Origin of the sequence: Acinetobacter brisouii CIP 110357, from assembly GCF_000488275.1 — a bacterium.
Classification (GTDB): Bacteria; Pseudomonadota; Gammaproteobacteria; order Pseudomonadales; family Moraxellaceae; genus Acinetobacter; species Acinetobacter brisouii.
Genome location: NZ_KI530762.1, coordinates 1,450,314 through 1,565,656 on the forward strand (window position 1 = coordinate 1,450,314; position 115,343 = coordinate 1,565,656).

Genomic DNA, 115,343 nt, shown 5'->3' on the forward strand with positions numbered 1-115,343 from the left:
CGTTTATTACGTGTATTAGCAGATGGCGAGTTTTATCGGGTTGGTGGTCATATTCCCGTAAAAGTCGATGTGCGTATTGTTGCTGCCACGCATCAGGATTTGGAAAAACTGGTCAATGAAGGACGTTTCCGTGAAGACTTGTATCACCGTTTAAACGTAATTCGTATTCATATTCCGAAACTGGCGCATCGTAGCGAAGATATTCCGATGCTGGCGCAACATTTCTTGGCACAAGCAGGCAAAGAGCTTGGCGTTAGTCCAAAAATCTTACGTCCAGAAACCATCAGTTATATGCAGCAACTGCCTTGGCCTGGTAATGTGCGTCAACTGGAAAATACATGTCGCTGGCTCACTGTTATGATTACAGGTCGAGAAGTTTATCCAGAAGACTTGCCAAATGAGTTAAAACAAATCCCGATTCAAAAATCGGGTGATCCTGTTGTTAATAATGTCAACATCAACAATGAACGCGTAAGCGTACAACACTGGGATGAATTACTTGCTCAATGGGCAATACAAAAATTGCGTAACGGCGAGATGAAAATTCTGGATGTTGCTACCCCGATGTTTGAACGCACATTAATCAATGCTGCATTACAACAGACACGTGGACGTAAACGCCATGCAGCCGAATTACTGGGCTGGGGACGAAATACTCTGACACGCAAGCTCAAAGAGCTGGGGTTAGATTCTGTCGATGACGATGAAGAAGAGGATCAAAAACTCTCAACTCTAGAATAATTTCAATAAATTGAAGGCAAAAGGTCATGCTCAGCATGGCCTTTTTTATGCACAAATATGCATTCATCCTACCAATCAACTGTAAATTGGATAGAGAATAATCATTCCGCGAGTATCCTCAAACGATATAGAATTCATTTGAGCAAAGAATCGTAAAGTGAACAATACACTCACAGGCTATTGCGCCATTTTAGTTCAGATTTGCTATACTCAATGATTAACCGTGATATCTTGATTTATTTCCCATGTCAGATCAACTTTACTGCTATTGCAACGTGCCACCTCAAACCAAACGTGGTTTTGAGCGACATCTTGCCTTTGTAATATCTGCCACGGAACTTTTTTTAGAAAAAGGATATGATGCCGTTTCCCTCGATGATATCGTGAATCATGCTGGCGGATCAAAAGCCTCTCTCTATAAATATTTTGGTAATAAAGACGGTTTATTTAAGGCGATCTGTGAACATCGGCGCGATATTTTTTTCAAAGAACTATTTTTAAAAATTGCCCCGCAAACCAGCAATCTCAAAAGCTTACTGGTCAGTATTTTAAATAATTTTTATCAACATATTTTAAAACCAGAAAATCGTAAGTTTGTTCGATTACTATTCGAACAAACCAAGCAAAATCCCGAGCTTGCAATCTATTTATATGAAGAATGCCCAGGAAAAATCCTGCAAAGTGTAAGTCAGCGACTCAGTCAAGCACATGAACAGGGCCAAATCGTCTGCTCTAACCCATTGCACTCTGCCAAAATGTATCTCGGAATTTTATGGCATTTTGAATGGCAGGTCTTAATGGGCGTTGAACCTCAAGAAAGCCTTGAAGAAATCAATCATTATATTGAATATAGTGTCGAACACTTTTTAAAAGCCCTGCAATATCGATAAGTCTTTGGCAAAATAGACAGCTTATAGTATAGTAATCGATTACTTTTTCTTTAACGAACAACTACTAATTGTTGATGCCATCGCGATTCAACAATTATGTGGAGTAACCATGGCTCTACGGCATTTCCTAACTTTACGTGATCTTTCCACAGCAGAACTTAATCGCATTATTGCACGCGCACAAGAGCTTAAGCGTCTGCAACACGAAAATACTGTTTACCAACCGTTTGTTGGTAAAGTTCTTGGCATGATCTTTGAAAAATCTAGCACACGTACTCGAGTTTCTTTTGAAGCAGGTATGAGCCAGTTTGGTGGTAGTGCTATCTTTTTATCACCACGTGACACACAGTTAGGTCGCGGTGAACCGATTGAAGATTCGGCACGCGTCATTTCAAGCATGCTTGATATTGTAATGATTCGTACCTTTGGACATCACATCGTAGAACGTTTTGCTTCTTACTCAAAAGTCCCTGTGATTAACGCATTGACCGATGATCATCACCCTTGCCAACTGCTTGCTGACGTTCAAACTTATGTTGAGCATCGTGGTAGCATTGAAGGTAAAACTGTGGCATGGATTGGCGATGGCAACAATATGTGTAATTCATATATTGAAGCTGCGCACATGTGGGGCTTTAAGTTAAAAATCGCCTCTCCAAAAGGCTACGAGCCAAAACCTGAGTTCTTGTCTGAGTTTGCACATTGTGCAGAATTGGTTGGCTCAGCAGAAGACGCAGCCGTAAATGCAGACCTTATCGTCACTGACGTTTGGGCATCTATGGGTCAGGAAGAAGAACAGAAAATTCGTGAAAAAGCATTCGCAGATTATCAAGTAAATGAGCACTTGATGAGCCTTGCTCACCCTGACTGCTTGTTTATGCACTGTTTACCTGCTCACCGTGGTGAAGAAATTTCTGAAAACATGCTTGACCACAAAAATGCCGTGGTATGGGATGAAGCAGAAAATCGCTTGCATGCACAAAAAGCACTTATGGAATTTTTATTGCTAGAAAACTTGAAAAAAGACTGATAAAAAAAGCCTGACTTCAAGTTAGTCATCAGTTAAGGAGATTATAAATAATCTCCTTAATTTTTGAAATAAACCCAACTTAAAATTATGAATAAAAACATATTATTGTGATCAAATCATTTACATCTAGAGAGGTAAAATTCGCATAGAAAGCATCTTGTGCTCCTCACCATAAAATTCGACAAATTTCTTCATTATTCGACATTCTTAATCTCTTCAAGGCTTATTTATGGATATAGAGAAAATAAATAATTGAAGCAAGCATCATCATGTTGACATGAAATCGTATAGAAATTTTGAGCATTTGTTGTGTTTTGCTAAAAATCCTTGTTTAGCACTTTCAAGCCGATATCCTATACGAGTCTTTTGTGAAATGAATAGACGGTATGAAAACAGAAAATTTTGTTCTTATTGGACAAGCTTTATTTGGTGAATCTTGGCAAAGTCAGGTTGCCGATTTTTTAAATATTGATACACAAGAGATTCAAGACTGGATTCGCTCTGGTCATATTCCGCATTGGGTCAATGGAGATTTAATTAAACTGACAGATATGCGACTTGAACAAATGCAACATGTTGCTCATTTATTAGAGCATAAATCTATTGCTTAATTGACAAAAAAGAGGCTTTTATAACAGCCTCTTTTTTTTCACATGATTTAAAGAAACTTAAACCATAAATGTATAGCGACTGGCCCAACTAAAACCATTAAAATTCCCGCAATCACCATGGTTAGACTGGCAATTACACCTTCTTCACTATCACGCTGCTGGGCACGCACTGTACCAAAACCGTGTGCTGCATTACCAAAGGCTGCACCATTGGCAATATTGGAACGCACTTTGGTCATTGCCAAAATAAAGTCACCACATACCATGCCAAACAGCCCCGTAATCAGGGTAAATAAAGAAGCCAATGCCGCTGATCCATGAATATTCTCTGCAAATATCATTGCAAATGGCGTTGAGATCGAACGTGCCATTAAACTATTGGTTACTTCTGGACTAAATTTAAAAATCTGTGCCAACTGATAGGCACTGACAATACCAACACCCATTCCGACCACAATAGCCAACGACAAGACACCCAAATGTTGACGAATCATGTGCCGATAACGATAGATAGGCACAGCAAAGACCACTGTTGCAGGCCCCAACAAATTGACAATCCACTGGGTATCTTGCTGATAGGTCTGATATGACACGCCAAAAATCATCATGAGGATAATCGTCAATACAGGTACTAAAATTGCGGGTGAAAACCAGAGTTTCGGATATCGCTGATAAACTCGTTTTGTGACTACATATGCCACTAGCGTCCAGATTAAGCATAAACCTGCCCAAAGATTCATTATAATGACTCCAGTTAATGCATGCGATGTTGTAAACGCTTACGGACGTGCCAGTATTTTTTCAGGCGATATGTATAGTGAATCGTTAAACTGGTGCTCAGCATCACCAGCATCGTTCCGATTCCGATACTCACCACAATTTGCCAGCCCTCGGTCAGAAATAACTGCTTGTATTGCACTACGGCAACCACAATGGGTACAAAAAACAAAACTAGCTCAGCCAGTACTGCATTTGCCCCAAGTGCCACCTGCTCCAGCTTAACCCAACCTGCAAACAGGCAGATGAGCAATAAAAACATACCCAAAATACCAGAAGAAATCGGCAAGCTAAATTTTTGGTGGATCAGGTTTCCACACCACCAGAAAATGGCCAGCAAACCAAGCTGTGGCAGCAATTTCAACAGTTGAAAACCCATATTCGGCTTTGTGTTCATAGCAAATTTCAAACAACACGTTTAATTCAATACAATGATGTTAAGCAAAAACTGGTATACCAAATATGAATTATTTAATTTAAAATTATTCTATTTTTGAATAATAAAAACTGAATTATGCTGTCATTTAAACTTTTGCGCTGTTTTGTGACTTTGGTGAAAACCAAGAGCTTCACACATACTGCCGATAAACTGCATCTCACCCAGCCAACCATCAGTAAAATGCTCCAGCAACTTGAGGAGCAACTCGGCGTACAGCTCTTAGTGAAAGCTGAATCTGGGCGAAAACGACAAATTGAACTGACTGAAATTGGTGAGCGAATTTACCAGCACGCTTTAGATCTATTGCAAACGCAACAAAATATCTTTCAGGAAATTGAAAACTATCAAGCCTTAAAAACGGGAACGCTGAGGCTTGGGGTTCCACCACTCGGTGCGCAATTGCTCACTCCTGCTCTGTTTGACTACCACCAACAATGGTCAAAGATTGAATTGTCTTTTTTAGAAGTCGGCTCGCGTGGCATTGAGCAAGCCTTGTTGAACAATGAACTGGATGTCGGGGTATTATTACAACCTTTCGATACCAATATTTTTAATGCCATAGAGTTGTGTGATTATCCTTTAATGGTGTTATTGCGCCGTGATTCATTATGGGCAACCCGCACATCCATTCGCCTAGAAGAATTGCAACAGCAGTCATTTTTGATGTTTCCTGAGAACTTCTCGCTCAACAGTATCATTATGAATGCCTGTCAACACTATGGCTTTGAACCAAACATTGTCTGCAAAACCAGCCAGTGGAATTTGTTGGCTGACATGGTTTTGCAGCGCATGGGAATTGCACTGCTGCCTCAATATTATACCAATATGCTTGATCCACACTTGTTTGCAGCAGTTCCATTACAGCAGCCTTATATTCGTTGGCACTTGTTTATGGCATGGAGAAAAAATTATGCCATTTCACCTGCGGTTCAGGCATGGATTAAAATCGTGCAACAACACTTTCCACATAAAAGACCCGATTAAGCAAAATGTGCTTGTGCGCTTGGTTTTGAAATTGCTGCAACAAAAGTTACAGCTTCATTTAAGTTTAACATTTCAAAGATGATGAAAATTGCAGGCATGTCACCTGCAACCCTTTTTTATACGTTAGATTTGGCCCGAAGCTGAGCAGCATATGCTACTGCATCGTCTTCTGGTGCTTGCGATTTGTTATATGGTTTTGCTACAAACATGTAGATTAGACCACTACCAATCACAAAACCAAGACCGATCAAGACAATCCAGCGATCAACAAACGAGTTTCCTGTTGCAGGTTGCGCCAACAAATAGATCGCGAAAATACCGTATGCCAGTGCTAAGATGTTGATGATCATCCCCCAAGCACCAACGGTCCATTCACCTGCTGGTTTCCAGCCTTTAAAACGCTGACGCAATGCTGCTAGTACTACCATCTGGAATGCACAATAAATCCCGATCACGGCAAATGCAGTAATACGTGCCAAGCTATCTGGCTGGAAGTACACTAAGAAACACAACAAAATCGGTAAGATACAGCTCACAATCATGGCGTGGTCAGGTACACCTTGTTTTGACAATTTTGCCATCCAGTGGCTATTTGGCAACATTTCATCACGTGCAAATGAGAACACCAAACGGCTTAAAGCAGCTTGTAATGACAAAATACATGACAACATCGCCACAATCGCAACCACGATAAAAATGTTCGCGCCCGTTGTCCCCAATGCTTCATTTAAAATCGCAGGAATTGGGTCAGTCACTTTACCTGATACGATTTTCAGCAAATTCGGTGATGCCATCAAATAACCGAGTACCGATAAAATCGCAGACACCGCACCAAAAACAATACTTAAAATCATCGCCACAGGAATTTGACGGCTTGGGTTTTGCACTTCTTCGGCCACGTTACCACAGGCTTCAAAACCGAAGAACATGAACAAGCCCAACAAAGATGCTGACATGAAAGCGCTAAAGTAAGAACCATTACTCGCCAACACGCCCATCGAATCAAATACCACAGAGAATGGCTGCGCACGGTGGAAAATCAGCAAGTATAAACCTAAGCCAATCACACTCAAGATTTCACACCAAAACCCGATTCGTGCAACACGTGCCAAGTTTTTTGTGCCTGACATGTTCACCACCATAATCACCAACAGCAAAATCACTGAAGTGATGAGGCTATTCATGGCAGTCGGAGCGAAATGCAACAGTGACAACACAAAACCACTACTGTATTCCACAATCGAAGTGACTGTGACCACCAAAGCCCAGAGATAAATCCAAGCTGCCATCCACGCGTATTTACGCCCCCACAAACGGCGTGCCCACGGATACAATCCGCCTGTAATGGGATACTGCGATGCGGTTTCCCCAAATACTACCGCCACCAACAACTGTCCAATTGCAACAATTAAAATCCACCAAATCGATGGTGGCCCCGCCAAAGTAATCGCCAGTGCAAACAGCGAATACACGGCCGTCAATGGTGATAAATAAGTAAAGCCCAACGAAAAATTTGAAATCAGACCAATCGAGCGTTCAAACTGGGTAGCTTCTTGATCTACTGCATGTGCGATGTGTTTGACTTCATCGACTACCAGCCCCACATCTTCTTTAATCGAATGTTTTGTCATGTTATTTCCTGATCTTGCCCCCTGTCTTTTGCCACAAATAGCTCATGAACAGGTGTGCTCGGAATTGCCAGAATGGATATTGGGTATCTCCTAACCCAATATCCAGATGATCGCCTTACCAACCCAATTGTTTGTTAAAACCTAAAGCATCGTAGTAGTCGCCCTGATAGGTAATTTTGCCGTTGTGAATACGCACAAAACTCACCCCTTCAAAGGACAATGGTTTCCCCGTTGCAGGCGTTTCTGCACTCCATGCGCCTGTATTGGTTCCACTAAAACGCCACTGAAAAGCAATACCATCTTTACTGACCAGTGGCTTACTGATCATTTCCCATTTCAGATTCGGTACGGCCCCAACAAAAACTTTAATCACATTATCTCGTGCAGCAACCCGCCCTTTTTGCGGAGTGCCAACTGTAACATCATAGTAAACGGCATCTTGAGCCAAATATTTCGATGCTTTTTCAGCATCATGTGCATTCCACGCTGCCATATACGCTTTAATGACTTTTTGTGGATCTTCCTGTGCAGCATGTGCTGCACCAACCAACGCCATTAAGGTCATAAAACTAAAAGTACGTACTGTCTGTTGCATGTTGTTCTCCCTGATCGGAAATTTATTTTTGTTTAAAATTAATCTTCGTAAGCACTCATGACATGTTTGATACGGGTATATTCCTCAAAACCGTAGCCCGATAAATCTTTGCCATAACCTGATTTTTTAAAACCGCCATGTGGCATTTCTGCAGTGAGTGGGATATGGGTATTAATCCACACCGTACCAAAATCCAAATCGCGTGACAGACGCATAGCGCGTGAGTGATCTTTCGTCCACACACTCGATGCCAAACCATATTCCACATCATTGGCTTTGTCTAAAGCATCAGCTTCATCGCTAAATTTCTGCACGGTAATAACTGGCCCAAAAACTTCGGTTTGTACCACTTCATCATGCTGTGCCAAACCTGTGATGACCGTTGGTTCAAAATAGAACCCCGCCTGCCCAACTTTTTTCCCGCCTGTTTCAATTTTGGCGTGTGCGGGTAAGCGTTCAATAAAACCTTGTATCCGTTTTAATTGCCCTTCATTGTTAAGCGCGCCATATAAAGCATCCTGATCATCTGGCAGACCAAAATGAGTGTTTTTAGCAGCTTGGACGAGTTTTTCTACAAACTGGTCATGCACCTCATCAGCAACCAGAACACGAGTCGCTGCAGTACAGTCTTGGCCTGCATTGAAGTACCCTGCCAAGGCTATATGTTCAGCGGCTTTGTCCAAGTCCGCATCATCAAAAATCAAGACAGGCGCTTTACCGCCGAGTTCCAAATGTGCTTTGGCAAGATTGGCGGCTGCCGATGCCGCCACCTGCAACCCTGCACGTACTGAACCTGTGATAGAAACTAAGGCAGGGATACGATGCGATACTACCAACGCACCGGCTTCAGCATTGCCCAGTACGACGTTAAACGCGCCTTTTGGAAATAAGGGTGCAGCCAGTTCTGCCAGTAACAAGGTGCTTTCTGGCGTGGTATCACTCGGTTTGAGTACTACTGTATTGCCTGCGGCTAAAGCAGGAGCAATTTTCCAGACCGCCATTAAAAATGGATAATTCCACGGCGCAACCTGCCCAACCACACCCAAGGGTTCACGGCGAATGCTTGACGTGGTTCCTTGTAAATATTCCCCTGTCGATTTACCTTCTAGACAACGTGCTGCACCAGCAAAGAAACGAATTTGGTCAGCGGCGGTGGCGACTTCTTCAGAAGCAATCAAATGTTTGAGCTGCCCCGTGTTGCGGCTTTGTGCTTCCACAAGACGCTCTGCATTTTGTTCAATCACATCTGCCAACGCCAACAATGCTTTTTGACGAACAGATGGTGTAGTTTTCCCCCACACGGCAAATGCAGACTTAGCCGCCTGATAAGCAGCATTGACCTCAGCTTCGGTCGCATTTGGTGACTGAGCATAAACATCACCTGTTACTGGGCTAATCAGATCAAAGTACGCTCCCCCAAGTGGTTCAACGTATTCCCCATTAATAAAATGTTTTAACTTTAACGTGCTCATTGTGTTGTTCATTCCCTATGTACAGTTATTAAAAATAATACCTATAATGTTATATGTATTATTTTTAAAATTTTCTGTCAATCATTTTTGTTGAAATTTTTGTTTTTTATTTCGTCAAATTACATCGGAAACCAAATGCGCGCAGAACATGCTAAAACCACCTCATTCTGAGCAGGTCAAAACAACTATGCAACTCAAGGACGTGCCAATACTGTGCTTGCAACAAACTTCGTATAAGACATGACATTTACACAAAACCTTAAAAAAGCGATGCAGGAAAACTGTTTAGGTACAAGGATGTTTTTTTAGATTTTATTTGAGTTAAACTCAAAGATATTTGATAAAAATACATAAAATCATATTTTTAGTTTTAATAAATTCACATAAAATAAATTAAATATCAGCGCATGAGCCGCAACATGAAATATTCTGTTCTCCTTAGCATACTGATCGGCTGTCTTTTATCGACAACGGCACAAATTCATGCGAATCCTGTCTATTCTGTGAATATTTTAAATCGCCCTTGGAACTGCTCATTTTATAATGGTTATCAAGTTCCGATTTATCTCGATCCAAATCTCAACAATGTTGGCGTAGCAGGAAATAGCCCACCGCATATTGTTTTAAACCCAGTTGTCATGAATCAGTTTTCACCGAACATGCAAATATTTTGGTTGGCACACGAATGTGTTCATGCAACCTATCAACCTGTTTCTACAAATGAAAATCAGGAAATGACTGCAGACTGCATTGCAATTAAACAGTTAAGACAATTGAATTTAAGCCCAAGAGAAGTCAATGAAATTGCTTGGCAAACTTTGCCTTTGCTTGGCAGTACACATACGGGGCACTTACCTGGCCCACTGAGAGCGCAGCATATTATGCAATGCTATATGTCACCTTAGAGAAATAATCCTCAATAAAAAGTGCTATTTCCCCAACTCAATTGGGGAAATAGCACTCATTTTTACACGTCAATATATCTAATAAAATTAAATACTAAGCATACTATTTAAAGTTTCAGCCACATTTTTAGATTTCACCTGCGCTTTCAAATCCAGCAACTGCTGTTGTACTGTTGAACGCTGCGGTTCTGCCAATGTGTACCAACGCGATAACACTTGCAGCATACGTGAACCTACAATCGGGTTTTTCTCATCCAGATACCGAGCAAGCTCAATAAAGTGCTGCACCCCGAAACTCCATGTATTGACTGGATGGCTATTTAAACCGCCACTCACCGCACGAATACGGTTTGGTGTTCCCAAATCATAATCAGGGTGTGAGGTTAAATACTGAATGGTTTGGGCATTAGCTTTTGGATGTGCAGCTTGCAACATAAACCATTGATCCAGTGCCAATGCTTCATCATTAAAGCGATTATAAAAATCATCAATACACGCTTTGGCTTGTGGTGCATCATTCCACAGCAACACTTTCAACGCACCCAAACGCTCAGACATGTTGAGAGTGGTTTGATACTGTTCTTCTGCCCAAGTAAAGGCATCTGCATCACCCTGACGCGCCATATAGCTCAGTGCAATATTTTTCAAGGCACGTTCACCCATTGCCTGTGAAAATTCATTTTGCAGGTCTGGATCAAGCGCCTGATACGTCTCTTTCCAGAAAGTGCCCATTTCACGGGCAAAAGTATCTAATAAAGCATTCCGTTTGCTTTGAACGACTTCTGGTTGGTAGTTCTGATCAATACGGCTACCCAAATAACCTTCAGCAGGCACATCCAGTAAACGTGATGCCAACAACGGATCACGCTGCACTAGTTCAGGTAAAGTATTTTTCAAAGCTTGAATATAAGCTTGAGCAGAATGATCTTCGAGTAAAATTCGTTCTAGCAAGGTTTGGGTTGCTTGCCACTGATTGAAACCATTGGTTTCATGCTGGATTAAAAATGCCAGTTCATCATTCGAATAGTCAAAATCCAGATTCACAGGTGCAGAGAAATTACGCAGCAATGACACCACAGGCTGTTCCGTCACGCCCGTAAATTCAATCGTTGCCCGATCCTGATCAAACAAATACACGCCATCTTTGACGTTATTTACAAACAGGTCGGCTGAACGCAAGGTATATTGTTCACCTGTATTGGCATTAAACAGCGCCAATGCCACAGGAATCGGCACAGCTTTTAGATTTGGGTATTTTGGATGTGCTTTTAGGCTTTGTTTCAGGCTCAAACGATAAGTCTGAGTCGCTGCATCATATTCACCTTTGGCTTCCAGTTTTGGCGTTCCAGGTTGATTGTACCAGTTTAAAAATGCCGATAAATCCACACCTGAGCCTGCTGAAAGCGCAGCCACCCAATCTTCGACTGTGACGGCTTGACCATCGTGACGGCGGAAGTATTCGTCTGTACCCTGACGGTATTTTTCCTGACCAAGCAAGGTCGACATCATGCGGTTAATTTCCGCACCTTTTTCATAGACTGTTGCAGTATAAAAGTTGTTGATTTCAACAAAATGATCAGGACGTGGTGGATGTGACAGTGGGCCAGCATCTTCAGGGAACTGATGCGATTTGAGCACTGCAACATCATCAATACGCTGCACCGCAGCCGACTGCAAATCTTCCGAAAAAGACTGGTCACGGAACACCGTTAAACCTTCTTTTAAGCACAACTGGAACCAGTCACGGCAGGTAATACGGTTGCCTGTCCAGTTATGGAAATATTCATGTGCAATGACCGACTGTACACGCATAATTGCGGCATCGGTGGTGTATTCTTCATCGGCAAGCACACAAGAGGTATTAAAGATATTTAAACCTTTATTTTCCATTGCACCCATGTTGAATTGGCTCACCGCTACAATCATATAGTTATCGAGATCATAAGCGCGACCATAATGCTCTTCATCCCAACGCATGGAGTGTTTCAGCGCTTCCATCGCGATGTGGCATTTTGGAATATCTTTTTCAATTGCATAAATTTCTAAAGCAACATCACGCCCTTCTGAAGTCACGTAACGGTCTCTCAGCACAGCCAAATCACCAATCACACAGGCAAACAGGTAGCTTGGTTTTTTGGTTGGATCTTGCCACAGCGCATAATGACGACCTTCACCTGCTTCACCCGTTTCCAACAAGTTACCATTGGCCAGCAAGACAGGATATTTTTTATCGGCTTCAACACGTGTGGTAAAGACAGATAAAACGTCTGGGCGGTCAGGATAGAAGGTAATTTTGCGGAAACCTTCAGGTTCATTTTGCGTGACAAACAAATCACCCGCCTGATACAAGCCTTCTAGCATAGTGTTGCTTTCAGGGTGGATAACCACTTGGGTCTGAATCGTTGCCTGATCAGGCACATTCGACAACACCAATTGCTCAGCATCAAGTTGATACTCAGCCTCAGTCAGCAAATCACCATTTAAACGAATTGATTTGAGTTCCAGATCTCGCCCTAGCAGCACCAAATCTCCTGCTGTTTGACGCTTTATATTTAACGTTGCATCCACAATCGTGTGGTCGTCATAGACTCGAATGTCTAAATCAATCGAATCGACAAGAAAGCTTGGTTTTTGATAATCTTTTAAATAAACCGTTTGATCGGCTTCAACCACTGGATTTGCTGCAATATTCATATATCGTCCTAATTTTTTTCTGAACTCAACACCACATGACTTGATCATACTTGGTGTTATTTCAGTTGTCTTTAACTGTCGCAGATTAATATTGGGCAATTTGCAGCATTTTCAATTGAATTCGATTTTAGTGATGAAATCACGCACAGTTTTACTTATCAAAAATCTTCATATTTATATGATTCGCGATGATTGAACTCAAGATAAATCGTCCAGTATTGTTGATCAGTAAATCTTGGAATAACGACATGGATGAAAAGAGAAAGAAAAAATTTAATGAGGACTGATATTACTTTGCGTTCACAGCGCTTTAGGAATCACCTCTTTATAGATTTAATTACAGAAAGCTCATAAAACTTGTTATTTTTCCTCGTTGTGAAGTGAACAATCGCGAATAAGGAGAGTCTGATGACAAATGGCTGGGTAATGTTGCTCCATATTCTTGTTTGCAATCTAGACATGCCCCGATTTGATTAAATAAAAACATGTCTAGATTGCACGATTAACAAACTCAGATTTGAGCCGCTGTAACCGCAATTTCAATTAACCAGTTCGGGTTAACTAAATCTGCTTGAATGGTCGCACGCGCAGGAGTTGCATTGCCTTTTAACCAATCCACCCAGATTGCGTTAAATTTTGGGAAATCTTCTAGATTTTTGATGAAAACCTGAGCAGAAATCAACTTGGTTTTGTCAGTGTTTGCCAAAGCCAACAACTCATCAATTGTCGCCAAGATTTCTTTGGTTTGACCTTCAATATCCAAATCGGTGTTTTTAGGTACTTGGCCAGATAAATAAACAACGCTATTGAATACAGTTACTGCACTCATGACTTCAGTTGTTTTAAAATGCTCAATGCTAGAATTTGACATGTGTTATTTCTCTACGGTTGATTTAAAAAAGTAACTCGTGATGTGACAGCGCACATCAGTTCATAGCCGACTGTTCCAGATGCGCTCGCGACTTCGTCAATCGGTAAAATTGTGCCAGAAGAAGATTTGCCCCAAAGTACAACTTCACTACCCACTTGTGCATCGCTAATATGGGTGACATCGACAGCAAGCATATCCATACTCACTCGACCAATCAGTCGAGTTCGAACCCCATTCACCAGAACTGGCGTACCTGTTGGTGATACACGTTGATATCCATCTGCATAACCACAAGCCACAATCCCGATTTTCATTGGCGCTTCTGTAGTGAAAGTCGAACCATAGCCAATCGTTTCATGATCTTGCAAATCCTGAATTGCGATTAATTCACTTTTCAGCGTCATGGTTGGTTTCAAATTCCAGTCATGGATGGTATGTGTTGGATAATCTGGTGAACTGCCGTAAAGCACAATGCCGCTACGTACATAATCTGAATGAAGCTTGTAGCGAAGAATGGCAGCACTATTACTGATTGAGCGTTTACCAGGCAAATCTTTAACGGTTTCTTCAAAGGTTTCTAATTGATAATGAATGCCTGGTTTTCCTAAACGCTCACCATCTGCATCGGAAAAATGCATCATATGCGTGATGCTTTTAATTGCAGGATTTAAATGTAATTGATTCCAAGTACTTACATATTCGCTCGGTTTAAAGCCTAAACGGTTCATACCACTATTCATTTTTAAAAATACATCAAATTGAGCAGGATATTGGTGTTGCTGAACCCATTTCACCTGTGTTTCATTATGAATCGCAAAACTCAAGTTATATTGAGTGCAATCAAAAAGGTCTTGAGGTGAGAATATCCCTTCGAGCAATATGATCGGCCCTTCCCATCCTAAAGCACGTAACTTTTTCGCTTCAGCAATATCGAGTAGCGCGAAGCCATCCGCTGTTTTAAATGCATTGTAAACATTCTCAATGCGATGACCATATGCGTTTGCTTTGACTACGGCAAAGACCTGACTATTTTCAACGGTACTGCGAACCATAGCCAAGTTATGTGCTAATGCTTCATGATGAATAATTGCCGTAATTGGACGTGACATCGTTTATTCCCAACCTGTATTTGAAATCTTGATGAATGACGGTTTAGCCTTTTCACCAATTTCTAGATGTTGCTCTCTAAATAAATAACTAAAAGAAGAAGGTTTGACGTACTGAGATGATCATTTGCATCGCGTCCACGACCAAAAAACACATAGAAAATAAAAGTATATTTTCCATTGCTTGATCTTCAAGGTGATGTAAATCGTTGGCTGTATAAAATAATAAATTCTGGGGCTTAAGCCCGAAATCTATTTTGATTCATCCAATGAATCTACGCGTAATAACCCGTCTAATCCTAGTTAATTCAACTAGTATATTTTTAAATAAATAGGTGATTTCACTATTTTTATAGCAAATTTATAGATAATTTATTTATTTTTCTCGTCTTGGTTAGAAAAAGCCAATAATTTTTTTATAGCGCGCACTGAATGATGCTGAGAATTTAGCTCGAAACGCTATTGAGAACAGTTCTGCGATTGTGAATATTCAACAATCCTAGAGTGTATTCGGATTTGACTTTGCACCAAATCAAAGCAATCTCAATCATAGACTAAAAGTTTTTGGCAACTAGCGTGCAGGCGATTGAAAATTAATTCACTATTCTTATTATTTTCATTCAATTAAAATCTAAGCAAAGCTTAATATTGCCGTCATTCAATTGGCGGCCAAGTTAAATAAAAAGCACAGTGCTTTTTTCTGAGGTCATGATGTCACTAGAAATGCTTAATTTCCAATTATTTGGACTTATCAATGCATCAGCAAATCCAAATCCCTTGTTGGTTAAATTTGCAATTTTTATCTCGCATGATCTTGTCACTATATTTGTCATTGGATTATTGGCTCTCACCTTCTTTCGTCCTAAACGTTTTAAAATTCCAGCCATCAAGGCAGCAGTTTTTACAGCGATTACCTCTATCATCGCAGCCCTGATTGACAAATTTTATTATCATCCTCGGCCTTTTGCGCTTAATTTGGGACACAAACTGATTCACCATGCGGCAACCAATTCTTTTCCAAGCCACCATATGCTTGCTATGAGCAGCATGGCATTGGCATTTTTATTATTTAGCCGCGAAAAATTAGTCGGCAGTATTTGCCTCGCACTGGCTTGGCTTGTGGGCTGGTCACGCGTGTATCTTGGCGTACATTTTCCTGTTGATATTATCGGCGCATTTTTACTGGCTTTATTTATCAACATCTTAGGTAACTTGGTGTTATGCAAATACTTGGAATTTCGAAAGTCCCAACAAAAACCATCTGCTCATACCTAACAAGATCGCCTCAAAGATTCGTATATGATTTAAGGAGATAATTTCTCATCTCCTTAAACCCATAAAATAACAAAAATAATTAATTTAAAATATAAATCAAAAACTTAAACTTATTTTTATTTTTCTAAACATAGAGAGAGCAGCATTTTGTAGTCAGATATTTCTCACAGCAAAACTCAACAGATTGCTGTATTTCAATCATCAAATTGAGATGAGCTTACCGACAAAATAGGTTCTTTGAGATTTTTTCAATTGCTCATCTTTAAAGCAAATGCTTAAGCATAAATTTTAGCGCCATCTAGTCATAAAACACTTTTTATGTCGCCGTATAGCCAATGTAAAAAATAAAGTACAAACTATAATCAATCAGGTTAATCACTGTTTCTTTTACATTTTAAGTTTCTAAAAATTAATCTCATGCATAACAAACCGTTATTCATTGATTGATCAAATCTTCACCTTGTAAAGATGCAAATCTGCAACAAAGCTTCTGATAAATGTCCACACTCAACCTGAGTGATTTAGTCCGAATTATGCTATGCTCTTGCCGATTCACCTAACCCTTGGCTTTATAAATCTTTGTAGTGTAAAGAGAATATGGCGAAAGTCCCTTTCAACGTTGGTACACATCTGATTGTGAAACACTTTGGTTACACCCATCACGGTATTTATGCAGGACGTGGGCGTGTCATTCATTATTCTGGTTTTGCACATCTGTTTAAGAAAAAACCCATTGAAATGACCAGCCTTGCCCAGTTCTCGCATGGTAAAAAGATTCTGGTTCGCCATTATCAACAGCCAAAATACAAAGGACGAGCAGTGGTTCGGCGTATGCGCTCACGCATGCACGAAAACAGCTATCACCTCATTATCAATAATTGCGAACACTTATGCAGTTGGGCAATTACAGGTCTGGAAAGTAGCCCTCAAGTCATTAAAATGATGAATAGACTCACCACAATTGGCTATGTAAGCTCTATTATGAGTTATATGAATAGCCTGTTCTTAACCATCGCAACGACCAGTTTTGCACTGGTGTTATACATCAAAAAGAAACTGCGTGACAAAGCCAAAACTCAGCTCCCTACTCATTTGACCTACAAGCAAGAACCTAAAAATAAATAACGACTAAATACCGTGCCAGTCGACACGCGCATTACGCTCGGTTGCATAGATCTGCATCACATATTGCCCAATCGGCAAGTTTTGTAATTGTAATGAAAAGGCATAAGCCTCGTCAGAAATCCTATCAAAACTGTCAAGCTCCCATGGTGTTCCTGCAATATTTAACAAGGGAGCCAGCATTGAACATACCGAGATATCAGCCAGTGTTAGGCGCTCAGCGAGCAAATAGCGAGGCTGTGTTGTAAATTTTTCAGCGAAGGTCAAAATATATTGTTTAGATTCTGCCAGTCTTTCCGCATCTAGTTGAAAACCATGACTAATTAAGGTTTTCACCAAAGGTTTGGAGTATTTTTTTAATTTACGTAAATAACCACTTTCACCCAACAAAGTATCTAATGAAGTATTATTGCGGACAATCATTTGTGACCACACCCAGTGACGCACGTGTACACCGAGTAAATTGGCTTCATGATTAAGATGTAAAACTTCTTCGCGCAGCCCAAAACGGTTTGGCAGCAGATTATGCTCTGGGTAGGTTTCATCCAGATAACGGGCAATCTCGGTCGAGTCCGCAATCCAGTGAGTGTCATCCTTTAAAATAGGCAAATTATTTTGCCCGGTTTTCAGGCGTGCAAATGCCCGATGAAAGCCTGGAACCAGATTATGAGCAACAAAATCCAGCTCTTTATGATCGAGTAACCAACGCGCTTTTTCACAAAAATGTGACAATGGAAATTGGTATAAAGTGCGCATAGAACTCTCCTGTTCATCACAGTTTTAATTATAAATTCGGGCATACCTTATTACTTTAGTTAGGAAACTGAGCAAACTCAATGCCCTTTTGTACCGAGTTAAACATGCAAATGTTCCAAAATAAAAACATTCATGCACTTTTTATATGATAGATAACCCATCATCACTCGATCATCACCTGACTTTAACGCTGCTTTGTTGTAAAATCACTAGCAATTTTACATAACAACTTTTGTGAGTCTTGCATGGGTTTTAATTGTGGTATTGTTGGTTTACCAAACGTCGGAAAATCAACGCTTTTTAATGCATTAACCAAAGCTGCGATTGCTGCGGAAAACTTTCCATTTTGTACCATTGAACCCAACACAGGGATTGTGCCTGTTCCAGATGCACGTTTAGACAAATTGGCAACGATCGTCAATCCTCAACGTATCCTACCAACAACAATGGAATTCGTAGATATTGCAGGGCTTGTCGCTGGCGCATCTAAAGGTGAAGGTTTAGGTAACCAGTTCTTGGCAAATATTCGCGAAACCGATGCGATTGCCCACGTAGTGCGTTGTTTTGAAGATGAAAACGTCATTCACGTCAACGGTAAAATCGATCCGCTAGACGATATTGCCACGATTAACACTGAACTTGCACTTGCGGACATGGACACTGTAAGCAAGTCTTTAACCCGTTTAGCCAAAGTTGCTAAAAGCGGTGACAAAGAAGCAATTGCAACCAAAGCTATTCTAGAAAAAATCCTGCCTTTACTTGATGAAGGTAAACCTGCCCGCGCTGCGGATTTGTCTGATGATGATCGTAAACTATTACGTGGTTATGGTTTACTCACTCTCAAACCAACCATGTATATTGCCAATGTCGCAGAAGATGGTTTTGAGAACAACCCACATCTTGATGCTGTGCGTAAACTGGCAGAAGAAGAAAATGCGATTGTTGTACCATTATGCAACCAGATCGAAGCTGAAATTTCTTTGCTTGAAGATGATGAACGTGCTGAATTTCTCGAAGCTATGGGCATGCAGGAACCAGGTTTAAATATCGTTATTCGTGCAGGCTATAGCTTACTTGGCTTACAAACCTACTTTACTGCAGGTGTGCAAGAAGTTCGCGCTTGGACAGTTAAAGTGGGTGCAACTGCGCCACAAGCGGCAGGTGTGATTCACACCGACTTTGAGAAAGGTTTTATTCGTGCAGAAGTTGTCGCTTATAACGACTTTGTACAGTACAACGGCGAAGCTGGAGCAAAAGAAGCTGGAAAATGGCGTCTTGAAGGAAAAACTTACATCGTACAAGATGGCGATGTCATGCATTTCCGTTTTAACGTCTAAATAAATCATATCAAGGTCAGGAAAACACTTTCCTGACCTGTTTTATATCGCTAAATTTCTAAAGTTCACCATTAAAAAAGTATTTTTGTAAAACCCCATTTTATAATTTATAAAATTTTGACGTGATATCCAATTCAACAATTAGAGCCATACCTGAAAATCAGTTTTTAACTCGATTAAAACTATTTCATCATATTTTATATCTCATTTGTATTTAGACTATAAAAAGAAAGCAAAAAGATTAAGAAAATATATCTATTACTTTTATTTATAAAGTATTATTTCAAAGAAGATAAATTTTACATTTTTGTATAATATTTACTTTTTACGTGATTTTGTTCACAATATAATCACAAGTAATATAAAAAAGGCTGGCGACACATGAGCAAAAAATACGCGAAATATTTACCCGCTTCGGATAATATTCAGACCAGCAACTTTCCATTTTACTGGATTACCCAAATTCATCAAAAGTATGTCGAGAATGTCGATCACGTCCTCAAAAAATATGGAATGGATAACTCTCGTCGCCGTGTATTAGCTGCATTATTAACTAGACCCAATGCCAGTGTTTCTGAATTATCAGAAGTTCTCATATCAAAAATGTCAACGACAACAAAACTCGTTTATCGTCTTAAAGATGAAGGTTATGTTGATACCCATTCATGCCCTGAAGATGCTCGCATTACTCGTGTCGTACTTACTCAAAAGGGACAAGATATGCTTGAAAAAATTAATGATTTAACAGGTATTGTGCTCGAAGAGGCATTCACAGGACTAACACCATTGCAAATTGAAAAATTGCTTGCTCAATTACAGCATATTTTCAAAAATCTTTCGCATTAACTTGATTTTGATTACAAAACCCACCGAATAGTCGTGAGTTAAATTATTATATTCTGTATTTGACTTTAAATAATTCACGTTTTTCAAGGCGTGTTTTATTTTCGGTAATATGCTGAAGAATCATATCTTGCACCCGCTCATGCGTAAAACCAAGTGCATAACCTTTTACAATAACCTGACTTGGCAAACTAAAGAAAAAATATTTTAGATCTTCTTCTTGCATATCAGGAAAGATCTGTTGACGCTCCAATAAATGCTTCAATGCCTGTTTTTCTTGTTGTACCCGCACCGACGAATCATTCCAGTAATGTTTACGCATTGCCATCAGATTATTATGCTTATAGCTCACATTTGTCTCCCCTGCCGCTATTGATTGTATTGTAGTTATATTATGAACATACTTTTAACAACAGTACAAAACACTGCAAAATCCCACAAGAATCTCGACATTCAACGGTTTTAATACGCACGAAAAGCTTTTTTTTCGTTACAATAAAAGGCTTATGCTCAAATTTCCGTTCTCTTAAGGATTGTGTTCGATGTCAGATCAGAAAGATAAGTTAAAGAATTTAAAAACATCTTCTATAGATCGACGTTTATCCATTGTAAAAGCATCTTTATTGGCAGGTACACGCTGGGCAACATCGAATGCTACCACTATCTTTTCAAGTGACGAAGAAAAAGAGCGTAAGCGCAAAAAAGCACTCAAAGAGCAAGCAGACTATTTAGTTTCTGAAATTGGCAAACTCAAAGGCTCAATTGTTAAAATTGGGCAAATGATGGCACTCTACGGTGAACACTTTCTCCCTGACGAAATCACCCAAGCCTTAAGCACTTTAAATAATCAAACAATGGCACTGGAATGGAGCGCTATTCAACCTCACTTAAAAAATGAGCTGGGTGAAAAATATTATGAGCTAGAAATCAATCCAGAACCGATTGGTACAGCATCCTTGGCGCAGGTTCATCGTGCCAAAAGAAAATCGGATGGTTTAGATATTGCACTCAAAATACAATATCCAGGTGTTGCCAATGCTATTGATTCAGATATGAATCTATTTAGAAGCATGATTCGGCTCACCAATATGGTGCCTCAAACCCGTGAATTTGATCAATGGTTTGAAGAAGTGCGTGAAATGATGCATCGAGAAGTGAGTTACGATGTTGAAGCGGCAACGACACAGCGTTTTGCTCAATATCTAGAACATGACCACCGCTATATTGTGCCTCAAATCATTGATCGTTATTGTACCCAGCAAATTCTGTGCATGAGCTTTGAAGAAGGCATTCCCGTCAATAGCCCTGTCATGCTCGCATTACCACAAGAACGCCGCAATCAGCTTGGTGAAGCCTCTCTTGAAATTGCTATTCGTGAGTTGTTTGAATGGGGTGAAATGCAAACCGACCCTAATTTTGGTAATTACCTTGTTCGATTAGGCAATGGACAAGATATTCCCGACAAAATTGTACTTTTAGATTTTGGTGCCATTCGCCAGTTTGACCAGAACCTACTCGATGTGGCACATAACCTGATTAGTGCAGGTTATCAGCACAACCTCGAACAAATGGTACAGGCCATGACGGGTTATGATTTCTTTAACAACATTCCTGCCAGTATCAAACCAGATATGGCAAAAGTATTTTTGCTGGCTACCGAACCATTTAGCAGTTTGCAAAATAACCCAGACCTTCCAGCAGGAGTGATGGACGAACACAACCGCTATAACTGGAAAGCCAGCCAACTACATAGCCGTGTCATGCAACGCGCAAGCAAATCAATGGCTTCACGTTATTTTAGTGTTCCACCTAAAGAGTTTATGTTTATTAGTCGTAAGTTCATTGGTGCATATACGTTTATGACTGTTTTAGATGCGCAGACCAATATTCGAAAAATGGTTACCCCTTTTCTGCGATCATAAAAAAGAAAAAACCTCAGCTTGTCTGAGGTTTTTTTATCATTAGGAAATTTTTAACCTGAGTTTGGTGACAGTTTTGAGTCAGTATATTCAAATATCAGTTAAAATACAGACCTTATACATGTAGCCCTAAGCTCAAACATGCAACTGACGTTTTTGCATGTTTGATTATGCCTACACATTTCATATCGAACTCAAGTTAATTTTAGTAGTGAACCACACTACGAATTGATTTGCCTTCATGCATCAAATCAAAAGCTTCATTGATTTTTTCAAGTGGCATGGTATGTGTCACAAAAGGTTCAAGCTGAATTTCACCTTTCATTGCATCTTCAACCATACCTGGTAATTGTGAACGTCCTTTTACGCCGCCAAATGCTGTACCCATCCATTTGCGGCCTGTGACCAACTGAAATGGACGAGTTGAAATTTCCTGCCCAGCACCTGCCACACCAATAATAATCGATTGTCCCCAACCACGGTGCGCACACTCTAAAGCCGAACGCATCACATTCACGTTACCAATACATTCAAAAGAGTGGTCAACTCCCCAACCTGTCATTTCCACAATCACCTGCTGAATAGGTTGATCATAATCTTTTGGATTGACAAAATCGGTCGCACCGAACTGTTCTGCGAGCTTGAATTTTTCTGGATTGGTATCAACGACAATAATACGTCCTGCTTTAGCTTGACGCGCACCTTGAACCACAGCTAGGCCAATTCCCCCTAGTCCAAAAACGGCAACGCTGTCACCTTCCTGAACTTTGGCTGTGTTGTGTACCGCACCAATACCTGTTGTCACCCCACAACCTAGCAGACACACTTGCTCAGGGTTCGCTTCAGGGTTAATTTTTGCCAACGATACCTCAGCCACGACGGTATATTCACTAAATGTTGAACAACCCATATAGTGATAAATTGGCTCACCATTATAAGAAAAGCGCGTTGTTCCATCTGGCATCACCCCTTTGCCTTGTGTTGCACGTACCGCAACACACAAATTGGTTTTGCCTGATTTACAAAATAAACATTCGCCACATTCTGCAGTATATAAAGGAATAACGTGATCACCTGGTTGAACACTGGTTACACCCTCACCGACCTCAACAACGATACCCGCACCTTCATGCCCTAAAATAGCAGGGAATATTCCTTCAGGGTCATCTCCTGAAAGAGTAAATGCATCGGTATGGCAAACGCCAGTATGGGTAATCTTAACCAGAACTTCTCCTGCTTTTGGTGGTGCAACATCGACCTCTACAATTTTTAAGGGCTGACCTGGTCCAAATGCAACTGCCGCACGTGATTTCATTTATCCTATTCCTTAAGTTCAAATCATTGATCATGATGATAATAGTTTCATCATTATAGTTTCTTTTAAAGCAAATTTAATGCCTAGAAGTAAATTTTAGTACACTAGAACTGCAATATTGTCCTGTGTTTTGACCTTAAGTCATTTCATAAATAAATACAAACTTATCATGACCACTCGCAGACATACTTAAGAATTTCTTATAGGGTAAATGCATTTTTTGCACTATATTAATGCATTTTTTGCATACATAATAATCAGATTCATTATTTAATTTAAAAGAATTTGCCTGAAATTTGACGTTTTCCACTTATTTATTGCCAATTCAAGCCAAATAACTCAAGAAAAACTTAACAATCTTCTCTAAATGCTCAAATGCAGATTCAAAAGTTCAATGTAATTTTTCTTAAAAATTTTGTATAAAAAACGCTCTGTTCGACTAAAGTATAACTTATTGATTTGGTCGGGTTTCAGAATTAAAAATCGTTTTCTCGACTAACAAAATCCAATCAATATAATTAAATTATTGTTTTTAATTAATTTTTTAAAATTTCAACAAATTTGTTTTATTTATTTGAGTTATTTATTTAATTTCATCATTTCCAAATTTTATGGCCACATTTTAACTTCAAATATTTTTTTAAAGTAAAATTCGTTTTGCAAGTAAACCACAAAATTGGCACCCACTTTTTTGGAATATCTATAGGATCTTATATTAATGGACATTCACGCACATCAACCCAAAGCTCCAGGGGACAAGCCGAAGTTTTACCAAATACTTTATGTTCAAGTAATCTTCGCAATTGCCATAGGTATTTTATTAGGTCATTTCTTCCCAAGCGTTGGTGAGAGTTTCAAACCTTTAGGTGATGCTTTTATTAATATTGTAAAAATGATCATCGCGCCCGTTATTTTCTTAACTGTAGTCACGGGTATTGCTAGCATGAACAACATGGGAAGTGTTGGACGTGTAACAGGTAAAGCGATGCTTTATTTTGTCACATTCTCAACTTTAGCGTTATTTGTTGGGATGGTGGTTGCCAATGTGATCCAACCTGGTCACGGCTTAAATATCGACCCTGCAACTTTACACGGCGACAAGGTTTCTGAATATGTCGAGAAAGCGCACGACTCGACTGTCGTTGGCTTCTTGATGAATATCGTTCCAAAAACATTGGTTAGCCCACTTGTTGGTGGCGATATTTTACAGGTTCTTTTTGTTGCAGTATTGTTTGGTATTGCACTTGCAACAACCAGCGAACACTCTAAACCAATTATTGATTTCTTAAACAACCTGACTACCCCTGTATTTAAACTTGTAGGCATGCTCATGAAACTTGCACCAATTGGTGCGTTTGGTGCAATGGCATTTACAATTGGTAAATATGGTATTGGTTCTATTGGTAATCTGGCATTATTGATTCTCACTTTCTACATTACTGCGGTATTGTTTGTCGTGATTATTTTGGGTGCTGTTGCCAAATACAATGGTTTCTCAATTATTGACTTGGTTCGTTACATTAAAGAAGAACTCTGGTTAGTTCTAGGAACAAGCTCTTCAGAAGCTGCTCTACCATCTCTTATGGAAAAAATGGAAGAAGCAGGTTGTGAAAAATCTGTTGTAGGTCTTGTTATTCCAACAGGTTACTCGTTTAACCTAGATGGTACAAATATCTATATGACAATGGCAGCATTGTTTATTGCTCAGGCATGTAATATTGACTTAACTATTGGCCAGCAGTTGACCCTATTGCTCGTTGCCATGATCAGCTCTAAAGGCGCAGCAGGCGTAACTGGTGCAGGTTTTATTACACTTGCAGCAACGTTATCTGTCGTTCCAGATGTTCCTGTTGCAGGGATGGCGCTTATTTTAGGTATCGACCGTTTCATGTCTGAATGTCGCGCACTAACTAACCTTATTGGTAATGCATGTGCAACAATCGTTGTGGCACGTTGGGATAAAGCGTTAGACAAAGAAAAATTAGATGCAACTCTAAAAGCGCATAAAGCCCAAAAAGCTTAATATGCACAATATAAAAAAACCGCATCTTGATGCGGTTTTTTTATGCGAATCAAATTTAGATTTGCCCTTGCAGAATGCTTGCAGACATATAATTTTTCCATTGTTCACGCAATGTTGGCAGATAGAATTTCTCACCAATTTCCACCAAATCTGCATCCACCAAAGCATGTAAATCTTGCAAGAACAAATAATCCAGTTCAACACTCAACAATTTAGCATTCTTCTTGCTGTATTCTTTACGCTTTGCCTGTGCTTTTTTCACAAACTGGTCGGCATAAGCACGGTCTTTATATTGTGCGACTGCATTTAAACGCAGTTCAACCAATCCCCAACCACCGAGTAGTAATTTAAAAATCTCGAAATCACGACTGGTTGACTCCCAACTCATTTTTTCTAGATTTTCATCTGAAGGTAAAACAGGAAGTAACAACTCCATTACACTTGGAAAAATCTTTTTAAAGTTGAGAATAAATTTGACAGGATGATCACCCGGATAATCTTGAAACTGAACGTGTTGTTGCGTATCGGTTAAATATATATCGAGCATAAAAAAGATCATCAGCAGTAAATATAGAGCGCTATATTGTACGCATAACTCACGCCAATACAAACTGCTGATCTTCAGACATGTCTATTATTTCACATTTGGTGCAACCATTTTTTCAGGGCGTACTACTTCATCAAACTGCTCAGGCGTTACCAGATTAAGTTCTACAGCGACCTGTTTTAAGGTTTTATTTTCCTTATAAGCTGTTTTTGCCACTTTCGCTGCATTTTCATAACCAATCACAGGATTTAATGCAGTCACCAGCATTAAAGAATTATGCAAAAAGTGGTCAATTTTTTCGCGGTTTGGTTCAATGCCTACAGCACAGTGATCATTGAAACTATTGCATGCATCACCAAGTAGCTGAATTGACTGTAACAGGTTAAATGCAATCACAGGCATAAAAACATTCAGCTCAAAATTACCTGATGCCCCTGCGATATTAATCGTGGTGTCATTTCCCAAGACCTGAGCAACCACCATGGTCATGGCTTCACTCTGTGTCGGATTGACTTTTCCTGGCATAATGCTTGAACCTGGCTCATTTTCAGGAATACGTAACTCACCAAACCCGCAACGTGGCCCACTGGCTAACCAGCGAATATCATTTGCAATTTTGTTCAGGCTAGTTGCAAGGGTTTTTAATGCACCCGATGCAAATACCGCAGCATCACGTCCAGCCAATGCCTCAAATTTGTTTGGTGCAGTGACAAAAGGCAAGCCTGTTAGCTCCGCCAATTGTTGCGCAACTTTTACAGCATAGTCTGGATGGGCATTTAATCCCGTACCTACAGCCGTTCCTCCCAATGGCAACTCATACAAGCCTTCAAGTGCCTGATTCAGACGTTTCAAACCATGTTCAAGCTGTGAGACATAGCCACTAAACTCTTGTCCCAATGTCAACGGCGTTGCATCTTGTAAATGTGTTCGCCCAATTTTGACAATTTGCTGAAATTCGTCTGACTTTTGCTGCAAAGTATCACGAAGGCGTTTCACCGCAGGAATCAGCAGTTCATTAATTTGCACACTCGCTGCAACATGAATTGCCGTTGGAAATGAATCATTAGTCGATTGTGCACGGTTCACATGATCATTCGGATGGACAGGCTTTTGTGAACCTAAAGGATTACCCAGCTTTTGATTGGCAATATTGGCAATCACTTCATTACAGTTCATGTTACTTTGCGTACCCGAACCTGTTTGCCAAACCACCAGTGGAAATTGCGCATCCCATTGTCCTGCAATCACTTCTTCAGCCGCGTCAACAATATAATTTGCCAGCTCTTGTGGAATCTGTTTCAGCTCTGCATTGGTTAATGCAGCTGCTTTCTTGACCAACCCCATCCCGCGAATCATGGCACGAGGTAGCCGTTCCTGACCAATCTTGAAGTTTTGTAAACTACGTTGGGTCTGTGCCCCCCATAGCGCGTCATCTGGGACTTCAACCTCTCCCATAGTGTCATGTTCGATACGTGTTTTCATCCTTAATATCCTCTAATTTTTATGATTAATCTTTTTCATCATAAGCTGAATCCAATCATACTCAGCAACAGTCATTTAATAAATAATTATCATTTACTTTTTCTTTATGCACCACGATAAAATCGCCACTGATCCTGTAGCATCTGTGCAACTGTCCGTTGTGCAGTCCAACCTAACACTTGCTTGGCCTTAGTTACATCTGCACCAATCTGATCTAATAGGCCTTGATTTAAATGATGTGCAACATTCAGTACCTGAATTTTCGTACCAGTAACCTCTTCGGTCTCATGAAGCAGTTCAGCAATACTGATCACATCATCTCTGGCAATATTGAATGTTTCATAACAGTGCTGTTGCTGTTTCAGCCATTCTAAAGCTTTTTCTAAAGCATCACAGATATCTAAAATATGTACGAAACTGCGCTCAACTGTATGATCCTGAGTTTTGGCAGCCTGATATAATTCAATGCCTTCACGCTCATGATTCGCAGCTTGCATCAGCAGCCCCATAATACTCTTTGGTAATTTGGGAACATATTCTCCCCAAAAGCCTTGTTCAAATGCACCAGCAACATTGGCAAGACGTAAAATAGCCATATTCCATTCATTATCATGCTGAAACACATCAGCAAGAATTTTTTCCATCATTTGTTGTGACTGTATATAAGGATTAGCACACTGATAATTCAGTGGTGTCGTTTCTGACAGTTTCGTTTCAGAACACCCATACACCATCAGGCTCGATAAATGCACAAAATTCCGACAGCCAATGCGCTGCATCATACGCACAATGCTCATTAAAGCGCTTAAATTATTGTTATAATACTCAATCGGTTTTAGTGCAGATTCTTGTAGCGATTTAAATCCCGCACAATGAATCACCACATCAATTGGGTATTGTTCTACAAATTTGGTTAATGCAGGAGTGTTACGCACATCAACCTGTAAAAATGGAATATATTGCCCTGCGATATATTGCAAACGGTCTAAGGTATGCGGATGACTATTGACTAAATTATCAACCAGCACAACTTGTTGCCCTTTCGACAATAAGTGCAACGCAATATGCGAACCTATAAAACCTAAACCACCTGTGATTAAAATCATTGTTTAGATACCTTTTAATTAGATCAATAACTTATATGACTATGGTGTTTTTTTGGTGTTTTCATAAAGTTATCCACAAGTATAAAAATGGAAAAACCGACTCAAAATTTCTCTTGAGCCGGTCAAATCTGCAAGAGAAGTATAACACTATCTTACAACTTCAATGAACTTGCTATGTTTCAATTTGCAATTATTGTATTTACTAACTGTTTCTATGTTGACTAAAAAATGGGGTATTGCAGATGGGTAGAACAAAATGAAAACATGGCTTCACTTCTACATTGAGCACACGATTAGAAATGGTGAGATTTTTTACAGAGAATCAGGCTGGTCGTTTGGGATGAAAAGCCGTTATGTAGTTTTGAGTGGGGTTTTGAGTTAATGGAAGTAAGTAATAATATTAAAAGTACTTTCGGTGTTATTTTAGCGCTTACCATTATATTTTTTATTGTTGTATTTATTTGGTACGGTTGTTCAAACACTAAGGACCAATTAAAAGAAACACTAACCCTTACTATAGGATTTTTTGGTGGACTGGCAACCTTGGGGGCTGCATATATTGCTGCTGCAATGTATAACGATTGGAGAAATCAACACAATGCTCAAATTAAATACAATTATTTAAAAGACACATTAGAAATTACAAGAGATAATCTTATATTATTTGCACCTATATTAAATCATATAATTTTAGCAGGGATGAAATATATAGAAGGTGATGTGGTATCCATTATTGAACTTGATAAAAAAATAATAGATAAAATCTATTCATCTCACAAAAAATCACTTCTAATTTTTAGGGAATACAATACTGTTTTTAATGATGATGATAGTTATTTATTATTCTTAAAACTAAGTGTAATAATTGAAAAATCCCTTACATCATTAATCTCGATAACAAATATTGATTCAGATTTAGACAAACTTGAAGCAATAACCAAGCAAGCGCAAATTATCGGAGTACCCACAGATGTTAAAAATGGAATTGCTATAAGCTTCTACACTCATCAGATGACTACATTAGATTTACTTGGGCAAGTAGAAGTCTATTATCTTGAGCTAGTAAAGCATCTTGCCAAACATGAATTAAAAGAATAGCCCTCACCCGAGGGCTTTTTCATTTCACCGCATCAACCAATGCTGCATGCTTCGCTTTACAGTCATTGTATTTATCAACCGTGTCCACGGACCACAATAAAATAGACTTAGCAGTACCGTCACTCGGAGTTGTCAGGTTTTGGCACTGTGTCATCAAGTTCGCTGGATAGCTTGGTTTGACCAAGACTGATTGCTTTCCCAAGCTGCTGCATCCCGCTATCGTCAAAACACACATTACGATAAACAGGTCTTTCCACGATCTTTTGCACTGTATCTCTAACCGTTTGGATTTTGACTTGTTGAGTTGCTTTGAGTTTTTCATAGTCTGCACTCGCTTGATTGGCTTTGTCGTTTGCCTGTTTTAATGCTGTTTGTTGTGTTTGCTCGATTTTCTGAATTTGGGTTAAGCATTTGGCATCTGCATTTTCAGATTGTGTTTTCCAGTGTGATACACGCCATGTCTGTACGACAAAGCCGATTCCTAAAATTAAGATTAGTACCGTAAGTACAATAATGATGAGCTGATAAAACTTGGCCTTTATTTCTTGAATAGCTGTCATCATGAATTAGCCCCCATGCATTTCTCATAGCGATTGAGTTGTCGTGTGTACACTCCATAGCAGTTGTTGCTGCGGATTGAGCAATCACGACCCGCTACAAACTTGTATTTCAGTAAGGACTTGCATGCCTGCACATAGTCGCCTTTCACCAAATTTGCTTTGATTGATGACTTGTTCCATGCGCCTAAACCATATTGATAGGTCCAATCCAAATACACGTCATATTCAGCTTGGGATAGCTTCGCGTTTGGAATTGATGCAGCAAACTTCTGAGCATCTTTGTTCACGTAATCAGTTAGATATGCTTTGGCTTGCTGTCGAGTAATCGCTTTGTCAGTCATCTTGACGCGCTGACCATTCGGATAAATCGTGGTCCCATGTCCAATGGTGGGAACATCACCCTTGGTCGGAATCACTGGCTTTGATGTGTAACCTTCATAAGTGATGATAGAAGCCAGCAAAGCGCCTGTGATGCCAAGCGCTGCCAGTGGTTTTTTCTTATCCGCCATCATTTTTCCCCTTGCTTCGAAGATGCACAACAACCCCAGTAATCACAAGACCAAGCCCAATCCATTTGATCAATAAAGGGCTTAGAAATGGAAAATAGTCTGCTGCAGATGTTTGCCACCAAATCGTGATTTGAGCGCCATAAGCTAGTTCAATTGACATAAAAAAAGCGCCTAATGCGCTTAATCGAACACTCCAAAGCTTGTGTAGTTGCTTAGTATTTCCTAGCCATTGTTTTAAACTATCAATGAGTTTCATTATTTCATCCCAATTTTTTCTTTGATGTATGAGGAAAATTTGATTGTCCCAATGAATCCAATAAAGCCACTGGCGAAAACACTGATGCCATTGGGTAAGTTAAGCCAAGACAAGATGCCATTAATGCCAAGTGCAAATAGTGCACACATCAAAGCTTCTAACCAGTCAGATTTTCCATGCATTTGTGCTGTTCGAAATAAAGCCATAAAGAAAGCCACAATCACCCCCACTACGGTTGCCCCATTCTGAGCAATCAGGTCGCTCAAGTTGGATAAGAAATGCTCCACGATTACCCCCAAAATAGGAAAAGCCCACTGAATTGGGCAGAAGTCAGTTATTAATTAAAGTCCGCAGATATAGCCGATGCATGCGCCAAACAGCGTAGCCAGTGCATCATCTAAATCAGGTGTGTGCTTATTTTTGTGAAAATCGTCGTAAACCTCTTTACCAACACCAATGACCAGACCAGCGATGAGACCTGCAACAGGGTGGATAAAATGGAAAGCCATATAAACAAACAGGCCAACAATGAAGTGAAGCAATTTGTCTTGCGGGATTTTTAGCAAGAGATTCATAACAACTCCTGAATTTTTGGCAATAAAAAAGCCCCTACTCGGGGCTGGAAGGTGCTGTTTTTTATAGTGGGTAGGACGGCCAAACAATGTTGCTTGGGAATCCTGATTGTGTTGGAACATCACGCAAAGCCTGACGATATGTCAGCAATGCTTTGTATTGATCAGTAGTCAGTGTTGTGGGTTCAGCAATTTCGATTTGATCATGATGACGCTGAACGAGCCATTGTGTATCGCTAAGCAGCTGGTCTCGTTTATTACGCGCTTGGGTAGATAACTGATCAGTTGTTGGTTGTGGATTAATATGCGCTTCAACTTCTTGATCCGTCATTTTGACCATTTCTGAAGTGACTAAATCAAGCTGGTCGTCATCAAAAGCAAAAACTTCATTATTTAATTTGTAGTGATTCATTAACGTAACTCCCACCATGAAGCAAGCGCCCCACTGGCTGAATATGTCCCACCTGGAGGAATTATTAGGGTAACAGTTGCAGTAACACCAGATGAATATCCTGAAAAACTTTGAATTGAGTTCCCGTTTATAGTGCCAGACTGTGCAGTACCAGATGAATTATACCCAGTCACACAAGCGATAATAGTTTTGGAGGTGCTATTTGTATAAGTGGTATTTAGCGCTCTACTTGACGTCATATTTTGCCAAGTTTGACCAATTCCGAATAATTTATCATATAAGACCTTTCCTTGAGCTGCCGTTAATGCGGAATCAGTTGCCGTACTTGTAAGCGTGTTAATAAGCTTTACAATGCCTGCCGCTAAATCCGTAGCAACCCCAAAGGGAAGCACATTAATATCAAGTTGAGCATTTACATCTAATCCAGGGACACCCCCTGCTACATTTTTTTTAGCCTCAATTGCTTGGTCAACATAGGTATCAATATTTTGCTTAACCAGTGCTAATTCATTTAACCCATCATTGACTTGCTGAATGAAATTTTCGAATTCAGTGACATTGACACCACGGGAAATTGCATTTACATCAGCTATAAGCGCATCATTTTTGTCTTTTACAACAATTCGATATGCACCATCTCCTAAATAGATATTTGCGCGCCCCGCGTCATCAAGAACGATAGGATTCAAATTTTGTGTACTGGTAGGATCTGATCCTGTATACGTTACCTTTGGATTTGTTGTGCCAGATTCGTATGTGTAGACTTTACCACCTACGATTGGCACTCCAAGATGATCGATAAATTGCGTTGTGACATTTGTTAAAAGCGAATACATATTTTCACCTATTGTGTGGCAGCATTAGCACCACTTAAAAGCCCTGCTTTACGTAATTGGTCGATAAGGGATTGGTTTAAGTCGCCAATTTGTAAATCATTGCCCGCAATGCTAGGTTTTAGGGTTTTATTAACTTCGCGCGACTTAATAATGTCGTTTACAGGACTGGCAAGGATACGCACACCCGGTAAATTTAGACGACCAATCAAAAAGTTTGCTAAAGCTGATCCAGTATTTGAGTTGTTCACATAGGAGTGCGGCGGCTGTGATACAAGGAAATGCCCTGCCATCCCAATGTCTCTAAGTCGGGAAACTTCTTTTGGGTCAAACATAGTTTCAAGTCGTCGATCACCGATCTTATCCAGTGCTCGCTTCATCCCTGCTGGGCTAAATTGACCATTAGAATTAATTGCTTGGTTTGAGATGTACTCAATGACTTGTTGCTTAATGTCATTCACTGATTGAGGATTTACATCATTCAACAAATTGACAGTTTTGCTTAGTTCAGACACATTTCCATTTAAAACATGTTTCTGAAAGAGCTTGTCAGGCTCAACACCGTTTTGAGCATCTTTCAGCAAAGGCATGTTCTCAATAGATTGCACGTTATCCTTAAATGCCTGTCGAGCTGAACTATATAATCGTGCAGCATCGTTATTGCCTTGACTCAACAAGTTTTGCATAGCTTCATTTTGACGAGTATTAAGTGCATCGCGCACCAAACCAATCGCATAAGTCGAGCTAGACGGCTGTCCATTTTGCAAAGATGCCTTATATTCGCGATTCAAAATCTTGATCAATTCTTCAGATTTACCAAGTGTGAATTTATCTGAGTTATTCGATACATCTTTTAAAATCTTATGAATACTTGGCGGTAAACTAGACATTGCATAATTTTTATCAAGAGCAGTGATTGCATCATTGGTGAATCCAGCGCCATCCAGAACGACATTATTTCCGTTCGCTTGTCGCGCCTGATCATACAGACTTTGATAATTAGCTTTATTCGAGGCTAGTTTTGAGTTTGCAGTATCTAGTGCGCCTTGCATTGCACCATACTGATCTATAGATGTACCACCTGTTTTGCTTGCAGCATCATCTAGTAGACCTTTTAACTGCACATTATCTTGATTAAATTTATTGCGAAGTGGATCTCCTGCACCTTGAATTTTTGCAAGTTCAGCTTCTTTTTGCCACTGTTGTGAGCTGCGAGTGACTTGACTTTGTGTTCCTTTTAAACCAAGTTTTCCAAATAATGCCTGTCTTGCTACAGCATCTGGATTAAGATCTTTTCCTGATTTTGTGGCTGCAACAGCATTCTTCCGAAGTCCATCTACAACATCACTAGATAAATCAGAAAGGCTTACGCCATTCTTGTTTAATGCTTCTTCTAGCTTTTGGTCGATATTTGCAATGTTCGCTGCAGTTGTATTGTATTTTGCTGCTGCCTTTGTAATACCTTGCCCAATTTTTTCACCAACCACCGCCCCAGCTGCTCCACCTACTGCTCCTGCGCCAACATTTGATAGGCGTTGATCTGAATTTTCTGCGAACTGCGCTCCCCCAATTGCACTACCTAATAATGCATTTTGACCTAAGACTTTTGCGCCTGCAGTTGATAGAATTTTTGCACCTTGATATCCACGTGCGAAAACTGCTGCTGGAGCAGTGGCAGCCATTTCACCTAAGAACTCGCCATAATTCGTTCCTGCGCCACTTTCAGTACGTGCTTTTTCATACGCTTTGTACTCATCAGCTTTTTGCTTCGTGTATTTCTGGTATTCATTGGTATCAAAATGAGTGCCAAAATAATCATTAAGTGGCTTTTGAATTTTATCACCCAGCCAATGAGCACCTTGTATAGCACCACTAAACACCTTATCCATACCTGCGCCAACATCGGCAAGAAAAGACGGCTGTTCAGGTTTTGCAGGGGTATCCTGCTGTTTACTTTGGTTACCTCGAGACGCGTTAATAACAATTGGATGGCGCTCTGGAAGAACCTCTGGTGAATCTTGTTCAGCACCATCAACAACTACATCACCGTAACCATCGGATGCGAGATGCTGACCTTGACTATTTCCGACTTTTAGACCTAATTGACCCGCAATTTGCTCATCTGTAAAGCCTTCTTTTTTAGCCATGGTGATGCGTTTTTGAAAGCTCGCGTCATTCGAAAGCGTTGAATAGATATCGCTATCTGAATATCCAGCCTGCTTTGCTTGAGAGATGCGTTGAGAAATATCTGCTTGATCTGCCATGTTTTAGCCCTTATGACTGTGCGAGCATGCTATTTGGTACAAACTCAGGTTGAAATTGATTATTTTGTTCCACAGGATTCTGTTGCAAATTGGCTTGTTGCTGCGCAACAGGTTCTTGTAGGGGCATATCTTGATGTTCTTTAGCCAATAGCTCGGTTGGTACAAGCTCGGGTTGATACTCTTTTGGCTGCGGATCATCTTGAACAAACTCAGGCTGATAGCTTTGTGCCATCGCGTCTTTCGGAACAAATTCAGGCTGGTATTGCTCTTGGCTTTTCGTCATCATGCCCTTTGGAACAAACTCTGGACTAAATCCATCACCAACATTCTGACCAAGATGGCTATTCACAAAATCCCATGAGCGCTTTCCTTGGTCATATGGGCTTGTAGGTAGAGAAGCCCATTCTTTTCCAAGTTTCTGGATTGCAGACTTGTAGTTTCCATTCATAACGTCATTTAACGCACCACGCCCTGCAATTAGAGCAATTGCTCCAAGATCTTGTGCTTTAGGGGAAAAATCACGAAAGCCATACTGTTTGGCGATGTTATTCCATGTGCTGTTTAGAAACTGATAGCGACCTGCAGCAGTTGTATAGTTCGTTGTGCCATCTGTTTGCTTGAATTCTTTTTTTATATTTGGGTGCGCTGACAAATTAGAAAACTGTTGATTGCCGAATAATGTGTTGTATCCGTATTTTGAGCCTTCGCTAGCGGCAATCAGGTCTAACATCTTTCTAACATTTGGATTTGCATATGCTTGCTGGAGTTGTGCGAGTGTTGCCATATTTTCACCTGATAATAAAAAACCACCCGAAGGTGGTTTATATTAAATTTAGTAATTTTTTGGGGTTTATAACCCCGAGTGTAATAAACGTAACAGCAAATAACATGCAAAATAATCCTAAAACAGACCCAAAAACACTTGCTACTTCCGATGATGTACCTGTAAATACCGAATATAAAAAAGTAAATCCACCACCACAAATAACTAAAACCCAACACACGATTAGAAATCTGACATAAATTTTTTTCATTTTATTTTCCAACGAGTTGATCAACCAGAGGGTTTATTTTGGACTCATTACTTTTGTATTTTGTTGGGTTTAGCAAACCACCCGCATGCAATTTGTATTCAGCATCAGCTATTTTGCTATCTCTTTTATAAAGTCTAAGCTCCGCTTGAGTGAGTACCATTGAAAAATCCCATTTTTGGTATGCAACATACTTTATTGAATACTCACAATACGGCGGCTTATTTCCTTTGGTATATGTTTCTGTAGATATTCCATTATCTTCTAAGCGATTAATAACAATATCCTCAAATCCATTTACAACGACTCTAGGATTATGCTCAATACAAATTTTTTGTATTTTCTCATTTGCATTTAGATTCAAAGGATTAACTTGTGTTGTTGCACAACCTGACAGTACCAAGGCAGTTAAAATTATTAATTTTTTCATTATAAATCCCTCGTCGTAATGAGGGATTTATAGCACAATTAACGACCAAATAGAATGTTGTTTAGCTTAGCAGTATTTGCCTGAGATTGTGGCTGTGGCTGCGGTTGATTTTGATTTGCAGCCATGGCTTTGTACTTGTTATTCAGATTACGAATAGACTGTAATGCTGCCATACGAGTCTGAATCGGCAAGGTATCATCTGCCAAATTGCCCGCCATTTCCTTATACATCGCCACGTCTTTATCGGATTGTGGTCCTGACATTTTAGGCATCAAGGATACAAGTTGCCCTGACAATGTTTTAAGCTGTGCAGAAGCTTGTTGACCTTGCGTTGATTTACCAAATACGTTTCCTGCCAGATCAAGACCTTTACCCAAATAACTATGTGTTGCATTCGGTAGTATCTTTTCAATTTCAGGAAGCAATGTGTCGATACGAGCCATTCGGGTTTTTTCTTCAGCCTGAGTGGTTGCATCCTTACCTTTTGGTTGCTCAGTAATATAATTTCCGTTTTGGTCTTTAATATAAACACCTTTACCATTCACAACAGCATATTTTCGGCCTTGAGCATCTACACCATAAGCTGTTGGCTTGTTTTGCTCAAAGTATTGTTGCTGCTGCTTAAATCGCATTTGAGCATTAAACTGCTGCTGATCTTGCGACATTTTTTGCTGCTGGGTTTGAGCATTTTTATCTGTCGAGTAGATACTGGCATTTGTTGTGCGCTGGTTGTTAATGTCAGATTGAGCATTATTTGCAGCATTATCAGCAGTCTGAAATAAGAAACTTGCAGGGTTTTGACTACCCGCAAGAATTGCATTTTTAGCCCATTCTGAGATTTTTGCAGGATCGCCGCCTAAGCTATCTAACTGCTGGGTAAACTGAGCATGCGTTTGATCATCAATTGCACCTGCTGCTTTTGCAGCATCAAGCCCCATTCTAATGAATTGAGGATTGCCATTTTGAGCGCCTGCAAAAATAGCTTGTTTTGCATCTGTTAAGCGAGAGTTTGCGGTTTTTTGTGTTGTATTGCCTGCATCTGCAAAATCTTTACCGCCAGAACCCATATTTTTATAGATTTCTGATTGTGTTTTTTGTTGATTAAGCATTTGTTGTTGCTGCGCTGCCTGCTGCGCCTGAAGCTGTGGCATGATCCAGCGTGCCATTGGTGATTGCTGCCCGATTTGGAGCATCTTATTTAAGTCACCATTAGATTCTTTATAGATGCGCGATAGCTCTCCATCCGCTTTGTTTTGGATAAACTGGTCGGCTAATTTTGACCCATCTTGCAGCATTTTTATTCCATCAATGCCCTGAGCCATCAATGGAATACTTGCATCAATTGACATGATTAGATACTCCCACCTGTTTTACCTTTACTTTGAATATATCCATTTGCCAAAGTCCCAATAGTCCCAAGAGAACTGTTCCAAGCATTAGCAACACCGATTTGCCCTGCTGCTGTCGCGTTAGCGCCTGCCATTGTATTGTTTGCAACAGCCTGTGCTGTTTGTAGGCCATTATTTCCTACTTGTGCAGCAGCATTTTGACCCATACCTGCTAGAGAGCTTAAACGGTTAAATTGGTTGGTTTGATCAGCATTAAAGCGATTGTAAGCGTTGCTATATTCTGTGCTCGCATAGTCACTCGCATAATTATTTAGCGCCTTTAATGTTGCACCTGATAGCAACCCGCCCCGTGCTGCCGCGCTAGACTGTACTGAATTAAGACCTTGGTTCAAGCGAAATTGATAACTTGGATCATTATATAAATCCTGACCTGAATAAGTTTGATCGAAGTATCCACCAACTCCCATTTTCCCCATAAGTTGAGACAAAGAAGTTTGTCCAGCTTGCGTATATGGACTCAAATCATCACGGGTCTGGTTATACATCGCAAGTTGTTGATCACTAGCAGCTTGTGCGGCATTTGCCTGTTTTTTTGCTGCGCTTTTAGATGCATTTGCCGATACTACTCCGCCGATAAGAGCTGCACCACCAGCTACTACTGCTGCCCATGCCATAACTTAAACTCCTTAGTTTGATATCCTATTGATTCCAAAAAGGCATCAACCTCTTCTTCTGGAACAATTACTTCGCGTTCGATTTCTTCAACATTGGTTAGTTTTGTTGGGTGAATGGTTATCCATGATGTATCTTCATGGAAGTAGCCTATTCGTTTTGTACCTGGCATTGATTTGATAACCATAGGTGCTGTTAGATGCTGAATCCCTTCCTCAGTGACTACCGTTAAGCTTCCTTTGAGCAAAATATTTAAATGCTCAGTTCGATGCATCTTGCTTACAACGAGTGTGCCTGCTACTGCATCCATCTGGCGCATATAGATGTTTGGTGCAAAATGATGTGTGATAGGTGCTTCACCTTCTTGAATTTCACTATCACTGATTGCATTTTTAATTTTTTTTTCAACACTTTTTACCAGTTCAATGTAGCTTCGGTTTTGAACATCACCCAAAATCTGCATAAGTAAAACAGTGTTATCAATTTCTTTTGATGTTTGGCTCATTTTTATAATCTACCCGTTTAACTGATTTACGACTTTTGCAACTTCTTCAAAGAAGTTACGCCATGCTGGAGTCATTTGATTATTTAGATACATTGGCTCATTGAATGGTGGTATTAGTTTGTTTTTACTCATCATCGCACCTTCACTTTTGATCCTGTGACAACAAATCGGCAAACATCAGAAAATCGAATTCGAAAGACCCGATTAAATGACTGTCCAAGTCGTCTAAAAATAACCCGCTTATTAAATTCGCCGATCTTTCCCAAACTGACCTGACGTGAATATGCCCAGTTTTGACCTTTGTCATCAGACCAATCAAGAATCACATTTGGTTCAATATTAGTTACCTGTCCTGTTTGGCAAAAAAGCTCTAACTCATCAAAAATAAGACGTTGCCCTTGTGGATTTAAAACTGGGGTAACCCGCTCACGGATAATTGCATCCCCCGCATCGGTAAAAGATTCATCTGTTAGTTCATAAATCTTTCCGTTTGATCGATCACCAACAATATGTTTACCTTCAAAGAAGCAATACATGCCTGCACGATGATGCTCATGAAGTGCTGTTTTTGAGTTGTAGTAACTGCGCTCATGCCACAGTCCAGTTACAGCGTCATAGCACCAAGTTTTCTTTGCTGTTGGGAACGACATTACTAGGAAAGAATGCCCATTTTCCTGATATGCAAATGAATACGCATCTGTAACATCTGCATAACTATTAATCGCGGATTCAATCGCATGGTTGCTAATGCGCTGGGTTTGATAGCCTTGAGTCATTACAATTTGACCTTTGCCATGCTCAGACTGACTCAGCCAAACAAGACTTGACCCAAAGATGCAGATCGAGTCTTTCGCAAGACAACCTAGTGGGAGAACTGCGCCCGACATACGTTGAAATGGTGCATCAGCACTGCCAGTAACACCCCATATTTCAGTTGATAGCTCTCCGATGAGCCAAAGCTGACCACTATTCGCGATAACTCGAACAAGATTGTCTGATTTTGATTCTTTTGTTGCATAGTACAGTGCTGATGTTTGTGTACTTAGCAGATCAGACCACTGTATTTTTCTTGAATTAGGTATTGACCAGATAAAACGAGAATCAAGAATGGTTAAGTCGGAAGCGCCAAGAAATTCAGCAGATGTAATTTTAGTTAGCAGATTTGCTTTAATATTCAATGTGTAAGCATTGTTGCTAACAATCATCACGTCAACAGAATTATCAGCAAAATAAACACGCCCAACACCTGATACTTCACCGAGTTGAGTAACAACGCTCCCTCTAATCGAATAAAGCATATTATTTGAAACAACAAGCAATCTCGTATTCAAAGCATACATGCCACGGATTACACCACCCAAGTTGAAAAGCTCAACTAATCCAGGTGTGGGAAGCAATGCAGATACCTTGTTGGTATTTCCACTCTCAACAGCTTGAGGAAAGAGATTTACTGTACGCTGACAATCAACTGACCAATCTTGCAAATTATAAGAAGGCCCGACAATTGGGATATCAATAGTGTTCATAGCGGTGGAATTTCCTTACACCGACTGGCAAGTCGTTGTGCGCATAAATCGGAGTTGAATTGCTGCGTTTTAGTGCTTCAATTGCCCGAGCCTGATTGGTTAGCATCAAAACAGATGGTTCGGTAATACCAAACATAGGGGCAATTTCTACAGCCAAGGAAAGAATTAGAGGGCGCTCATACTTTGCAGGAAAATCAATTTCATCTTTTGCATCGAGCGTGGTTGGCAGGGTAAATGTATTTAGAACAAGTTTTTTGGCGTCTTTTAGTACATTAAAGTGCCAATATGGCTCATCAACGGTATAGATTACAGGTCTATATGAACCAGTATTATTCAAATCACGAATAAGCATGATGTCTTGATCATCGAGCTTTGCCTTATCTGATATTGAATCAACCGTCTGACTCAAGGTATATGTGCCAATACCTGTTAAATCCAGTGAGATTTCCTGTACTTTATAGACCATGAGTCGATCAGTAGCCCATTGTGCAAGTAAACTACGCAAGGCATCTACTGCATCAGCAACTTCTTCTGCACTAGCACTCTCACCTGCGGCCAATACGCCCAATTGTTTTAACGCGCTGGAAATAATATTGCTGACGTTCATTTATGGCTCCAAAAAGAAACCCGCATGTAGCGGGCACTTATTTCACAATGCTTAGACCTAACTCGCTCAAAGCAGCTTCCCAATTCTGCTGAGCATCACCATTAAGCACAGCACGTTCGTACAGTTTTGACATTGATGCCTGATATTGAGCTGGAATATCCATAGCTTTAAATGCCGCATAGTCGTCAGGCTTCCACTGTGAATGACATGCCCAGAATACTGCACCCGAGCTATCTTGCAGTTTGACTGAGATGTTGTTTGGGCCACAGCCACACAGTTCTGCAAAATCGTTTACGTCTTGCAGGTTCTCATCTGGAATTATGTTTACGTCTGAAAGATTAGCTTCATCCATTACACACCTGCCAATTTATTGAAGATTTGCGTTACCAGTGACGTTTCGTATGCAGTTAGCGCACGGTTAATCACGATCAGACCACAATGACTTGTTGAATCGTTGTACGGCGTTGGAATGGTTTGATTTGTGAGAATCTGACAGCCCACGTTTGGAATAGCTCGAATGACTGTGCAGCCTGTTAATTGCGCTGGTAGTGTCGTTGTGAGCTTGTCGTCAATGCCGTCATATTGGATACGGCGCGGTGTGTTTTGTAAGAGTGGGCGGTAGGATGATGTTGGTTGTGATGCGTGGTTACCATTCAATAATTTACAAGTTAGATTTGTGATTGAACCATTAAAAAGAGTGTCACATGTAACACCAAAATTAACATTACCTGTTACAGCAAATAGTATTACTTTTCTATGTCCATTTGCACCGCTAAGCGTACCAGCTACTGTAGTGCCACCTGTAAAACAAGCTGCAATATTTCCAGAACTTGTATTAGATACATCAAATTCTATTTGATATGCTCTACCAGTAGTAACAGAAACTGGCTGAGTTAATGTAGATGGTGTGCCACTTGTATGAGTAGCAAATCCATTGGCAATAGACCACCCAGTGCCTTTACTCCAGCTTGTATCTGTTGTAAATCCACCATTAGTTACCAACTCACTACCTAGCACCAACCCCTTACTCTTATCCAGCACCAACCCCAACGTCTGTCCCGCACCCGTTAATGCCGTAGTCCCTGCTGCATCTTGGAAAAGTATCGAATAATCATCAAGGGTTTGCGTGAAACCCTGTTCTGAGTTGGCGAATAGTTGTTTGATTATCAAGTTGAGATTAGCCACACCACCCAACTGAGTCATCCCTTTTTTAAATATTCCTGCACCGCCTAAAACGATGCTAGACGGTGTTTTAATCATATTATTTAACCTGCTGACATGATTTTAATATCCATTGGATATCCAGTTTGGCTACGTGCCCAAACACTATAAGGTGGGGCAATGCCAAGTTCTTTCACTTGTTGCCATGCGTTATTTATTGCTGGCATTGTGTCACCTGCAGCAACGCTAAACTCATGACCATTCGCTGACTGAATAAACGCATAATTTGATCCATTGGTGATCTGCACAGGCGTAGCAGTCAATGTGATTCGCTGTTGAGAGTTAGCCATATTAGCCCTCCAAGATTGCGATTAAATCTGATTTTGAATCACGAGCCTTGAACTCCTTGCCGCGATTTGTAATTTCTTCGCGCAATTTTTCTGCTGTCCAAGATGAATAATCAATAACTTCATCATCAGGTAGATCCCAATGATCAGCATACCCAGCATCACGCAATTCCTGCTCATGCTCAGCGTTTTTGGCAACTACATGTTCATGATTCTTTTTGTGCCCTTTGTATAGAGCTTTCGGATATTCCTGCATTTGGTTTGCTCCAAAAATGACAATGCCCCAATTAAGGGGCATTTGTTGTCATCGGTTAATCATTAAGACTGAATGATACGGCAGGCATGCAATGGGCGAACAATCTGGAAGCCATACAGCACGTCAATACGTGTACGTTCATAGTCATTGTTACCATCACCAAACGTCATCACACGGACACTCACACCGCTAGGCAAACGTGCCGTATAGCCTTCACATGATGAAAGTACAGGCAACGGCGCAAATGCAGTAGTAAACGCATCTTTGTGGAATGCCAAGTTTTGGAAGCCATTGACCGATACGACACTAATTGCAGCACCATTTGCAGGAAGTGCAGAGACTTTCTTGTTTGGTGTTGTTGCATTTAATGCAGGGTAGATTGAAACAGGCGTACTTGAACCTACTGTTGCATCAGCGGTTACAACGAAGTTCTGTAGAGCACCTAAATCCTGACCTGTGAGCGGATGTACAGCATTTACGCCAGCGATGGTGAATACTGTGCCTTTTGGCAATGTTCCACCAGTTGTTGCACTGGCAATCAATGTTGATCCTGTTTGGTTTGCACCAGTTACCGTAATGCCTGCCGCTGTACCGTTATTAAATACAGGAATTGATTGATGCTCATAAAGATCAGCACCAAAAGCGGTGGCAACATAGCCTTGCAAATACGCTTTTTCAGATGCAGTGGTTGGATTGTACATGCGAGAAACTTCACCGCTTAACGCAACATTCGCATCACTAGAAAGCACAACTGAACGGTCGCCTGCGGGAGCAAGATAGCGATTCAAACGTGCGCGGGCGGAAGCCAATGCGCCAGACGGCGTGCTGCCCGACAATGACATTGCCACTTGGTTTGGAACGCCCAACATGCCACGTGCAATCAAATCTGCTTCGACTACAGATGATAGCGTCTGCATTTGTGGGCGCAAGATACGCTCTTTAAAATCAGTGATGTTTAAAAGCTTTTCTTTCGAACCGAACTGAATCGCAATGTGTTTTTGAGTATCAAGTGTTAAGCTCACTGATTCTTCAATAACGTCAGTACCGCCAGCGCCGCCAGCAAATACCGCACCGTCATATACTTTACCCGAAGTTGGGATTTTGATTTTTACTGTGTCGCCTTTTTGGTAGCCTTGAACATCTTTACCAAATTCATCTTGGCGACCTTTGTTGATATTTGCAATGAACGGCGCTTCTTCTTCCAGCATTTTAGCTGCTTCACGCGCAATCATTTGATGCGTTAAAACTTGGTTACTCATAAATTATTTACCTTTTGATTTTCGCTGTTCGACTTGCTCTCGATACCACTCGTCATCACTCATGTTTGATGGGTCGCGAGCAGCTGGAGCATTGGCTTGTACTGGTTTGATTGGTTTTGGTGCTTTGCTGACTGGTGGAGCTGTTTTTGTGGTTTCTGCTGCTTTTGACCAAGAATCAACGCGCTCACTCAACAATCGAGCAGCTTTGAGCTTTGAGGATTCAGACACCTCACGATGAAATTCTTCATCTTTTGCAAGCTCATATAGCAACTTGATTTGAGTTTCGCTGTCATAACCAAATTCTTCTGCAACTTCATCAAGCGTTACAGGCATTGGGTATGGACGTTTCAGCGCTTCCTGAACAACATTTTCAAAATCTTCATGCTGTTCAGAAAAAGTATGAATTGTTGCTTCAACTTCACTTTGCTTTTGGATTTGCGTCTTTTCGCTTTCTTGTTTACGCAGATTTTCAAGCACACGCTGCTCAGCTTTCGCCACGTGATACTCTTCAATTGCATCCTCATATTCGCTATAAGTCTCAAAATCCTCAATTTTTGGTCGCTTAACTTCAGCAGTTTCCTGCTTGCCTTCAAACTCAGCCTGTTTGCGCTTAAGTTCGGCATTTTCACGCGCTAATTGCTCAATGCGCTCTTGAGCACGGGATTTTTTAGGCTTATCTGGTTCGGTTTTCTCAGGTTCCTGAGTTTCCTCCTTACCCTCTCCGCCTTCTTGAGTCTGCTCAGGTTCCTGAGTTTCCTCTTGCCCCCATTCCTTAATCTCTTGACTTTCTGCACCTGTGTTTTCCGTAGCGGTGGTTTCTACGTTGTCATTTGATTGATCTGGATTCATTGCTGTTCACCATTACCAAGTGATGGGAATAAATTCTCATCAGTAGCCATTGCGCTATCCCCGAACTGGCTAGGCTCAGGAGCGAAGTTTTGTTGATCCGTTTCATCAGGCATTAAAAAACCGCCATCTTGAGGCGGTTCTTGTGGTGCTTGTTGCGACATGTTAGGCGGCGGATCAGGCTCATCTAACTGCGAAAAATCTTGTGGTTCATTTGTTTCGGTAGGCTCATTTGGGTCGTTTTTATCAAACTCACCTGGTTCATAGTTGTCTGTGCTATCACCATTTTGCAGCCATTGCGGTGGGACTTGGCTTAATAGGTCTTTAACACCGAGCATTTGCTGCTTAAGCAACTCAGCAACACTACGAAGCTCTTGAACATCGGCACGGCTTGCGGCATTGATCTGTGCAACCTCAATGTCTTTACGAGCCTGTAGCTCGACTTTCATCATCTCTAAGTTGCGATCAGCATTTTTATCCTGTAATTGCTGTTGTAAAGCAGTCATATCAGCAGTCATTTTCTGCACAACCTGATCAAGCTGCTGAATCTGTGCCTTAGCCTGCGCTGGGTCAATACTGTCTTTACCAAGCGCCTGCGCTGGAACAAGCATCTTCACACGTTCAGCAATTTCTTTACTGTTCAGCAATGGAGAGTTTGCAATCATCAAATCAGCAATGATGTTGAACAAGTTTGGATTGGTTTGCACAAGCTGCATCATAAGCGCGAAAGATTCTTCACGTTGAGTGTTGAATGCTGGACCAGTATCCATACGCACATCAAAACGACCAACTGTTACATCGTTCAAGATACCGTTGATTGCTTTTTCTTCTTCATCTGGAGTTTGTGGCTTGGCATTAAGCTTAACCAATTCACTATCACCATCATTCCCAATAATTCTTCGAACCATTTCTGTATCGTACAAAATCGGGAAAAGACCGATCAAAACACGCGCTGAATGACGAATGGTTTTGTTCACGTTGTCTTGAAAGTGGAACTGTGCTGTGTCTGCTTGACGTTGTAGCAAGCCAATTGCCCGACCTGACTGATTATTTACCTCTTGACCCATGGTTGGGTTATGCATGTTCAAAATGTCAGGAATAAGCTGCTGTGCGCTTTGAGCAGCATTCAAAATACCTACTGGCGGAGCAGCTGCACCAATTTTTTGAGGATATGGAATTGGATTTCCGTTTTCGTCAGTACCTTTAAAACGCAAATACACCGCGCTTGAAGGATTTTTCCATTCTTCAAAATCAGCAATACCTCGGTCATCGACAATCGTCATTTCATCTTGGTTTTTCTGCAAGATATGTGCTTCTGTTGACTTCCAATAATTGAAAAGCCGTTGAGCATCTTTTGCAAAGTGAACCAACGAGAAAATATGACGTTTGTTCTCAATCCAAGTAACTTCGCCATACACTGGAAAAATCGGAATCCATTTACCAGGGAAAACGCCTTTCTCAAGAACTTTTGATGCGGTAACTTTTGCCCATTTTACTTCTGTGCGTGTTGTAGAGCGCTCAGCAATAATGAGCTCAGGTGGCAATTCAGTCTCAAGATTAGATTTTAAAACCGTTGTGCCATCCGCTAATCGATAAAGCGTATCTTTAACCTGCTCTTTGTAGAAGTATTCAGCAACACATACGGCGTTATGTGTTGTGTTAAACCAAACAGGATTACTTGCATAGTCAAAATTGTCTGGAACAAGGTCTTTGCCGTATTGCGCACGCAATTCCTCAAGCTCAACCCACTCACACACCAATGCACGTGTCATATCCGAGCCGTCAAGCTCTTTGGAGAGCGGGTCGATAAATACTGCTTGTGGATTAACAATCGCCTGGAAGCGTGGCTCCTGATTAAATGAATGCTCATCCACGTAGTCAGTGACAATACGATAAAAGCCGACTGCGGAATGGACTTGGTTTGCTGCTGCGGTATCGAGTGCATTTTCAAAGTTTGATGCTTCTTCAACATCTTTGATCAAACCGCCAAGAATTTCAGCAATTTCAGGATCTGCATCTGAGTCAACAGGAACAACTTTAGCCTGAGGTCGGTTTTGACGCATTGTGTTGATCTGTTGCTGTACATAGGCACGAACAAGATTAATCTCAAGCGTTGGCTTGCCTTCATGCTTACGCTTCTGCAATGCATGTTTATCCCACTGCGCACCTTCAAGAGTCACAAACTCTTTGTCATACAAGCCTTGATCATAAATCGGTTGCCAGTATGCATGTGCTTCATTTCTAAATTTCTTTGCAGCATCAAGAATGATTTGATCTTCGTCTGTCTTACTCATTTTATCCCATCCAAGAATTTGCATGTCGTGGTGGCGGCGGTGCAGATGATTGTGTTGCAACACTCATCTTATTAATATTCAAAGCACCTTCACCAAACGCATCAGAACTATGTGATGCCCAGTCATGAACTGGCGTAGCTTTGAATTGATCAAGCTTATCGTTGAATTCACGTCTATAGTTCTGCAATGCCCGAATACCATGCTTACAGTTTTCAGCATCAAACCAACAGTTTTTTAGCATCTGGCGTGTTGCTTCAATACGATCTTCGACACCAAGTCTTGCACCTTTAGCCATTCGATACCCAAGTGTTGCCATAGTCTGCTCACGGCTCACACCAGAGCTAAGATCTCTTGCTGCAATATCATGTGGTGCGAAGTGCTTCTCGTAGTTGTAGCCGTGTTTCTGCTTTTTCTCATCAAGAATTCGAGCATAATGAGCCAATGGCTCATTGTTCGCCTCATAATGATCAATGACACGAATCTCTTTGCCATAAACTTGAAAGAACCAAATTGCAGTAGGATCAAGAATCCCCAAATCCCATGACGTATAAACAGGCAAATTAGGATCATGTGGAACTTTGCAGATTCGGTTTTCGCGTTTGATTTGCTCAAACTCAGCTTTGTAAATTGCACCATCTGCGATAGTCTTAGGTAGTCCAAGCCAAATGTTTTCCCATTTTTCATAGTCCGTTTCTTTCATGTGTTCAGACTCTTCGATTAGCTCAGGCGGGCACCACGGATTGTCAAAGTAATTGATAGTAATCACTACAGCATTGTCTTTGCTTTGCAGTTTTTCACTCATCAGCCAAACTGGGTCAGATGGCAAATAAGGGTTAAATGATGCCCAAATTTCAGAACCAGGCTTACGAATTGTAGGAATCAAAACATCCCATGATCGCTGGCAAACTGATTGTGCTTCTTCGACCCAAACAATGTCACAACCCTCATATGACTTGATTGACTCAACCGTATGTGATGCAAGACCAGCAAACAGGAATTGAGAGCCATTTATCCCGCGTATCTCACTGTCAAGTGACTGGTAGAATTGACCAAGATTTAGAGCTTGAATCTGATCATCAAGCAAAGCCTTTACGGACTCCTTAATTGATTTCTGTACCTCACGAGTACACAGCACCCGAAGCGGTTTTGATGCAGCCATAATGAGCAGCATCTTTGCAATTGACCACGACTTACCAGAACCACGGCCGCCGCGAGCAATCTTGTATCGAGCAGGTTTAAAAAATGGTTTGAACTTTTGCGGGAATTTAACGCTGATCTTCTCCATCGCCAAACTCCACATTGAAACTGATATTCAGTGAGCCTGAATGCTCATGCTTAATGTTTTCTTTAAACGCGCCGACAGCAATATGCTTCCCAAGCAACTCAAGATTCTTTACTTTGTCAGGCCATTTGATCTTTTTAAGCCAACCAGATTGAGTTCGCTCATCACCAAAACCTTCAAATTCCTCTAGGTTTTCAATATTGGAGATATATTGACGCCAAATCTTAGGCCACTCACTGATTGGCTTTAAGCAGTAGTTATCATCCATGATGTCTAAAACATCCATCTGATCGATCTCAACCAAACGCTTTAGAACATAGTCAGCGTCAATCTGAACGCGCTCTTTGCGTTCTTTTAGTGCTTCTTGAATGGCTTTTGCAATACTAGGTTTTGCTAGGTTTTCAGCACCAATCTCATTAGCTGTTTTTGCGCTATATCCTGCACGAATTGCAGCTTGCGTAGCGTTAAGATCAATCAGGTATTCATCAACAAATCGTTGTTGCTTTGCAGTGAGCTTTGACATATTTCCTCCTGCAAAACTCAAATAAAAAAAGGCACCTGAGCTTCCGAAAACACAGGCGCCTTTTTGCCGCAATACACTCGGCTAATCATCAATCCAAAATAAACGCTTTAAAAAGTTAAGCATATCCCTATCCTCAAAACTGGCTCGCCATGTAGGACTTGAACCTACGACCCTAAAAATCGGCTCTAACCAACTGAGCTAATGGCGCAATTATTTCAGGCAATAAAAAAGCCCACCATAATGTGAGCTTTTAAATTTATCAGTGTGAACTACTTATACTTCGTGCCACTGTACCATAAATCTATAATATTAATGACGTCACGTCAACAATCACTTTTTATCTTTTGCTTTGTAATCAATGAATGAATATCGAGCATGGATAGCAGCTAGACCACACTTGATGTCAAACTTTGCATCCATGAGTGTTCGTTCATTGTTTACAAGTCGAGAGATTGGCATTCCGTAAAAATAACGGTCAATCACAGCATCAAGCCAACCGTCCAAAACTTCTGACTGCCCCTGCATATCCAAGATTAAACGTTGTACGGCGCGAGCCTCATTATCTGTAATCTCACACGCAACCCCCTTACTGGTTGGCTTTGGTGCCTGATCATCGCTGCACAACCAATCAGCCAAAATCTGCTCTTCTGACTTGATCTTCTGTTTACTCTTTTTGACAGCCTGATCCATTGCAACAGCAATCGGGTTCACGCTACACCCACAAGTACCAGACACGCTACTCATCCAAGCCCCAAACTGGTAAAGCCATTCTTCAAGTGTGAATCGCTTCCAGTCCACAATTTGCATAATATGATTTACTGCTGCATTCATCCCAATCCCCTACTTAACATTCACAATTGCAATCAAGAACAAGCCCACCACAATGACAAATGCAGACCAATCAACAATCCCGCCATCCTTGATCTTTGCACCCATCATAAAAACCAGTAGCAACACAGATAAAATGATTTTCATCACGCCACCTTTTGATCTAATGCTTTAATTAAGTTTTCAATATCTCGAAGCAATCGCCCTGACTTAACTTGTTGTGTACTACCCTTCAAAACGTGATAACCCAAAATCGCTGCTTGGTTATATTTTTCGCAATCCCCCTCAAACCCTTTACCACGCGTATGTCTGCCCTGAGACCAAACACCACCCTCGACCTCGATCAAAATCGAATAGCCATCAATCCGAAAATCAGCGCGCCATTTGCGCTCTGGATGAAACTGGAACTCCTTTATGTAAGCAATCTTCATTGCGTCAAGCTGTCTTGCCAGTAATGCTTCACCGACTGACACGGCGCGCGGCTGCTTCTTTGCTTGTGGTCTACGTGCGTTTTTGATTTGTTTTGAGTAATTATTCATTGCAATTGTCGTCATTCGTCACCACCTTTAAGTACTTTTGCTAAATGCTCTTTGATTAGAACTAATGCAGAATTCCATCCCCTGTTGTAAGAATCACCTTGATATAAATATTCCTGCATATCGAAATATTCTTTCATGTCCGCTAATTGGTCTTTTAATTCATCAATCCTTTCCTGCCTCACCAAAACAGCCAACTCACGATCTTTCAGGTTTTTACTCAAATCCGTGACTTTACTTTCAAGCTCCTCAATCCGCTTCTGCTGTTCCTGCCACACCGCCATAGCAGGCTCTTGAACAATTGCGAGTTCAGCACAATTGAAGTTTTTTATAATTTCCCAAACTTTTTTAATACTCATAAAAACCTCAACGCATGATGTTCACTGTTGCCACCCCCTGCCAAAAGGCAGAAGGCGATTAAAAGGATCATAAAAATTAGAAAATCGCGTGGGGTCATGCTACCCCCTTTCTATTCCGCGCTTCAGCCACAGACGCACCCATGATCTGGCGCATGACTTTCTGCCCGTTGTTGTTCTTCGGTTTCTTAACTCTCGGTTTTGGTACAGCCTTAGGCTTAGGCTGCAAATGTCTAGCCTGTTCAGCAAACACAGACGCGAAATGTGGTTGAAATTGCTGATATTCATGCACTCGCATAAACCCACGATTTGCAATCAGTGAAGCCGTAGTTGCATTGATTCTCGCAAGCGTTGCCAAAAACTTCATTGCACCAGTGAATGCACGTGCCGCTTCAACAAATTCCTGATACTGCTCATCGGTTGCCATCGCAGGTTTTTCACGCACGATGATGATTTCTTTCACTGGTTTCGCATTCGGAAACTTCTGCTGAAGCACCACATCAAGCTCAGCTTTCAAACTGTGATGCTCATTATTGCGATAAGCGTTAAGCACAGACTTCACGATGCAAAGCTCATAAGGAGGACGGCGTTTAATTTCAGCCAGTGTTTTAAGCGCTTCTTTGATTTGTTCTGAAATGTAGATCATGCTGCCCCCTGGTATTTGCTTTCATGGCTGAAATTGGCACGTACAAGTGCTTCTGATAATTGCGGTGGAACTGAATTACCAACCATGCGACCTTGCTCAGTTTTGGTTAGCTTTATCGTGTTTCCATGCTCATCAATGCCGTAACTGAAGATGTATGTACTTGGAAAACCTTGTGCTTTGAACAATTCGACTGGCTGGAACATACGCATGCCAATATCAACAATTTGATGTAGCACGCCTTTTACGGTCACTAAACCAAATCGATCTTTGGTTGGAATCGTTCTAAGCGGAGTAGCCAAGCTATTGCCGTCTTTCTCGTTTCCATAAAATGCTGTTAAGAATGCATATACCGCTGCAAAATGCCCGCCGCCCGCAGTGATGGTATGCAGCGGATCTTGGACTGATTGACCAACACAATCTTTTCTCAGCTTGATCAGGGTTGCTGCTACCAGTGCGTTATGGTCTTTTGCGGTAATGGTGTGGATTGGCTCTTTTACATCACTTCCAGTGGCACCCGTGTAATGCTTGGCTAAAAATGCAGTAACCAAAGCATGATGACCACCTTTCACCTGAGCACATATAGTCCGAAGCGGCTCATTTGCTGACATGCAACGCGGAGTTGATGTATTCGCAATTTCAGTCATTACTGGTGCAATGTGTTGATTATCAACACCAACAATGAATGGCTCAGGATTATTGATGACAAAACGAACTAAACCATTTGCCAAACGGCGCGATGTAGCATCCACAAGTGGTTTTGATCGCTCAAAGATACTTGGGCATGGGATAGACCAATCAATGCATTCTGCCGCTGTGCGCCATGGTTTCAACTTGCCTTTTTTAACTTCCAAGCTCTCAGGCTTCCCATGAGTTGCTTTAGGCCAAACAATTGGCAATCCATCACGTCGAGCAACCAGAAAAAATCGTTTACGTGTAGTTGGTGCACCGAAGTCACATGCTACAAGCACACGCCATTCAACCTGATAACCCTGATAGCGTAGCGCCTTAACAAAACTTCTGAAGGTTTCGCCTTTGTGTTTTGGACATGGACGACCATCCTCAGCAGCACGGCCCCAAGTTTTAAACTCCTCGACATTCTCAAGCATGATGACGCGAGGTCGTGTTTTCGCCGCCCAGCGTAATGCTACCCAAGCAAGACCGCGAATTTTCTTTTCAACCGGTTTGCCACCTTTCGCTTTTGAGAAATGCTTGCAGTCAGGAGAAAGCCAAACAAGACCAACAGGTTGATTGCCAGTCACTTCAATTGGATCAACATCCCAGACAGACTCACAATAGTGTTTTGTGTCAGGATGATTAGCTCGATGCATCGCCAAGGCTTTTGGATCATGGTTAATTGCAACATCAACAGGTCGACCGAAAGCAGCCTCAAGACCTGTGCTAGTACCGCCACCGCCTGCAAAGTTATCGATGATCAATTCATGTGGGAAAAGGTTTAAATTCATGTTCATACCCCACCCACTCCGCTACCAATTCGAGCATCAGCCCAATTGCACTCAACCAGTGTTAATCCATCATGTTGAAAACGAGACCAGAGGCGATCCCCTAAATCCTTCTGCAATTCAGCCAATGTAAGATTTGAAATCAGCATGGTTGGTTTACCTGCGTCATAGCGTGAATACAAAACCTTGTGGACTAATTGAAGTCGGTTTTCATGACGATCATGAAGCCCATACTCATCTAGGATCAGTAAGTCATACTCAGTGAATCGATAGATCGCAGCTGCTTCACTGTCATCAGCTCTTTTCCATGCATTGGCAATGTCATTTGCCATGTCTTCCGAAGTGATATAGCGAACATAAATCCCCTTGTTTAAAAGCGTTCTGGCTACTGCACAGCTCAAATGGGTTTTACCTGTACCTGTCTTACCCGACATGATGAAATTGCGCTTCTGACCAGCAATCATGACTCTTGAGAACTCAACGCAGTTGTTCAGGGCATTCGATTGCCCAGCAAAATTCGTGTTGTAATTTCTAAAGCCTGAATTCTTGTGACGATCAGGAATCATTGCTCCAGCAAAGTGCAACTCACGAACCATCTTGTTTACAGATTCCTGATGCTCCTGGTTATTCTTGTTCACCAAGTTTTTTGCACACTCAGGACAGATTTGATTAGGACCAGCTTGAACTTTTTGAATTTTGTGTTCAGCGCAGTAAGCCTGCACCTGTTGAAATTTCATTGAGATCATTGCATTCATACAAAATCCTCCGGTATTTCAACTGGCTTAACATCTCCTTGGAATTCAGGAATATCTTTCCATGCCTCGTTGACGTTACGGTTTGGTTTTTCAGTGGATGAATAACCTGTTTGTTTCTTATGGTTGTTCAGAGGGGTTTGTTGTCTACGCTCAACCCATTGAACAAGTTTTCCAAGAATTTGGTTTTTCACCATTTGATTTTTATGGCCATACTCAGCTTGTAAATCACCTTGGAGTTTATTCAGGTCTTCCTGAGTGATTTCCTGTAAACCACGAAGTTTGATTTTTGTGTTTACGAGAGAGAGATCAAAAACAAAACGGAGATCTTCCGTTTTATCTTGTTCCTGCTCTTGTTCCTGCTCTTGTTCCTGCTCTTGGCTTGCAAGGGGCTTCGAAGGGGCTTGGTTTTTAGGTGTATTTTTTGCAGTATTTCCACGTTTTTCAGTCATGCAAAAAGCTTGGCTATATTTATCGTAAAAGCTTGCTAGATAAGGGTTTGAAGGCAATGAGTTATACTCGTTTTGCACCCCAATACTGCGCTTATCTGTGTCCTTGAGTTTTTCAGCAATCTGGAAGCGGGCCATTTCATGCACCCATACCATTTCTGTAGACTCGTCATAACTGCAAAAACCCGCTTCACAAGCCCATTTAAGCCCCTTCGAAGCCCCTTCCATGCCTAAGCCAGTTTCGTGAGCAACATATAAAAGGGGGATGTAATACAAGCCCAACATGTTTGCATGCGGGCAAGTCATTAAATACATTGAAACTACAACCGACTCTGGGCACTTGCGTAACTGCTTTCCAGTTGATCCTGTCCAGAAATGTGGCGAAACTTTTGCATAATCACGCATGGCTTTTAAGCTCCTTATAAGGGGCTTTCATGTAGCTACTAAGGTGTGTAAATTCTTTTAAAAACCAAAGAGACTTAATAAGATGCCCCTTTAGATCTGGTGGAATTACTGGGCGCTCATCTATCATTATTTTCCCCACCGAAAACTGATTCAAAAGCCGATTGAAATGCAGCATCAAAACCACCTGACTGGATAAACCCGTCAATGATGTTTGGTTCTTCTAAGCAATCTAGGCACACAAAGCCTGTTTCTGTACGTGATACCAGTTGATCTGAACCGCAGTAATCACATGTAGGCTCTAAAATTAGGCAATGGTTGCAGCAAGATTCTTCAAACTCAGTGCATTTGCCTTGACATGGGTGTTGTGTTAAATTTGATTTGTTCATAAATGATTGACCTTATTTGTTGAACATGAAGCCTGATCTCGACCATCAGGCTTTTTTATGGTTAAAATTTGAGAATCTGGGTTTTCCACAACTTGCCCAACCAAACCCAAACGCTCCCTTTTCTTCCTGTTTTTATTTGCTCTTTCAAGCATTAAGCTAACTTCATGGTAATCACCCATGATTGCCTTTTCTAAAAGGATGACAGCTTGATGTGCATAATCTTTACCGCGGACATCTGCGATCAATCGCAAACGCTCCATCATGTCTGGAAGCATCTTCAATCGGAGATCTTCTTTTTCAAGACTCATAGTTCACCTTATGAATTTGATTTGTTTTCACGTTTAATTGGCTCTTTCCCGCTTGCTAGATCGCGAACTTGATATTCACGGGCTAAAGGAATTCGATCATTGGGCCACTGATAAACAGCCGCTGGATCAATCCCAAGCAAATTTGCTAAGCCAACTCCATTAACTCCAAGCAACTCATAAGCTTCTTGCTTAGTCATTTAATTTTGCCCAATAAAATAAGATTTCTTAGTATTTAATCAAAGAAATCTTATTAACACAAGATGTAAGATAACTTATATGGAAAATAAAACTACTGGTCAGCGCATACGCGCTCTTAGACGCTCAAAGAAATTAACCCAAGCGCAGTTAGCAAAGATTGCGGGGGTTAGTTCACCCGCTGTAACTGAATGGGAAAAGGATAGCTATTTGCCAAAAGCAGCATCACTGGATGCTATGGCGAAAGAATTTAATGTCTCAACAGACTACATTCTCAAAGGAATAGAAGGTGAAAATCCAGCAACAGAGGCACAACAAGAAACTACTAGCCATGAAGCCAGCAATGTTAGTTTTAATGGTAAGCCACTGAGAAAAATACCCGTACTGGACTTTGTTCAAGCGGGACTGTGGCGTGGTGTTGTTTATGATGGCATTCACCCTATTGGGCATACATACACTGATTATGAAGGAATAAATCCACAAGATGTTTTTGGTGTGACTGTTGACGGTATGAGTATGTCACCACGGTTCATGCCAAATGATGAGTTAGTGATTGATCCAAACCTTGCACCACAACCAGGTAACTTTGTCATTGCCCAAAATGGCGACTATGAGGTGACTTTCAAGAAGTACCGTGTCACTGGGTACGATGAGGAAGGTCGAGAGCAATTCCAGTTAGTTCCGCTAAACCCTGATTTTGGAACACTTGATTCCATTCAGCATAAGATCAGTATTATTGGCGTAGTCGTAAAACATATTCAGAATTTGAGATAACAATAGGCAGCTTAAGCTGCCTTTTTATATTAAGAAAACTGTGAACCCGACACAGTAACTACAGCAGATCGGGTGGAGAGAAATGTGGCAAATTACTTAATCAGCTATGACCTCATTGGTGATAAAGATTACGAAAAACTATTTGAGGCTATCAAATCTATAGCTAATGGCTACTCCAGACCCCTGAAATCGGTCTGGATCATAGGTCATAAAGGGGAAGCTTCTGACATAGTCAATGCCTTATCACGATATATCGACAATAATGATAAGTTGTTTGTTACATTAGTCACAAAAGACACTTCATGGACTAAAACTCTAAAAGACTCCACTAGAGAATGGCTTAAAAAATATATTTGGTTATAATTTGGGTTCTGATGTGACCCCGACCCCATTAAAATAATCTTCTTGGTCTTTAATGGCTTTATCAATCCATTCCTGATCAGCATCCACTACTACATCTTCCAGCAGTGTTACACGCCCTTCAAATAGCTTGACTCGTGTGCCTGCTGGAATAATACCACGATCCAATTCTTTATCTTTATCCATAATAAACTCCAAACCAACCCGACCCAGTGTCGGGTTTTCTTTTGTCTATTAAAACATAAAAAATAAGTTATCTTAAAAATTAAATAAGATTTCTTAGAATAATTATTGACTCTCAATGTAAGAAATCTTATATTTAAAACACTAAGACAAACAAAAGCCCCAACACTTGCAGGCGACGGGGCTTTTCACAACAACGAGGTCATTATGGAAAAAAATCTTTTATCTGTCAAATCAAAGTCGGGACTCGTATTCCCTGCCTTTGTCGCACTCATCATCTTCTGTGTTGTGTTCTTTACTGCACTCCGTGAAGCAGATCGTCAAGAGCGCGAAGCTACTGTCGTGAAAGTACAAGTTCAAAGCGAGCGTGATGCTCAAAGCCTTTACCAATCTGCTAAGAAGGGGGATTGATAATGAATGCTCAAGCCTACCCTGACAAATTCTCAGAATTCCTTGGCAAAGACGCACGCTCTGGTCTCTATTTTGTGCGACTTGGTCATACAACCTATGCAGCAAATGCAACTTGTACAGAAATCTTCACCGTGAAAGACGGCGTGAATACCTCTGTTTCTCAAGATGTGTTGGCTTCTAAGGGCTGGATCTTAAGAAGCATGCGTGATGTGGTTTTCGCTGAGCGACGCAAGTTTTCTGAAGCTATGCAGCGCTCAAACATTCCAGTTTATTCGCGTCAAGCATATAAGCATCGTCGCGGTTACTCGCACTAATTCAGGGGAAATATCATGGCTTTAAATATTATTACTGCTGATCAGGTTTTACAGGTAAACGCAATTATCACCTACATCTACGCTGATCCTGGTCTTGGTAAAACCTCTATGGGCTTCACTGCTGATAAGGCAATTTCTTTTGACTTTGACAAAGGTGCTCACCGTACTGGTGAATTACGTCGCGGTGCTGTAGTTAAAGTAAACAACTGGAATGATGTTGTAGAGCTTACAGCTCAAGACTTGGCACCATTCAATACAATCGTTTTAGATACTGTGGGTGCAATGCTTGAGTGCATTAAAACCCACCTTCTCACCATCCGAAACAATCGACAGCAAGATGGAACACTAAAGCTTAAGGCTCAGGGTTCAGCAAACAACATCTTTAAAAACTATGTTCACATGCTGATCAGTATGGGTAAGGACGTTGTTTTTATTGCTCACGCTTCTGAAGATCAGAACGGCGACCAAACCATTTATCGTCCAGACTTAGGCGGTAAAAACCGTAACGAGCTTTACCGTATCGCTGACATCATGGGCTATTTGACAACTGTTCGCACACAAGAAGGTAAACCAGCACGTGTTATCAGCTTCAACCCATCCGACACACACCATGCTAAAAACGCGGGTGCTTTGGGTAATGAGGTTGGTGAAGTTTTGGTTCCCGATCTAAAAACCAACCCTACATTTTTGGCTGACATGATTGCTCAAGCAAAAGCTCACATTAATACGCTTACTCCTGAGCAGCTTGCCACCATCAAGGCAAATGAAGATCTTGAGAATTGGCAGCAAAGCTGTAAAGAGGCTGAATATGCCTCTGATCTTGATCAGCTCACTGAATCTTTGCATGACATGGTTGAGTCAAAGCATGTTTATGCTGAATCAATGCGCCAAACCATGCTCTTACGTGCCAAAGAGCTTAAATGCAAATTCAATAAAGAAAGCAATAAGTGGTATGACCCACCTGAATTCCAAGCCATTTCTGACGAGCAGCGCGACCAACTTCAAGCATTTATAGATGAACGCGGTCTTGATGTGAAAAGCGTTTGCGAACACCTCGGCATTGATGCCCTCACTCAAATTGATGTGAACACACTTACTGCTGTTCAGGCAGATATCGACAACTTAGCCAAAGAGAGCCTTGCATAATGAAAGCAATTATTCTTGATACCGAAACCAATAAATTACAAGGCTTGCCAATTGAAGTTGCTTATGTGCCTTGCGAAGTCAAAGACGGCTCTACCTCGGTTTTCGCTGATCAGGCTTTTGATGAGTATTACTCTGTTGGTGAACCTATTTCATATGGTTCTATGGCTGTGCATCACATTTTGGAAAGCGACATTGCTGACAAGCCAGCACATACCACGTTCAAACTGCCTGAATCTGCTCAGTACATCATTGGTCACAACATTGACTATGACATCGAAGCAATCAAGCGCTGTGGTGTTGATACATCGAATCTGAAAGCCATTTGTACGCTGGCACTGGCTCGTAAAGTATGGCCAGAAGCTGAAGCTCACAATATCTCTGCCCTGACCTACATGATCTTTGAGGGGATTCCATCTGTACGTGATCAACTGCGTTCAGCACACAATGCCAAACAAGATGTGTTGCTCACTGGAAAGATTCTCAAGAGCATTGTGAACAAACTTCAAGCCACTGATTTAGAGCATTTATATCAACTTTCAGAAGATGCCCGCATCCCTTCTATCATCACCTTTGGCAAGTATAGAGGCACAGCTATCAAAGACGTACCAAGCGACTACAAAGCTTGGTTGCTTAAACAGAATGAGCTTGATCCGTATTTGCGTAAAGCTTTAACAGCATAACACCACCCACCGACATGGATGTCTCATTGGGAAACTGGAGAACTTATGAATATTAAAAATTTAGATGTTGTTAATCAAATAACACGAATTCCGAATGATGTATGCCCTGCATTTATGGAGTGGTGTTTGCGTGGTGGGCATGAAATCAAAGTTAAGAAAGACGGCGTGATTATTCGCAAAGGCAAAAGCAGCGGCATGATTTTATGTCGTGGCAAGGTCGAACCAAACTACCTGATGACTGAGTACGTTATCAGCCGATTTGAATTATTTAGTCGCCAGTGGATGAAATATGGTCGAGCGTTCTTTGAAGAATTAGACAAATCGATGCTGAAAAAATGCGATGGCATTTATAAACAGGCAGAAATTGAAAAAATGAGGGTGGCGGCGTGAACAAATTACAAATGGCGCATGAGTACGCAAAAATATCCGTCTCAGCAATGCTAAATGATGATCCTGATTCAGATATTAATTTTGAAATGGTTGCAATGAATGCATTTGGACTTACGGATGCCATGTTCGCAGAATTTGAAAAACGCGAAAAAGAAGAAGCTGCGAAAAAGCGTTTTGAAATTCAGAAGTTACTCAATGCGGATAACACTTTTATTGAGCGCGAAGATCAGCATTTTGATGATGTTGAATGGCATCCTGATTGGAGTTTGGCGCCTGAAAATGCGATGGCTTGTGCAATGGATGCTGATAAGTCCATGTGGTGGCATGGAAAATATCCAAAACGCACTGATGTTGAATGGCTCGGTGATGTGCTTGGGGAATACAAAGATCATGGTTACGTAGGCGACTGGCGCGACTCGTTTCGCATTCGTCCAGAGGGGGTTTGAACATGGATATAGATTTATATAAATCAGTTGTTGCTTTTGTTCGAAAAACCAATAAGGCAAGCATATCCCATATTCAGCGTAACTTTTATTTAGGTTATGCCAGAGCATCAGAAATCATGGATAAACTTGAGAGTGAATATGTTGTTAGCCGCATGTCTGCAAGTGGTCGTCGCGATGTTTATCCTGAAATTGTTGCCAACTTGAATGCCGAAATTGACGATCTGAAGGTGAAGCTCGCAAAACTGGACCGAGATGCTGATCAACTGCTTACTGAACGTGACGAAATGCAAGAATTTGCAGAGAAGCTAAAAGATCGTTTGCAGGAAGTATTTAATCAAGATTTTGGCGACCATTCAAATGCAAACTGCCCTTTCACTAATGCACTTGAATATGATGATTCAGGTTTTGTTTTGGTGCCGAAAGAGCCGACTGGAAAAATGATATCCGCTGGATATGAGAGCAAAGAGCATGTTAATAATTTAATTGTAAATTACAAAGCCATGATCGAAGCAGCACAGGGAGAAGGTCATGACAACATTGAATGATTTTATTTCCAAGTTCCCCAAAGTGACAAAAAAGCAGATGTACGGAAGCCAAAAGCGCTTATTTAAATTCCGTCGTCGCTTGAAAAAATGGGTAAAACGCTCAGGTTGTTATGTTGTTTCAAGTGGCAATACCAAATGCCTTGAGTGCGGAAAGATTGAATACATGCATCGTTTTGGCTGTAAGTGCATGGAAATTGGAAAACCCCATAAAGGCGTGGTCTATGGTGCGGCACTCAACACTGGCGCTATTGGTGGGAAAAGTAAGTTTGACCCGATAATCAGTGAAAGTGATTTTATTTCTTATAGAGACATTTACCAGCGCATCAAAAGTGGTGATCGATTCATTGATTTAAGTTTAAGAAAAGAATTGAACGAAAGTCACTTTAAAGGAGCAACCCAATGACTGACTTCTGCGTAACGTGCCAAGGTTTTACCGTAAGAATTGATGGGTATTGTCAATATTGTGGAATGAAGTGAGGTGTGATGATGGGAGTATTTAAATACGCTGTTATTCTTGAATCTGACACACCGCCTTCAATTATGCTTGGACAAAATATTGGTGGTGGTATCGTCAAAGAGTTGAAAGAAGTATCTCAAGAATTGGTTACAGCCTCACAGCTTGCAGTTACTTATAATCTTTCGGTTAATACGATCCGTGATAAGTTGGTCAGTATTAATCAAGGCACCATTGGCAAGGGTTTATATAACCCTCGCCTAGCCCATGATCTTCTAATTCAAAAATCAAAAAGAGGCAGACCGAGAGCGAATTAGCTCTCACTGCCATTGAACATTTCTACTAAATCATGTGCATCTGGATTGTAATAAGTATTAATCAAAATCCCGATAGTCTTATGCCCTGTTATCTTCGCTAAAACTTCAACTGGCAATTTCCGAACCTTTACCATACGAGTGATTGCTTCATGCCGTGAATCATGGAAGTTGATCTCCGTTAGATTGGCTTTGGTCTTTGCACGAATCCAAGCTGTAGAGGCAACATTCTTATCGAGTGGAACAAGTTGATCCGAATCAGATGGTAACAATGATAAAAGGCGCTTTGCCTCTTTGGACAACGGCACGTTTCTACTCTCACCGTTTTTGGTCATCGGCAAGTGAACAAAGGTTTCCTTTATGTCTTGCTTGCGCATACTCAATATTTCGCCCTGACGCATAGCTGTTTCGAGTGCAAATAAGAATGCCCAAGCGACATATTGTTTTGACGTGATAGGCGTTGTTACCCCATCCCATTCCAGTGCTTCAAGTAGGGCATCTTGCTGTTCTTGGGTGATGCGCTGATTTCGTGGCTTCTCTTTACTTGGCATTGGTACTGTGTGCCAAACATTTGACTCAAGCAAAAATAGCTCTTTCATTGCATAAGTGAAGATTGCTGAAAAGATGGCATGCTCATTTCTCAGCGTTCCGATCTTGACTTCTTTTTTTCGCTTATTTCGCCACATTACGATATCATTTGGCTTGAAATCGTGAATAGATTTGTCAGCAATATCAGGCGCTATACGATCTAGGTTGGCAATTTTAACCTTAATTGTTCTACTTGAACGTGTGTGACGACCATGTTCTTGGTAATACTTCTCGCATAACTGGCGGAAAGGAAAAGCGGGTTTAATACCCTTCTCAAGTTCTGCTTTACCTGTTTTTAATTCAAGTAGCTTTAAAGCAGCCCATTGCTCACATTCTTTTGCAGTATCCCTGGTAACTGAATATCTTTGCTTGTCATGGGTCACAGTAATACGCCAACTTGACCCGCGCTGGATTGGTTTTGGTATCTTCATTTCTTGGTGCAGATTTGGTGCAGATTTATTCTTATAGTACCGAAAAAATCGGTGAAATGAGGAAAATTATCATATTTTGCGGTTTTTAAAACTGCTTAAAATTGATAGGAAGTAAACAGGAAATTATATAAGATATTGTTTTTATTATTTAATTTTTAAATTAATTTGGCTTGAAGTGTCATATTCGTTTATTTGTTATCTAAAATCATTGTATAATTACCTATTGTTCATTTTTCATGGCTTACCATTACAAGTCCACGCGAGTGCATAGCCATATTCTTTGTAAAGTGATTTGTTATGAGCACCCTAATTCTTGTCACCGCTTCTCCACATTCTGTTTTGGCTTGGCATGCACTAGGTACAGTGCAAGCACTCCAAGCTAAAAACCAGAGTTTTCGGGTTTTTTTCTATCAGGATGGAGTTATGGTAGCAAACTCCCTGAACTGGTGTCCTGATGATCAACGCCAACTTACTCAGGAATGGCAAAAACTCGGTATTCGTTTACCTGTTTGTGTCAGTGCGGCGCTGGCTAGGGGCATTACCGATCAAGAAAATGCCGAACGCCATCAATTAACACAATTTAACCTCGCATCTGGCTTTGAACTGGTTGGTTTGGGAGAATTCGCCGATGCTGTTCAAAATACCACCCGTTTAGTTCAATTCTAAAAGCTTTGCACGTGTGTTTTGTTGTTTTTAAAAGGTAGTTCTGTGAAAACTGTTCTTGTTATTTTAACTCAAGCCAATCTAATGCAAGCGCAAAGCAATGAAAGCTTGTCTGCAACCATGGTACTGGCAACATTTGGCTGTGAGGTTAAAGTCTTGCTGAAAGATGCTGCATTAAGCCTCCTCAAAAACGATCTGGCTTTTAACTCGTCGACACATGCCTTCAAACTCGGTTCAAACATGGTAGATAGTTTCGAGTTTTACGACCTCACGCCAATTTATGTGGAACGCCAGCAACAGCAAAATGCTTTTGTCGAACAAAGTGAACATGAAATTGAGTTTATTGAACTCAATCCAGAATTTCTACAAAATTTTGAACACGTGCTTTACTGGTAAATATCATGTCAAATTCAACACTTTTTTTAATTCAGGGCGATTACAGTAAAGCGGCGTCATTACTCACACAGCTACAACAAATGGCCACTCCGCAAGATCAGATTGTCCTCATGGCAGAATCCATTTTACTGTATGCTGAACCTGCTTTAGAGTCTTATACACTCTATATTCTCAAAGCAGATACCGATGTTTTGCCCGAAGTAAAATCTCTCCCTTTAAACATCATTGATTATTCAGAATTTTCCAATCTATTATTGCAACATACCCGCTGCATCAGTTTGAAATAATTGAGAGAGACATGACTTTAGAACTCGACCAAGATGGTCATTTGCTAGATTATCGAATCTGGAATGAGGATATTGCTCAAGAGCTTGCAAACAGTCTAGACATTCAACTCACTGCATGGCATTTTGAAATTTTACATGCAGTTCGCCAATTTTATCAGCAATTTGGGCATTCACCCGCCACTCGCCCTCTGATCAAATATTTAATGAAAAGTGTCAGCCCTGAAATTAATAATGCTGTACTACAACAACAATTCAATACAGGTCTGGTCGCTCGCCATCTGAGTCGTCTTGCTGGTGTTCCCAAACCAGCCAATTGTTTATAAAATTTATCTGCATAAAAAAAGCGCCGAAGCGCTTTTTTTTATTTTATTTGATCTTGGCTTTTGATTTCAGATATTCAACATAATCTGCAAGCTCCTGCTCACTGCGACTTTGCTGATACCAGTTTTGCAATTGCTGCATTTGTTCTGCACTAATCGCTTTTGCATCCATTGGTACAACCTTAGACACAGCAATCACAATCATCTCATTTGGTAAAGTTGTTGTTCCAACTGACCACATCCCTTGTTTTGGCGCTGGCAAAGTGAATGCAATGTTAGACACTTCTTTCTTCAGGCCTTGGCGTGGGAAGATTCCGGCTTTCTCAAATTTAATGCTTGATGACTGAGCCACTACTTGAGCAGCAGGCTGAGTTTTAAAACCATTGAATGCTGCTGCCAAGCGTTGTTTAGCGACCGCCTCTGCTTTTTGATCAAGCACTTTTGCACGAATCGCAGCAGTCGCCTGAGCTAAAGATTGTGTACCAGCAGCATGATAGTTGCGAACTTTAACCCAAACTACACTACCATTTGCCAACTGAATGCTACTCGATGCATTACGATCACCATTTTTCACATCATCATTAAAGAGTTTAGTTTTAACTGTTGTATCACTTAAGTATGGATCTTTCGTCCAGACCGTTACTGCTTTTGCAGATTGTACTTTGGCAGTTTTGATTTGTTGGGTCACAACATCTAAAGCATCATTGCTAATGACAGTGTCATTTAATTTATTGACAGCATCACTAAACGCATTGGCTTTTTTGCTTTTCTCAATATCTGCAACCAATTGTAATTTCACTGCTTCAAGCGATGCAATTTTCGCATTTGGTGTTTTCACTTCAATAATGTGATAACCAAAAGTTGTTTTTACTGGTTGTGAAACCTGATTATCCGCCAGAGTAGCCACAGCGCCATCAAACTCTTTTGAGCCTAACGTACCTGCTTTATAACCATCCAGCAAACCACCTTTATCTTTTGATGTCGGATCTTCAGAATACTGTTTTGCAGCATCTGCAAATGACATACCCGCTTTAATTTTTGCTTCAATATCATTTGCAAGTTTCAATGCAGCAGCATCACCACGATTATCATGACTAATTAAAATATGGCGAACGTCTTTTGCCACATTTTTCTTTTGAGTCGCTACATATTTGCTATATGCCTGCTGAATTTCTGCATCTGTTGGTGCAGCAGTCGATGTATTCATCATGGCTGGTGTTAACACAACATAGTCAACATCAACACTCGCATTTTGTTTAAAACTGCTTTTATGCTTGTTGTAATAGTCTGCAATTTCCTGACTACTTGCAGTTAAACCTTTTTTATACTCATCAAGTTTGACACTTGCCAAATAAATCTCACGCTGCTCAGTTTGGATTGCTGCCAAGCGCTGAATATCGTTTTTGTCGAGTAATGTATAATTAGAAATCGTTCCTGAAAGCATTTTTAATGCCTGATCTTTACGCAAATTTGCAATTAACATTTCTTTGGTCATGCCACTGCTACGCAAATAATTACCAAAAGCCTGATCGCTGAATTTACCATTCACTTGAAATTCAGGTACTTGTGATAACATTGCAACAAACTGCGCATCGCTCAGATTCAAGCCCATTTTCTGTGCTTGTTGAAGCAATAACTGACGAGCAATTAGGGTATCTAGTGCATTATTACGAATCGCATCCATATTGAGTAAAGATGCATCACCTTGAACATATTGCAAATATTGCTGTTGATAAGCTTTCACCAAATCATCAAGATCTTTATTGGTAATGTCTTGACCATTTACTGTTTTAGCTACATCGGTTTTTTTCGATCCACTAAAATATCCTTCAATACCTACTAACGCTAAAGGAGTCAGGAATAACACCAGCAATGCGATGCCCAACCAACCTTTGATCAGTTTACGAAACGATTCCATAAGTATTCCAATATTTTATTTGTGTGCGATTTTAACTGAAATCTATAAATGAATGAACGGATTTGCCTTGTTTATTTCGCCAATTCAATAAAAAACGCGCCTTTAGGCGCGCTTAATTGGCTGTCTTATCTTATGCAACAGCGTCTTTCAAGCCTTTACCTGCTTTAAAGCTAGGTACTTTGCTGGCTTCAATGTGCAATTCTGCACCAGTTTTTGGATTGCGACCTGTACGCGCACTGCGCTCTTTCACGCTAAATGTACCAAAGCCCACTAAAGTTACTGTGTCACCCGCTTTTAACGCTTCAGAGATAGAAGCAATAGTCGCATCCAATGCTTTTCCTGCATCAGTTTTAGACAATCCCCCTTTTGTAGCAATCGCATCAATTAATTCTGATTTATTCATGAAGATTACGTCCTCTTAATTTGGTTGTTAAAGATCCAAGGCTTTCGTATATAACCATACCGCCTTTATAGCAATGCTTGAGGTGAAAAGGCAATACTCATCAAATGCTTTTATAAGATTTTCCCTGCAAAAAACCATGAAAATGCACATTTATTGAGAGCTTTGTGAAAGCTGCTGTCGCAATGCCTGATTTTCTTCAATTAACGTGTCAACTTTACTGTGCAGCGATAGAATCAATTGTTCCAGATGCTGAATGTCTTTACTGGATGCCAATCCCAAGCGATTCAGTGAGGTGTTAACACTCTGATCCAGTATTTTTTCGACTTTGTCTTTGGTTTCATAAACCGATTCTAAAGCTTTATCTGTCACTTTAGTCACAGTCTGATCTGCAAAATCCAAAGTCTTGGCTTCAAGTTCTTCTCCCACTTTGACCAGTGAGTCAAAGAATTTATTGCCCTCTTCTTCAGCACGTGAAAATGCGCCTAATCCTGCCAACCAAATTTGCTGGGTATATTTGCGAAAATCCAAAGCAGTTTTTTGATTCTGCTTATTTTTTTTCACTTGTGGTTCAACTGTCATATCGTCAGATTCATTTTGCTGTTTTATTGTGCTTTTACTCATGCAGCTCCCCCTCTCTTTGTATATCAGCAACTGATTTGTGCATAATCACGCTATAATAACAAAGATATGACTTGAACATTTCTCCAAACTGTTCTACAAAACTACTTCATTTTTTCGACCATTTCATCGTTCGAGGACAATCAATGAAATCTTCAGATTTTCATTGAGGAATTTTGACTTTATGAGTGAATCTCAACAAACACAAGAACAGCCCAAGTTATTGTTGAACTTTGGCATGATTGCACTAGAAACTTTTTACAGCTTCATTTTTAAACATGACGATGTAGTGCAATTACATGCAAAAGAATTCATAGACCAACAGCTCACCGTCAAAGTGAATTGTTATATTCCCTATGTTGACTTTTATGTGCGCTTTACTCGTAAAGGAATTTTGTTCGACATCCAAGCCCCTGACTCACCTGTGGACCTTGAAATTAGTGGCACTGTCTTTAGTTATGTCCAAACTTTAGTCTTAGGTCATAAAAAAAGTGTGCGTGGAATTCGCATGTATGGGCATGACAGCCTTAAAGACCCGTTCCGAGATTTACTCACCCAACTCGCACTTCCAAAACTCGCTTCTGACTGGAAAAAATGGTTATTTCGTTCAGAACCTGACAGCGAAGTTGTTGCCTCAAAGAAACGTATTGCCCCGCTTTTAGAGAAAATTGAATATCAACGTTCTAAAATCAATAGCTTACAAGTTGAAGTTAAACAGTATAAAAACCGTCTACGCCATATAGAAAAAAAGCAACATCGCTTAAATAGTTTTTTTATTACGGTAATTGTCATACTTTTATGTACTTTGCTATATAATAGTTGGGCTGGTTAAAACAGTCATTTAACCCGTTTAAATCCCGTCTATCTTATTCCTATCAAAAAAACTTGACTATTTTAGTCAGGATTCATAAAATTTAGACATCTAGTCTAAACATGTGTATCGAATTATGCGTTTAACCACTCGCGGTCGCTACGCAGTGACTGCTCTACTCGATTTAGCTTTGCAGCCACCTGAACAAACGATCACACTTGCAGAAATTGCAGCACGCCAAACAATTTCAGTCGCTTATCTCGAGCAGTTATTTGCTAAGCTTAAACGTCATGGTTTAGTTTCTAGCGTTCGTGGTGCAAATGGTGGTTACCATTTAGCAAGAAGCGCAAATGAAATTACGATTTTAGAAATTATTGAAGCTGTCAATGAAACAGTAGATGCAACACGTTGTGACCATAAAGGTAATTGTCAAAATGGCGCAATGTGCTTAACTCACGACTTATGGCAAGATCTTTCTCACCATATCGCCGATTATTTAGCAAAAATTTCTTTGGCTGACCTCATTTCACGTGACAACGTTCAAACTGTCGCGATTCGCCAAAACACAGCACCTTATGAGTCAGACCTATTATCGGTTACAGGTATTTAACATGAAACGTCCTATTTATCTTGACTACGCAGCAACAACTCCAGTTGACCCACAAGTTGCTGAACGCATGATGGAATGCTTAACCTTTGATGGTACCTTCGGTAACCCAGCATCGCGCTCACACGCTTACGGGTGGCAAGCAGAAGAAAAAGTAGAGTATGCACGTGAGCAAGTTGCGAATCTTGTTAAAGCTGATCCACGTGAGATTGTATGGACTTCTGGTGCAACCGAATCAGATAACCTTGCTCTTAAAGGCGTTGCTCAGTTCTACGCATCTAAAGGCAAACATATCATTACCAGTAAAATCGAACATAAAGCGGTTTTAGATACGTGTCGTGAGCTTGAAGCAGAAGGCTTTGAAATTACCTATATTGAACCACAACCACAAACAGGCTTGATTACACCTGAAATGGTGGCTGCTGAACTTCGTCCAGATACGATTTTAGTGTCCCTCATGATGGTGAACAATGAAATTGGTACGGTAACAGATATTGCTGCAATTGGTGAATTGACTCGTGCCAACAAAACTTTCTTGCATGTTGATGCTGCTCAAGCTGCAGGCAAGATTGAAATTGACCTGAGTCAAATGAAAGTTGACCTGATGAGTTTCTCTGGTCACAAGATTTATGGTCCTAAAGGGATTGGTGCGCTCTATGTGCGTCGTAGCCCACGTGTTCGCCTAAAAGCACAAATGCACGGTGGCGGCCATGAACGTGGTATGCGTTCTGGTACACTGGCAACCCATCAAATCATAGGTATGGGTGAAGCATTTGAACTTGCAGGTAAAAACCTTCAAGCAGAACAAGCTCGCTTACGTGTACTGCGTGACAAATTATGGAATGGCTTGCAAAGTCTAGAACAAGTTTTCCTAAACGGTCACCCAACATACAATGTTGCCAACTATTTAAACGTCAGCTTTAACTTTGTTGAAGGTGAATCTTTAATGATGGCACTTAAAGATGTTGCTGTTTCAAGCGGTTCTGCATGTACTTCTGCAACACTAGAACCATCTTACGTGTTACGTGCACTAGGTTTGTCTGACGAACTTGCACATAGCTCAATCCGTTTCAGTTTTGGTAAATACACGACTGAAGCCGATATTGATCACGTAATTAGCATTACTCAAGCTGCTGTAGAAAAACTTCGTGAGCTTTCACCGCTTTGGGATATGTACAAAGAAGGCATCGACCTTTCAACAGTTGAATGGGCAGAACATTAATCCTTGCGATTAATGTTTTTACCCCCATATTAAATTAAGGATACTCAGGCTGACCCCCTAGGTTCGGAGAAAGACCATGGCATATAGCGATAAAGTCATTGACCATTATGAAAACCCACGTAACGTTGGCGTACTTGACAAAAATGCAACCAACGTAGGTACAGGTATGGTCGGTGCACCTGCATGTGGCGACGTAATGCGCTTACAAATCCAAGTGAACGATGAAGGTGTAATTGAAGAAGCACGCTTCAAAACTTATGGTTGCGGCTCAGCAATTGCATCAAGTTCACTGGTAACCGAATGGTTAAAAGGTAAAACACTTGATGAAGCGCAAGCGATCAAAAATATTGATATTGCAACAGAACTTGCTTTACCACCTGTAAAGATTCACTGTTCGGTATTGGCAGAAGACGCGATCAAAGCTGCGATTGAAGATTATCGTAGTAAAAAATCAAATGCATAATTGTTTGGTAAGATAAATTCACGGAGTTTTCATGATCCATTTAACTGAAAATGCAGCCACTCATATTAGCAATTACCTGAAAAATCGAGGTAAGGGTGAAGGCATTCGCGTTGGGGTGAAAACTTCAGGCTGCTCAGGTTTAGCGTATGTACTCGAATTTGTAGATGAAATCGATATACATGATCAAATTTTTGAACAGTTTGGCGTAAAAGTTTTTGTTGATCCAAAGAGCTTGGTTTATCTCGAAGGATTAGAAATGGACTATGTTAAAAATGGTCTAAACGAAGGCTTTGAATTTAATAACCCAAACAAAAAAGGTGAATGTGGTTGCGGTGAGTCTTTCACTGTTTAATTCTCCCATTCCCCTTCATTTTCAATAAAACAGTGTATAATTCACTGTTTTATTGACATTTACCTCGTGGAAATTATCCCCCATGAATCATTTTGAGTTGTTCGAATTACCTGTAGCGCTCGATATTGATTTAGCAGCTTTAAAAAATAGCTTTTTAAAATTGCAACAACAATATCACCCTGATAAAGCACAAGATAAAGATCAAGCACTCATCAAATCGAGTGCAATTAATCAAGCCTATAAAGTTCTGTCTCATGTCGACAGCCGCGCTGCTTATTTGCTCTCGCTTAAAAAACAAGATCATGGTCTTGATCAATCGATTCATGATTTTGAATTTTTACAATCAGCACTTGAAATTCGTGAACAACTCGATGAAGCACAAAATCCAGAACAGCTCCACTCTTTAAAAGATGAAGTAAATCAATGGATTGACGGTTTAGTTCGTGAATTTAAAATCGATTATGATGATGAAGACTGGGGTGAAGCACGCGATACTGTACGCAAGTTACGTTTCTTCCAGCGCGTCATGAATGACATTGATAAAGCTGAAGATCAGTTACTTGATGATGAACAGTATGATCTGGATGATGATTTTTAATTTTTATATTCAAGGATTTTAACAGATGGCTCTCTTGCAAATTGCTGAACCTGGTCAGTCAAGTGCGCCTCACGAACACCGTGTTGCGATTGGTATTGATTTAGGCACAACGCACTCTTTGGTTGCCACTGTACGCTCAGGCCAAGCTAAAGTTTTACAAGATGAACATGGTCGGGTGTTATTGCCATCGATTGTGCATTATGCAAAAGAACAAAATGCTTATGGCGAGGAAGCCAAACCATTTGTTACTCGCGATCCTAAAAACACCATTGTTTCAGTCAAACGGTTTATGGGTCGGTCTAAAGCAGATATCAAATTTCAACATCCGTACGAACTGGTTGGCGCAGACAATGAAATGCCTGCATTCCAAACCAATGCTGGACCAAAAACACCTGTTGAAATTTCTGCTGATATTTTAAAGCAACTCAAACTCCGTGCCGAAGACAGTATTCAGCAGCCTATTACAGGCGCTGTGATTACTGTGCCTGCATATTTTGATGAAGCACAACGTCAAGCAACGCGTGATGCCGCTCAGCTTGCAGGCTTAAATGTTTTACGTCTCCTCAATGAACCTACAGCCGCAGCGGTTGCCTATGGTTTAGACCAGGAAACCAATTTATCTACTGACCGTAACTATGTCATTTATGACCTCGGCGGTGGTACATTTGACGTGTCGATTTTGCGCTTCTCGCAAGGCGTGTTTGAAGTTCTTGCCACAGGTGGACATACTGCACTCGGCGGTGATGATCTTGACCGTTTAATCGTAAAATGGGCAAAAAAACAGCTTAATCTCGATGAGCTTGACGATGCTGAACATGCCCACTTTATGGTGACAGCACGTAAAGCCAAAGAACAGCTTTCTGAGCAAGCACAAGTTCAACTGCACTTGCTTGACCAAGTCATCACTTTAAATCGCCCAACATTTGAATCAATTATTCAGGTAGCACTTGAGCGTACCATTACTGTCTGCAAACGTGTACTACGTGATGCCAAACTTGAGCTCAGCGATATTCAGAATGTCGTGCTCGTTGGTGGCTCAACACGTTCATATGCCGTACAAAACGTGGTTGCGGAAGTTTTCCAGCAAGAGCCTTTATGTACCATCAACCCAGATGAAGTGGTAGCAATTGGCGCAGCAATTACTGCGAATCAATTGGTTGGCAATAGCCAAGATGGTTCATTACTGCTTGATGTTACCCCCCTGTCTTTAGGTCTAGAAACCATGGGTGGACTGGTTGAGCGTCTGATTTCACGTAATACCGCCATTCCTGTAGCGCGTCGTCAAGAATTTACGACCTATCAAGATGGTCAAAGTGCCATGTTGATTCATGTGGTACAAGGTGAGCGAGATCTGGTTGAGCACTGCCGTTCTTTAGGTCGATTTGTGCTGCGTGGTATTCCGCCAATGACCGCAGGTCAGGCACGTATTGAAGTGACCTTCCAAGTTGATGCTGATGGTCTTTTGGCTGTATCTGCACGTGAAACTACATCAGGCGTCGAAGCACATATTGATATTAAACCGTCTTACGGTTTATCCGATACCGATATGGAACGCTTACTCCTTGAAGGTTTCCAACATGCCGAAGAAGATAAACAGCTTCGTCACTTGCAAGAAACCAAAGTTGAAGCGCAACGTGAACTTGAAGCGCTGACTCAAGCACTGAAAACAGATGCCAATTTACTCAATGACACCCAGCTCAGTGAGTTGCAGCAAGCTCAGCAAAAACTTGCTGACCAGTTGCAAGGTCAGGATCTCCAAGCCATTGAGCAAGCTGTCAACCAGCTTAAAGTTCACAGTGATGCTTTTGCTGCGTTACGTATGAACCGACACATTGACCATGCCCTCAAAGGCACTAAACTAGATGACTGGTCAAACTCAACTTCTGAATAGGTAAAGATATGCCACGTATTAAAGTTCTTCCGCATGCTCAGATTTGCCCTGAAGGTGCAGAGTTTGAAGTCGAAAATCACAGTAATTTATGTGAAAGCTTACTCAAAAATGGTATCAAGATTGAACATGCTTGTGACATGTCTTGTGCATGCACCACTTGCCATGTAATTGTTCGTCGCGGGTTTGACAGTCTGGAAGAGATGAATGATGTTGAAGCTGACTTGCTTGATCGTGCATGGGGTTTAGAGCCTGATTCACGCTTGTCTTGTCAGGTGAAGGTGGAAAATGAGGATTTGGAAGTTGAAATTCCAAAATACACCATCAACCATGCATCAGAAAATCACTAAGCCTTAGGCTTTATCGGACTCAAAGCCACCGAGCTTTGAGCCCGAATCTTGCACTTCATCACGCGTATCTAAACGCGCAATTCCCTGCTCTGTCGTCAAGTCATGCTGGGTTTGAATACGCTCTTTCATTTGTTCCAAGACATCAAGCAACTGCTGATATTCATAGTGCTGCACTTCATCCAGATTTAACAACAGATGAAAGCCTTTGTATTCATAGTCAAACCATTGCTGTAGATCGGAACGAATTCCTGTGTATTTATCAATAACTTGCCAAGTTTTTATTGGCTCACTCAACCCTTTAAGCTGCATCAGTTCTTTCGGAACGCAAACAAATTCATCTTTGACTAAACGATAAGTTTCATCAGCAATCAAAATTTCGTCTGGATGTGCTGCTGCCTGTAAACGTGCTGCCAAGTTGACATCATGACCAATCAGCGTATATGACATTCGATAGTCTGAGCCGTAATTTCCAACGTGGCAATAACCAGTACTCACCCCCATACGAATGTGCAACTCAGGAAAGCCCATTTTTAGCCAGCGTTCACGCAGTACATGCATTTGCTGACGCATGGTAATTGCCATTTCTATACAATGTTTGGCATCTTGCTCTACACCTCGCGATTGTGGATCACCAAAGAAAATCAGCATACCATCGCCAATAAACTTATCTAAGGTGCCCTCATAACGCTTGGCAATTTCAGCCATATGACTCAGGTAGTCATTTAAGACAAATGCCAGATCATCTGGAATCAGTTTTTCAGCCAATTGAGTAAAACCAATCACGTCTGAAAAAAACACGGTCATTTTTTTACGCTTATAATCAATTTTCGCTTGAGTATCACCACGCATAATTGATTGCCATAACTGCAACGGCGCATAACGACTGAGCTGATTGGAAAACTGAATATAACGGTTCATCTGTTCCTGATAATAATCTTTGGTTGTTATCAGGTTTTTTAATGCTTTCTTATTAAAATAATTGGTTACGCCAAAGCAGGCACAAAAACAGATAAAACTATAAATAGTCAAATAAATACTGGCATCTTCAAAATAATTTTCAAATCCAAAAAATAAAAAAGCACTGACATAAAAAGTCATGACAGCACATAGAAAGCCAAGACTGTAGCCAACAAAAGAAATTTTATTGAATGAAGTTGATAAATACCAAAACGATGCGAGTATTAAGCCACTAAAAACGAAAGATAAATGTACCGCCGATAAAGCTACCGCTATGACACACGAGTCCAGAACAAAAACAATTTGTTTAATTTGGTGGCGCGTAAATTTATGTTTTGTAAGTGTAAATATACAAAGTATTGCAACAAAAACAGCTGCTGAAAAAATGCTAACCACATAATGCTGAAATTGTAGAGGCATCGGAAAATAGTAGAGTAACACACCAAACGAAAGCATGAGATAAGCAATGAATCTATACACACTTTCCAGCACAAACTTATTATTTACATTCCGCTCAAATGGCACCTTTGCCCCACCTCTAAGCAACATTATGTGGATAAATGAAATTAGTCCATTCGCCAGTCAAATGGCATTTCACCCTGACCACGTAGTGCCAGCATTAATGTCTGACGCATATGTGCCAATACATCGTTGCTATATGGCACTGCAGGTAAACCCCAAACAGGTTTTGGCCAAGCAACATCATTTTGATAACGTACAATATGATGAAAATGTAGTTGCGGTACCATGTTACCCAATGCTGCCACATTCATTTTATCGGCGCGGAATACACGTGATAGCTGACTCGATAACCAGCTTGACTCGCGCAGGAACTGTTCCTGATCGGCTTGGCTGAGTTCATACAGTTCGGTAATTCCTGGTACACGAGGAACCAAAATTAACCAAGGAAATTGCATATCGTTCATTAAACGACAAGTTGATAATGGAAAATCACCAACCAAAAAAGTATCTTGCGCAAGTTGCGGATGTAAACTAAACATATCTTTATAAATGGTAAAAATAACGAAAAGTGGTTTTATACTAACATATCCATCCTGACATGAATATGAACGGATTGTGCTTTATCGCTCGAATATACGCGATTAGGCGATATATTCGAGCCACGAAAAAACTAGCTTGCAGGTAATTCCCGAATCAGTTGTGCCAAGACATCGTGCATAAAACGAATACGTTTTTCATAGTCTTCCAGCATCACCATTATTTTCAGGCGCTGTCCGCCATCCATACGAAAATACGTTGGCTGACGCTGCATCATCTGAATAATACTAATGGCTTGTACAGGCGTATCAGGTGAAAACTCAACATAACCGCCATTGCTATTTATATCAATTTTAACAATACCCAGTTGCTCCGCCTGAATTCGGATTTCATGCACGCTAAACAACTGTTTCACAGCGACAGGTAAAATCCCAAAACGGTCAATCAACTCCATACGGATATTGTCGAGTTTTTCCTGACTATTGGTATTGCTGATGCGTTTGTAAAACAGTAACCGCTGATGCACATCGCCCAAATAATCATCAGGAATGAGTGCAGGCATATGCAAGTTGATTTCCGCAGTCAAACTTAGCGGTGCATCAAAGTTTGGTGTTCGACCTTGCTGAATGGCTTTGGTGGCTTTTTCCAGCATTTCCATATACAGACTAAAACCAATCGCTTGCATTGACCCACTTTGTTTTTCACCCAGTAGCTCACCTGCACCACGAATCTCCAGATCTTCGGTTGCCAACATAAAACCTGCACCCAAAGTTGAAGCACGTTGAATAGCATCCAGACGTTTCTCTGCATCACCCTTCAAACCTTTAATCGAAGGAACCATGAGGTAGGCATAGGCTTGATGATGTGATCGACCCACACGACCACGAAGCTGATGCAACTGAGCCAGTCCGAGCTTATCGGCACGCTCAATAATCATGGTGTTGGCGTTAGGCACATCAATGCCCGTTTCCACAATAGTTGAACACACCAGGACATTGTATTCTTTATGGTAGAACTGCTGCATGACTTGTTCCAGTTCGCGCTCACGCATTTGTCCATGCGCGACTGCAACCCGCGCTTCAGGCACTAAATGGCGAAGATTTTCCGCTGTACGCTCAATGGTATCGACTTCATTGTGCAAGAAATACACTTGCCCGCCACGCAGCAATTCACGCAAAATCGCTTCTTTAATCGTGGCATCAGTCTGTTCTTGTACAAAAGTTTTCACGGCTAAACGGCGTGCAGGTGGCGTCGCGATAATCGATAAATCACGCATGCCACTAAATGACATATTTAAGGTTCGTGGAATTGGCGTGGCAGTCAGTGTCAGCATGTCCACATCGGCACGCAAAGCTTTAATCCGCTCTTTATCCCGCACCCCAAAGCGGTGTTCTTCATCGACAATCATTAAACCCAGATCTTTGAACTGGATATTTTCCTGCAAGATTTTGTGCGTACCAATCACAATATCAACCTTGCCTTCTGCGAGATCTTCAATGACTTTTTGATGAGTTTTACTTGAACCAAACCGCGATAACACTTCGATTCGAATCGGCCAGTCAGCAAAACGGTCTTTAAATGATTCATAATGCTGCTGCGCTAGCAGTGTGGTGGGTACAAGTACCGCAACCTGTTTCGAGTTCTGTACGGCGACAAACGCTGCACGCATTGCCACTTCGGTTTTGCCAAAACCCACATCGCCACAAACCAAACGATCCATCGGTTTGGCTTGTTGCATATCATATAACGTAGCTTCAATGGCATTGGCCTGATCCAGAGTTTCTTCATAGGCGAAACCACTGGCAAACTGCATATACATGCCCTGATCTAGCTCAAAACCAAAACCTGGCTTGGATTGGCGGCGCGCCTGAATATGTAAAAGCTCAGCAGCGACATCATGAATTTGTTCCAGCGCCTTACGTTTGGCTTTATTCCATGCATCATTACCCAGTTTATGTAAAGGTGCTAAATCTGGGTCACCTCCACTATAACGGCTAATCAGATTCAGGTTCGATACAGGCACATAGATTTTCGCACCATCTGCATAATCAAGCTGTAAAAATTCATGTTCCTGATTATCAATAGTTAAATTGACCAAGCCCGCATAACGCCCCACCCCATGATCAATGTGAACCACAGGTGCGCCAATGCTCAGCTCGGTTAAACTGCGAACCAGAAACTCTTCAGAAATTTCCTGCTGACGCTTGCGGCGACGCTGTACAACCCGATGTTCATACAACTGATTTTCAGAAATCACCGCGAGATGATCATGAATCACCAATCCACGATCTAAAGGCGCATTGGTAATTGCAATCGAATATTGTTCTTTTAAAAACTGCTGAAACGAATCAACTTGTGGAATATCACCAAAGCTTGAACGCAAGGCATCTTTTAAGGTTTCACGGCGCCCAGCACTTTCTGCAACCAATAACACAGGATAACTCACCGCGTCGACATACTGCTTAACGTGAATAAATGGTCGTTCTAACTTGGCATCCACAGGCAGTTTTGGCAGTGCATCAGTGGCAAGATTGATTGCCCCTGCCTTTTCAGCAATCGGATCAACTGAAACCACAATACGGCGAAACTGATTGACCTGCTCCAGAACCTGCTGTGGCTTTAAAAATAAATCCTCTGGAGGCAACAATGGCTGATCAACATTATGACGGCGGTCTTCATAACGCCGATACACATCTTGCCAGAACTGGGTCAGCCCTTCATCGAGATCATCGGTATTAATCACAATAGTCTGTTCAGGAAAGTAACTGCTGAGCATACTTTCCTGTTGCATCGCCGTTTTTTCAAAGAATAAAGGCAGATAAAACTCCAAACCAGAAGATGCGATTCCTTCTAACGCATCCTGATAAATTGGGTTTTTCTTTGGGTTTGCAGTTGGAAAACTTTCCGCATAACGTTCACGAAACAGCGCGCGAGCTTCTTTAAGTGGAAATTCTTTAGCGGGTAAAATACGGAATTGCTGAATGGTTTGCGTGGTACGCTGGGTTTCAGGGTCAAAATATTTTAACGTGTCAATTTCGTCATCAAATAAATCAATGCGGATCGGTGCTTCCTGACCTGAAGCATAAACATCGACAATGCTGCCGCGTACCGCAAATTCACCATGATCATACACGGTGTCAACAAGTTGATAACCTGCTTGAATCAAACGCTTTTTTTGTTGTTCTAGATCAAATTTTTGACCAACTTTTAAATCAAAATGCGCACCGAGTACCCAAGACACAGGTGCAACGCGCTGGGCAAAGGTCGATGCTGAAACCAGTAAAATGCCTTGCTGTGGCATATTGGCTAAAATAGCCAGTCGTTCCGAGACAATATCTTGATGTGGAGATAACCGATCATAAGGCAAAATTTCCCAATCTGGGAAAATAGTTGGTTTTAGCCCATAAAACTCAAGTTCACTTTCTAACTGTGCCAAATGCTGATTGTTGCGTGCAATCAGTACAAATAAATGCGGAAATTGTTCAGCAATTTCTTTAAATAATAGCGCACCCGCTGAACCAAGTAGCCCACCAACCCAGCGTTTTTCATGCTGTTTAAATTGGTTGAGTTTTAGTGCAGAAATTTCTTTGGTAAAAATAGACATGGAATCAAGTTTTAGTCCGTTTTTCATAGGCTAAATACTATCATGTCTACTCTAGGCTGTTCAGAATATTGCACTAAATTTCAGATTAATCTTTAAAATTTCCTGATGTTCGTGACATAAAAAATAGATTCAATGACCCAGCCAAATTTCAGTTCTGACAACACTTCACTTTTAAAAAAATAATGGATAGATTTAAACCAAAAAATTAATTTAGGACATAAAATGTCAAATATTGGCAATAAGAAGATGCCGATCTAACTTCAAAACAAATAAACTGTTCGGCTCAAGAGTTCTGTGGACTGTTATACGGATTCTATTTCCTCATGATTTATACTTTTTTATATTTTTGCCATAAAGAAAAATGGATAAAAATGCCTAATTCACACATAGATTTCATGAGACATGTTCACATAAAATTCACTTGAGCAAATAAACATCTCAGGTTAAAGCCAATATTTTATAAAAATATGTTCAATAGCATTGGTGTAATAAATCAGGAAATATATTTTTCAATTGGCTAAAAAGTTAGATTTAATTCTGATAATTCAATCTAAAGATTATTGTTTTTAAAACCATTTAATAAGAAAAACAAATAGCGCATATAAAAAAGCTTGAATATAGTTTTATTTCATGTATAGTTAGTCTAACTAGAAAAAAAGTATTGTTTAGTAAATCTTCTTTAAGTATCGTAGTTTTAGTCATAATCCTCCGTTTTTTTAAGATCTTAAGCTCAATCCTTATTATTTTTCAAAGTTAGAAATAGTCATTTAAATTTCGAAATGGCTTAAAACTCTTAAAACTCATAGGTATATTATGTCTAATTCTAATACAGTAACTGGTACAGTAAAGTGGTTTAACGAAACTAAAGGTTTTGGTTTCATTCAACAAGAATCTGGTCCAGACGTATTTGCTCATTTTAGCGAAATCGCTAATTCAGGTTTCAAGACTTTATTTGAAGGTCAACAAGTATCATTCAGCATCGCTCAAGGTCAAAAAGGCCCAAATGCTGTAAATATTGTTGCTCTATAATAATATTTAATCAAATAAAAAAGTACGTACATCGTACTTTTTTATTTCAAAAAATCTAAAATATCTTAATATTTATTCCATAATGGAATAAATACAATAACACTTGGTGTAACATTGAATCAAAATCATAACATTATTGCAAAATCTATAAATGGTACAGAAATTTTAGTATCACTCGTTCCTTTAAACAAAACACAAAGTACACGCACTGGATTTAAATCAATTGAAGTCGGCAAAAGAGTATTACTTGAATCTGGAATTGAAGTCGATTTAAATTTGGATGGTCGTAGTTTTTACACTGAATTAAATCAGTTATTTAAATTAAATTACAGAGTTATTATTTAAACTCGTATTTTAATCGTTAAAATTTAGTTAATTTGTATCATGTGATGCAACATGATAACAAATTTACTGAACACCCTTCCCTACATTTTAATATTCTTCTCACCCTGCTTTTTGTTTTATTATTTTTTCTTAGCTAGAAAAATCCTTTTCAAGTTTAAATGAACACATAAAATAGTTATCAGGATAATTTAAAACTATTCATTATTTTTAAAGCTATATGGATAATCACTCATCCATTCAAATACTTCTAAAAATCTAAAACTAATTATAAAATTCTATTCAACATCCCTCATAAGTGCTTATTTCATACAGTTTAGATTTTAATTGAATATTCATGGCTTAAATTATAATTTCAACTGGTTTATAGGAACAGGTTTTGAATAAAAATAGCCTTGAATCATGTCACATTCATATTCAGTTAGGAATTTAACCTGTTCATAAATTTCAATGCCTTCAGCAACAACCTCCAAATTGAGCTGATGAGCTATTTCAATAATCAACTTAACAATAGCCGTGTCTTGTTGATCTATAGGGAAATTTTCAAAAAAGCTTTTATCCAGCTTTATTTGATCAACAGGTAGACGGCGCAAATAACTTAAGCTTGAATAACCTGTACCAAAATCATCAAGAGAAACCTTGATACCTAAAGCACGTATCGCATGTAAGATTTCAATCGATTTTTGCACATCCGTAATCAACATTCCCTCTGTCACTTCTAATTTTAATAATTGAGGTGGAAATTGGCTCACATTTAAAATTTCTTCTAAATCATTTAAAAAATTCGTTCGATGGAACTCTAATGGTGAAATATTGACAGATACACTCAAAGGCCGTTCCCGATTTTTATTTAACTTAAAAATATCGTGACATGCTTGCTGTAAAACCCAACGACCGATTGAAACAATGTGCCCTGTCCTCTCAGCCAAAGGGATAAAAACATCTGGTGGAATAAAGCCTTTTTCTGGGTGAATCCAGCGAATAAGAGCTTCTAAGGAAGCAACTTCCCCCGTTTTAGGCTGGACTAATGGCTGATAAAACACATTGAGCTGAGATTTTTCTAAAGCTTCAGATAGGTCTAAACGTAAATTTATATAATCTATTTTAGGAAGATCATTATATTTTTCCTGATACCAACTCCATGTATTACGCCCCTGTTTTTTTGCTTCTTGCATCGAGAGAATCGCATGCTGGATTAAGTGAATACCCTGATAAATCTGGCTACAGTTTTTAGCAATCCCTATGCTGGCAGTAATATGAATTTTATGACCATCTATTTGAAAAGGTGTAGATAGATTTTTCAGTAATCTTTCCGCAAATTCGGCCACATGATCAGGAGTTTTAAAATCTAAAAGAATAATCGCGAACTCATCACCAGAGATTCGACTCAGCATGTCTTTATCTCGAATGAAATTTTTCATTCGAGTTGCAACAGCTTGCAATAATTTATCACCAACGATATGACCCAAGGTCTCATTGAGCGGACTAAAATCATCTAGATCGATATAAAGCAAATACAAATCTTTTAGGGGTTGTATATTTTTTAGCGTTTTTTCTAAGTATTCATCAAAAGCACGACGATTAAATAATCCTGTCAAATAATCATGCGTTTTTTGATATTCAATATATTCTTCATTTACCCACTCTTTCGTCACATCCTGCTGTATTCCAAGAAAGTGTGTGCAATGTCCCAAATCATCTAAAATAGGAGCTAATGTCAACTGATTCCAAAACCAGCTACCATCTTTGCGATAATTTTTAATTTTGACTTGTAATTGAGTTTTAGTGATCAAAGCATTTTTTATTTTTTTAAGTGTGTTGGCATCTGTATCTGGCCCTTTTAGGAAACGCCAATTTCTCCCTACAATTTCGGATTCTGTATAACCTGTCATTGCTAAAAATGCGGCGTTAACATACACAATCGGCATATCTGCATCTGCATGAGCAATAACTACGCCATGTGTACTATTTTGTATTGCTCTTTCTAAAAGTCTTATCCGTTCTTGATAGCGATTTTTAGCGGTAATATCTTTTGCAATCACTAAAATACCAACAATTCTTTTATTATGCTTGATTGGCAAGTTAGTTATCTCAAGCCACAATAACTCTCCTGAAGCATGGTAGGCTTGTAATTCGTAATGCTGCGATTCTCCTTTTAAACTATGTTCAAAAGCAGTTTTTACCGTCTCTAGCGAAGTTTCTGGTACAAAATTAAAATAATATTGCCCTTTAATCTCATTTCCTAAAAAACCCGTTATTTTCTCGAAAGCTACATTTGCAGAAACGATGTAGCCTTCAAGATTTACTTCAAATACCGCATCTGGCTGATATTTAAAAAATGAGCTATATTTTTCATTAATCAGTAATTTTTGCTCTCTTTCACGATCAATATCAATTGCCAGAGAAACTAAATGGGCAGCACGTTCCAATAAGTTAATTTCAATATTTGAAGGCTTTCTAACTGTTCTATAGTAAGTTGCAAAAGTTCCATACAAGTCTCCATCTGTACTGATGACAGGCATTGACCAACATGAAGTCAGTTTTTCTGTTAGAAGAATATCCCGTAGAGCTTTCCATTTAGGATCAGTGATTAAATTTTCAGAAATAACCAGATCTTTATGAAAAGCTGCTGTACCACATGCACCACTTTGCGCTTGAACAGGAAATTCTTTTAGCATTTCTAGATATTCAGGAGAAAAGTGTTCATGACCACAAACCAAATTTAATACACCATTTGATTTATCGTAAAGCATGATCGAAACAATAGCATCTTGAATCTGTGACTCTAACCACGCAGTAATTGCCTCTAGAACAATTCGCAGGTTATCTCCTTGACTAATGAGCTGAAATATATGGCTATTATCTTTACTAATAAATTGACTAGCCATTAAAGTCTCCCATTGGTTTAGAAATTAGCCTTATGCTGATTTTACATATGAAATATTTCTTTAAAATATATAACTGCACAAAAAACGATCAAAAATAAAGCTGTTTTAACGATAAAATTTAAGGTTTTTCATTCAACGTTGAGAGTGATCAGCTCACTTATATCGTGTTCTTTGATTCATACAAAATAATAAAGAAAGCCGAATATAATGCACCTATCAAGAAAATTTGAAATCGCATTTGCAAATCATCAAATCTATATGTCAAATCCATTTCCAACACCCCAATTTAACCTAGTCTTTTGGCTTTTATCTTGCGATAGAAACATTTTTTCGTAAGTAAATTTCACTTCTCGCCCTCTGAGAGGGTTTGCATCAAACTGGGTGAGCAACGAAAAGTACACCTCAAGTCGTGTTTTTAAACATACAGTTACTACAACATTTCACATAACAGGCTAAACAATAAACAAATTTTAGCATAACTCAATTTTATGCACCTAGACAATAAAAATCAAAGATTTTTTAAAAAACAAATTAATTCAATCAGTTATTTTTTAAAAAAATATCCATTATTTTACCAATTGTTTTATAGCTATTTTTATTTTCATAACCAGTTTACATTAAGCATCTTTGATTTAGACTTTCGCTCCCTGTGAAAGACAGACAAATAATGAGCTAAAGCAGGATGAAAAAATTTATACATAGAAGTGAGTAATCGTGATTTTCTATTATTGATCATTGTTTAGCTTAAGAAAAAATCGGGGTTGAGCTTGTAGGATATTAGATCAAATAGAGAGATAAAAAGCGAAAATTCCCCGCTACTGTATCAACAAATATTTAACAGTAGCGGAGATAATTTTCTATTTTTTAATGATTAGCAAATTCTAAATTTTGCACCCGTATGAGTGTTTGTACGCCAGCAAGTCTCTTTCTTATGCTTATGCACATGGTGTTTGTATGTTTTGTGGTGCACTGTTTTTTTATAATGATGGGGCTGCGCAAATACACCTGTGGTTGCTGTCGCGAGCATCATAAGTAATACAAGTTTTTTCATTTTATTTCCTTATTACCAGTTTGAGTCAAAAATCAGCATGTTTGATGATCAATCAACAATAAAAACAGAATAAATCAAAAACTTGTATACACACCACCTTTGTGACGATTAAACGGCTTTTATCGATCCATCATAATCATTCAGCCAAGCTAGGTTTTTCTGAAATAACAAAGAATCCCGATCACAACCAGCATGACACCAAACCATGCACTTACATTAAGCTGTTCATGGTTAAATACCGCACCTAAAATTAAAGCAATAATCGGTGTGATCACATTACTCAAGGCGATGGTTGCAGGCTTTAATTCCCGAATCAGCCAGAAATAGCACAGCATCGCAATAATAGATGAAAATAATATCGTAAATGCAAAGCCAAGCATGCTGTGTAAGTCAGGAAGGTGGCTTGGCATATGCTGATAAATAAAAGGAATCAACAGTAAAGATGCCAATGCTGAAACCAGCAAAGAGCCTGTGGCCTGTGATATCGGCGTGAGTGGCGCTGCAATATGCTTGACCCAAAATATAGAACTAATATAAGAAATAATACTGATGAAAATTAATACGATACCAATCGGCTGTACCTGATTTCCAGTTTGATCCGCAAAAACTACAATCAAACCCAAGACCGCCATTAACATGCCTCCCCATTGTATGAGAACGAGATGCTGATTTTTTAAAATAAAATGCCCGACCAGCCCAGAAACTAATGGTGATAACCCAAATAACAAAGCCATTAATCCCGAGGTTAAATAACGAGCTGCCAGATAAATAAAAAGTTGAGCACCGATTAAATTTAGGCTACCTGCGACATAACTCGTGAGTGACTGACGATCTAGTGGCAAGGGATTACGAAAGATGATGAGCAAAATAACCGCTAAAATAGATGCACCTACATAGCGAATAATTAAAACCCACAGCGGATAAACCTGATGCACACTCCATACAATTGCCAATGGCGTTGCTGCCCAGATCAGGACAAGGGTGGCATAAATTGCAATGTGGGTAAAAGACGTCGATCCCTTAGACATAAACATGAATCATATCCATAAAATCAATCAACCCATGCCTAAAACAGCATGGGTTGATTACATGTAAGCCTGTTGTGATTGAGCTCAGGCAACCTTGCGTAAATCAATCGCGAGATTCAGCAATGTTTCTGCATCAAACGGTTGTGCTTTCGCAATCATTTTCTTCAAATGGCGCATTTCTTTTGCTTGATTGACAGTAATGCCCGCAACCAGAATTCCGTTGCGCGTTCCGAACATCACAAAGCTGGCATTTCTACCCTGCTCAATATCCATCTCACCACGAATATGCCATTCTGTAGCCGTCATATCGCCAGCAAACTGAAAGTTCATATCAAGCTGGTCTGTCCAGAACCATGCAGGAGTTTGTTGCGCCAATGGATTACCCATGACATGACGCGCAAAAATTCCCGCTTGCTTGTTGGCATTTTCCCAGGTTTCAATACGACGATACTGCTCATCTTCGACCAACTGTGTTGCAACATCACCAGCCGCATAAATATCAGGATCAGAGGTTTGGCAATACTGATTGACGCGAATGGCAAAATCGACATCGAGACCTGCTTCACGTGCTAAATCAGCATTGGGTACAATCCCAATTCCGTAAATAACGACATCACCCGTCAACTGCTGGCCGTTTTCCAAGGTGAGAATCACTTCTTGGTCACGCAATTCAGCCTGTACCAGTTTGGTATTCAGTTGAATGTCAATGCCTGCACGTTGATGCTGTTGCAGTAAAAATTGGCTCAGATTGAGTGGAGAACAACGACCCATGACCATTGCACCCTGTTCAAGTACTGTGACCTGACAGCCTTTTGCACGGGCACTAGAAGCCAACTCTAAACCAATGACGCCACCACCCACGATCAAGATGCGTTTCTCAGGTTGCAATACAGGAATCAGTTTCTGTGAATCTTCAAGATTCCGTAAAGTATAAACATGTTGACCTAGAGCATCTAACATCGGTAAACGGCGTGCTGAACCACCTGTTGCCAATAGCAATTTGTCATAATGAATCACATCACCACTTTGTAAAACAAGCTGATGTGCTTCAGGCTGAAGTTTGACTACAGCATTATTGCGAATCACTTTGACATTGAGTTCGGCAAGTTTTTGTTCAGAGAGAATTTCCAGCTTGGTTTGCTCTGGCTGTAAAATTGCGTCTTTAGATAGCGGTGGACGTTCATACGGTAGATGAGGTTCATCACCGATCAAAATAATTTCACCAGAAAATTGCTGTGCGCGTAACTCTAAAATTGCACTTGCGCCCGCTTGACCTGCGCCTACAATTACAATGGTTTGAATACTCATGTTTTGTCCTTTATTTCAAATTGGCTGTGACAATGCCAAAACCCGCAATCCATTCTGAAATGGCTTCATAACAATGAACTTTCATTTCATAGTCACCCAATGCTGAAAGCGCTGCAAAAGCGGCGATCCATGCCCGAATCTCTTGTCCACCACGTCCACCTTCACGACGGATATCGGCTTCAGTCATTTTTTCAATAGCTTCAAAATCAGCATTTTGAAAAATATCTAACAGCTGTTTATCCCATTCTGGATTGAGTGGAACTGAAACTGAAGTATCACCTGCAGCAAGACGTTGCCCCACAGCAATGACTTTGGCTTGACGAGCGTTACGTGCTTCTGTAGTCGGGTGGCGACCTGCAATCAGGAATTCTTCCACTTCTGGAGGTACAGACCCCATTTGTGGTGTTGGTGGATCATGCGACAATCCTCCAGTGCCCAAAATGAGTACGCGTTCATTTTCAAGGTTAAGAGACTGAATAAATGAGCCTACAGCACGGCCAAGCGCAATCGCACGTTTTGTGGTTGGCAGTGGCGCTGCTGCACCATTGACAAAAACTGGAATCGTCGGGTAACGATCAAGCTGTCCTTCACATAAAAAGTGTAAGGGTTGAGTGACCCCATGATCTGCCTGCATTCGGTAAGAAAATGCAACATCAACACCTTCATTCAGGACATGGCGCACAAGTTGTAGCGCGGTTTGCTCAGGTACATTGAGTTTTCCTGGGCCATAATCCCAATCGCCTGCAGCAGTAGCCCGAAGGCCAACACAGAAACTTGGCATCAGGTCATAAAAGAAACCATTAAAATGATCGGGACCAAAAGTAATAATCAGGGTTGGATCATATTGCTTTAACTCAGCCGCCAAAGCCTTAAACGTTGCACGAACAACTTCTTCCTGACGCTTCTCAATCGGTGAAGCGAACTCCATCAGTGGGCTATGAGATGCACAAATCAGTTTAACAGCCATGTTGAACTCCAAAAACTAGATCGCCAACAGGCGATCTATGTGGGTCTAGAGGACTAGACCTTTAGGATTAAACGTCAAAGAAGCCTGCATTGGGCTGACGTAAACCACGAATACCTAGACCACAATCGGCATTAATAAATACGCCAGATAATGGACGGTTATTTTGTCGAGAAGCTAACAGAACATAAGAACCTGTCATATCTTCTGCTTCAGGTAAGAATTTGAGTGGCATACCTTGACCAATCCGCTCAGGATCACGCGCATCGAGCAGTCCAAGATTTTCCTGCCCCAATGATGCTGCACCTTTGACATTGACATTCATGCCCGAAGGCGCAACAGCATTGACACGGATTTTAGGTGCCAGTTCATACGCCAGTTCACGCACCAAACCAACACCAGCATGTTTTGATGCAGTGTAAATTGGCCCACCACCTGATGAATAAAATGCAGAATTTGATAAGGTGAAAATCATGGAACCTTCGGTTTTTAACAATTCATTCAGTGCTGCTTTAGCACCGAGCAAATAACCTTTGGTGTTAATACTCATGATTTCATCAAATGCCGTTTCTAGCTGCTCGCCTGACATATTGACAACATCGGCATAGTGATCCCAGATTCCAGCATTACCAATAAAGCAGTCGAGTTTGCCAAAACGTGCCACTGTCGCTTCAACAGCACGAACATTGTCGGCATATCGAGCAACGTCACCTGTCACCGCAACAATACGATCACCAAAGCGAGCGATCAGTTCGTCAACTTTGGACTGAGAGCGCTGCAACACAGCAACCTGCGCGCCTTCATTTAAAAAACGTTCTACCAGTGCCAGACCAAGTCCCGAACCGCCGCCTGTAATCAGTACGACCTCTCCTTGCAACCAGCCCATTATGCCACTCCTGAGAGTTCGACAAATAAAGCACCATCTTCAACGACGACAGGAAAAGTCTGAATCGGGTCAGTCGCTGGCACACATTGCGGTACGCCAGTTTTTAAACAGAAACGAGATGAATGTAACGGGCACTCTACAGTACCATCGTCTTCCAGATAGCCTTCTGACATTGAGGCATTGCCATGGCTACACTTGTCATTCATCGCAAAAAATTCGCCATTAAAATTGAAGACAGCAAGTGCGGCAATATCGCCTACACCGCAGTCCACTTTTAATGCTTCACCTTCATCAAGTTCATCAACCTGACAAACGAATATCTTATTCATTAGAAAAACACCGTAATGTTGTGGGATGTTAAAGTTGCCTGATCGAGCGTGATGTCACGTTTAGCAATGCTCCAGCCTAAACTGCTCTCTTCATTTTTACGGATTAAATCAACCCGTTTCCCCACATAAATCAATACGTCTTTTTCTTTTTGCGAGCGATAAAGCAAATAGTTGCTATATACCAGATATTCATCTGCTTGCTCAGTTGGCTCTACCCGAATATTAGTAATAAGATGGCGGGTACGTGATGGAGGCTCTTCCGACCATGACATGCCAGTTTCTAATTTTGCAATACGACGCTCCAACACAAATTTATCGTCGTGATAAATCCAAGTTGAAGGCGGCGCAATACTTTTACGACGGTCACGAGTTTGAGCATTCGTCGTTGTTTTGAGTGTGTAGAGCATGTCTTCACTCAAAATATCTAGCCAGTCACGAAACTTCCAGTCATCTAGCAATTGTGCTTCGGCATATAAAAACTGGCTAATATCATGGTAAAGCTCTAACCCAATAGAACGCCATACTGGTTGTGGTTTTAACACGTCAACGACCTGATTCATTTCGCAAGCTCCGTTTCATCTGCGATAGCAACAGCCGAATCATTTTTTGCCAAAAGGCTTTGCTCATACGCTGCTGTAGCTTTTTCTACATCTTCCCATTTTTCATGCATCAGCAAGTTTGCCCAGTGGCGATACATACTGCGTGCAGCCGTTTCCGAGAAAATATGGTTAGTAATACCAGGCACGTCATCGCGTAGCTCTTCATTACCCAGACCCATTTCCATAATCAGCTTGCTATTACGCGCTTTATAACCACGAAGAACTTTCTGGATTTCAATCCAGTTTTCGCCATCATCTGCTTCAGCAAAACCTGCAGGACCAAATGCACGACAAGCATTCAGCTCCATCGCTTCTTTAATATGTTGTGGTGCAGCCTTGTCTGTAATACAAAATGCCCAAACTTCAGTTTTGTCTGGACCACGTGGATGCCAGATCCGCATAGTGGTCATACCGTTTAGCCAAGACAAGGTTGGGAACATGGTGTTATGTCCCGCAAGACGTAAGGCACGAATTTCACCAAGACGTTCTTTAGCTTCTTCATAAGTTTCACGGAAATAATCAGCAACCTGACCATCTACCCAGAAGTTAGCATCTGGTTTTTCAGTTAAGAAAAAGCCTGAACCATGACCACGTTGACCATATTGCACACAGTTTTTAACGGTTTCCCACACTGGACGTGCCGTTTGTGCTGCACCAAGTGTTTTACTTGAGTCATCACCTGGTTTACCGCCCAAGACCTGTACTGCAGAAGCATGTGAATACGGTGCATGATATTGGTCTGAAGCAAACTGTTCTGCTGCAAATTTCCAGTTACAGTTAATTTCCCATTTATGGATACCACCAATAACTTCTGAACCGCCTTCACGACGATCGATCAACGCATCGAGATACCAAGCGATATCTCCCATATAAGTACGTAGATCAGGTGTATCCTCTGCCCAGCAACCGAAAATCAAACCTTTATAGATTTCAACACGATTGACTTCAACAAGGCCCCATTTCCCTTTGCATGAGCCTTTTGGAAAAGCAACATTTTCTAATGGAATATCTTTTAAAGAACCATCAACACCATAAGACCAGCCATGGTATGGGCAAGTGAATGCACGGGTATTCCCACAGTCTGCATAACTCACGCGCATAGAACGGTGACGGCACTGGTTCAAAAATGCCTTAACTGAACCATCTTTTTGACGGACGACAATAATCGGGTCTTCACCCATATAAGTATTAAAAAAGTCACCAGCCTTCGGAATCTGGCTTTCATGACAAAGAAATAGCCAACAACGCCCAAAAATACGCTCTAATTCAAGTTGATATAATTCAGGGTCAGTGTAAATAGAGGGTGAAATACGTCCATTTTGTGCATCGACTAAGGCATCGATTTCACGCACATCAATTTTTCCACTCATGATCATCGCTCTCCTGCTGCCGCCATCAAATCAAAAGATGGTGGAATCTGTTGGCGTTGATAATGATTTTTTAAGACATATAAGTGAAATATTTTATAAGTTTTATTTTAGATATTTTATGAATAATTCTTTATTCTTTTTTATACTAAATTATAGCCAACTTTTTTAATACACTTTTTTTTGCTACTGAAATGGATTTTTGCTTGGTTTAGGTATTTATACCAACAGATTGACTGAAATAAACGAGCATTTTTAGGATTATTGCCATTATGGAATTACGTCATCTTCGCTATTTTATTATGGTTGCAGAAGAGCTGAACTTTAGTAAAGCTGCACTCAAGTTATATACAGCTCAACCTTCTTTAAGCCAGCAAATTAAAGACCTCGAAGAATATGTCGGGGTAAAGCTGCTGCATAGAACCAAGCGTAAAGTTGAGTTAACCGAAGAAGGAAAAGTTTTTTTAGAACGGGCAAAAATTACCTTAGCCGAGGCAGACAAGGCTGTCACCATGGCTCGACAAGTCGCAAAATCAAAAAAGCACCTCCTCACGATTGGCTTTGTGCCTGTTGCAGAGATGAAAGTATTTCCTTATGTTTTACCAAACCTTAGAGTACAAAATCCTGATTTAAAAATTGAATTATTGAGCATGAACAATACCAACCAAATTGATGCGCTCAAGAAAGGAGAATTAGACGTTGCTTTTATACGAGAGAATCTGAATAACGATGAAATTCAAAGTCAGTTTGTGTTGCGTGAACCTCTGATCTTTCTATTGCATAAAGATCATCCGTTAGCCAAATATGACCGTATTCCAGTAAAAGCATTGAATGGTATTGATTTTATTATTCCTGCTGTTGAACAATCTGCAGTTCTGCACCATACGATTTTAGAATTCGCACAAGCCCATAATATTAAATTTAATATTGTACAAAAAGCGGATAATATTCTCTTTAATATTAATTCAATTGGCATGGGCTTGGGCTGTGCAATTTTACCAGCTTATATTGAACCATTGACGGTCAATAACACCGTAATTCGCCCTTTAGAAGTTGAATTACCTTATCTGGATTTATTTGTAAGTTACCGAAAAGAATCCGAATCTTTGGGCATCAAGAAACTTATTGAGCTACTCAATAAAGTTTTTTACCTCAATATTAATCGAGACTAAAGTTGATAGTTATAGATTTTAGATAGTATTTCGATCATATTTATAGACCTAAGTATAAGAAGAAGGATGTATATCATCCTTTTTCTTTTTTTACAGAATAGGCTTTTTCATCATGGATGAAACCTTTTTTATTTTGTCCACGAGCAAAATTGAAATATATACCCATAAAGTACAAGAGAAATATGATGAGCTAGTGAAAGGAATAACTTAAATTTAAGCTTTATATGTGATCAAATTATTAAATTTCTTTCATAAGTACTTTTTATTTTTCCCTATGGGAGAAAAATAAAGAGAGTATCGGCAATTATGAAAGAAATCTATTAAATAAGAGTTAATAGAAATAATAAAAAAGCAATGGCTCTGTAAAGCCATTGCTGGTTAGAGTAACTGTAAAAAGCATTACAGTTACCCTAAAAATTAGAATTTATAGGTATAAGTTGTCGCAATTCGGTTTTCTTTCAAACTGCTGATCTGTCCCTGTACATTATGCCAATCGACATTAATATACATCCATTCGAAACCTAGACCTTTAAATTTACCTTCAGGCACAACGTAGTTTAAAATGAAGTTAAACTCATCCTCTGTTCCTCGACCTGATTTCACACCATTACTTTCATAATGTGAATCAATATTCCAGCCACCCCAATATTTGGCAGTTGCTTTTAAGCCATTGATTCCCCAGCCAGCAAAATTATAACTATAAGTCATCCCGAATGATTGTTCGTCTTTACGAACAAAACTTGCGACACCCCAGTTATCCAAATACGGCTGTGGTACCCAACCCGCTAATGTTGGGAAATATGGCGCACCAGTTGCAGCACTTGGATTAGATCCTTGTTTACCAAACATTTGCTGATAACCTAAACCAATCGTCTGATTCTTATAGGTAAATGTCGTTCCTAAAGATAAAGCCTGGTTATCAATTTTTCCATACAGAGCATCCCCTGACTGGCGATTATCAAAAAAACGGATATGGGTATCTAATTTGGTATCCTTGTTTAAGTTTTCTTTATAACTTAAGCCCAAATAGTTTTGTTGATAGATATTATCGACATCTGCATAAAAATAAGAACCTTGTACATTCTGGTTAAATCTATAATCAACCCCAGCAATATACATTCCATTGACTTTGCTATCTTTAGACAGATTTTTTGGCCATAAACCTAAATCCATAGGCTGGTTTTCATAACGCGCATTTATGCTTTTGATATAACCCAAAGTAACTTTGGTGTTTTTAATATCTTTGGATTCTAACCAAGCACCATTATAAGTCGTTAAAAGTTGTCTAGATGGATCATAAACCAATACAGGCGTAACAGGGAGTAACTCACCGACACGAATTTCAGTCTGTGCAACTTGCGCTTTTAATGTCACACCAATATGACCAAACTCACGAGCCTGTTTCCCTGTTCCTGGCTTTCCTTCATAAGGTAAAACCCAGTCTGGATTACGATCTCGTCCATCTAAACGTACTGCATATTGTGCTAAAAGATCAGCACCAACTTTCACCATACCTAAATCAGCATAGCCTGATTTTGTATCTAAAGTCACACCCTGCGACCAACTACCCCAGTTTTTACTTGATGCAGTATCATATTGCCGATCTAAATAAAAATTTTTCAATTTGAGCTGAGTTTGACTATCCTCAAGAAAATCAGCAAACGTCTGAGGACTGGTAATTCCAACACTTGTACCAACAAAAGCCATCCATAAAGCATAACAACGCATTGTCTACTTCCTAACCGAACAATGTAATGAGCGGGCTATAATGTAGAACATGTCAAAGATCGAATATCAGACAACAGTAGTAAACTTTCCGTTGATTTTATTCTAGACAATTCGATAATTTATACTTTTATATTTAGAAAATATAAATGAACAATAACACCAAGTAGGTGTTTACACTTAATAAAAATAAGTTATTGTTTTATATTAATTTTTATTTAATAAGAATAGAAATAAATCTTATTTAATTGATTTTTTATGTCAATATAAAAATAGCTATTTCAGGATTTCGTTTTTATTAATAGCTAAAACCTTTCATATTATTGTTAATAACTCTCTTTCCATCAAAAAAAGCACCCTAAAAAGGATGCTTTTTTTGAATCAACAGGTTCGTTTTTTGGTGTTTAACCGACTTTAGCCATATCCTGCGCAGCAGACTTAGACATAGTTAAGGCCAGATCTTCGATCATATCTTCCTGACCACCGACAGTGCCACGACGTCCCAACTCAAGCAGGATTTCACGTGCAGAAACACCATATTTAGCTTCAGCGCGTTTGGCAAACAGCAAGAATGATGAATACACACCTGCATAACCCAAAGTTGCTGCATCACGGTCTGCACGAATCGGATGCGTCATCATCGGAATAATAATGTCTTCAGCAATATCCTGAACCTTGAACAGGTCTACCCCTGTTTCCAGTCCCATACGATTGGCCACGGCAACAAACAGTTCCAGTGGCGTATTACCCGCACCTGCACCTAAACCTGCAGAGGCCAAGTCCACACGTACTGCGCCTGCATTTACCGCAGTAATCGAGTTCGCCACACCCATACCCAAGTTATGGTGTCCATGGAAGCCGATTTCCACGTCTGCTGGCAGGTTGGCACGCAAGATACCCACACGATCTGTAACATCTTGTGGCAACAAATAACCTGCAGAGTCAGTCACATAGATACAGTTGGCACCATAAGACACCATTTTCTGTGCTTCTTCGAGCAATTTCTCTGGAGAGGCCATGTGTGCCATCATCAGGAAGCCTACGGTGTCCATACCCAGTTTACGCGCAGCGGTAATATGCTGTTCAGAGACATCGGCTTCGGTTGAATGGGTTGCAACACGAATGGTTGCAACACCCACATCATGTGCCATTTTGAGATGGTCGACCGTTCCGATACCAGGCAGTAACAGTGCAGAGACTTTGGCCTGTTTCAGATGTGGAATCACTGCTTTGAGATATTCTTCATCGCTGGCTGCTGCAAAGCCATAGTTGACCGAGTTACCGCCCAAGCCGTCACCGTGGGTGACTTCAATTAGAGGCACACCTGCGTCATCCAGTGCAGTGGCAATTTTCACCATTTGCTCAGGTGTGGTTTGATGGCGCATTGGATGCATACCATCACGTAAAGTCATATCATTAATAATAATCTTAGACATGTGGTGATCCTTTTAAGCTTCAACTGTTTCGAGTAAACGTTCTGCAAACATTTCTGCGGTACGCGCAGCAGCAGCAGTCATAATGTCAAGGTTACCCGCATATTTCGGTAGGAAGTCGCCGAGTCCCTCAACTTCAAGGAACATGGATACGCGATTGCCATCAAAGACCGGGCCGTTCACCAGTGTGTAACCTGGAACATATTTTTGAACTTCTTTGATCATGGCCTGCACAGATTTTGTAATCGCGGCCTGATCAGGTTCACCTTCCACTAAACAGTGTACGGTGTCACGCATCATTAATGGTGGCTCAGCAGGGTTGATGATAATAATCGCCTTGCCTTGTTTGGCACCCCCGACCTTTTCAATCGCACCTGCTGTGGTACGGGTAAATTCGTCGATATTTTTACGTGTACCAGGGCCAACAGATCGGGTCGATACGGTGGCAATGATTTCGCCATATGCAACAGGTTGAACACGTGAAATTGCAGCCACCATCGGAATCGTCGCCTGTCCGCCACAGGTCACCATGTTGACGTTTGGCAAGTCGCCTGCTTCAAGCAAGGTTTCCAGATTCACAGGTGGGACACAGAAAGGACCAATCGCGGCAGGCGTCAAGTCAATCATCTGTACGCCAAGTTCATTTAACTTGCGGCTGTTTTCAGCATGGACATAAGCCGAGGTCGCATCAAAAGCGATTTTGATATCATCCGCGATCACGTGTGGCAATAAACCATCAACCCCTTCAGCGGTGGTTTTCAGGCCCATTTTTTCTGCACGTGCCAAACCTTCAGAGGTTGGGTCAATTCCGACCATCCATACTGGTTCAAGAATGTCACTACGTTGAAGTTTGTAAAGCAGGTCAGTACCAATATTCCCTGGCCCAATCAATGCACATTTAATCTTTTTCATGAACAACTTCCCTAAAGAACTAGATTATTCAGCAGCAAAAGCAGCTGTTACTGAACCAAAACCTTCGATTTCAACGTGAAATTCATCACCCGGGTTCGCAACCACCATCGGTCCGAGCGCACCCGTTAAAATAATATCGCCTGCAAGCAGTGGACGACCACGACGTACCATTTCGTCTGCCAGCCAGACAGCGGCATTTAGCGGGTTAGAAAGACAGGCTTTGCCAACGCCCTGAGACACCACTTCATTGCCGCGAGTCATGGTCATTTTGCAATTTACAAGATCTAGCTGTTCGAGTTTCACAGGACGTGAACCGAGAACATAAGCTGCTGAAGAGGCATTATCAGCAACAGTATCAATCAACGAGATTTTCCAGTTTTCGATACGGCTATCCACGACTTCTATGGCAGGTAGTGCATATTCGGTTGCACGAATAATGTCTGCATAGGTGTGTTCTTTTTGGGTTAAATCCTGATTAATGATTAACGCAATTTCAGCTTCAACTTTGGGTTGAATCAATAAACCTGCAGGAATGGCTTCACCGTCGCCATAAGCCATATCGGCAAACAGCATACCAAAATCAGGCTGGTCCACGCCCAGTTGAGTTTGAACAACCTTAGACGTCAATCCAATTTTACGACCGACTAGACGGCGTCCTTCCGATAATGCACGTTGAGTATTAATCTCTTGCACTGCATAGGCAACATCCACATCCGCGCTTTCACCGCCAAGTTCAGAACGAATAGGAGTTATCGCAGCCTGTAATAATTCAGCTTGCCTTAATCTTAAGGCAACTGACTCAACTACAGCAGAATTTGACATCAACTTTTCCTTAAAAGTTAAATTTATAAAACACTTTGAGCCAAGAAAAGAAATATAAATCAATCAGTTTTGATTTATTAGACGTCTTTTTTTGCATTTCTCCCATAAAGAGAAAATGGACGATCTATTGAAATAAACCCAGCTCTAAGCGAGGATAAGAATGGAAAAAAGTCGAATAGAATACCAATACTTATTTTATTTCTTACTATAGGTTCTATGTCTAAAAATAAATCGATTATAGCCTTAGACCAATACTCAACAAATGACCACAGCATTATGATTAATCTTTAATTCTCTGAATCGCTAGATCTATTTTCTATCATCACGCATGACTGACTTATTCATTTGTAGAAAAAATTTAAATATATTTCAATAAAATATAAAATAAACCAATAAAAAAACTCAATCAAAAAGATCACTATACAGCTTTATCTAAAAGCTCTTTTTAAGCATGCATGCTTAGGCTTTGTTCGTCATATTTGATCCACCGTTTATATTTTCTCACAAAGAAAAACGGATCAATCAAAGCATTTATAATATTAAATAAACTGGAATTAAAATAGAAATCAACATGCTATCGCGGCATTTATGTTGCTTCGGTATATTGGGGTTTGAGAAATTCTTGATTACAGTGCATTTTGTTAGAGATTACTGTGCAATATAAAGATTATTCAGTATGGCGATATACTAAATAACCCTTGACAACTGAATACCATTCCAATTAAGTGCAAGACAATTCAAACAAACAGGTGAATACAACAAGCCTCATAAAGTACTTACAATTCACTAAATGGTTAAATCGAAAGTAAAGAGAATCTGTTTTAAAAAATATATAGTTAACAAAGCGCTGAAAGAAACCAATTCAAACACTCAAGTTCAAACCAATCTTACAAAATACTCAAATAAAAAAACAAGCTCAACCCATTAGGCTAAACTTGTTTTTTTTGATCTATTCGCACTGTTATGATGACAATGTTAAAAATCTCGATTTAAACTGTTCAATCAAAGCTCTACCAGTTTTTCTTCTGAAATAATAATGCCATTATTATCAGCATAAATATAATTTCCCGGAATAATAATCACGCCACCAATATGCAGCGCAATATCAATCACCCCCACGCCCTGACGGTTACTTTTTCGTGGAATCGCGGCCAAAGCATGCACGCCCAAATCTAGCTCTGCCATTGCATCAACATCACGTACACAACCATAAATCACCACGCCATTCCAGTGATTACGTACTGCAGATTCGGCAATCATATCGCCCATGAGCGCACAGCGCATAGATGCACCGCCATCCACTACCAGCACTTTGCCCGTACCATCACTGGCAAGTAATTCTTTTACACGTGAATTATCTTCATAGCATTTGACTGTGACAATTTCACCACCAAAGGTTTTACGACCACCATAGCTTTTAAAAAATTTGTTGTCCAAACTCGGACCAAGCACCTGAATATTACTGTCGGGATGATCATCCAATAAATCACAAGTTACAAATGCTGTCATATTGTGCTCCATGTTGTGTTTTGTATATCTAAGTTATTATAAATTCGAACGTGTTCGGTTTGTAGCATTGCAGCCGCGACCATAGTCTTAGCCACCTGTAATGCGGTCACAGGTTTATAGCGATAGTATCGTGGTAAAAACCGTTCTGTACAATGAAATAATTTTTGTCCCAGACCTTCAAAACTTCGCGGATGTTCACGCTCACCAATCAGTAACGATGGCCGCAATATAGAAATGGTGTCGAGGTCAAATGCCTGAACGTCACGCTCTAATTCACCTTTGACCCGATTATAGAAAAAATGAGAATCTGGCGATGCTCCCATGGCACTGATCAGCAGATAATGTATGTGCTTATTTTGTAGAAGCTCGGCAAAATGCATGTTGATGCCATAGTCAATATCATAAAAGGCTTGACGCGAACCTGCTTGCTTTAAAGTTGTGCCGAGACAACTAAAAGCATGTGTATGCTGACTGACATCTTCTTCATTCAACAGTAAAAAATCATCCAGAACCAATTGTTGAATCTTACTGTTTCCTTGGTACTGAATCTGTTCACGACGTAAGATCAGGGTGATTTTTAGGCATTCGGGAAGCTGTAGCAATTGCTGCACCAGCTGCTGACCAATCAAGCCTGTTGCTCCAATTACAATTGCACTTTGTATTTTTACTTTTTGCATGAGAAGATATTCATCTACAGCGATAATTATGTTTAGATTTTATACTTTTTTTGACTGCAAAAGTCGATCAAACCCTGATAATACTTGACTTCATAACGCTGATTCATCAAAATATCGCACTTGTTTACGGGCTGGTGAAGGCAATCTGAGTAGTTTCAGTATTGTTTCAGCCCGCCCAGACCAATCTATTTCAAGGAGTGCAAGAGTGGCAAACTCTGCTCAGGCAAAAAAACGTGCGCGTCAAAACGTTGTAGCGCGCAAACACAACGCAAGCTTGCGTTCTATGGTTCGTACTTACATCAAACGTACTTTAAGTGCAATCGCAGCTGGTGATTATGCTGTTGCTACAGAAGCTTACAAAAAAGCTGTTCCTGTAATCGACCGTATGGCTGATAAAGGCATCATCCATAAAAACAAAGCTGCTCGTCATAAGAGCCGTTTGAATGCACAAGTTAAAGCTTTAGCTAACTAATTTTGCATTATAAAAAAGCCCCAAATTTGGGGCTTTTTTATTGGTTCATGATCCGCTTTTTTGCTGGATAAATTCACGAATGGACAACTGATGAATCTTACCGCGCCAGATCCATTTCAGCACGCTATCGGCAAAGTTTTCACCTTCAAACCAGACGAATACCCCTTCCATCATTTCAGGCCAGTCACTTTTTTCTAGCTGGGTCTGATTTCGCATGACTGCAAGCATGGCTGCAATAATCGTGTCATGGCTGACCGCAAGGGTTAAACCACCACTGTGCTGTGGATGGGCATTATAAATCAGTTCCAGAACATCGACCACGCCCGTAATCGGGTGTTTCATGCCAGGTAAGGCGTTATTCACAAAACTGTTAATAAAACCCAATGCACCTTGCTGGCGAAAATACGGCGCCGCCTGCTGAATATCCAGCACAAAGCTCCCAGGTTCAACTAGCAAGCCCTGTTCAACAATTTCAATATGATGGGTATTGGCATCCTGTGTGATCTGATCTGCGCCCTGAATCATTAATGCAGCAGTATCGACACAGCGCTGAATTGGGCTAGACATACACTGTTCAATCACACGCCCTGTATTTTCAATTAAATAACAGCCCCACGCCTGCGCCAGTTCACGCCCCTCACCTGTCAACTGCAAGTCATATCCCGCCAAACCTTGTCCAGCCACAACTTCACGAACCGAGTGTCGTGTAAATAAAGTCACGGGTGTGGTGATATCAGGAAGTAAATCAATGGCCTGATACATGCTTTGAGGTAATAACTGTAAAGACATTCTTCTGGATTCAAGTGGTTACTTATCCACTATATCATGCTGCTTTTGGACTGCAATGTCATTTCGTCATTAGGCGAAGTACATTCAAGGCGATTTCCTGATATGCAGGTTGTGAAAATGCAATAAACCCATCATTGAGTAAACGGCGACGCTGATTATAAATAAACGGCTCCCCAGACAAACTGACCAAACCACCGCCAATGCTTTCGAGCAGCCCTTGCCCTGCGCTGGTGTCCCATTCTGAAGTGGGGTGAAAACGTGGATACAAATCAATTTTGCCTTCTAGCATCATACAGAATTTGTAAGCACTACCTGCCTGCGAAGTTTCAATCGCATGCTGTTGCTGCAAAATATCAATAAACTGCTGATATTCGGGTTGCTTGCTGCGATGACTCAATCCGACATGAATCGGCTCAAGTGTCTGGGTCTCAGGGATTTGATAAATATACCATTGCTGTTGCTCAGCATCGTATTTATAAGGATGCTGATCCAGATAGCCGATATAAATCAATTGCTGTGCAGGAATGGCAATTGCAGAAAATGAAGTTTTACCATTTTCGATCTGGCTAAGATTAATCGTAAACTCTGGGCGTTGATGCAAAAACTCTTTCGTGCCATCTAAAGGATCAAGTAACCAGCAACGTGACCAAGCATGCCGCTCATGGTGTTCATTTTCTTCTGATAAAAGTGGCAGCGTTGGCGTAAGTTCTTGCAATGCAGCTTCAATAAACTGATTGGCTTTCAGGTCGGCCTGCGTTACGGGTGAATCATCATGTTTGGTCTGAACATGAAATTTCTCTCCCTGACAAAAGTTCAAATATTCCTGCCGAATAATCTCACTGGCTTGCTGCAAAATCTGCACAACAGCATGCACTAATTCATCATTCGGGCGGTCGCTTGGCACAAACATGATGACTTCTCATTTTCAATGATTCTCCCATCATAGCGATTCAATATTTTAAATACAGCCGAATGTGCTGAATTTTTTCGGTTTGTTGAAAATCTCGGCACAATCTTTGCTTTATTCTTCATAAGAAAAAATATTGCACATCAATATATCTTCTACTCCTTATGAGATACCCCACAAAAGTTTCCTATCAGGAAATAAAAATTCAAAATAATACTAGACGCGGTGTTTAATTTTTTATATAAATTACCTTGAAGAAAATATTTTTCCCATGAAGAAATTAAAGGGGAATTTTCCTAAAGACCACATTGGCGAGGAAGCACCACCATGGCACACAACCAAGTTGAGCAATTTGTATTAAAAATTAGTTGTCCTGCGGCATCTGGAATTGTTGCAGCGGTTTCGGGGTATTTGGCAAGTAATGGTTGCTATATCAGTGAGATGGCACAATTTGATGATGAAACTACAGGGCATTTCTTTATGCGTGCCGTGTTCCGTTTCAATGCTGGCGTAGCTGGAGATATTGAACAGCTCAAAGCAAACTTTAATAGCGTGAGTGATGCATTTGAGATGCAAGCCACTTTTTATAATCAAAATCAGCCTGTTAAGGTTTTGATTATGGTGAGTAAGTTTGACCACTGTCTACTGAACTTGCTGTATCGCTATCACAAAGGCGAGCTAGATTTTGAAATTACTGCAATTGTTTCCAACCATTTAGATTTGCGTGCAGTTGCCGAGCGTGAAGGGATTCGCTTTATCTACTTGCCTGTCACGAAAGACAATAAAACACAGCAGGAACAAGAGCTGATCAAAATTGTCGATGAAACAGGCACTGAACTGGTCATTCTTGCACGCTATATGCAGATTTTGTCTAACGATCTGTGCAAGCAGTTATCAGGTCGTGCTATCAACATTCACCATTCATTCTTACCAGGTTTTAAAGGTGCAAAACCTTATCACCAAGCCTTTGACCGTGGCGTGAAACTGATTGGTGCAACGGCGCACTTTGTGACCAGTGACCTGGATGAAGGTCCAATCATTGAGCAAGCCGTGCAACGCGTTGACCACGCCTATATGCCTGAAGATTTGGTCTCTCTTGGTCGTGACACTGAAACCATCGCCCTGTCTAAAGCGGTGAAATACTTTGTCGAGCACCGTGTGTTCCTCAATGACAATCGTACGGTGGTGTTCAAATGAGTTTACTGAGCCAATTTACTGCATCTGAAATTACCGTGATCGATGGTAAAGCCACCGCTGCGCAGGTACTTGAAGAAGTTAAACACGATGTTGCAGCTCTGCAACAGCAAGGTATTACACCTTGCCTCGCTGTGGTTTTGGTCGGTGAAGACCCCGCAAGTCAGGTCTATGTCCGCAATAAAGTCGAAAAAGCCCTGATGGTTGGCATTCGCTCACTGGAATTTCGTTTTCCTGCCGAACTTAGCCAAACGGAACTACTTGCCAAAATTGATGAACTGAATGCTGATCAAAGCGTACATGGCATTTTGGTACAGCTTCCTTTGCCAAAACATATTGATGAAACTGCGGTTCTGGAACGGATTGACCCGAAAAAAGACGTCGATGGTTTCCACAGTGAAAATGTCGGGGGGTTAAGTCAGGGGCGTGATGTGCTTACCCCTTGCACGCCAACAGGCTGTATCCGCCTGCTGAAAGATACTTTAGGCGATTTGACTGGGCTGCACGCTGTTGTGGTTGGACGTTCCAATATTGTCGGAAAACCGATGGTAGCGTTGCTACTCAAAGAAAACTGCACCGTGACTGTGGTGCATTCAAAAAGTCAGGATTTGGCACAGCTTTGCCAGTTAGGAGACATCGTCGTAGCAGCCGTCGGACGTCCACGCATGATCAACGCATCTTATTTAAAAACCAATGCGGTAGTGATTGATGTCGGGATTAACCGCATTCAGGAAAATGGCAAAAACCGTCTGGTCGGCGATGTGGACTATGACGATGTCCTGCCGATGGTCAGTGCCATTACGCCTGTGCCTGGTGGCGTTGGCCCAATGACCATTGCCTACCTAATGAAAAATACCGTACATGCCGCACAGTTGCAGCATGCACAAGCTCATTCAACTTCCGTTTAAGTCAATGCCTAGCGCTGTGGAGGACTCATGCCATTTAGTCTACTGAAATATGGATTAAGTTCTGAATATCCTGTCGAAGTGGATTTACCTCCACCGACGACTCTGAAACCGCATTATGATGTGGTGATTATTGGTGGTGGTGGGCATGGTCTTGCGACAGCCTACTACCTGTCTAAATATCATGGTATTACCAATATTGCGGTTCTGGAAAAAGCCTATTTGGGTGGGGGCAATACTGCACGTAATACTGCCGTGATTCGCTCTAATTACCTGACCTCCGAAGGCGTAGAATTTTATGCCGAATCGGTCAAATTATTTAAAAATCTCTCTAACGAATTTGATTTCAACATTATGTATTCTGAGCGTGGGCAGCTCACACTGGCACATACTGACTCGACTGTACGAGCCTTCCGCCAACGTGCAGAAGTCAACAAACACTTCGGTGGGCGTACCGAAATGCTGGATCGCCAGCAGATTAAAGAACTCGTACCTTGTCTGAATCTTGATCCTGCTCATTTGCCTGTATTGGCTGGACTTTGGCATATTGATGGTGCAACTGCACGTCACGATGCCGTGGCTTGGGGGTATGCCAAAGAAGCCGCCAAACGCGGTGTAGAAATCCATCAACTCACTGAAGTTCAAGATCTGGTGATTGAGAACAATAAAATCAAAGCCATCAAAACCAATCGCGGTACAGTGCAATGTGGCTGTGCGGTTCAGGCGATTGCAGGGGCATCTTCGATTTTGATGGCAAAAGCCAAAATCCGCGCACCAATTCAGACTTTCCCACTCCAAGCGATGGTTTCTCAGCCATTTAAACCATTCTTAACACCTTTGGTCAGTTCATCGGCTTTGCACTGTTATGTGCAACAAACCAGTCGTGGCGAAATTGTGTTTGGTGGTGGTTCAGACCCCTATCCACTCTATAACACCCGCTCGACTTTGGATTTGAAAGAAAGCCTGCTCGCACATGCCATTGAAATGTTTCCTTTTATGGCCAATGTCAAACTCATGCGCCAATGGGCAGGCATTACCGATATGACGCCTGACTATAGTCCGATTATGGGTAAATCCCCTGTTGACAATTACTACCTCGATGCTGGCTGGGGAACTTGGGGCTTTAAAGCCACGCCAATTTGCGGCAAAACCATGGCGGAACTGGTGGCGACAGGCAAAACTCCGAGCCTAATTAAACCGTTTGCACTAGAACGTTTCAGCACCTTTCAGCAAGTCAACGAAATGGGCGCAACTGCGGCGAGCCACTAAAGGAGAATCTGATGAAAATTATGCCTTGCCCACTCAATGGTCCACGCAATATCAGTGAATTTGTCTATGGTGGCGAACTCAAAGACATGCCTGACCAGAACCACTGTAGCGACTATGAATGGGCAGATTATGTCTTTAACTGCGACAACATTGCAGGCATTGTTCGTGAATGGTGGATGCATGCTCCAAGCAGTTACTGGTTTATTGCTGAACGCAACACCATCACCGATGAAATTTTAAAAACTTATGACCCGAAAGAACTGTTTCAGCAACGGGTCGAATTTAGTGAAAGCAGCCCATCTTCAGTTCAGAAGGAGTCTATGACATGAACCGATTACCCCTCCCTTATGGGCTGTTAATCAATCGTCAACAGCCTGTTGAATTTGAATTTGACCACAGCCGTTTCCAAGGTTTTTCAGGTGACAGTATTGCCAGTGCGCTCGTTGCAAATCAGCGCTGGATTATGTCACGCTCATTTAAATACCATCGTCCACGCGCACCACTGACTATGGCTGGGCAAGATGCCAACACTTTGGTGCAACTGCCTGAAGAAGCCAATGTGCTTGCCGATACCACAGCAATCAAACCGAATATGCAAGTCACTGGGCAAAACTTTTCAGGTTCACTACTGAAAGACTCGGATGCCTTTTTGGGTAAATTTTCCAAGTTTATGCCTGTCGGGTTTTACTATCGCTCATTCTACAAACCGAAAGGGGTTTGGAAAATTTGGGAACCTATCATTCGTAAAAAGGCAGGTTTGGGGATTCTAGATCTGAACTTTCAGCCTGAATATTATGACAAAGCCTATTTGTTTACCGATGTTGCCATTATTGGTGCAGGCCCTGCGGGTTTGCAGGCAGCGCTGACCGCAGCAGAGTTAGGTGCAAAAGTTCTCCTGGTCGAGCAAGAGAAAATCTTGGGAGGTAGTCTGAACTATGCACGTCTGGATGCAGCAGGCAGACAAGCAGCTGAGCTCAAACAGCGTCTGGTCAGTGCCGTTGAACAACACGCACAGATTACCGTACTGACTGAAGCGACCTGTAATGCATGGTTTACCGACCACTATTTGCCGATTATTCAAGGCAAACGCATGTACAAAGTCCGTGCAGCGCAATGTATTGTGGCGAGCGGCAGCTTCGATCAACCCGTGATTTTCCGTAACAATGACCTGCCTGGTGTCATTCTGTCTAGCGCAGCACAGCGCCTGATGAAACTCTATGCAGTGAAACCTGCGCAAACGGCAGTAGTGCTCACTGGGCATGATGATGGTTATTTGACAGCGCTGGATTTGGCTGAAGCAGGCGTGACCGTCAAAGCGGTGGTGGATATGCGCCCTATAGCATCTGATACCACTTTGTTGAGTGCGGTCAAAGCCAAAGGCATCGCCTGTCATTTGAGCAGCACTGTGTATGAAGCCTTGCACAATAGCGGCATGCAGCACCTGACTGGCGTCGATATCCGCCGCATCGTGGCCGAAGGTCAGGTCGATGCTAACGCACAGAAAATTGACTGCGATATACTGTGCATGTCAGCAGGCTACATGCCTGTGTATCAGTTGCTATGTCAGGCGGGTGGTAAGCTGAGCTACAATGATCAACAAGCGGCATTTAACATTTCAGGTTTGCCAAAAGGCTTGTCGATTACAGGTTCGGTCAATGGCATTCACCAGATTGAGCATGTTTTACAAGATGCCAGCCACATTGCCAAAGTTGCGGTTGCAGCTTTACGTGGTGAAGATGCTAGTCAAATTGCTGCACCAAACTTTAAAGAAAGCTCGATGAATTTTCCTTGGCCGATCTTTGAACATCCTAAAGGCAAGGAATTTGTCGATTTCGACGAAGATCTACAAATTCGCGATATCGTCAATGCCACAAAGAGTGGTTATCGGGATGTGCAACTGGTCAAACGCTTTTCGACTGTGGGTATGGGACCATCTCAAGGACGTCATTCTGCACTGCCAACTGCACGTTTGGTGGCGAAATCCACCCAGCGCAGTATCAGCGAAACAGGTGTGACCACTGCCCGTCCTCCGTTTACTGCCGAGAAACTGGCTCATATTGCAGGGCGCGGCTTCGATCCATTTCGCCAGACCCCAATGCATGCTCGCCACCTCGCTGCGGGCGCAAAAATGATACCTGCGGGCAACTGGCAACGCCCTGCATTTTATGGCAATCCTGAACAACGACTGCAACACATTGCCCGTGAAGTGCTCAACGTGCATCAGAATGTCGGCATCATTGATGTATCTACGCTCGGTGGTTTGGATGTCCGTGGGCCAGACAGCGCTGAGTTCTTAAACCGTTTATATACCTTCGGTTTTGCCAAACTTCCTGTTGGAAAAACCCGTTATGCGGTCATGGCAAATGAACATGGCGTGGTCATTGACGATGGTGTAGCAGCACGCCTGAGTGACAACCATTTTTATGTGACTGCAACCACCAGTGGTGTCGATCGGATTTATCAGCAAATGCTGAAATGGAATGCTCAATGGCGTCTCAGTGTCGATATTGCCAATGTCACCACGGCTCTTGCCGCACTAAATATTGCAGGCCCCAACTCACGCCAAGTCATGCAAAAAGTCTGTCAGGATGTGGATTTATCCAATGCTGCATTCCCTTATTTGGGTGTACGTACTGGCACGATTCATGGCATTCCTGTACGGATTTTACGGGTTGGTTTTGTCGGTGAACTGGGTTATGAAATCCATTTCCCTGCACGCTATGGCGAGTATATGTGGGATACCCTGATGCAGGCAGGTCAAGCATTTAACATGCAGCCATTTGGGGTGGAAAGCCAGCGTTTACTGCGTCTTGAAAAAGGTCACATTATCATTAGCCAAGACACCGATGGCATGACGCATCCACAAGAAGTGGATTTGGGCTGGGCAGTTGCACGCAAAAAACCGTGGTTTGTCGGCAAACGCTCAATTGCGATTTTGGAAGCTCAGCCGTTGAAACGCAAACTGGTGGCCTTTGAGCTGGACAAACATCAGACTCAACCGCTTGAAGGACACATCGTCCTCAATGGTGGCAAGATCACAGGCAACATTACCTCTTGTGAATACTCACCAACGCTCGACAAGATTATCGGCTTGGCCTATGTCGGCATTGAACAAAGTGAAATCGGGCAAAACTTCCCGATTCGGGTAGAACATGGCGCAATGGTACATGCCAAAGTGGTCAAAACACCATTTTATGATCCAGACAACCAACGGCAGGAGGTTTGATGATGCAAACTCTAGCAACTGAACGCAGCCCAATTGCACAGCAACCTTACAATACTTTTGGACGCAGCAAACGCGAATTTTTAAGCGAAGCAACTTCACAGGCTGAACGAAAAATTCAGCACTGTGCGGTAGTTGACCTGACCAATTTGTCACGTGTGGGTTTTCGTGGCTTGGATAGCGCAGCCTACTTACACCAGTTTGGTTTTAGTCTGCCTGAACGTCCAAACCATGCCTTGGCACAGGTCGATGGCAGCTGGATTGCCCGCCTGTCGATGACAGAATATTTAGTTTTAGGCAGCCTGCATGATTTTGGTGAACGAATTACCCAGCTTGAAAATGACTGGCAACCCGATGAGCAATATGCCAACTATTTACTACGACGTCAGGACAGTCACGCATGGATACAACTGACAGGTCAGTTCAATAGCGAAATTATGGCAAAACTCTGTGCGGTTGATTTATCGCCTGAAGTCTTTCCAGTAGGCAAAGTGGCACAAACCTCGGTGGCACGGATTAATGCAATCGTGATCAATGTCAGTGATCTACAAACGCAAAAACTGAATATTCTCTGTGACCGTGCCGCGGTGCTGTATTTGTGGCAAGTCCTGCAAGATGCCATTTCAGAATTCGGCGGCGAGATAAGCGGCATTGAAGGCTTAATTTAAATTACCCTGAATTGAATAATGATTTTTCTGCAAAATTGGATCAATCAAAATGTCATCTGCAACTGTCCGAGCCAAATCAATATTTGTAAGATGCTATTTTGCAGATTTTTTGATTAACAAGAATCTTGGACGGGTTTTGCAGTAAGCAGCATCGCTGCGCAAGTAAGTTGCACTTGCGTAGCGATGCTTTTCAGGTGAACCCTGAGCAAGATTGAAATGTATTTCAATCAAAGCGCAACACACCGTGGGTTAATCCAGACATAAAAGTTAACACTGTAAGTATTTAAGATATAAAGCATTTACCTTCAATATCTCGGTTAAAAAATTTTATCGTACTCAGATAAAGTGCAACAACAACGATCTAAGCATACATATCAATGATTCAGCTTTCTTTTACTTTAAGAGGATCGAACAATGAAACTGATTACTGCAATTATAAAACCGTTCAAACTTGATGATGTGCGTGAAGCACTCGCAGCGATTGGCGTACAAGGGATTACCGTGACTGAAGTCAAAGGTGCGGGGCGACAAAAAGGACATACCGAAATGTACCGCGGTGCAGAGTATGTGGTGGATTTCCTACCCAAAGTTAAAATCGAAATTGCACTCGACAATTCAACACTTGACCAAGCCATTGAAGCGATTAGTAAAGCTGCCGCAACAGGCAAGATTGGTGATGGCAAAATTTTTGTATCCCATCTGGAACAGATAATTCGGATTCGTACAGGCGAAACTGGCGTGGATGCCTTATAGATTTGCACTTGCATTGCCGAGTCAGACTGGTTTTACTGTTTTATATGTTTTTCTCATAGTGAAAGGCTTCTTTTATCCATATTTATCTTAGTTGGTATTTATCTCATCAGAGAAAATAACGTGGGGCAATAAAAGAAGCCTGCTCAATTCCTATTTTGGCATATTTAAATTTTCTGGCTTTATTGAGTATAAAAAAATGAACTGGTTAGCTGCTGCACCAACCCTTGAGCAGGGCAACATTCGCCTTGAACCACTGAGCATCGAACATTTGCAAGGTCTGATTACCGCCACACAAGATGGTGAACTGTGGAATATTCGCGTCACCTCTGCTCCACATCCCGATCAGGTTGCAGCCTATATCGAACACGCCTTGCAACAGCGTGAACAGCAACAACGCCAAGCCTTTGCGATCATTAACACGCAAACAGGCAAAGTACTTGGAACAAGCAGTTATCACGATATTGTGCCAAATATTCGACGTCTTGAAATTGGTTATACATGGTATGCCGCTTCAGCGCAGAGAACCCATGTGAATACCACCTGTAAATTTCTGCTGCTACGTCATGCTTTTGAAGATTTGGGCGCGCAGCTCGTGGGCTTTCGTACAGATAATTTCAATTACCGCAGCCAACGGGCAATTGAGCGTTTAGGCGCAAAAAAAGATGGTGTTTTGCGCCATCATCAACCGCGTAAAGATGGCACAGTGCGTGATACCGTCATGTATAGTATTCGCGCTGGAGAATGGACAGAAATCAAAGCACATTTGCAGGATTTATTGCAGAAAGCGTATTAACAATTTTGGGTATCAAAAAATGCCTCTGATACCTTATGTTGAAGCAATAAACTCACTATAAAGATGCCTTAATCCTCTTGCAAAGAGTTCCTCATCCCAAAGAGGATAAGGAACTTTTAATCATAATTTGACTGATGAAAAATATCTCAACCTGCTTTCTCAGGTTTCTATTCCATGTTAAATATCATCTTTCGGGTTTAATGGTGTTGGCAGAGTCAACTGGTAAAACGCCGCATCTAGCCAGCGCCCGAACTTAAAACCGACTTGTGGGAATGTCCCCGAATGTTCAAAACCTAAACGTTGATGCAAGGCGATGCTCGCCTGATTATTGGCATCAATACAACCAATCAGCACATGTACCTGTCCATGTTGTTTTGCGCGTTCAATCAGGGCTTGCAACAACAGTTTTCCCAAACCGCGCCCACGCTCTTCATGATGAATATAAATACTGTGTTCAACCGTATATTTATACGCAGGGAATGCACGGAAACTGCCCCAACTGGCAAAGCCGAGTAACTTACCTTCAATATCGGCTGCACCAATCACAGGAAAACCATGTTCACGTTTAGAAGCAAACCAAGTTTGAATCTGTTCCAAACTGCGCAGTTTATAATCATACAACGCTGTTGAGTTTAAAATCGCTTCATTAAAAATGTCTAAAATAGCTTGGGCATGCTCAGCTTCATTACATTCAATGAGTTGAATATTTTCACTTCTGTACATTACTTGTATTCCTATTGTCATTACATTTCACATACTGCGACCAAGTAACGTGCTTGATTGGCTGTGAAATTTTGAAAAACGATGGGTTGGTTCAGTTGAATCGACAGGCAATCACCTTGTTGCAAGGTATAGCTCTGCTCACCACAGTGAATTTGCATTTCACCTTCTAACAGCCAAATCTGTTGATAAACTTTGACCTCACGTGGTACAAAGTCATAAGAAACCTGCGTATGTGCAGGAAAAGTAATTTCAGCCAGTTGCATCGGTGATGCCACACTCACAGGCGACAAATTACGTCGTAAATAACCCGATGCAGGATCACGCCATTGTTTCTGTTGCTCATAACGCAATAACGGTTGTGACTCACTGGTTGTTGCATCGAAGACAAATAGACTCGCCAATGAAACATCCAAAGCGGCAGCAAGTTTTTCAAGAATCACTGCCGTAGGACTGGTTGCAGCACGTTCAATCAGGGAAATACTGGAGCGACTAACTCCACTTCGTGCCGCCAACTGATCGAGCGAATAGCCTTTGGCAAGACGTAGTTCACGAATATGCTGGGCGATATGCTGATTAATATCAGGTTGTTGTTCGCTCATACCCCTCCTCTTTATATTCAATATATTAGAATATAAATTTAATATATTAGAATTTAAAAAGCAGATGCAAGCAAATTTTGTATAGTTTTAATTTTGAAGTGCTTGTTAATGTCTTTAAAATGCTTAGGCTATTTAAATCACTAATAAACATCCATAAAAAAATCCTGCTAGATGCAGGATTTTGATATGAAAAATTAGAATTAGCCCGAATTTAATATAAAATTTATAGACATAATAAGATATGTAGAAACGTCAGTTGCATGTCCGAGGTCAGGACTACATTTTTAAAATATAGTTTTTCAATATATTAACACAATGATGGTCTTTGACCGAGTTTGCAACTGACAAATGGTTTTGCCTACTTTTCCCGAAAGAAAAGTAGGTCTAGCTGAAGGCTATTGCTGAAATATGAGTCAAACTAATAAGACTCTGTCATCATAGTTTATTTATTTTCAATATATTTAGGAAAAACGATCACCTAACTTAGATAAATTAACCTTTTGCTGTTCTTTTCAGTTTTTGTGGATCATCAAACGGTAAAGTATGCGTGATCGCATTGACTTCCAAACTGCCTTTAACCTGAATCTCGCGTCCTTGTACCGCATACGGGACATCAACACGGGCTAAAGCCACTGACTTCTTGCTGAGTGGTGAATACATACCACAAGTAATCACCCCGATTTGCGTATCGCCATCCCACAAGGTATCACCCATTTGCGCAGCTTGCTCACCTTCAAGCATCACCCCAAAAATCTTGATGCGCTCTTTACCTTGCAAGCGTTTATGTTCATAGCCACCGCGAAACTCACCCTTACTCGGTGAAACGGTAAAGTCAAGCCCAAGTTCCCATAAGCTATCGCCTGACTTGTCATTTTTAAATGGAAAATACTCAGAGTTATCATAAGGATAAAATAGCAAATAACTTTCAACCCGCAACCAGTCCAAGGTTACAAATGAACATGGAATAATGCCATACTTCCCACCTTTGTCTAAAATCGTATCCCAAATCAGCGGCGCATCCATTGCCTTGCAGAAAATTTCATAGCCACGCTCGCCCGTATAGCCTGTACGTGAAATCATCACGGGGCAACCAAACAGTTTGGTCTGAATATGGTGAAAATACGGCAAGTTGCGAATATCAGGGATATATTCCGCTAGAAAATCCACTGCCAATGGCCCTTGTAATGATAAATCATGCAAGTCATCATCAAACAGCACCGCGACTTGGCGACCTGTTGCTGAACGGGTCAGCATTTCCAGGCCAATCCCAGTGCCGTGTACCACCATAAAGGCATTCGGCCCTGTACGGTAAATCACGCAGTCATCAACAAATTTTCCTTCTTCATTGAGCATAGTGGCATACACCGACTTGCCTGGATAAAGCTTGGAAATGTCGCGTGAAGTGGCATATTCAAGCAAACTTTCTGCATGAGGCCCCACATAATGCACTTTTTTCAAGCCTGAAACGTCCATCAAACCTGCTTTGGTTCGAATCGCCAGATAATGCTCGGCAGTATCGCTGGCATAGGTCCATGCCGTACCCATACCATTCCAGTCTTCTAAATTTGAGCCAAGCTGGCGGTGACGTTCTGCCAGTGCTGAAATACGCCATAAATTTGCCATAAGTACTTTTCCTTCATTTTGTATCAATATCAATTCATTGTTAAATCGTGGTTTATTCTTGGTCGAACTGACTCAGCCACTGCACCAACGGTTCGCGGTAACGAGTAATGCCTTTGTAATCGGCAATCGACTCAGGCAAATCCCGAATCACCCGATGCAGGCGTTTTGCCCATGCGGGATTGGTGACCAGATCATTCAGGCTAATCAGATAAGTGCGGATGCTAAATAACAGCGCGTTGCTGCGTGCAAGGCGTGGCATCATTTGCAGCTCAACCCGTAAATGCACCAACTCACCTGCATTGTCCTTGGTCACTAAACCACGCTCATGCCCCCACAAGTGGTAAGTTTCCGAAGAGGTGTCCATACGCGGGTTAATGGTCATGGTCCAGTTGAGACGGCGATACGGATTCCCGACCTGAATGTTGAGCAAAAATTTCAGCGCCCGTTCAAACACACCTGCGTCATGTGCCAGTTTCGGTACGGGCGCATGCCACTGTTTAAAGCTCATGCCTGCATCAAAGTTCAGTGACCAGTCCGCAGGCCCTGTAATCATGCCTGCATCCATAAACAGATCGCCTTCACGCTGATCTAGCAAGGCAATATCTCCTTGCAACTGGCGTGAGATAAACTCAAATGCGGGTAGCGGCAGGCTTGAGTCATCACCAAACTGAAAATGCACATCGATATTCATCGGGCGGTTGATCCAGTGCCACGCCTTGCCCTGCCGTTCCAAGTGAAAATGTTCAGGATAATCTGCCGACAAATGCAACATTGCCATTTCCAGAAAATCCCACGCTGCCTGTTGCATATGTGGCAACACAATGCAGCGTTTCGGGTCATTTTTCAGGGTCAAGGCACGCTCATTCACCTCGGTCAGGTAATGCTCGTCAATGTCAAACCAGTGTTCAAAGATCGTTCCTGGTTTAGATAATGCAGGCTCGATATTCACCGAATACATGTAACTGTCTTCAGGAAACGGAAATGGAAAACGTGCAATGGCTTTGGCACTGTTGTGATAATGAAACTGATCACGCATATTTTCCACGGGGTTAAATTGTACGGTCATGGCAGTTCTCCTATAGCTCAAGCTCAATACGACAGCCCTGTTTGCCTCGTGACACGCATGGCATCAACAATTGCTCACGTTCCTGTGGGTTTAAATAATGGTCATGATGCTCAACATCACCTGTATATTGGGTCGCACACTGTCCGCACACGCCACCACGACATAAACTGGTCACGGGAATCTCGTGTTTTTCCAAGGCTTCAAGCAGGCTGTAATCACTCGGAACTTCGATTTCCTGTTGGCTTTGAGTGAGATAGGCTGTAAATGCTGCACCTGCCGCAGGCGCTGCAAAAGCTTCGGCATGAACGCGCTGCTTTGACCAGCCCAATGTTTGCGCTGCATCTTGTACCGCCTGAGTCAGACGTTCTGGGCCACAGACATAAACATGGCTGTTTAAACTTTGTTGCTGCAACAACTGCATCACATCCAAACGGCGCGCAGTTTTTGCAGAATAAATATGCACCTGCTCAGGAAATAACTCGGTCAACAGTGTTTCATAGGCATTACTGATTTGATCGCGGCAGGCGTAGTGCAGCTCAAAAGCTTGACCTGTATGCATCAGCTCGCGGATATGTGCCAAAAATGGCGTGATCCCGATGCCACCCGCAATAAACACATGCTTGTGTGCCTGTGAATGCAGGGCAAATAAATTCAACGGCGCGGAGATATTCAACACATCGCCAATCATGACCTGTTCATGTAAAAAGCGAGAGCCTCCACGCGAGTCATCTTGCAGGCGCACCGCGATTTTGTAGTAATCATCGTGTGCGGGGTCATTGGTCAGTGAATAGGCATTACGCAATATCCGATCTGGCAAAGGTAACTGCACCACCACATGGCTGCCAGAAGAAAATGCAGGTAAAGGCTGATCCAGCGCCTCTAAAGTAAATTCACGAATCAATGGTGTGACTTGCTGAATATCGCGCACACGCACAGGAATTAATATAGACATACGCCCTCCGCTTGCATCGGTTGATCAGGGTTGGCACATACCCCCATATACGCACCCAAACGCTCGGAAAAATGAGTGCGAATCAGCAAATACACACCGCAATGCTCGCAACTGCAAAATTCTTCGGCAGTCGTGGTTTGTGTTTCACCGCAATGTACGCAGTAAACTTTTTTGAGTTCAGGCTGGGTTCGTACCTGTTGGATTTCATCTTTCATCAAGCCTTGTGCCATCAAGCTTTGCGTGACTTGCCATAAAAAGATTTCATCGCCACACAGCACCACATGTAGGCCTGCATGTGCCTGTTGCAACTGGGCTGTGAGTTCATCTGAAAATGCCTCTGAAGTTGCAAGCAATGTCGGAAATGCTGCAAACTGTTCAGCCAGATGCCGTGCTTCTAATGTATTGGCTTGCTGTAAAATCAACAGATATTGCCCGTGTACAGGTTTGAGTTCCTGTGCCTGCCGATAACTCGGAGTGCTTTGCATTACCT

Annotated in this window: 127 protein-coding genes (2 of these 127 cut by a window edge); 49 read left to right on the plus strand and 78 right to left on the minus strand. The window is 41.1% G+C overall.

Features of this window, described 5'->3' with window-relative positions; all coding sequences use genetic code 11:
- From glnG to P255_RS06835, 4 genes are all read left to right on the plus strand, one after another.
- Positions 1-741, plus strand: the end of a protein-coding gene (glnG, locus tag P255_RS06820; protein ID WP_004904900.1) for a nitrogen regulation protein NR(I). It extends 759 nt beyond the left edge of the window; the window shows 741 of its 1,500 coding nt (coding positions 760-1,500); its start codon lies beyond the left edge, outside the window; the stop codon is at positions 739-741.
- 245 nt (positions 742-986) lie between these two features.
- A complete protein-coding gene (locus P255_RS06825; protein WP_004904898.1) occupies positions 987-1,631 on the plus strand; it encodes a TetR/AcrR family transcriptional regulator in 645 nt (214 codons plus the stop codon).
- A gap of 109 nt (positions 1,632-1,740) precedes the next feature.
- Positions 1,741-2,661: an ornithine carbamoyltransferase gene (gene argF, locus P255_RS06830; RefSeq protein ID WP_004904897.1), complete on the plus strand. Its 921-nt coding sequence runs from the start codon at positions 1,741-1,743 to the stop codon at positions 2,659-2,661.
- Positions 2,662-3,047: 386 nt separating this feature from the next.
- Positions 3,048-3,272 carry a helix-turn-helix domain-containing protein gene (locus P255_RS06835; RefSeq protein WP_004904894.1) on the plus strand — a complete coding sequence of 75 codons (225 nt, stop codon included), beginning with the start codon at positions 3,048-3,050 and terminating at the stop codon, positions 3,270-3,272.
- Positions 3,273-3,319: 47 nt separating this feature from the next.
- Here P255_RS06835 and P255_RS06840 read toward each other — a convergent pair whose 3' ends face one another.
- Entirely contained in the window at positions 3,320-4,012 is a 693-nt protein-coding gene (locus P255_RS06840) for an LrgB family protein (RefSeq protein WP_004904893.1), read from the minus strand.
- Between the two features lie 14 nt (positions 4,013-4,026).
- A complete protein-coding gene (locus tag P255_RS06845; RefSeq protein ID WP_035365082.1) occupies positions 4,027-4,446 on the minus strand; it encodes a CidA/LrgA family protein in 420 nt (139 codons plus the stop codon).
- A 117-nt stretch (positions 4,447-4,563) separates the two neighbouring features.
- Here P255_RS06845 and P255_RS06850 point away from each other — a divergent pair, with 117 nt between their 5' ends.
- Positions 4,564-5,472, plus strand: a complete 909-nt coding sequence (locus P255_RS06850) for a LysR family transcriptional regulator (RefSeq protein WP_004904888.1) — start codon at positions 4,564-4,566, stop codon at positions 5,470-5,472.
- Positions 5,473-5,588: 116 nt separating this feature from the next.
- Here the strand turns inward: P255_RS06850 and P255_RS06855 are convergent, their stop codons facing one another.
- The 3 genes from P255_RS06855 to P255_RS06865 all read right to left on the minus strand — a co-directional run bounded on the left by P255_RS06855 (position 5,589) and on the right by P255_RS06865 (position 9,170).
- Positions 5,589-7,103 carry an APC family permease gene (locus P255_RS06855; protein ID WP_004904885.1) on the minus strand — a complete coding sequence of 505 codons (1,515 nt, stop codon included), beginning with the start codon at positions 7,101-7,103 and terminating at the stop codon, positions 5,589-5,591.
- Between the two features lie 115 nt (positions 7,104-7,218).
- The gene (locus tag P255_RS06860; RefSeq protein WP_004904884.1) at positions 7,219-7,698 is read right to left on the minus strand and encodes an ester cyclase; all 480 of its coding nucleotides are present in this window, start codon (positions 7,696-7,698) and stop codon (positions 7,219-7,221) included.
- A gap of 38 nt (positions 7,699-7,736) precedes the next feature.
- The gene (locus tag P255_RS06865; RefSeq protein WP_004904882.1) at positions 7,737-9,170 is read right to left on the minus strand and encodes a gamma-aminobutyraldehyde dehydrogenase; all 1,434 of its coding nucleotides are present in this window, start codon (positions 9,168-9,170) and stop codon (positions 7,737-7,739) included.
- 419 nt (positions 9,171-9,589) lie between these two features.
- Between P255_RS06865 and P255_RS06870 the strand changes: the two genes are divergently transcribed.
- A complete protein-coding gene (locus P255_RS06870) occupies positions 9,590-10,075 on the plus strand; it encodes a hypothetical protein (RefSeq protein ID WP_004904879.1) in 486 nt (161 codons plus the stop codon).
- Positions 10,076-10,162: 87 nt separating this feature from the next.
- On the opposite strand, the gene pepN is transcribed toward P255_RS06870, so the two are convergent.
- The 3 genes from pepN to alr all read right to left on the minus strand — a co-directional run bounded on the left by pepN (position 10,163) and on the right by alr (position 14,749).
- Complete coding sequence (gene pepN, locus P255_RS06875; protein WP_004904877.1) at positions 10,163-12,769, minus strand: aminopeptidase N; 2,607 nt, start codon at positions 12,767-12,769, stop codon at positions 10,163-10,165.
- Between the two features lie 511 nt (positions 12,770-13,280).
- The gene (locus P255_RS06880) at positions 13,281-13,640 is read right to left on the minus strand and encodes a RidA family protein (protein WP_004904874.1); all 360 of its coding nucleotides are present in this window, start codon (positions 13,638-13,640) and stop codon (positions 13,281-13,283) included.
- A gap of 11 nt (positions 13,641-13,651) precedes the next feature.
- On the minus strand, positions 13,652-14,749 hold the full coding sequence (alr, locus tag P255_RS06885) for an alanine racemase (protein ID WP_004904873.1): 1,098 nt from the start codon (positions 14,747-14,749) through the stop codon (positions 13,652-13,654).
- A 720-nt stretch (positions 14,750-15,469) separates the two neighbouring features.
- Between alr and P255_RS06890 the strand changes: the two genes are divergently transcribed.
- Both P255_RS06890 and P255_RS06895 read left to right on the plus strand, forming a co-directional pair.
- Positions 15,470-16,021, plus strand: a complete 552-nt coding sequence (locus tag P255_RS06890; RefSeq protein ID WP_228127537.1) for an undecaprenyl-diphosphatase — start codon at positions 15,470-15,472, stop codon at positions 16,019-16,021.
- A gap of 597 nt (positions 16,022-16,618) precedes the next feature.
- Positions 16,619-17,146, plus strand: a complete 528-nt coding sequence (locus P255_RS06895) for a lecithin retinol acyltransferase family protein (RefSeq protein ID WP_004904869.1) — start codon at positions 16,619-16,621, stop codon at positions 17,144-17,146.
- A gap of 3 nt (positions 17,147-17,149) precedes the next feature.
- Here P255_RS06895 and P255_RS06900 read toward each other — a convergent pair whose 3' ends face one another.
- A complete protein-coding gene (locus P255_RS06900) occupies positions 17,150-17,899 on the minus strand; it encodes a glutathione S-transferase family protein (protein ID WP_004904868.1) in 750 nt (249 codons plus the stop codon).
- A gap of 245 nt (positions 17,900-18,144) precedes the next feature.
- Here P255_RS06900 and ychF point away from each other — a divergent pair, with 245 nt between their 5' ends.
- Together ychF and P255_RS06910 are read left to right on the plus strand one after the other, a co-directional pair.
- Positions 18,145-19,236 (plus strand): redox-regulated ATPase YchF, encoded by a 1,092-nt coding sequence (ychF, locus tag P255_RS06905; protein ID WP_004904866.1) that lies wholly within the window; start codon positions 18,145-18,147, stop codon positions 19,234-19,236.
- Between the two features lie 381 nt (positions 19,237-19,617).
- A complete protein-coding gene (locus P255_RS06910; protein ID WP_004904865.1) occupies positions 19,618-20,082 on the plus strand; it encodes a MarR family winged helix-turn-helix transcriptional regulator in 465 nt (154 codons plus the stop codon).
- Positions 20,083-20,128: 46 nt separating this feature from the next.
- Here P255_RS06910 and P255_RS06915 read toward each other — a convergent pair whose 3' ends face one another.
- Complete coding sequence (locus P255_RS06915) at positions 20,129-20,431, minus strand: hypothetical protein (RefSeq protein WP_004904863.1); 303 nt, start codon at positions 20,429-20,431, stop codon at positions 20,129-20,131.
- A 190-nt stretch (positions 20,432-20,621) separates the two neighbouring features.
- Here P255_RS06915 and P255_RS06920 point away from each other — a divergent pair, with 190 nt between their 5' ends.
- Positions 20,622-22,001 carry an ABC1 kinase family protein gene (locus P255_RS06920; RefSeq protein WP_004904860.1) on the plus strand — a complete coding sequence of 460 codons (1,380 nt, stop codon included), beginning with the start codon at positions 20,622-20,624 and terminating at the stop codon, positions 21,999-22,001.
- A gap of 202 nt (positions 22,002-22,203) precedes the next feature.
- Here P255_RS06920 and P255_RS06925 read toward each other — a convergent pair whose 3' ends face one another.
- Entirely contained in the window at positions 22,204-23,313 is a 1,110-nt protein-coding gene (locus P255_RS06925) for an S-(hydroxymethyl)glutathione dehydrogenase/class III alcohol dehydrogenase (protein ID WP_004904857.1), read from the minus strand.
- A 718-nt stretch (positions 23,314-24,031) separates the two neighbouring features.
- On the opposite strand from P255_RS06925, the gene P255_RS06930 reads away from it, so the two are divergent.
- Positions 24,032-25,336 carry a dicarboxylate/amino acid:cation symporter gene (locus P255_RS06930; RefSeq protein ID WP_004904854.1) on the plus strand — a complete coding sequence of 435 codons (1,305 nt, stop codon included), beginning with the start codon at positions 24,032-24,034 and terminating at the stop codon, positions 25,334-25,336.
- 55 nt (positions 25,337-25,391) lie between these two features.
- Here P255_RS06930 and P255_RS06935 read toward each other — a convergent pair whose 3' ends face one another.
- The 3 genes from P255_RS06935 to P255_RS06945 form a co-directional block, all read right to left on the minus strand.
- Positions 25,392-25,883, minus strand: coding sequence for a hypothetical protein (locus P255_RS06935; RefSeq protein ID WP_004904852.1), 492 nt, complete (start codon positions 25,881-25,883; stop codon positions 25,392-25,394).
- 87 nt (positions 25,884-25,970) lie between these two features.
- Positions 25,971-27,365, minus strand: coding sequence for a class II fumarate hydratase (gene fumC / locus P255_RS06940; protein ID WP_004904847.1), 1,395 nt, complete (start codon positions 27,363-27,365; stop codon positions 25,971-25,973).
- Between the two features lie 104 nt (positions 27,366-27,469).
- Positions 27,470-28,471 (minus strand): SDR family NAD(P)-dependent oxidoreductase, encoded by a 1,002-nt coding sequence (locus tag P255_RS06945; protein ID WP_004904845.1) that lies wholly within the window; start codon positions 28,469-28,471, stop codon positions 27,470-27,472.
- A gap of 381 nt (positions 28,472-28,852) precedes the next feature.
- Here P255_RS06945 and P255_RS06950 point away from each other — a divergent pair, with 381 nt between their 5' ends.
- Positions 28,853-29,569 (plus strand): hypothetical protein, encoded by a 717-nt coding sequence (locus P255_RS06950; RefSeq protein ID WP_004904842.1) that lies wholly within the window; start codon positions 28,853-28,855, stop codon positions 29,567-29,569.
- 119 nt (positions 29,570-29,688) lie between these two features.
- Here P255_RS06950 and P255_RS06955 read toward each other — a convergent pair whose 3' ends face one another.
- The 9 genes from P255_RS06955 to P255_RS06995 form a co-directional block, all read right to left on the minus strand.
- On the minus strand, positions 29,689-30,132 hold the full coding sequence (locus tag P255_RS06955) for a hypothetical protein (RefSeq protein ID WP_004904841.1): 444 nt from the start codon (positions 30,130-30,132) through the stop codon (positions 29,689-29,691).
- A complete protein-coding gene (locus P255_RS06960; protein WP_004904839.1) occupies positions 30,129-30,641 on the minus strand; it encodes a glycoside hydrolase family protein in 513 nt (170 codons plus the stop codon). Before P255_RS06960 ends, P255_RS06955 begins: the two co-directional genes overlap by 4 nt.
- Positions 30,628-30,894, minus strand: coding sequence for a DUF7940 domain-containing protein (locus P255_RS06965; RefSeq protein ID WP_004904837.1), 267 nt, complete (start codon positions 30,892-30,894; stop codon positions 30,628-30,630). The genes P255_RS06960 and P255_RS06965 overlap by 14 nt, the downstream gene beginning before the upstream one ends.
- Positions 30,894-31,181, minus strand: a complete 288-nt coding sequence (locus P255_RS06970) for a phage holin, lambda family (protein ID WP_035365088.1) — start codon at positions 31,179-31,181, stop codon at positions 30,894-30,896. The genes P255_RS06965 and P255_RS06970 overlap by 1 nt, the downstream gene beginning before the upstream one ends.
- Positions 31,182-31,235: 54 nt before the next feature.
- Entirely contained in the window at positions 31,236-31,469 is a 234-nt protein-coding gene (locus P255_RS06975; RefSeq protein WP_004904835.1) for a hypothetical protein, read from the minus strand.
- A 61-nt stretch (positions 31,470-31,530) separates the two neighbouring features.
- Positions 31,531-31,878: a phage tail assembly chaperone gene (locus P255_RS06980; RefSeq protein WP_004904833.1), complete on the minus strand. Its 348-nt coding sequence runs from the start codon at positions 31,876-31,878 to the stop codon at positions 31,531-31,533.
- Entirely contained in the window at positions 31,878-32,714 is an 837-nt protein-coding gene (locus tag P255_RS15070; RefSeq protein WP_004904832.1) for a hypothetical protein, read from the minus strand. The genes P255_RS06980 and P255_RS15070 overlap by 1 nt, the downstream gene beginning before the upstream one ends.
- Before the next feature lie 8 nt (positions 32,715-32,722).
- Positions 32,723-34,975, minus strand: coding sequence for a hypothetical protein (locus P255_RS06990; protein ID WP_004904828.1), 2,253 nt, complete (start codon positions 34,973-34,975; stop codon positions 32,723-32,725).
- A gap of 10 nt (positions 34,976-34,985) precedes the next feature.
- Positions 34,986-35,759: a glycoside hydrolase family 24 protein gene (locus P255_RS06995; protein ID WP_004904827.1), complete on the minus strand. Its 774-nt coding sequence runs from the start codon at positions 35,757-35,759 to the stop codon at positions 34,986-34,988.
- Between the two features lie 104 nt (positions 35,760-35,863).
- On the opposite strand from P255_RS06995, the gene P255_RS15685 reads away from it, so the two are divergent.
- Positions 35,864-35,998, plus strand: coding sequence for a hypothetical protein (locus P255_RS15685; protein WP_255209839.1), 135 nt, complete (start codon positions 35,864-35,866; stop codon positions 35,996-35,998).
- 12 nt (positions 35,999-36,010) lie between these two features.
- Here the strand turns inward: P255_RS15685 and P255_RS07005 are convergent, their stop codons facing one another.
- The 25 genes from P255_RS07005 to P255_RS07135 form a co-directional block, all read right to left on the minus strand.
- Entirely contained in the window at positions 36,011-36,436 is a 426-nt protein-coding gene (locus tag P255_RS07005) for an Sbal_3080 family lipoprotein (RefSeq protein WP_004904823.1), read from the minus strand.
- Positions 36,437-36,474: 38 nt separating this feature from the next.
- Positions 36,475-37,785, minus strand: a complete 1,311-nt coding sequence (locus tag P255_RS07010; protein ID WP_004904821.1) for a hypothetical protein — start codon at positions 37,783-37,785, stop codon at positions 36,475-36,477.
- A gap of 2 nt (positions 37,786-37,787) precedes the next feature.
- A complete protein-coding gene (locus tag P255_RS07015; protein WP_004904818.1) occupies positions 37,788-38,459 on the minus strand; it encodes a hypothetical protein in 672 nt (223 codons plus the stop codon).
- The gene (locus tag P255_RS07020) at positions 38,441-38,962 is read right to left on the minus strand and encodes a hypothetical protein (protein ID WP_004904815.1); all 522 of its coding nucleotides are present in this window, start codon (positions 38,960-38,962) and stop codon (positions 38,441-38,443) included. The genes P255_RS07015 and P255_RS07020 overlap by 19 nt, the downstream gene beginning before the upstream one ends.
- A gap of 131 nt (positions 38,963-39,093) precedes the next feature.
- Positions 39,094-40,488, minus strand: a complete 1,395-nt coding sequence (locus tag P255_RS07030) for a packaged DNA stabilization protein (RefSeq protein WP_004904810.1) — start codon at positions 40,486-40,488, stop codon at positions 39,094-39,096.
- Positions 40,475-41,095 (minus strand): hypothetical protein, encoded by a 621-nt coding sequence (locus P255_RS07035; RefSeq protein ID WP_004904809.1) that lies wholly within the window; start codon positions 41,093-41,095, stop codon positions 40,475-40,477. Before P255_RS07035 ends, P255_RS07030 begins: the two co-directional genes overlap by 14 nt.
- A 37-nt stretch (positions 41,096-41,132) precedes the next feature.
- A complete protein-coding gene (locus P255_RS07040; protein ID WP_004904806.1) occupies positions 41,133-41,447 on the minus strand; it encodes a hypothetical protein in 315 nt (104 codons plus the stop codon).
- On the minus strand, positions 41,447-42,355 hold the full coding sequence (locus tag P255_RS07045) for a hypothetical protein (RefSeq protein ID WP_004904805.1): 909 nt from the start codon (positions 42,353-42,355) through the stop codon (positions 41,447-41,449). Before P255_RS07045 ends, P255_RS07040 begins: the two co-directional genes overlap by 1 nt.
- Before the next feature lie 5 nt (positions 42,356-42,360).
- Positions 42,361-42,606: a hypothetical protein gene (locus P255_RS07050; protein WP_004904802.1), complete on the minus strand. Its 246-nt coding sequence runs from the start codon at positions 42,604-42,606 to the stop codon at positions 42,361-42,363.
- A 1-nt stretch (position 42,607) separates the two neighbouring features.
- Complete coding sequence (locus P255_RS07055; RefSeq protein WP_004904801.1) at positions 42,608-42,859, minus strand: hypothetical protein; 252 nt, start codon at positions 42,857-42,859, stop codon at positions 42,608-42,610.
- 62 nt (positions 42,860-42,921) lie between these two features.
- Positions 42,922-44,118 (minus strand): P22 phage major capsid protein family protein, encoded by a 1,197-nt coding sequence (locus P255_RS07060; RefSeq protein ID WP_004904798.1) that lies wholly within the window; start codon positions 44,116-44,118, stop codon positions 42,922-42,924.
- 3 nt (positions 44,119-44,121) lie between these two features.
- Complete coding sequence (locus P255_RS07065; RefSeq protein WP_004904795.1) at positions 44,122-44,967, minus strand: hypothetical protein; 846 nt, start codon at positions 44,965-44,967, stop codon at positions 44,122-44,124.
- The gene (locus P255_RS07070) at positions 44,964-47,258 is read right to left on the minus strand and encodes a portal protein (RefSeq protein WP_004904790.1); all 2,295 of its coding nucleotides are present in this window, start codon (positions 47,256-47,258) and stop codon (positions 44,964-44,966) included. The genes P255_RS07065 and P255_RS07070 overlap by 4 nt, the downstream gene beginning before the upstream one ends.
- A 1-nt stretch (position 47,259) precedes the next feature.
- The gene (locus P255_RS07075; RefSeq protein WP_004904789.1) at positions 47,260-48,543 is read right to left on the minus strand and encodes a PBSX family phage terminase large subunit; all 1,284 of its coding nucleotides are present in this window, start codon (positions 48,541-48,543) and stop codon (positions 47,260-47,262) included.
- On the minus strand, positions 48,524-49,063 hold the full coding sequence (locus tag P255_RS07080) for a terminase small subunit (protein WP_004904786.1): 540 nt from the start codon (positions 49,061-49,063) through the stop codon (positions 48,524-48,526). Before P255_RS07080 ends, P255_RS07075 begins: the two co-directional genes overlap by 20 nt.
- A 330-nt stretch (positions 49,064-49,393) precedes the next feature.
- Positions 49,394-49,894, minus strand: a complete 501-nt coding sequence (locus tag P255_RS07090; protein ID WP_004904784.1) for a hypothetical protein — start codon at positions 49,892-49,894, stop codon at positions 49,394-49,396.
- A 9-nt stretch (positions 49,895-49,903) separates the two neighbouring features.
- Positions 49,904-50,038 (minus strand): hypothetical protein, encoded by a 135-nt coding sequence (locus P255_RS15690; protein ID WP_004904783.1) that lies wholly within the window; start codon positions 50,036-50,038, stop codon positions 49,904-49,906.
- Complete coding sequence (locus tag P255_RS07095; RefSeq protein WP_004904782.1) at positions 50,038-50,445, minus strand: putative endonuclease domain-containing protein; 408 nt, start codon at positions 50,443-50,445, stop codon at positions 50,038-50,040. The genes P255_RS15690 and P255_RS07095 overlap by 1 nt, the downstream gene beginning before the upstream one ends.
- Positions 50,442-50,786: a hypothetical protein gene (locus P255_RS07100; RefSeq protein ID WP_004904779.1), complete on the minus strand. Its 345-nt coding sequence runs from the start codon at positions 50,784-50,786 to the stop codon at positions 50,442-50,444. Before P255_RS07100 ends, P255_RS07095 begins: the two co-directional genes overlap by 4 nt.
- Positions 50,787-50,880: 94 nt before the next feature.
- Positions 50,881-51,429 carry a hypothetical protein gene (locus P255_RS07105; RefSeq protein ID WP_023274449.1) on the minus strand — a complete coding sequence of 183 codons (549 nt, stop codon included), beginning with the start codon at positions 51,427-51,429 and terminating at the stop codon, positions 50,881-50,883.
- Positions 51,426-52,892: a DNA cytosine methyltransferase gene (locus P255_RS07110; protein ID WP_370664286.1), complete on the minus strand. Its 1,467-nt coding sequence runs from the start codon at positions 52,890-52,892 to the stop codon at positions 51,426-51,428. The genes P255_RS07105 and P255_RS07110 overlap by 4 nt, the downstream gene beginning before the upstream one ends.
- Positions 52,893-52,894: 2 nt before the next feature.
- Complete coding sequence (locus tag P255_RS07115; protein WP_004900948.1) at positions 52,895-53,644, minus strand: ATP-binding protein; 750 nt, start codon at positions 53,642-53,644, stop codon at positions 52,895-52,897.
- Positions 53,641-54,495 carry a hypothetical protein gene (locus P255_RS07120; RefSeq protein WP_004900946.1) on the minus strand — a complete coding sequence of 285 codons (855 nt, stop codon included), beginning with the start codon at positions 54,493-54,495 and terminating at the stop codon, positions 53,641-53,643. Before P255_RS07120 ends, P255_RS07115 begins: the two co-directional genes overlap by 4 nt.
- Before the next feature lie 382 nt (positions 54,496-54,877).
- Positions 54,878-55,189, minus strand: a complete 312-nt coding sequence (locus P255_RS07130) for a hypothetical protein (protein ID WP_004900941.1) — start codon at positions 55,187-55,189, stop codon at positions 54,878-54,880.
- An 8-nt stretch (positions 55,190-55,197) separates the two neighbouring features.
- Positions 55,198-55,386: a Cro/CI family transcriptional regulator gene (locus P255_RS07135; RefSeq protein ID WP_004900940.1), complete on the minus strand. Its 189-nt coding sequence runs from the start codon at positions 55,384-55,386 to the stop codon at positions 55,198-55,200.
- 79 nt (positions 55,387-55,465) lie between these two features.
- Here P255_RS07135 and P255_RS07140 point away from each other — a divergent pair, with 79 nt between their 5' ends.
- The gene (locus P255_RS07140; RefSeq protein ID WP_004900939.1) at positions 55,466-56,158 is read left to right on the plus strand and encodes a LexA family protein; all 693 of its coding nucleotides are present in this window, start codon (positions 55,466-55,468) and stop codon (positions 56,156-56,158) included.
- 84 nt (positions 56,159-56,242) lie between these two features.
- Positions 56,243-56,521 carry a hypothetical protein gene (locus P255_RS07145; protein ID WP_004900938.1) on the plus strand — a complete coding sequence of 93 codons (279 nt, stop codon included), beginning with the start codon at positions 56,243-56,245 and terminating at the stop codon, positions 56,519-56,521.
- Here P255_RS07145 and P255_RS07150 read toward each other — a convergent pair.
- A complete protein-coding gene (locus P255_RS07150) occupies positions 56,516-56,704 on the minus strand; it encodes a hypothetical protein (RefSeq protein WP_004900937.1) in 189 nt (62 codons plus the stop codon). The two genes, P255_RS07145 and P255_RS07150, sit on opposite strands and share 6 nt — an antisense overlap.
- A gap of 105 nt (positions 56,705-56,809) precedes the next feature.
- Between P255_RS07150 and P255_RS07155 the strand changes: the two genes are divergently transcribed.
- The 9 genes from P255_RS07155 to P255_RS07195 all read left to right on the plus strand — a co-directional run bounded on the left by P255_RS07155 (position 56,810) and on the right by P255_RS07195 (position 61,404).
- On the plus strand, positions 56,810-57,112 hold the full coding sequence (locus P255_RS07155) for a hypothetical protein (protein ID WP_035365095.1): 303 nt from the start codon (positions 56,810-56,812) through the stop codon (positions 57,110-57,112).
- A gap of 2 nt (positions 57,113-57,114) precedes the next feature.
- Positions 57,115-57,426 (plus strand): hypothetical protein, encoded by a 312-nt coding sequence (locus P255_RS07160; RefSeq protein ID WP_004900935.1) that lies wholly within the window; start codon positions 57,115-57,117, stop codon positions 57,424-57,426.
- A 15-nt stretch (positions 57,427-57,441) separates the two neighbouring features.
- Entirely contained in the window at positions 57,442-58,572 is a 1,131-nt protein-coding gene (locus P255_RS07165; RefSeq protein WP_004900933.1) for an ATP-binding protein, read from the plus strand.
- Entirely contained in the window at positions 58,572-59,252 is a 681-nt protein-coding gene (locus tag P255_RS07170; protein ID WP_004900932.1) for a 3'-5' exonuclease, read from the plus strand. Before P255_RS07165 ends, P255_RS07170 begins: the two co-directional genes overlap by 1 nt.
- A gap of 45 nt (positions 59,253-59,297) precedes the next feature.
- Entirely contained in the window at positions 59,298-59,642 is a 345-nt protein-coding gene (locus P255_RS07175) for a hypothetical protein (RefSeq protein ID WP_004900931.1), read from the plus strand.
- Entirely contained in the window at positions 59,639-60,088 is a 450-nt protein-coding gene (locus P255_RS07180) for a hypothetical protein (protein WP_004900930.1), read from the plus strand. The genes P255_RS07175 and P255_RS07180 overlap by 4 nt, the downstream gene beginning before the upstream one ends.
- Positions 60,089-60,090: 2 nt before the next feature.
- Positions 60,091-60,633 (plus strand): DNA translocase FtsK, encoded by a 543-nt coding sequence (locus P255_RS07185; protein WP_004900928.1) that lies wholly within the window; start codon positions 60,091-60,093, stop codon positions 60,631-60,633.
- Positions 60,617-61,036 (plus strand): hypothetical protein, encoded by a 420-nt coding sequence (locus tag P255_RS07190; protein ID WP_004900927.1) that lies wholly within the window; start codon positions 60,617-60,619, stop codon positions 61,034-61,036. Before P255_RS07185 ends, P255_RS07190 begins: the two co-directional genes overlap by 17 nt.
- Positions 61,037-61,119: 83 nt before the next feature.
- Positions 61,120-61,404, plus strand: coding sequence for a hypothetical protein (locus tag P255_RS07195; protein ID WP_004900925.1), 285 nt, complete (start codon positions 61,120-61,122; stop codon positions 61,402-61,404).
- Here P255_RS07195 and P255_RS07200 read toward each other — a convergent pair.
- Positions 61,401-62,420: a tyrosine-type recombinase/integrase gene (locus P255_RS07200; RefSeq protein WP_004900924.1), complete on the minus strand. Its 1,020-nt coding sequence runs from the start codon at positions 62,418-62,420 to the stop codon at positions 61,401-61,403. The two genes, P255_RS07195 and P255_RS07200, sit on opposite strands and share 4 nt — an antisense overlap.
- 297 nt (positions 62,421-62,717) lie before the next feature.
- Here P255_RS07200 and tusD point away from each other — a divergent pair, with 297 nt between their 5' ends.
- Genes tusD through P255_RS07220 form a run of 4 tightly spaced genes read left to right on the plus strand, consistent with a single transcriptional unit; the run spans position 62,718 to position 64,089 of the window.
- Complete coding sequence (gene tusD / locus P255_RS07205) at positions 62,718-63,086, plus strand: sulfurtransferase complex subunit TusD (protein ID WP_004900922.1); 369 nt, start codon at positions 62,718-62,720, stop codon at positions 63,084-63,086.
- A gap of 42 nt (positions 63,087-63,128) precedes the next feature.
- Positions 63,129-63,479 carry a hypothetical protein gene (locus P255_RS07210; RefSeq protein WP_004900920.1) on the plus strand — a complete coding sequence of 117 codons (351 nt, stop codon included), beginning with the start codon at positions 63,129-63,131 and terminating at the stop codon, positions 63,477-63,479.
- A gap of 5 nt (positions 63,480-63,484) precedes the next feature.
- Positions 63,485-63,766: a hypothetical protein gene (locus P255_RS07215; protein ID WP_004900917.1), complete on the plus strand. Its 282-nt coding sequence runs from the start codon at positions 63,485-63,487 to the stop codon at positions 63,764-63,766.
- A gap of 11 nt (positions 63,767-63,777) precedes the next feature.
- On the plus strand, positions 63,778-64,089 hold the full coding sequence (locus tag P255_RS07220; RefSeq protein WP_004900913.1) for a TusE/DsrC/DsvC family sulfur relay protein: 312 nt from the start codon (positions 63,778-63,780) through the stop codon (positions 64,087-64,089).
- Positions 64,090-64,132: 43 nt separating this feature from the next.
- Here the strand turns inward: P255_RS07220 and P255_RS07225 are convergent, their stop codons facing one another.
- From P255_RS07225 to P255_RS07235, 3 genes are all read right to left on the minus strand, one after another.
- A complete protein-coding gene (locus P255_RS07225; protein WP_004900911.1) occupies positions 64,133-66,004 on the minus strand; it encodes a SurA N-terminal domain-containing protein in 1,872 nt (623 codons plus the stop codon).
- Between the two features lie 130 nt (positions 66,005-66,134).
- Positions 66,135-66,407 carry an HU family DNA-binding protein gene (locus P255_RS07230; RefSeq protein WP_004751847.1) on the minus strand — a complete coding sequence of 91 codons (273 nt, stop codon included), beginning with the start codon at positions 66,405-66,407 and terminating at the stop codon, positions 66,135-66,137.
- A gap of 150 nt (positions 66,408-66,557) precedes the next feature.
- Complete coding sequence (locus tag P255_RS07235) at positions 66,558-66,986, minus strand: phasin family protein (RefSeq protein WP_228127530.1); 429 nt, start codon at positions 66,984-66,986, stop codon at positions 66,558-66,560.
- Positions 66,987-67,209: 223 nt separating this feature from the next.
- Here P255_RS07235 and P255_RS07240 point away from each other — a divergent pair, with 223 nt between their 5' ends.
- The 8 genes from P255_RS07240 to fdx all read left to right on the plus strand — a co-directional run bounded on the left by P255_RS07240 (position 67,210) and on the right by fdx (position 73,316).
- The gene (locus tag P255_RS07240) at positions 67,210-67,857 is read left to right on the plus strand and encodes a hypothetical protein (RefSeq protein WP_004900904.1); all 648 of its coding nucleotides are present in this window, start codon (positions 67,210-67,212) and stop codon (positions 67,855-67,857) included.
- 115 nt (positions 67,858-67,972) lie between these two features.
- The gene (locus P255_RS07245) at positions 67,973-68,446 is read left to right on the plus strand and encodes an Rrf2 family transcriptional regulator (RefSeq protein ID WP_004900902.1); all 474 of its coding nucleotides are present in this window, start codon (positions 67,973-67,975) and stop codon (positions 68,444-68,446) included.
- Between the two features lies 1 nt (position 68,447).
- The gene (locus tag P255_RS07250; protein ID WP_004900899.1) at positions 68,448-69,665 is read left to right on the plus strand and encodes an IscS subfamily cysteine desulfurase; all 1,218 of its coding nucleotides are present in this window, start codon (positions 68,448-68,450) and stop codon (positions 69,663-69,665) included.
- Between the two features lie 76 nt (positions 69,666-69,741).
- Positions 69,742-70,128, plus strand: a complete 387-nt coding sequence (gene iscU / locus P255_RS07255) for a Fe-S cluster assembly scaffold IscU (RefSeq protein ID WP_004751839.1) — start codon at positions 69,742-69,744, stop codon at positions 70,126-70,128.
- 31 nt (positions 70,129-70,159) lie between these two features.
- Positions 70,160-70,480 carry an iron-sulfur cluster assembly protein IscA gene (gene iscA / locus P255_RS07260; protein ID WP_004900896.1) on the plus strand — a complete coding sequence of 107 codons (321 nt, stop codon included), beginning with the start codon at positions 70,160-70,162 and terminating at the stop codon, positions 70,478-70,480.
- Positions 70,481-70,562: 82 nt separating this feature from the next.
- Complete coding sequence (gene hscB / locus P255_RS07265; RefSeq protein ID WP_004900894.1) at positions 70,563-71,078, plus strand: Fe-S protein assembly co-chaperone HscB; 516 nt, start codon at positions 70,563-70,565, stop codon at positions 71,076-71,078.
- 25 nt (positions 71,079-71,103) lie between these two features.
- A complete protein-coding gene (gene hscA / locus P255_RS07270) occupies positions 71,104-72,969 on the plus strand; it encodes a Fe-S protein assembly chaperone HscA (protein ID WP_004900892.1) in 1,866 nt (621 codons plus the stop codon).
- Between the two features lie 8 nt (positions 72,970-72,977).
- Entirely contained in the window at positions 72,978-73,316 is a 339-nt protein-coding gene (fdx, locus tag P255_RS07275) for an ISC system 2Fe-2S type ferredoxin (protein ID WP_004900890.1), read from the plus strand.
- Positions 73,317-73,319: 3 nt separating this feature from the next.
- Here fdx and P255_RS07280 read toward each other — a convergent pair whose 3' ends face one another.
- The 3 genes from P255_RS07280 to mfd all read right to left on the minus strand — a co-directional run bounded on the left by P255_RS07280 (position 73,320) and on the right by mfd (position 78,870).
- Positions 73,320-74,798 carry an adenylate/guanylate cyclase domain-containing protein gene (locus P255_RS07280; RefSeq protein WP_004900888.1) on the minus strand — a complete coding sequence of 493 codons (1,479 nt, stop codon included), beginning with the start codon at positions 74,796-74,798 and terminating at the stop codon, positions 73,320-73,322.
- A gap of 41 nt (positions 74,799-74,839) precedes the next feature.
- Entirely contained in the window at positions 74,840-75,274 is a 435-nt protein-coding gene (locus P255_RS07285) for an HIT domain-containing protein (protein WP_004751830.1), read from the minus strand.
- Between the two features lie 131 nt (positions 75,275-75,405).
- Entirely contained in the window at positions 75,406-78,870 is a 3,465-nt protein-coding gene (gene mfd / locus P255_RS07290) for a transcription-repair coupling factor (protein WP_035365319.1), read from the minus strand.
- 819 nt (positions 78,871-79,689) lie between these two features.
- Between mfd and P255_RS07295 the strand changes: the two genes are divergently transcribed.
- Entirely contained in the window at positions 79,690-79,905 is a 216-nt protein-coding gene (locus P255_RS07295; RefSeq protein ID WP_004900881.1) for a cold-shock protein, read from the plus strand.
- A 114-nt stretch (positions 79,906-80,019) separates the two neighbouring features.
- A complete protein-coding gene (locus tag P255_RS07300; protein ID WP_035365100.1) occupies positions 80,020-80,250 on the plus strand; it encodes a hypothetical protein in 231 nt (76 codons plus the stop codon).
- A gap of 344 nt (positions 80,251-80,594) precedes the next feature.
- Here P255_RS07300 and P255_RS07305 read toward each other — a convergent pair whose 3' ends face one another.
- The 8 genes from P255_RS07305 to hcaE all read right to left on the minus strand — a co-directional run bounded on the left by P255_RS07305 (position 80,595) and on the right by hcaE (position 90,670).
- Positions 80,595-83,135, minus strand: coding sequence for a bifunctional diguanylate cyclase/phosphodiesterase (locus tag P255_RS07305; protein ID WP_004900880.1), 2,541 nt, complete (start codon positions 83,133-83,135; stop codon positions 80,595-80,597).
- Between the two features lie 1,200 nt (positions 83,136-84,335).
- A complete protein-coding gene (locus P255_RS07315; protein ID WP_035365320.1) occupies positions 84,336-85,214 on the minus strand; it encodes a DMT family transporter in 879 nt (292 codons plus the stop codon).
- Positions 85,215-85,298: 84 nt separating this feature from the next.
- Entirely contained in the window at positions 85,299-86,522 is a 1,224-nt protein-coding gene (hcaD, locus tag P255_RS07320; protein WP_004900874.1) for a 3-phenylpropionate/cinnamic acid dioxygenase ferredoxin--NAD(+) reductase subunit, read from the minus strand.
- Between the two features lie 10 nt (positions 86,523-86,532).
- Positions 86,533-87,489, minus strand: coding sequence for a 3-carboxyethylcatechol 2,3-dioxygenase (locus tag P255_RS07325; protein ID WP_004900872.1), 957 nt, complete (start codon positions 87,487-87,489; stop codon positions 86,533-86,535).
- Positions 87,490-87,556: 67 nt separating this feature from the next.
- Positions 87,557-88,372, minus strand: a complete 816-nt coding sequence (gene hcaB / locus P255_RS07330) for a 3-phenylpropionate-dihydrodiol/cinnamic acid-dihydrodiol dehydrogenase (RefSeq protein WP_004751818.1) — start codon at positions 88,370-88,372, stop codon at positions 87,557-87,559.
- Complete coding sequence (gene hcaC / locus P255_RS07335) at positions 88,372-88,701, minus strand: 3-phenylpropionate/cinnamic acid dioxygenase ferredoxin subunit (RefSeq protein WP_004751817.1); 330 nt, start codon at positions 88,699-88,701, stop codon at positions 88,372-88,374. Before hcaC ends, hcaB begins: the two co-directional genes overlap by 1 nt.
- Positions 88,701-89,261, minus strand: coding sequence for a 3-phenylpropionate/cinnamic acid dioxygenase subunit beta (gene hcaF, locus P255_RS07340; RefSeq protein ID WP_004900868.1), 561 nt, complete (start codon positions 89,259-89,261; stop codon positions 88,701-88,703). Before hcaF ends, hcaC begins: the two co-directional genes overlap by 1 nt.
- Complete coding sequence (hcaE, locus tag P255_RS07345) at positions 89,258-90,670, minus strand: 3-phenylpropionate/cinnamic acid dioxygenase subunit alpha (protein ID WP_004900865.1); 1,413 nt, start codon at positions 90,668-90,670, stop codon at positions 89,258-89,260. The genes hcaF and hcaE overlap by 4 nt, the downstream gene beginning before the upstream one ends.
- Before the next feature lie 269 nt (positions 90,671-90,939).
- On the opposite strand from hcaE, the gene hcaR reads away from it, so the two are divergent.
- A complete protein-coding gene (gene hcaR, locus P255_RS07350; protein ID WP_004900863.1) occupies positions 90,940-91,839 on the plus strand; it encodes a DNA-binding transcriptional regulator HcaR in 900 nt (299 codons plus the stop codon).
- A 417-nt stretch (positions 91,840-92,256) separates the two neighbouring features.
- Here hcaR and P255_RS07355 read toward each other — a convergent pair whose 3' ends face one another.
- From P255_RS07355 to P255_RS07385, 6 genes are all read right to left on the minus strand, one after another.
- On the minus strand, positions 92,257-93,567 hold the full coding sequence (locus tag P255_RS07355; RefSeq protein ID WP_004900859.1) for an OprD family outer membrane porin: 1,311 nt from the start codon (positions 93,565-93,567) through the stop codon (positions 92,257-92,259).
- 401 nt (positions 93,568-93,968) lie between these two features.
- Entirely contained in the window at positions 93,969-95,000 is a 1,032-nt protein-coding gene (gene dmpG, locus P255_RS07360) for a 4-hydroxy-2-oxovalerate aldolase (RefSeq protein WP_004900857.1), read from the minus strand.
- Between the two features lie 12 nt (positions 95,001-95,012).
- Positions 95,013-95,909: an acetaldehyde dehydrogenase (acetylating) gene (locus P255_RS07365; protein WP_004900856.1), complete on the minus strand. Its 897-nt coding sequence runs from the start codon at positions 95,907-95,909 to the stop codon at positions 95,013-95,015.
- A 24-nt stretch (positions 95,910-95,933) separates the two neighbouring features.
- Complete coding sequence (mhpD, locus tag P255_RS07370) at positions 95,934-96,731, minus strand: 2-keto-4-pentenoate hydratase (RefSeq protein ID WP_004900855.1); 798 nt, start codon at positions 96,729-96,731, stop codon at positions 95,934-95,936.
- Between the two features lie 1,002 nt (positions 96,732-97,733).
- Positions 97,734-98,240, minus strand: coding sequence for a ribonuclease E activity regulator RraA (gene rraA, locus P255_RS07380; protein WP_004751805.1), 507 nt, complete (start codon positions 98,238-98,240; stop codon positions 97,734-97,736).
- Complete coding sequence (locus P255_RS07385) at positions 98,237-98,917, minus strand: Rossmann-fold NAD(P)-binding domain-containing protein (protein WP_004900853.1); 681 nt, start codon at positions 98,915-98,917, stop codon at positions 98,237-98,239. Before P255_RS07385 ends, rraA begins: the two co-directional genes overlap by 4 nt.
- 205 nt (positions 98,918-99,122) lie before the next feature.
- Here P255_RS07385 and rpsT point away from each other — a divergent pair, with 205 nt between their 5' ends.
- Entirely contained in the window at positions 99,123-99,389 is a 267-nt protein-coding gene (rpsT, locus tag P255_RS07390) for a 30S ribosomal protein S20 (protein WP_004900852.1), read from the plus strand.
- Positions 99,390-99,434: 45 nt separating this feature from the next.
- On the opposite strand, the gene P255_RS07395 is transcribed toward rpsT, so the two are convergent.
- Positions 99,435-100,178, minus strand: a complete 744-nt coding sequence (locus tag P255_RS07395; protein WP_004900850.1) for a histidine phosphatase family protein — start codon at positions 100,176-100,178, stop codon at positions 99,435-99,437.
- A gap of 58 nt (positions 100,179-100,236) precedes the next feature.
- The gene (locus P255_RS07400) at positions 100,237-101,088 is read right to left on the minus strand and encodes a 3'(2'),5'-bisphosphate nucleotidase CysQ family protein (protein ID WP_004900849.1); all 852 of its coding nucleotides are present in this window, start codon (positions 101,086-101,088) and stop codon (positions 100,237-100,239) included.
- 324 nt (positions 101,089-101,412) lie between these two features.
- Between P255_RS07400 and purU the strand changes: the two genes are divergently transcribed.
- The 8 genes from purU to P255_RS07440 all read left to right on the plus strand — a co-directional run bounded on the left by purU (position 101,413) and on the right by P255_RS07440 (position 109,890).
- Positions 101,413-102,282, plus strand: a complete 870-nt coding sequence (gene purU, locus P255_RS07405) for a formyltetrahydrofolate deformylase (protein ID WP_004900847.1) — start codon at positions 101,413-101,415, stop codon at positions 102,280-102,282.
- Complete coding sequence (gene folD / locus P255_RS07410) at positions 102,279-103,187, plus strand: bifunctional methylenetetrahydrofolate dehydrogenase/methenyltetrahydrofolate cyclohydrolase FolD (protein ID WP_004900845.1); 909 nt, start codon at positions 102,279-102,281, stop codon at positions 103,185-103,187. The genes purU and folD overlap by 4 nt, the downstream gene beginning before the upstream one ends.
- A gap of 27 nt (positions 103,188-103,214) precedes the next feature.
- Positions 103,215-104,453, plus strand: coding sequence for an FAD-dependent oxidoreductase (locus P255_RS07415; RefSeq protein ID WP_004900843.1), 1,239 nt, complete (start codon positions 103,215-103,217; stop codon positions 104,451-104,453).
- Positions 104,454-104,464: 11 nt separating this feature from the next.
- The gene (locus tag P255_RS07420) at positions 104,465-104,782 is read left to right on the plus strand and encodes a sarcosine oxidase subunit delta (RefSeq protein ID WP_004900841.1); all 318 of its coding nucleotides are present in this window, start codon (positions 104,465-104,467) and stop codon (positions 104,780-104,782) included.
- A complete protein-coding gene (locus P255_RS07425; protein ID WP_004900839.1) occupies positions 104,779-107,679 on the plus strand; it encodes a glycine cleavage T C-terminal barrel domain-containing protein in 2,901 nt (966 codons plus the stop codon). Before P255_RS07420 ends, P255_RS07425 begins: the two co-directional genes overlap by 4 nt.
- Positions 107,679-108,344, plus strand: a complete 666-nt coding sequence (locus P255_RS07430; protein WP_004900838.1) for a sarcosine oxidase subunit gamma — start codon at positions 107,679-107,681, stop codon at positions 108,342-108,344. The genes P255_RS07425 and P255_RS07430 overlap by 1 nt, the downstream gene beginning before the upstream one ends.
- A 414-nt stretch (positions 108,345-108,758) precedes the next feature.
- Positions 108,759-109,097 (plus strand): P-II family nitrogen regulator, encoded by a 339-nt coding sequence (locus P255_RS07435; RefSeq protein WP_004900836.1) that lies wholly within the window; start codon positions 108,759-108,761, stop codon positions 109,095-109,097.
- A 196-nt stretch (positions 109,098-109,293) separates the two neighbouring features.
- Positions 109,294-109,890 (plus strand): GNAT family N-acetyltransferase, encoded by a 597-nt coding sequence (locus P255_RS07440; RefSeq protein ID WP_004900834.1) that lies wholly within the window; start codon positions 109,294-109,296, stop codon positions 109,888-109,890.
- Between the two features lie 177 nt (positions 109,891-110,067).
- Here P255_RS07440 and P255_RS07445 read toward each other — a convergent pair whose 3' ends face one another.
- From P255_RS07445 to P255_RS07470, 6 genes are all read right to left on the minus strand, one after another.
- Complete coding sequence (locus P255_RS07445; RefSeq protein ID WP_004900832.1) at positions 110,068-110,613, minus strand: GNAT family N-acetyltransferase; 546 nt, start codon at positions 110,611-110,613, stop codon at positions 110,068-110,070.
- A 20-nt stretch (positions 110,614-110,633) separates the two neighbouring features.
- On the minus strand, positions 110,634-111,212 hold the full coding sequence (locus P255_RS07450; RefSeq protein ID WP_004900830.1) for a helix-turn-helix domain-containing protein: 579 nt from the start codon (positions 111,210-111,212) through the stop codon (positions 110,634-110,636).
- Between the two features lie 492 nt (positions 111,213-111,704).
- Complete coding sequence (locus P255_RS07455) at positions 111,705-112,835, minus strand: aminomethyl transferase family protein (protein WP_004900828.1); 1,131 nt, start codon at positions 112,833-112,835, stop codon at positions 111,705-111,707.
- Positions 112,836-112,887: 52 nt separating this feature from the next.
- Positions 112,888-113,901 (minus strand): heme-dependent oxidative N-demethylase family protein, encoded by a 1,014-nt coding sequence (locus P255_RS07460; protein ID WP_004900825.1) that lies wholly within the window; start codon positions 113,899-113,901, stop codon positions 112,888-112,890.
- A 10-nt stretch (positions 113,902-113,911) separates the two neighbouring features.
- On the minus strand, positions 113,912-114,853 hold the full coding sequence (locus P255_RS07465; RefSeq protein WP_004900823.1) for a PDR/VanB family oxidoreductase: 942 nt from the start codon (positions 114,851-114,853) through the stop codon (positions 113,912-113,914).
- Positions 114,841-115,343, minus strand: partial view of a dimethylamine monooxygenase subunit DmmA family protein gene (locus tag P255_RS07470; protein ID WP_004900822.1) — the 3' portion only. 7 nt of this gene lie beyond the right edge of the window; 503 of the gene's 510 nt are visible here — the last part of the coding sequence; the start codon falls outside the window, past its right edge; it ends in the stop codon at positions 114,841-114,843. Before P255_RS07470 ends, P255_RS07465 begins: the two co-directional genes overlap by 13 nt.

Bases quoted from the DNA above. Each gene is read 5' to 3' on its own strand.
- P255_RS06825 (WP_004904898.1), top strand. From the start codon at position 987: ATGTCAGATCAACTTTACTGCTATTGCAACGTGCCACCTCAAACCAAA.
- argF (WP_004904897.1), top strand. From the start codon at position 1,741: ATGGCTCTACGGCATTTCCTAACTTTACGTGATCTTTCCACAGCAGAA.
- P255_RS06835 (WP_004904894.1), top strand. From the start codon at position 3,048: ATGAAAACAGAAAATTTTGTTCTTATTGGACAAGCTTTATTTGGTGAA.
- P255_RS06840 (WP_004904893.1), bottom strand. From the start codon at position 4,012: ATGAATCTTTGGGCAGGTTTATGCTTAATCTGGACGCTAGTGGCATAT.
- P255_RS06845 (WP_035365082.1), bottom strand. From the start codon at position 4,446: ATGAACACAAAGCCGAATATGGGTTTTCAACTGTTGAAATTGCTGCCA.
- P255_RS06850 (WP_004904888.1), top strand. From the start codon at position 4,564: ATGCTGTCATTTAAACTTTTGCGCTGTTTTGTGACTTTGGTGAAAACC.
- P255_RS06855 (WP_004904885.1), bottom strand. From the start codon at position 7,103: ATGACAAAACATTCGATTAAAGAAGATGTGGGGCTGGTAGTCGATGAA.
- P255_RS06860 (WP_004904884.1), bottom strand. From the start codon at position 7,698: ATGCAACAGACAGTACGTACTTTTAGTTTTATGACCTTAATGGCGTTG.
- P255_RS06865 (WP_004904882.1), bottom strand. From the start codon at position 9,170: ATGAGCACGTTAAAGTTAAAACATTTTATTAATGGGGAATACGTTGAA.
- P255_RS06870 (WP_004904879.1), top strand. From the start codon at position 9,590: ATGAAATATTCTGTTCTCCTTAGCATACTGATCGGCTGTCTTTTATCG.
- pepN (WP_004904877.1), bottom strand. From the start codon at position 12,769: ATGAATATTGCAGCAAATCCAGTGGTTGAAGCCGATCAAACGGTTTAT.
- P255_RS06880 (WP_004904874.1), bottom strand. From the start codon at position 13,640: ATGTCAAATTCTAGCATTGAGCATTTTAAAACAACTGAAGTCATGAGT.
- alr (WP_004904873.1), bottom strand. From the start codon at position 14,749: ATGTCACGTCCAATTACGGCAATTATTCATCATGAAGCATTAGCACAT.
- P255_RS06890 (WP_228127537.1), top strand. From the start codon at position 15,470: ATGCTTAATTTCCAATTATTTGGACTTATCAATGCATCAGCAAATCCA.
- P255_RS06895 (WP_004904869.1), top strand. From the start codon at position 16,619: ATGGCGAAAGTCCCTTTCAACGTTGGTACACATCTGATTGTGAAACAC.
- P255_RS06900 (WP_004904868.1), bottom strand. From the start codon at position 17,899: ATGCGCACTTTATACCAATTTCCATTGTCACATTTTTGTGAAAAAGCG.
- ychF (WP_004904866.1), top strand. From the start codon at position 18,145: ATGGGTTTTAATTGTGGTATTGTTGGTTTACCAAACGTCGGAAAATCA.
- P255_RS06910 (WP_004904865.1), top strand. From the start codon at position 19,618: ATGAGCAAAAAATACGCGAAATATTTACCCGCTTCGGATAATATTCAG.
- P255_RS06920 (WP_004904860.1), top strand. From the start codon at position 20,622: ATGTCAGATCAGAAAGATAAGTTAAAGAATTTAAAAACATCTTCTATA.
- P255_RS06925 (WP_004904857.1), bottom strand. From the start codon at position 23,313: ATGAAATCACGTGCGGCAGTTGCATTTGGACCAGGTCAGCCCTTAAAA.
- P255_RS06930 (WP_004904854.1), top strand. From the start codon at position 24,032: ATGGACATTCACGCACATCAACCCAAAGCTCCAGGGGACAAGCCGAAG.
- P255_RS06935 (WP_004904852.1), bottom strand. From the start codon at position 25,883: ATGCTCGATATATATTTAACCGATACGCAACAACACGTTCAGTTTCAA.
- fumC (WP_004904847.1), bottom strand. From the start codon at position 27,365: ATGAAAACACGTATCGAACATGACACTATGGGAGAGGTTGAAGTCCCA.
- P255_RS06945 (WP_004904845.1), bottom strand. From the start codon at position 28,471: ATGATTTTAATCACAGGTGGTTTAGGTTTTATAGGTTCGCATATTGCG.
- P255_RS06950 (WP_004904842.1), top strand. From the start codon at position 28,853: ATGGAAGTAAGTAATAATATTAAAAGTACTTTCGGTGTTATTTTAGCG.
- P255_RS06955 (WP_004904841.1), bottom strand. From the start codon at position 30,132: ATGATGACAGCTATTCAAGAAATAAAGGCCAAGTTTTATCAGCTCATC.
- P255_RS06960 (WP_004904839.1), bottom strand. From the start codon at position 30,641: ATGATGGCGGATAAGAAAAAACCACTGGCAGCGCTTGGCATCACAGGC.
- P255_RS06965 (WP_004904837.1), bottom strand. From the start codon at position 30,894: ATGAAACTCATTGATAGTTTAAAACAATGGCTAGGAAATACTAAGCAA.
- P255_RS06975 (WP_004904835.1), bottom strand. From the start codon at position 31,469: ATGAATCTCTTGCTAAAAATCCCGCAAGACAAATTGCTTCACTTCATT.
- P255_RS06980 (WP_004904833.1), bottom strand. From the start codon at position 31,878: ATGAATCACTACAAATTAAATAATGAAGTTTTTGCTTTTGATGACGAC.
- P255_RS15070 (WP_004904832.1), bottom strand. From the start codon at position 32,714: ATGTATTCGCTTTTAACAAATGTCACAACGCAATTTATCGATCATCTT.
- P255_RS06990 (WP_004904828.1), bottom strand. From the start codon at position 34,975: ATGGCAGATCAAGCAGATATTTCTCAACGCATCTCTCAAGCAAAGCAG.
- P255_RS06995 (WP_004904827.1), bottom strand. From the start codon at position 35,759: ATGGCAACACTCGCACAACTCCAGCAAGCATATGCAAATCCAAATGTT.
- P255_RS15685 (WP_255209839.1), top strand. From the start codon at position 35,864: ATGCAAAATAATCCTAAAACAGACCCAAAAACACTTGCTACTTCCGAT.
- P255_RS07005 (WP_004904823.1), bottom strand. From the start codon at position 36,436: ATGAAAAAATTAATAATTTTAACTGCCTTGGTACTGTCAGGTTGTGCA.
- P255_RS07010 (WP_004904821.1), bottom strand. From the start codon at position 37,785: ATGTCAATTGATGCAAGTATTCCATTGATGGCTCAGGGCATTGATGGA.
- P255_RS07015 (WP_004904818.1), bottom strand. From the start codon at position 38,459: ATGGCATGGGCAGCAGTAGTAGCTGGTGGTGCAGCTCTTATCGGCGGA.
- P255_RS07020 (WP_004904815.1), bottom strand. From the start codon at position 38,962: ATGAGCCAAACATCAAAAGAAATTGATAACACTGTTTTACTTATGCAG.
- P255_RS07030 (WP_004904810.1), bottom strand. From the start codon at position 40,488: ATGAACACTATTGATATCCCAATTGTCGGGCCTTCTTATAATTTGCAA.
- P255_RS07035 (WP_004904809.1), bottom strand. From the start codon at position 41,095: ATGAACGTCAGCAATATTATTTCCAGCGCGTTAAAACAATTGGGCGTA.
- P255_RS07040 (WP_004904806.1), bottom strand. From the start codon at position 41,447: ATGGATGAAGCTAATCTTTCAGACGTAAACATAATTCCAGATGAGAAC.
- P255_RS07045 (WP_004904805.1), bottom strand. From the start codon at position 42,355: ATGATTAAAACACCGTCTAGCATCGTTTTAGGCGGTGCAGGAATATTT.
- P255_RS07050 (WP_004904802.1), bottom strand. From the start codon at position 42,606: ATGGCTAACTCTCAACAGCGAATCACATTGACTGCTACGCCTGTGCAG.
- P255_RS07055 (WP_004904801.1), bottom strand. From the start codon at position 42,859: ATGCAGGAATATCCGAAAGCTCTATACAAAGGGCACAAAAAGAATCAT.
- P255_RS07060 (WP_004904798.1), bottom strand. From the start codon at position 44,118: ATGAGTAACCAAGTTTTAACGCATCAAATGATTGCGCGTGAAGCAGCT.
- P255_RS07065 (WP_004904795.1), bottom strand. From the start codon at position 44,967: ATGAATCCAGATCAATCAAATGACAACGTAGAAACCACCGCTACGGAA.
- P255_RS07070 (WP_004904790.1), bottom strand. From the start codon at position 47,258: ATGAGTAAGACAGACGAAGATCAAATCATTCTTGATGCTGCAAAGAAA.
- P255_RS07075 (WP_004904789.1), bottom strand. From the start codon at position 48,543: ATGGAGAAGATCAGCGTTAAATTCCCGCAAAAGTTCAAACCATTTTTT.
- P255_RS07080 (WP_004904786.1), bottom strand. From the start codon at position 49,063: ATGTCAAAGCTCACTGCAAAGCAACAACGATTTGTTGATGAATACCTG.
- P255_RS07090 (WP_004904784.1), bottom strand. From the start codon at position 49,894: ATGAATGCAGCAGTAAATCATATTATGCAAATTGTGGACTGGAAGCGA.
- P255_RS15690 (WP_004904783.1), bottom strand. From the start codon at position 50,038: ATGAAAATCATTTTATCTGTGTTGCTACTGGTTTTTATGATGGGTGCA.
- P255_RS07095 (WP_004904782.1), bottom strand. From the start codon at position 50,445: ATGACGACAATTGCAATGAATAATTACTCAAAACAAATCAAAAACGCA.
- P255_RS07100 (WP_004904779.1), bottom strand. From the start codon at position 50,786: ATGAGTATTAAAAAAGTTTGGGAAATTATAAAAAACTTCAATTGTGCT.
- P255_RS07105 (WP_023274449.1), bottom strand. From the start codon at position 51,429: ATGATCTACATTTCAGAACAAATCAAAGAAGCGCTTAAAACACTGGCT.
- P255_RS07110 (WP_370664286.1), bottom strand. From the start codon at position 52,892: ATGAATTTAAACCTTTTCCCACATGAATTGATCATCGATAACTTTGCA.
- P255_RS07115 (WP_004900948.1), bottom strand. From the start codon at position 53,644: ATGAATGCAATGATCTCAATGAAATTTCAACAGGTGCAGGCTTACTGC.
- P255_RS07120 (WP_004900946.1), bottom strand. From the start codon at position 54,495: ATGCGTGATTATGCAAAAGTTTCGCCACATTTCTGGACAGGATCAACT.
- P255_RS07130 (WP_004900941.1), bottom strand. From the start codon at position 55,189: ATGAGTCTTGAAAAAGAAGATCTCCGATTGAAGATGCTTCCAGACATG.
- P255_RS07135 (WP_004900940.1), bottom strand. From the start codon at position 55,386: ATGACTAAGCAAGAAGCTTATGAGTTGCTTGGAGTTAATGGAGTTGGC.
- P255_RS07140 (WP_004900939.1), top strand. From the start codon at position 55,466: ATGGAAAATAAAACTACTGGTCAGCGCATACGCGCTCTTAGACGCTCA.
- P255_RS07150 (WP_004900937.1), bottom strand. From the start codon at position 56,704: ATGGATAAAGATAAAGAATTGGATCGTGGTATTATTCCAGCAGGCACA.
- P255_RS07160 (WP_004900935.1), top strand. From the start codon at position 57,115: ATGAATGCTCAAGCCTACCCTGACAAATTCTCAGAATTCCTTGGCAAA.
- P255_RS07165 (WP_004900933.1), top strand. From the start codon at position 57,442: ATGGCTTTAAATATTATTACTGCTGATCAGGTTTTACAGGTAAACGCA.
- P255_RS07170 (WP_004900932.1), top strand. From the start codon at position 58,572: ATGAAAGCAATTATTCTTGATACCGAAACCAATAAATTACAAGGCTTG.
- P255_RS07175 (WP_004900931.1), top strand. From the start codon at position 59,298: ATGAATATTAAAAATTTAGATGTTGTTAATCAAATAACACGAATTCCG.
- P255_RS07185 (WP_004900928.1), top strand. From the start codon at position 60,091: ATGGATATAGATTTATATAAATCAGTTGTTGCTTTTGTTCGAAAAACC.
- P255_RS07190 (WP_004900927.1), top strand. From the start codon at position 60,617: ATGACAACATTGAATGATTTTATTTCCAAGTTCCCCAAAGTGACAAAA.
- P255_RS07195 (WP_004900925.1), top strand. From the start codon at position 61,120: ATGGGAGTATTTAAATACGCTGTTATTCTTGAATCTGACACACCGCCT.
- P255_RS07200 (WP_004900924.1), bottom strand. From the start codon at position 62,420: ATGAAGATACCAAAACCAATCCAGCGCGGGTCAAGTTGGCGTATTACT.
- tusD (WP_004900922.1), top strand. From the start codon at position 62,718: ATGAGCACCCTAATTCTTGTCACCGCTTCTCCACATTCTGTTTTGGCT.
- P255_RS07215 (WP_004900917.1), top strand. From the start codon at position 63,485: ATGTCAAATTCAACACTTTTTTTAATTCAGGGCGATTACAGTAAAGCG.
- P255_RS07220 (WP_004900913.1), top strand. From the start codon at position 63,778: ATGACTTTAGAACTCGACCAAGATGGTCATTTGCTAGATTATCGAATC.
- P255_RS07225 (WP_004900911.1), bottom strand. From the start codon at position 66,004: ATGGAATCGTTTCGTAAACTGATCAAAGGTTGGTTGGGCATCGCATTG.
- P255_RS07230 (WP_004751847.1), bottom strand. From the start codon at position 66,407: ATGAATAAATCAGAATTAATTGATGCGATTGCTACAAAAGGGGGATTG.
- P255_RS07235 (WP_228127530.1), bottom strand. From the start codon at position 66,986: ATGACAGTTGAACCACAAGTGAAAAAAAATAAGCAGAATCAAAAAACT.
- P255_RS07240 (WP_004900904.1), top strand. From the start codon at position 67,210: ATGAGTGAATCTCAACAAACACAAGAACAGCCCAAGTTATTGTTGAAC.
- P255_RS07245 (WP_004900902.1), top strand. From the start codon at position 67,973: ATGCGTTTAACCACTCGCGGTCGCTACGCAGTGACTGCTCTACTCGAT.
- P255_RS07250 (WP_004900899.1), top strand. From the start codon at position 68,448: ATGAAACGTCCTATTTATCTTGACTACGCAGCAACAACTCCAGTTGAC.
- iscU (WP_004751839.1), top strand. From the start codon at position 69,742: ATGGCATATAGCGATAAAGTCATTGACCATTATGAAAACCCACGTAAC.
- iscA (WP_004900896.1), top strand. From the start codon at position 70,160: ATGATCCATTTAACTGAAAATGCAGCCACTCATATTAGCAATTACCTG.
- hscB (WP_004900894.1), top strand. From the start codon at position 70,563: ATGAATCATTTTGAGTTGTTCGAATTACCTGTAGCGCTCGATATTGAT.
- hscA (WP_004900892.1), top strand. From the start codon at position 71,104: ATGGCTCTCTTGCAAATTGCTGAACCTGGTCAGTCAAGTGCGCCTCAC.
- fdx (WP_004900890.1), top strand. From the start codon at position 72,978: ATGCCACGTATTAAAGTTCTTCCGCATGCTCAGATTTGCCCTGAAGGT.
- P255_RS07285 (WP_004751830.1), bottom strand. From the start codon at position 75,274: ATGTTTAGTTTACATCCGCAACTTGCGCAAGATACTTTTTTGGTTGGT.
- P255_RS07295 (WP_004900881.1), top strand. From the start codon at position 79,690: ATGTCTAATTCTAATACAGTAACTGGTACAGTAAAGTGGTTTAACGAA.
- P255_RS07305 (WP_004900880.1), bottom strand. From the start codon at position 83,135: ATGGCTAGTCAATTTATTAGTAAAGATAATAGCCATATATTTCAGCTC.
- P255_RS07315 (WP_035365320.1), bottom strand. From the start codon at position 85,214: ATGTCTAAGGGATCGACGTCTTTTACCCACATTGCAATTTATGCCACC.
- hcaD (WP_004900874.1), bottom strand. From the start codon at position 86,522: ATGAGTATTCAAACCATTGTAATTGTAGGCGCAGGTCAAGCGGGCGCA.
- P255_RS07325 (WP_004900872.1), bottom strand. From the start codon at position 87,489: ATGGCTGTTAAACTGATTTGTGCATCTCATAGCCCACTGATGGAGTTC.
- hcaB (WP_004751818.1), bottom strand. From the start codon at position 88,372: ATGGGCTGGTTGCAAGGAGAGGTCGTACTGATTACAGGCGGCGGTTCG.
- hcaC (WP_004751817.1), bottom strand. From the start codon at position 88,701: ATGAATAAGATATTCGTTTGTCAGGTTGATGAACTTGATGAAGGTGAA.
- hcaF (WP_004900868.1), bottom strand. From the start codon at position 89,261: ATGAATCAGGTCGTTGACGTGTTAAAACCACAACCAGTATGGCGTTCT.
- hcaE (WP_004900865.1), bottom strand. From the start codon at position 90,670: ATGAGTGGAAAAATTGATGTGCGTGAAATCGATGCCTTAGTCGATGCA.
- hcaR (WP_004900863.1), top strand. From the start codon at position 90,940: ATGGAATTACGTCATCTTCGCTATTTTATTATGGTTGCAGAAGAGCTG.
- P255_RS07355 (WP_004900859.1), bottom strand. From the start codon at position 93,567: ATGCGTTGTTATGCTTTATGGATGGCTTTTGTTGGTACAAGTGTTGGA.
- dmpG (WP_004900857.1), bottom strand. From the start codon at position 95,000: ATGTCTAAGATTATTATTAATGATATGACTTTACGTGATGGTATGCAT.
- P255_RS07365 (WP_004900856.1), bottom strand. From the start codon at position 95,909: ATGAAAAAGATTAAATGTGCATTGATTGGGCCAGGGAATATTGGTACT.
- mhpD (WP_004900855.1), bottom strand. From the start codon at position 96,731: ATGTCAAATTCTGCTGTAGTTGAGTCAGTTGCCTTAAGATTAAGGCAA.
- rraA (WP_004751805.1), bottom strand. From the start codon at position 98,240: ATGACAGCATTTGTAACTTGTGATTTATTGGATGATCATCCCGACAGT.
- P255_RS07385 (WP_004900853.1), bottom strand. From the start codon at position 98,917: ATGCAAAAAGTAAAAATACAAAGTGCAATTGTAATTGGAGCAACAGGC.
- P255_RS07395 (WP_004900850.1), bottom strand. From the start codon at position 100,178: ATGTCTTTACAGTTATTACCTCAAAGCATGTATCAGGCCATTGATTTA.
- P255_RS07400 (WP_004900849.1), bottom strand. From the start codon at position 101,088: ATGTTTGTGCCAAGCGACCGCCCGAATGATGAATTAGTGCATGCTGTT.
- purU (WP_004900847.1), top strand. From the start codon at position 101,413: ATGGCACACAACCAAGTTGAGCAATTTGTATTAAAAATTAGTTGTCCT.
- folD (WP_004900845.1), top strand. From the start codon at position 102,279: ATGAGTTTACTGAGCCAATTTACTGCATCTGAAATTACCGTGATCGAT.
- P255_RS07415 (WP_004900843.1), top strand. From the start codon at position 103,215: ATGCCATTTAGTCTACTGAAATATGGATTAAGTTCTGAATATCCTGTC.
- P255_RS07420 (WP_004900841.1), top strand. From the start codon at position 104,465: ATGAAAATTATGCCTTGCCCACTCAATGGTCCACGCAATATCAGTGAA.
- P255_RS07425 (WP_004900839.1), top strand. From the start codon at position 104,779: ATGAACCGATTACCCCTCCCTTATGGGCTGTTAATCAATCGTCAACAG.
- P255_RS07430 (WP_004900838.1), top strand. From the start codon at position 107,679: ATGATGCAAACTCTAGCAACTGAACGCAGCCCAATTGCACAGCAACCT.
- P255_RS07435 (WP_004900836.1), top strand. From the start codon at position 108,759: ATGAAACTGATTACTGCAATTATAAAACCGTTCAAACTTGATGATGTG.
- P255_RS07440 (WP_004900834.1), top strand. From the start codon at position 109,294: ATGAACTGGTTAGCTGCTGCACCAACCCTTGAGCAGGGCAACATTCGC.
- P255_RS07445 (WP_004900832.1), bottom strand. From the start codon at position 110,613: ATGTACAGAAGTGAAAATATTCAACTCATTGAATGTAATGAAGCTGAG.
- P255_RS07450 (WP_004900830.1), bottom strand. From the start codon at position 111,212: ATGAGCGAACAACAACCTGATATTAATCAGCATATCGCCCAGCATATT.
- P255_RS07455 (WP_004900828.1), bottom strand. From the start codon at position 112,835: ATGGCAAATTTATGGCGTATTTCAGCACTGGCAGAACGTCACCGCCAG.
- P255_RS07460 (WP_004900825.1), bottom strand. From the start codon at position 113,901: ATGACCGTACAATTTAACCCCGTGGAAAATATGCGTGATCAGTTTCAT.
- P255_RS07465 (WP_004900823.1), bottom strand. From the start codon at position 114,853: ATGTCTATATTAATTCCTGTGCGTGTGCGCGATATTCAGCAAGTCACA.